At 63.3% G+C, this 113,958-nt stretch carries 99 protein-coding genes and 3 pseudogenes (2 of these 102 cut by a window edge); 43 read left to right on the plus strand and 59 right to left on the minus strand.

Features of this window, described 5'->3' with window-relative positions; genetic code table 11:
- The 7 genes from ACA027_RS10390 to ACA027_RS10420 all read right to left on the minus strand — a co-directional run.
- A protein-coding gene (locus ACA027_RS10390; protein ID WP_370682299.1) for a hypothetical protein crosses the window boundary here: on the minus strand, window positions 1-639 show its 5' portion. The gene continues 351 nt to the left of window position 1, outside the view; the window shows 639 of its 990 coding nt (coding positions 1-639); it begins with the start codon at window positions 637-639; its stop codon lies off the left edge, out of view.
- A gap of 11 nt (window positions 640-650) precedes the next feature.
- Window positions 651-3,362 (minus strand): aminopeptidase N, encoded by a 2,712-nt coding sequence (gene pepN, locus ACA027_RS10395; RefSeq protein ID WP_370682300.1) that lies wholly within the window; start codon window positions 3,360-3,362, stop codon window positions 651-653.
- 9 nt (window positions 3,363-3,371) lie between these two features.
- Window positions 3,372-4,476, minus strand: a protein-coding gene (gene prfB, locus ACA027_RS10400; protein ID WP_370682301.1) for a peptide chain release factor 2 whose coding sequence is annotated in 2 segments (ribosomal slippage) — window positions 3,372-4,394 and window positions 4,396-4,476 — 1,104 coding nt in all. Because the reading frame shifts where the segments join, the coding sequence is not laid out codon by codon here.
- A gap of 265 nt (window positions 4,477-4,741) precedes the next feature.
- A complete protein-coding gene (locus tag ACA027_RS10405; protein ID WP_370682302.1) occupies window positions 4,742-6,532 on the minus strand; it encodes a methyl-accepting chemotaxis protein in 1,791 nt (596 codons plus the stop codon).
- 447 nt (window positions 6,533-6,979) lie between these two features.
- Window positions 6,980-8,254 carry an acyl-CoA dehydrogenase family protein gene (locus tag ACA027_RS10410; RefSeq protein WP_370682303.1) on the minus strand — a complete coding sequence of 425 codons (1,275 nt, stop codon included), beginning with the start codon at window positions 8,252-8,254 and terminating at the stop codon, window positions 6,980-6,982.
- 110 nt (window positions 8,255-8,364) lie between these two features.
- Entirely contained in the window at window positions 8,365-9,456 is a 1,092-nt protein-coding gene (locus ACA027_RS10415; RefSeq protein WP_370682304.1) for a phosphotransferase, read from the minus strand.
- Window positions 9,457-9,462: 6 nt separating this feature from the next.
- Window positions 9,463-10,182: a Crp/Fnr family transcriptional regulator gene (locus ACA027_RS10420; protein WP_370682305.1), complete on the minus strand. Its 720-nt coding sequence runs from the start codon at window positions 10,180-10,182 to the stop codon at window positions 9,463-9,465.
- 360 nt (window positions 10,183-10,542) lie between these two features.
- Here ACA027_RS10420 and ACA027_RS10425 point away from each other — a divergent pair, with 360 nt between their 5' ends.
- The gene (locus tag ACA027_RS10425; RefSeq protein WP_370682306.1) at window positions 10,543-10,812 is read left to right on the plus strand and encodes a heavy-metal-associated domain-containing protein; all 270 of its coding nucleotides are present in this window, start codon (window positions 10,543-10,545) and stop codon (window positions 10,810-10,812) included.
- Window positions 10,813-10,960: 148 nt separating this feature from the next.
- Here the strand turns inward: ACA027_RS10425 and ACA027_RS10430 are convergent, their stop codons facing one another.
- The 4 genes from ACA027_RS10430 to ACA027_RS10445 form a co-directional block, all read right to left on the minus strand.
- Entirely contained in the window at window positions 10,961-11,494 is a 534-nt protein-coding gene (locus ACA027_RS10430) for an Ldh family oxidoreductase (RefSeq protein WP_370682307.1), read from the minus strand.
- Between the two features lie 324 nt (window positions 11,495-11,818).
- The gene (locus ACA027_RS10435; RefSeq protein ID WP_370682308.1) at window positions 11,819-12,187 is read right to left on the minus strand and encodes an Ldh family oxidoreductase; all 369 of its coding nucleotides are present in this window, start codon (window positions 12,185-12,187) and stop codon (window positions 11,819-11,821) included.
- Window positions 12,188-12,575: 388 nt separating this feature from the next.
- Entirely contained in the window at window positions 12,576-13,025 is a 450-nt protein-coding gene (locus tag ACA027_RS10440; RefSeq protein WP_370682309.1) for a DMT family transporter, read from the minus strand.
- 74 nt (window positions 13,026-13,099) lie between these two features.
- Window positions 13,100-13,843 (minus strand): helix-turn-helix domain-containing protein, encoded by a 744-nt coding sequence (locus ACA027_RS10445; protein WP_370682310.1) that lies wholly within the window; start codon window positions 13,841-13,843, stop codon window positions 13,100-13,102.
- Between the two features lie 101 nt (window positions 13,844-13,944).
- On the opposite strand from ACA027_RS10445, the gene ACA027_RS10450 reads away from it, so the two are divergent.
- Entirely contained in the window at window positions 13,945-14,394 is a 450-nt protein-coding gene (locus ACA027_RS10450) for an N-acetyltransferase family protein (protein ID WP_370682311.1), read from the plus strand.
- 63 nt (window positions 14,395-14,457) lie between these two features.
- Window positions 14,458-14,883, plus strand: coding sequence for a hypothetical protein (locus ACA027_RS10455; RefSeq protein WP_370682312.1), 426 nt, complete (start codon window positions 14,458-14,460; stop codon window positions 14,881-14,883).
- A gap of 100 nt (window positions 14,884-14,983) precedes the next feature.
- Here ACA027_RS10455 and ACA027_RS10460 read toward each other — a convergent pair whose 3' ends face one another.
- The 4 genes from ACA027_RS10460 to ACA027_RS10475 form a co-directional block, all read right to left on the minus strand.
- A complete protein-coding gene (locus ACA027_RS10460; protein ID WP_370682313.1) occupies window positions 14,984-15,919 on the minus strand; it encodes a thiamine phosphate synthase in 936 nt (311 codons plus the stop codon).
- Between the two features lie 11 nt (window positions 15,920-15,930).
- Window positions 15,931-16,755, minus strand: a complete 825-nt coding sequence (locus tag ACA027_RS10465) for a thiazole synthase (RefSeq protein WP_370682314.1) — start codon at window positions 16,753-16,755, stop codon at window positions 15,931-15,933.
- A 64-nt stretch (window positions 16,756-16,819) separates the two neighbouring features.
- Window positions 16,820-17,017 (minus strand): sulfur carrier protein ThiS, encoded by a 198-nt coding sequence (thiS, locus tag ACA027_RS10470; protein ID WP_370682315.1) that lies wholly within the window; start codon window positions 17,015-17,017, stop codon window positions 16,820-16,822.
- A gap of 44 nt (window positions 17,018-17,061) precedes the next feature.
- On the minus strand, window positions 17,062-18,156 hold the full coding sequence (locus ACA027_RS10475) for an FAD-dependent oxidoreductase (RefSeq protein WP_370682316.1): 1,095 nt from the start codon (window positions 18,154-18,156) through the stop codon (window positions 17,062-17,064).
- Between the two features lie 317 nt (window positions 18,157-18,473).
- Here ACA027_RS10475 and thiD point away from each other — a divergent pair, with 317 nt between their 5' ends.
- Window positions 18,474-19,325, plus strand: coding sequence for a bifunctional hydroxymethylpyrimidine kinase/phosphomethylpyrimidine kinase (thiD, locus tag ACA027_RS10480; protein WP_370682317.1), 852 nt, complete (start codon window positions 18,474-18,476; stop codon window positions 19,323-19,325).
- A gap of 267 nt (window positions 19,326-19,592) precedes the next feature.
- Here thiD and ACA027_RS10485 read toward each other — a convergent pair whose 3' ends face one another.
- The 7 genes from ACA027_RS10485 to ACA027_RS10515 form a co-directional block, all read right to left on the minus strand.
- The gene (locus ACA027_RS10485) at window positions 19,593-20,006 is read right to left on the minus strand and encodes an ExbD/TolR family protein (protein ID WP_370682318.1); all 414 of its coding nucleotides are present in this window, start codon (window positions 20,004-20,006) and stop codon (window positions 19,593-19,595) included.
- Window positions 20,007-20,009: 3 nt separating this feature from the next.
- A complete protein-coding gene (locus ACA027_RS10490) occupies window positions 20,010-20,729 on the minus strand; it encodes a MotA/TolQ/ExbB proton channel family protein (RefSeq protein WP_370682319.1) in 720 nt (239 codons plus the stop codon).
- Between the two features lie 21 nt (window positions 20,730-20,750).
- Window positions 20,751-21,464: an energy transducer TonB gene (locus ACA027_RS10495; protein ID WP_370682320.1), complete on the minus strand. Its 714-nt coding sequence runs from the start codon at window positions 21,462-21,464 to the stop codon at window positions 20,751-20,753.
- 164 nt (window positions 21,465-21,628) lie between these two features.
- Window positions 21,629-21,898: a bacterioferritin-associated ferredoxin gene (locus ACA027_RS10500; RefSeq protein ID WP_370682321.1), complete on the minus strand. Its 270-nt coding sequence runs from the start codon at window positions 21,896-21,898 to the stop codon at window positions 21,629-21,631.
- 114 nt (window positions 21,899-22,012) lie between these two features.
- Window positions 22,013-23,200 carry an alpha-hydroxy acid oxidase gene (locus ACA027_RS10505; RefSeq protein ID WP_370682322.1) on the minus strand — a complete coding sequence of 396 codons (1,188 nt, stop codon included), beginning with the start codon at window positions 23,198-23,200 and terminating at the stop codon, window positions 22,013-22,015.
- 9 nt (window positions 23,201-23,209) lie between these two features.
- Window positions 23,210-23,890, minus strand: coding sequence for a Fe2+-dependent dioxygenase (locus ACA027_RS10510; protein WP_370682323.1), 681 nt, complete (start codon window positions 23,888-23,890; stop codon window positions 23,210-23,212).
- Between the two features lie 292 nt (window positions 23,891-24,182).
- On the minus strand, window positions 24,183-26,375 hold the full coding sequence (locus ACA027_RS10515) for a TonB-dependent receptor (protein WP_370682558.1): 2,193 nt from the start codon (window positions 26,373-26,375) through the stop codon (window positions 24,183-24,185).
- Between the two features lie 474 nt (window positions 26,376-26,849).
- Between ACA027_RS10515 and ACA027_RS10520 the strand changes: the two genes are divergently transcribed.
- The 5 genes from ACA027_RS10520 (at window position 26,850) to ACA027_RS10540 (ending at window position 31,996) form a co-directional block, all read left to right on the plus strand.
- Window positions 26,850-27,488, plus strand: a complete 639-nt coding sequence (locus tag ACA027_RS10520) for a PepSY-associated TM helix domain-containing protein (protein WP_370682324.1) — start codon at window positions 26,850-26,852, stop codon at window positions 27,486-27,488.
- A gap of 222 nt (window positions 27,489-27,710) precedes the next feature.
- Window positions 27,711-28,229 carry a DUF2271 domain-containing protein gene (locus tag ACA027_RS10525; protein ID WP_370682325.1) on the plus strand — a complete coding sequence of 173 codons (519 nt, stop codon included), beginning with the start codon at window positions 27,711-27,713 and terminating at the stop codon, window positions 28,227-28,229.
- Between the two features lie 192 nt (window positions 28,230-28,421).
- On the plus strand, window positions 28,422-29,222 hold the full coding sequence (locus ACA027_RS10530) for a DUF4198 domain-containing protein (protein ID WP_370682326.1): 801 nt from the start codon (window positions 28,422-28,424) through the stop codon (window positions 29,220-29,222).
- A 288-nt stretch (window positions 29,223-29,510) separates the two neighbouring features.
- Window positions 29,511-30,602: an FAD:protein FMN transferase gene (locus ACA027_RS10535; RefSeq protein ID WP_370682327.1), complete on the plus strand. Its 1,092-nt coding sequence runs from the start codon at window positions 29,511-29,513 to the stop codon at window positions 30,600-30,602.
- Between the two features lie 2 nt (window positions 30,603-30,604).
- Entirely contained in the window at window positions 30,605-31,996 is a 1,392-nt protein-coding gene (locus tag ACA027_RS10540) for a sulfite reductase subunit alpha (RefSeq protein WP_370682328.1), read from the plus strand.
- 229 nt (window positions 31,997-32,225) lie between these two features.
- Here the strand turns inward: ACA027_RS10540 and ACA027_RS10545 are convergent, their stop codons facing one another.
- A complete protein-coding gene (locus ACA027_RS10545; RefSeq protein WP_370682329.1) occupies window positions 32,226-32,525 on the minus strand; it encodes an SWIB/MDM2 domain-containing protein in 300 nt (99 codons plus the stop codon).
- Between the two features lie 294 nt (window positions 32,526-32,819).
- Between ACA027_RS10545 and rraA the strand changes: the two genes are divergently transcribed.
- On the plus strand, window positions 32,820-33,350 hold the full coding sequence (gene rraA / locus ACA027_RS10550) for a ribonuclease E activity regulator RraA (RefSeq protein WP_370682330.1): 531 nt from the start codon (window positions 32,820-32,822) through the stop codon (window positions 33,348-33,350).
- 75 nt (window positions 33,351-33,425) lie between these two features.
- A pseudogene (locus ACA027_RS10555) lies at window positions 33,426-33,611 on the plus strand (VRR-NUC domain-containing protein); the annotation flags it as partial.
- Between the two features lie 124 nt (window positions 33,612-33,735).
- On the opposite strand, the gene ACA027_RS10560 reads toward ACA027_RS10555, so the two are convergent.
- The gene (locus tag ACA027_RS10560; RefSeq protein ID WP_370682331.1) at window positions 33,736-34,497 is read right to left on the minus strand and encodes an alpha/beta hydrolase; all 762 of its coding nucleotides are present in this window, start codon (window positions 34,495-34,497) and stop codon (window positions 33,736-33,738) included.
- Between the two features lie 223 nt (window positions 34,498-34,720).
- Between ACA027_RS10560 and ACA027_RS10565 the strand changes: the two genes are divergently transcribed.
- The gene (locus ACA027_RS10565; protein ID WP_370682332.1) at window positions 34,721-35,224 is read left to right on the plus strand and encodes a hypothetical protein; all 504 of its coding nucleotides are present in this window, start codon (window positions 34,721-34,723) and stop codon (window positions 35,222-35,224) included.
- Window positions 35,225-35,555: 331 nt separating this feature from the next.
- Here ACA027_RS10565 and ACA027_RS10570 read toward each other — a convergent pair whose 3' ends face one another.
- The 8 genes from ACA027_RS10570 to map form a co-directional block, all read right to left on the minus strand.
- A complete protein-coding gene (locus ACA027_RS10570; protein WP_370682333.1) occupies window positions 35,556-39,071 on the minus strand; it encodes an NACHT domain-containing NTPase in 3,516 nt (1,171 codons plus the stop codon).
- 363 nt (window positions 39,072-39,434) lie between these two features.
- Window positions 39,435-40,880 carry an IS1182 family transposase gene (locus ACA027_RS10575; protein WP_370679240.1) on the minus strand — a complete coding sequence of 482 codons (1,446 nt, stop codon included), beginning with the start codon at window positions 40,878-40,880 and terminating at the stop codon, window positions 39,435-39,437.
- Window positions 40,881-40,997: 117 nt separating this feature from the next.
- Window positions 40,998-41,510: a DUF1697 domain-containing protein gene (locus ACA027_RS10580; protein WP_370682334.1), complete on the minus strand. Its 513-nt coding sequence runs from the start codon at window positions 41,508-41,510 to the stop codon at window positions 40,998-41,000.
- A gap of 11 nt (window positions 41,511-41,521) precedes the next feature.
- A complete protein-coding gene (locus ACA027_RS10585) occupies window positions 41,522-42,163 on the minus strand; it encodes a CatB-related O-acetyltransferase (protein WP_370682335.1) in 642 nt (213 codons plus the stop codon).
- A gap of 112 nt (window positions 42,164-42,275) precedes the next feature.
- On the minus strand, window positions 42,276-45,458 hold the full coding sequence (locus tag ACA027_RS10590; RefSeq protein ID WP_370682336.1) for a tetrathionate reductase subunit A: 3,183 nt from the start codon (window positions 45,456-45,458) through the stop codon (window positions 42,276-42,278).
- 113 nt (window positions 45,459-45,571) lie between these two features.
- The gene (nrfD, locus tag ACA027_RS10595; RefSeq protein WP_370682337.1) at window positions 45,572-46,612 is read right to left on the minus strand and encodes an NrfD/PsrC family molybdoenzyme membrane anchor subunit; all 1,041 of its coding nucleotides are present in this window, start codon (window positions 46,610-46,612) and stop codon (window positions 45,572-45,574) included.
- Window positions 46,613-46,625: 13 nt separating this feature from the next.
- Complete coding sequence (gene dsrO, locus ACA027_RS10600; protein ID WP_370682338.1) at window positions 46,626-47,405, minus strand: sulfate reduction electron transfer complex DsrMKJOP subunit DsrO; 780 nt, start codon at window positions 47,403-47,405, stop codon at window positions 46,626-46,628.
- Window positions 47,406-48,277: 872 nt separating this feature from the next.
- The gene (gene map / locus ACA027_RS10605) at window positions 48,278-49,090 is read right to left on the minus strand and encodes a type I methionyl aminopeptidase (RefSeq protein WP_370682339.1); all 813 of its coding nucleotides are present in this window, start codon (window positions 49,088-49,090) and stop codon (window positions 48,278-48,280) included.
- A gap of 249 nt (window positions 49,091-49,339) precedes the next feature.
- Here map and purL point away from each other — a divergent pair, with 249 nt between their 5' ends.
- The 4 genes and pseudogenes from purL (at window position 49,340) to ACA027_RS10625 (ending at window position 56,042) form a co-directional block, all read left to right on the plus strand.
- Window positions 49,340-53,374: a phosphoribosylformylglycinamidine synthase gene (gene purL / locus ACA027_RS10610; RefSeq protein WP_370682340.1), complete on the plus strand. Its 4,035-nt coding sequence runs from the start codon at window positions 49,340-49,342 to the stop codon at window positions 53,372-53,374.
- A gap of 403 nt (window positions 53,375-53,777) precedes the next feature.
- Window positions 53,778-54,755, plus strand: a complete 978-nt coding sequence (locus ACA027_RS10615) for a DUF5655 domain-containing protein (protein ID WP_370682341.1) — start codon at window positions 53,778-53,780, stop codon at window positions 54,753-54,755.
- Between the two features lie 215 nt (window positions 54,756-54,970).
- A pseudogene (locus ACA027_RS10620) lies at window positions 54,971-55,120 on the plus strand (DUF808 domain-containing protein); the annotation flags it as partial.
- A 301-nt stretch (window positions 55,121-55,421) separates the two neighbouring features.
- Complete coding sequence (locus ACA027_RS10625) at window positions 55,422-56,042, plus strand: OmpW family protein (protein WP_370682342.1); 621 nt, start codon at window positions 55,422-55,424, stop codon at window positions 56,040-56,042.
- Window positions 56,043-56,445: 403 nt separating this feature from the next.
- On the opposite strand, the gene ACA027_RS10630 is transcribed toward ACA027_RS10625, so the two are convergent.
- A protein-coding gene (locus ACA027_RS10630) for an IS5 family transposase (protein ID WP_370678446.1) occupies window positions 56,446-57,254 on the minus strand; the annotation gives its coding sequence in 2 pieces (ribosomal slippage) (window positions 56,446-56,924 and window positions 56,924-57,254; 810 coding nt in all).
- A gap of 58 nt (window positions 57,255-57,312) precedes the next feature.
- Complete coding sequence (locus ACA027_RS10635) at window positions 57,313-58,005, minus strand: Bax inhibitor-1/YccA family protein (RefSeq protein WP_370682343.1); 693 nt, start codon at window positions 58,003-58,005, stop codon at window positions 57,313-57,315.
- Between the two features lie 217 nt (window positions 58,006-58,222).
- Between ACA027_RS10635 and ACA027_RS10640 the strand changes: the two genes are divergently transcribed.
- Window positions 58,223-58,630 carry a heme-binding protein gene (locus tag ACA027_RS10640; RefSeq protein WP_370682344.1) on the plus strand — a complete coding sequence of 136 codons (408 nt, stop codon included), beginning with the start codon at window positions 58,223-58,225 and terminating at the stop codon, window positions 58,628-58,630.
- Window positions 58,631-58,735: 105 nt separating this feature from the next.
- Here the strand turns inward: ACA027_RS10640 and ACA027_RS10645 are convergent, their stop codons facing one another.
- A complete protein-coding gene (locus ACA027_RS10645; protein WP_370682345.1) occupies window positions 58,736-59,650 on the minus strand; it encodes a transporter substrate-binding domain-containing protein in 915 nt (304 codons plus the stop codon).
- 393 nt (window positions 59,651-60,043) lie between these two features.
- Between ACA027_RS10645 and ACA027_RS10650 the strand changes: the two genes are divergently transcribed.
- Entirely contained in the window at window positions 60,044-61,621 is a 1,578-nt protein-coding gene (locus ACA027_RS10650; protein ID WP_370682346.1) for a methyl-accepting chemotaxis protein, read from the plus strand.
- On the opposite strand, the gene ACA027_RS10655 is transcribed toward ACA027_RS10650, so the two are convergent.
- The 3 genes from ACA027_RS10655 to ACA027_RS10665 form a co-directional block, all read right to left on the minus strand.
- The gene (locus tag ACA027_RS10655; protein WP_370682347.1) at window positions 61,622-62,608 is read right to left on the minus strand and encodes an alpha/beta hydrolase; all 987 of its coding nucleotides are present in this window, start codon (window positions 62,606-62,608) and stop codon (window positions 61,622-61,624) included.
- Window positions 62,609-62,787: 179 nt separating this feature from the next.
- Window positions 62,788-63,738, minus strand: a complete 951-nt coding sequence (locus ACA027_RS10660; protein ID WP_370682348.1) for a class I SAM-dependent methyltransferase — start codon at window positions 63,736-63,738, stop codon at window positions 62,788-62,790.
- A 126-nt stretch (window positions 63,739-63,864) separates the two neighbouring features.
- Entirely contained in the window at window positions 63,865-64,170 is a 306-nt protein-coding gene (locus tag ACA027_RS10665; protein WP_370682349.1) for a hypothetical protein, read from the minus strand.
- A 134-nt stretch (window positions 64,171-64,304) separates the two neighbouring features.
- Here ACA027_RS10665 and ACA027_RS10670 point away from each other — a divergent pair, with 134 nt between their 5' ends.
- Window positions 64,305-65,066, plus strand: coding sequence for a methylated-DNA--[protein]-cysteine S-methyltransferase (locus ACA027_RS10670; protein ID WP_370682350.1), 762 nt, complete (start codon window positions 64,305-64,307; stop codon window positions 65,064-65,066).
- 25 nt (window positions 65,067-65,091) lie between these two features.
- On the opposite strand, the gene ACA027_RS10675 is transcribed toward ACA027_RS10670, so the two are convergent.
- Entirely contained in the window at window positions 65,092-65,508 is a 417-nt protein-coding gene (locus ACA027_RS10675; protein ID WP_370682351.1) for an NUDIX hydrolase, read from the minus strand.
- Between the two features lie 291 nt (window positions 65,509-65,799).
- Here ACA027_RS10675 and ACA027_RS10680 point away from each other — a divergent pair, with 291 nt between their 5' ends.
- The 7 genes from ACA027_RS10680 (at window position 65,800) to ACA027_RS10710 (ending at window position 75,700) form a co-directional block, all read left to right on the plus strand.
- Window positions 65,800-66,591 (plus strand): SDR family oxidoreductase, encoded by a 792-nt coding sequence (locus ACA027_RS10680; protein ID WP_370682352.1) that lies wholly within the window; start codon window positions 65,800-65,802, stop codon window positions 66,589-66,591.
- Between the two features lie 110 nt (window positions 66,592-66,701).
- Window positions 66,702-67,139 carry a PaaI family thioesterase gene (locus ACA027_RS10685; RefSeq protein WP_370682353.1) on the plus strand — a complete coding sequence of 146 codons (438 nt, stop codon included), beginning with the start codon at window positions 66,702-66,704 and terminating at the stop codon, window positions 67,137-67,139.
- A gap of 206 nt (window positions 67,140-67,345) precedes the next feature.
- A complete protein-coding gene (locus tag ACA027_RS10690) occupies window positions 67,346-68,362 on the plus strand; it encodes an NADP-dependent oxidoreductase (protein ID WP_370682354.1) in 1,017 nt (338 codons plus the stop codon).
- A 248-nt stretch (window positions 68,363-68,610) separates the two neighbouring features.
- Window positions 68,611-69,519: an SDR family oxidoreductase gene (locus ACA027_RS10695; protein WP_370682355.1), complete on the plus strand. Its 909-nt coding sequence runs from the start codon at window positions 68,611-68,613 to the stop codon at window positions 69,517-69,519.
- 257 nt (window positions 69,520-69,776) lie between these two features.
- The gene (locus ACA027_RS10700; protein ID WP_370682559.1) at window positions 69,777-71,090 is read left to right on the plus strand and encodes an efflux RND transporter periplasmic adaptor subunit; all 1,314 of its coding nucleotides are present in this window, start codon (window positions 69,777-69,779) and stop codon (window positions 71,088-71,090) included.
- A gap of 15 nt (window positions 71,091-71,105) precedes the next feature.
- A complete protein-coding gene (locus ACA027_RS10705; protein ID WP_370682356.1) occupies window positions 71,106-74,261 on the plus strand; it encodes an efflux RND transporter permease subunit in 3,156 nt (1,051 codons plus the stop codon).
- Window positions 74,258-75,700: an efflux transporter outer membrane subunit gene (locus tag ACA027_RS10710; RefSeq protein WP_370682357.1), complete on the plus strand. Its 1,443-nt coding sequence runs from the start codon at window positions 74,258-74,260 to the stop codon at window positions 75,698-75,700. The genes ACA027_RS10705 and ACA027_RS10710 overlap by 4 nt, the downstream gene beginning before the upstream one ends.
- A 99-nt stretch (window positions 75,701-75,799) precedes the next feature.
- Here the strand turns inward: ACA027_RS10710 and ACA027_RS10715 are convergent, their stop codons facing one another.
- The 5 genes from ACA027_RS10715 to ACA027_RS10735 all read right to left on the minus strand — a co-directional run bounded on the left by ACA027_RS10715 (window position 75,800) and on the right by ACA027_RS10735 (window position 82,265).
- Entirely contained in the window at window positions 75,800-76,519 is a 720-nt protein-coding gene (locus tag ACA027_RS10715; protein WP_370682358.1) for a TetR/AcrR family transcriptional regulator, read from the minus strand.
- 200 nt (window positions 76,520-76,719) lie between these two features.
- Complete coding sequence (locus ACA027_RS10720) at window positions 76,720-77,802, minus strand: DUF72 domain-containing protein (RefSeq protein WP_370682359.1); 1,083 nt, start codon at window positions 77,800-77,802, stop codon at window positions 76,720-76,722.
- 178 nt (window positions 77,803-77,980) lie between these two features.
- Window positions 77,981-78,835: a hypothetical protein gene (locus ACA027_RS10725; RefSeq protein WP_370682360.1), complete on the minus strand. Its 855-nt coding sequence runs from the start codon at window positions 78,833-78,835 to the stop codon at window positions 77,981-77,983.
- Window positions 78,836-78,848: 13 nt separating this feature from the next.
- Window positions 78,849-80,450, minus strand: a complete 1,602-nt coding sequence (locus tag ACA027_RS10730) for a hypothetical protein (protein WP_370682361.1) — start codon at window positions 80,448-80,450, stop codon at window positions 78,849-78,851.
- A 39-nt stretch (window positions 80,451-80,489) separates the two neighbouring features.
- The gene (locus ACA027_RS10735) at window positions 80,490-82,265 is read right to left on the minus strand and encodes an OmpA family protein (RefSeq protein ID WP_370682362.1); all 1,776 of its coding nucleotides are present in this window, start codon (window positions 82,263-82,265) and stop codon (window positions 80,490-80,492) included.
- Window positions 82,266-82,580: 315 nt separating this feature from the next.
- Here ACA027_RS10735 and ACA027_RS10740 point away from each other — a divergent pair, with 315 nt between their 5' ends.
- Complete coding sequence (locus ACA027_RS10740; protein ID WP_370682363.1) at window positions 82,581-82,736, plus strand: hypothetical protein; 156 nt, start codon at window positions 82,581-82,583, stop codon at window positions 82,734-82,736.
- Window positions 82,737-82,813: 77 nt separating this feature from the next.
- On the opposite strand, the gene ACA027_RS10745 is transcribed toward ACA027_RS10740, so the two are convergent.
- The gene (locus ACA027_RS10745) at window positions 82,814-83,239 is read right to left on the minus strand and encodes a hypothetical protein (RefSeq protein ID WP_370682364.1); all 426 of its coding nucleotides are present in this window, start codon (window positions 83,237-83,239) and stop codon (window positions 82,814-82,816) included.
- Window positions 83,240-83,374: 135 nt separating this feature from the next.
- Here ACA027_RS10745 and ACA027_RS10750 point away from each other — a divergent pair, with 135 nt between their 5' ends.
- The gene (locus ACA027_RS10750; RefSeq protein WP_370682365.1) at window positions 83,375-85,747 is read left to right on the plus strand and encodes a Tex family protein; all 2,373 of its coding nucleotides are present in this window, start codon (window positions 83,375-83,377) and stop codon (window positions 85,745-85,747) included.
- 230 nt (window positions 85,748-85,977) lie between these two features.
- Here ACA027_RS10750 and ACA027_RS10755 read toward each other — a convergent pair whose 3' ends face one another.
- Window positions 85,978-86,445 (minus strand): N-acetyltransferase family protein, encoded by a 468-nt coding sequence (locus tag ACA027_RS10755; RefSeq protein WP_370682366.1) that lies wholly within the window; start codon window positions 86,443-86,445, stop codon window positions 85,978-85,980.
- Between the two features lie 137 nt (window positions 86,446-86,582).
- Entirely contained in the window at window positions 86,583-87,719 is a 1,137-nt protein-coding gene (locus ACA027_RS10760) for an iron-containing alcohol dehydrogenase (RefSeq protein ID WP_370682367.1), read from the minus strand.
- Window positions 87,720-87,784: 65 nt separating this feature from the next.
- Here ACA027_RS10760 and ACA027_RS10765 point away from each other — a divergent pair.
- The 3 genes and pseudogenes from ACA027_RS10765 (at window position 87,785) to ACA027_RS10775 (ending at window position 90,914) form a co-directional block, all read left to right on the plus strand.
- Window positions 87,785-88,673, plus strand: a pseudogene (locus ACA027_RS10765) (2-keto-4-pentenoate hydratase).
- Between the two features lie 194 nt (window positions 88,674-88,867).
- Window positions 88,868-89,791: an alpha/beta hydrolase gene (locus ACA027_RS10770; protein ID WP_370682560.1), complete on the plus strand. Its 924-nt coding sequence runs from the start codon at window positions 88,868-88,870 to the stop codon at window positions 89,789-89,791.
- 268 nt (window positions 89,792-90,059) lie between these two features.
- The gene (locus ACA027_RS10775) at window positions 90,060-90,914 is read left to right on the plus strand and encodes a GNAT family N-acetyltransferase (RefSeq protein WP_370682368.1); all 855 of its coding nucleotides are present in this window, start codon (window positions 90,060-90,062) and stop codon (window positions 90,912-90,914) included.
- 174 nt (window positions 90,915-91,088) lie between these two features.
- Here ACA027_RS10775 and ACA027_RS10780 read toward each other — a convergent pair whose 3' ends face one another.
- Complete coding sequence (locus ACA027_RS10780) at window positions 91,089-91,994, minus strand: folate-binding protein YgfZ (RefSeq protein ID WP_370682369.1); 906 nt, start codon at window positions 91,992-91,994, stop codon at window positions 91,089-91,091.
- A 48-nt stretch (window positions 91,995-92,042) separates the two neighbouring features.
- Here ACA027_RS10780 and mltG point away from each other — a divergent pair, with 48 nt between their 5' ends.
- The 8 genes from mltG to ACA027_RS10820 all read left to right on the plus strand — a co-directional run bounded on the left by mltG (window position 92,043) and on the right by ACA027_RS10820 (window position 98,742).
- Window positions 92,043-93,074 carry an endolytic transglycosylase MltG gene (mltG, locus tag ACA027_RS10785; protein ID WP_370682370.1) on the plus strand — a complete coding sequence of 344 codons (1,032 nt, stop codon included), beginning with the start codon at window positions 92,043-92,045 and terminating at the stop codon, window positions 93,072-93,074.
- A 17-nt stretch (window positions 93,075-93,091) separates the two neighbouring features.
- A complete protein-coding gene (gene tmk / locus ACA027_RS10790) occupies window positions 93,092-93,772 on the plus strand; it encodes a dTMP kinase (protein WP_370682561.1) in 681 nt (226 codons plus the stop codon).
- Window positions 93,769-94,797 carry a DNA polymerase III subunit delta' gene (locus ACA027_RS10795; RefSeq protein ID WP_370682371.1) on the plus strand — a complete coding sequence of 343 codons (1,029 nt, stop codon included), beginning with the start codon at window positions 93,769-93,771 and terminating at the stop codon, window positions 94,795-94,797. Before tmk ends, ACA027_RS10795 begins: the two co-directional genes overlap by 4 nt.
- 28 nt (window positions 94,798-94,825) lie before the next feature.
- Window positions 94,826-95,194: a PilZ domain-containing protein gene (locus ACA027_RS10800; protein WP_370682372.1), complete on the plus strand. Its 369-nt coding sequence runs from the start codon at window positions 94,826-94,828 to the stop codon at window positions 95,192-95,194.
- Between the two features lie 78 nt (window positions 95,195-95,272).
- Window positions 95,273-96,079 carry a TatD family hydrolase gene (locus ACA027_RS10805; RefSeq protein WP_370682373.1) on the plus strand — a complete coding sequence of 269 codons (807 nt, stop codon included), beginning with the start codon at window positions 95,273-95,275 and terminating at the stop codon, window positions 96,077-96,079.
- Complete coding sequence (locus ACA027_RS10810; RefSeq protein ID WP_370682374.1) at window positions 96,076-96,771, plus strand: ankyrin repeat domain-containing protein; 696 nt, start codon at window positions 96,076-96,078, stop codon at window positions 96,769-96,771. Before ACA027_RS10805 ends, ACA027_RS10810 begins: the two co-directional genes overlap by 4 nt.
- A 255-nt stretch (window positions 96,772-97,026) precedes the next feature.
- The gene (locus ACA027_RS10815; RefSeq protein ID WP_370682375.1) at window positions 97,027-98,073 is read left to right on the plus strand and encodes a methionine ABC transporter ATP-binding protein; all 1,047 of its coding nucleotides are present in this window, start codon (window positions 97,027-97,029) and stop codon (window positions 98,071-98,073) included.
- A gap of 3 nt (window positions 98,074-98,076) precedes the next feature.
- On the plus strand, window positions 98,077-98,742 hold the full coding sequence (locus ACA027_RS10820; protein WP_370682376.1) for a methionine ABC transporter permease: 666 nt from the start codon (window positions 98,077-98,079) through the stop codon (window positions 98,740-98,742).
- Window positions 98,743-98,899: 157 nt separating this feature from the next.
- Here ACA027_RS10820 and ACA027_RS10825 read toward each other — a convergent pair whose 3' ends face one another.
- From ACA027_RS10825 to ACA027_RS10855, 7 genes are all read right to left on the minus strand, one after another.
- Window positions 98,900-100,075, minus strand: a complete 1,176-nt coding sequence (locus ACA027_RS10825) for a GGDEF domain-containing protein (protein WP_370682377.1) — start codon at window positions 100,073-100,075, stop codon at window positions 98,900-98,902.
- Between the two features lie 522 nt (window positions 100,076-100,597).
- On the minus strand, window positions 100,598-101,491 hold the full coding sequence (mmsB, locus tag ACA027_RS10830) for a 3-hydroxyisobutyrate dehydrogenase (RefSeq protein WP_370682378.1): 894 nt from the start codon (window positions 101,489-101,491) through the stop codon (window positions 100,598-100,600).
- A 156-nt stretch (window positions 101,492-101,647) separates the two neighbouring features.
- Entirely contained in the window at window positions 101,648-102,061 is a 414-nt protein-coding gene (locus ACA027_RS10835; protein WP_370682379.1) for a DUF488 domain-containing protein, read from the minus strand.
- Between the two features lie 21 nt (window positions 102,062-102,082).
- The gene (locus ACA027_RS10840; protein ID WP_370682380.1) at window positions 102,083-102,595 is read right to left on the minus strand and encodes a TfoX/Sxy family protein; all 513 of its coding nucleotides are present in this window, start codon (window positions 102,593-102,595) and stop codon (window positions 102,083-102,085) included.
- A gap of 185 nt (window positions 102,596-102,780) precedes the next feature.
- Window positions 102,781-103,947: an acyl-CoA dehydrogenase family protein gene (locus ACA027_RS10845; protein ID WP_370682381.1), complete on the minus strand. Its 1,167-nt coding sequence runs from the start codon at window positions 103,945-103,947 to the stop codon at window positions 102,781-102,783.
- A gap of 86 nt (window positions 103,948-104,033) precedes the next feature.
- Window positions 104,034-104,417: a lysozyme inhibitor LprI family protein gene (locus ACA027_RS10850; RefSeq protein WP_370682562.1), complete on the minus strand. Its 384-nt coding sequence runs from the start codon at window positions 104,415-104,417 to the stop codon at window positions 104,034-104,036.
- 87 nt (window positions 104,418-104,504) lie between these two features.
- Window positions 104,505-106,028, minus strand: coding sequence for a CoA-acylating methylmalonate-semialdehyde dehydrogenase (locus ACA027_RS10855; protein WP_370682382.1), 1,524 nt, complete (start codon window positions 106,026-106,028; stop codon window positions 104,505-104,507).
- A 174-nt stretch (window positions 106,029-106,202) separates the two neighbouring features.
- On the opposite strand from ACA027_RS10855, the gene ACA027_RS10860 reads away from it, so the two are divergent.
- Entirely contained in the window at window positions 106,203-107,099 is an 897-nt protein-coding gene (locus ACA027_RS10860) for a LysR family transcriptional regulator (protein WP_370682383.1), read from the plus strand.
- Window positions 107,100-107,147: 48 nt separating this feature from the next.
- Here ACA027_RS10860 and ACA027_RS10865 read toward each other — a convergent pair whose 3' ends face one another.
- A complete protein-coding gene (locus ACA027_RS10865; RefSeq protein WP_370682384.1) occupies window positions 107,148-107,291 on the minus strand; it encodes a hypothetical protein in 144 nt (47 codons plus the stop codon).
- A 158-nt stretch (window positions 107,292-107,449) separates the two neighbouring features.
- Window positions 107,450-108,328: a LysR substrate-binding domain-containing protein gene (locus ACA027_RS10870; RefSeq protein WP_370682385.1), complete on the minus strand. Its 879-nt coding sequence runs from the start codon at window positions 108,326-108,328 to the stop codon at window positions 107,450-107,452.
- A gap of 123 nt (window positions 108,329-108,451) precedes the next feature.
- On the opposite strand from ACA027_RS10870, the gene ACA027_RS10875 reads away from it, so the two are divergent.
- Window positions 108,452-110,005 carry an MFS transporter gene (locus ACA027_RS10875; RefSeq protein WP_370682386.1) on the plus strand — a complete coding sequence of 518 codons (1,554 nt, stop codon included), beginning with the start codon at window positions 108,452-108,454 and terminating at the stop codon, window positions 110,003-110,005.
- A gap of 69 nt (window positions 110,006-110,074) precedes the next feature.
- On the opposite strand, the gene ACA027_RS10880 is transcribed toward ACA027_RS10875, so the two are convergent.
- Window positions 110,075-110,644, minus strand: coding sequence for a C40 family peptidase (locus ACA027_RS10880; protein WP_370682387.1), 570 nt, complete (start codon window positions 110,642-110,644; stop codon window positions 110,075-110,077).
- A gap of 205 nt (window positions 110,645-110,849) precedes the next feature.
- Here ACA027_RS10880 and ACA027_RS10885 point away from each other — a divergent pair, with 205 nt between their 5' ends.
- Together ACA027_RS10885 and ACA027_RS10890 are read left to right on the plus strand one after the other, a co-directional pair.
- Window positions 110,850-111,461, plus strand: a complete 612-nt coding sequence (locus ACA027_RS10885) for an isochorismatase family protein (RefSeq protein WP_370682388.1) — start codon at window positions 110,850-110,852, stop codon at window positions 111,459-111,461.
- A gap of 271 nt (window positions 111,462-111,732) precedes the next feature.
- Window positions 111,733-113,637 carry a propionate--CoA ligase gene (locus ACA027_RS10890; protein ID WP_370682389.1) on the plus strand — a complete coding sequence of 635 codons (1,905 nt, stop codon included), beginning with the start codon at window positions 111,733-111,735 and terminating at the stop codon, window positions 113,635-113,637.
- 191 nt (window positions 113,638-113,828) lie between these two features.
- On the opposite strand, the gene ACA027_RS10895 is transcribed toward ACA027_RS10890, so the two are convergent.
- Window positions 113,829-113,958, minus strand: partial view of an EAL domain-containing protein gene (locus ACA027_RS10895; protein WP_370682390.1) — the final stretch only. The gene runs 2,987 nt beyond the window's last position; only the last 130 of its 3,117 coding nucleotides appear in the window; the start codon falls outside the window, past its right edge; it ends in the stop codon at window positions 113,829-113,831.

Here is a 113,958-nt window from a genome sequence, read left to right on the forward strand (position 1 = left end):
CACAAGCAGGCGCGCATTGGCTTGCTGGGCCTCGCGGTATTTGCCTTGCTCGTGCAGCACATAGCCTTCGTCCTCGTAGATGCCCAGCAGCTGGAGCTGCGAAGGATAGTCCAGCGCCTGTGCGGGGGTGCTGCGCGGGTCCCAGCGCATCGCTGCCGGAAGGCGGGCAATGCGTGGCAGCGGGTATTCGGCCTGGAAGGCATGCACCAGCTGCAGCGCGGCATCGAACTGCTGGCTGTCCGCCAGCCAGCGAATGCTGGAGTAGCGCAGAAAGAACTGCGCATAGGCCAGCTGTGGCTCGCTCGAGGCCTTTGGCATCGCAGCCAGGGCGGCACGGGCCGCCTGTGCCGCTTGCTCCGGCATGCCGCGGCGGCCATAGACGCTGGCCTGGGTGTAGTAGAGCCTGAACACATCGCGCGCCGCAGTGCCAGGCCGCTGCAACAAGGGCTCAAGTGCTTGCAGCTTCGCACTCATGGCGCTGCCGCTGAAGTTGCCACCTTCGGTGAAGACGGTGCCATACAGCGGTGCAAAGCCTGCCTCGAAAGCCGGATGGGCGCGGGCCGCTTGCGCGCTCAGCACCAGGCCAGCAGCCACCGAGGCCAAAGCGCGCAGGCCCAGGGCCGCAGGGCCCCGGAGCATGCCCAGACGCATCAGTCGGCCAATGTGCGGGAGATCACCTCGCGCACATCGTTGGACAGATTGGGCTTGGCGGCCACGCGCTCTATGGCGGCGCGGGCAGCGCTGCGGTAGGGCTCGGCCAGCTTCTTCCAGCGGTCCATCACCCGGGCCAGGCGGGCTGCCACCTGCGGGTTGATGCTGTCCAGCTCGACCACACGGTCGGCCCAGAACACATAGCCCGCCGCATCGGCGCGGTGGAAGGCGCCGGGGTTGCTGCAGTAGCTGAAGATCAGGCTGCGCGCGCGGTTGGGGTTCTTGATCTGGAAGTCCGCATGCTTGAGCAACGCCTTCACGGCGGGCAGCACATTGCCTCCGCGGTCGCAGGCGCCGCCTTGCAGGGCAAACCATTTGTCCAGCACCAGCGCGTCCTGCTTGAACAGGGCGTGAAAGCGCTGCAGCGCCTGCTCGGCCAGCGGGCTGGCGCAGTAGAGCAGGGCGGACAGGGCTGCGGTGCGGTCCGTCATATTGCCGGCGTCCTTGCAGCGCTGGTAGGCCTTGCCGGGCCAGACTTCATCGCCGGTCTGTGCGGCATGCAGGCAGAGCATGGACAGGGCGCGGCCTGCCAGCGCACGGCGGCCGGCGCTGACATGGTCGGGCTGGTAGGCGCCGGTGTCGCGGTGGGCTTCCCACGCTGCTTCCCAGTCGGCCTGCAGGGCCGTGGCCAGCTGCAGCTGCATGGCTTCGCGCACGGCGTGCACGCGCTGTGGATCGACCTCGGCCAGTTGCTCGGCGATATAGCTCTCGGACGGCAGCGTGAGCACCAGGTCCTTGAAAGCCGCATCCAGCTGCGTGTTTTGCAGCACGCCGCGCAGGGCTTGCACAAAGCTTTCAGGCAAAACATGGGTGCTGAATTGGCCGCTGGCGCTTTCTGCATCTGCGTCGGCAGCTATTGTCTTGAGAGCATGGCGCAGACCCAGACGCTGGCTGGCTTCCCACTGGTTGAACGGGTCGCTGTCATGGGCCAGCAGGGTCAGCAGCTCGGCGTCGCTGAACTCACAGTCCAGCACCACGGGGGCGCTAAAGCTGCGCAGCAGCGAGGGCACGGGGGCCTCGGTCACGTGGGTGAAGATGAATTGCTGCTCGGCCTCGGTCACCACCAGCAAGCGGCTCTTGGCGGCTTGGGCGCCATCTTCGCCTTGCAGCTGCAGGGCGATTTCCTGGCCGTCTGCGGTGAGCAAACCCATTTGCATGGGAATCACAAATGGCAGCTTCTCGCTCTGGCCGGGCGTGGGGGCACAGCTTTGCGACAGGGTCAGGGTATAGGTCTGGGCGGCCGCATCGTACTGGCCTGTGGCCTTGAGCACAGGCGTGCCGGCCTGGCTGTACCAGCGGCGGAACTGGGCCAGATGCTGGGCCAGCGGCGAGCCGGGATTGGCGTCGGCCATGGCCTGCGAGAAGTCATCGCAGGTCACGGCCTGGCCGTCGTGGCGCTCAAAGTACAGCTTCATCCCCTTGGCAAAACCTTCGCGGCCCACCAAGTTGTGCTGCATGCGCACCACTTCTGCACCTTTTTCGTAGATGGTGACGGTGTAGAAGTTGTTGATCTCGATGTAGCTGTCCGGGCGCACGGGGTGGGCCATGGGGCCGCTGTCCTCGGGGAACTGCACGGTGCGCAGCACGCGTACATCGTCGATGCGCTTGACGGCGCGGGCCGATGCACTGCCCGCCATGTCCATGGAGAATTCCTGGTCACGGAAGACGGTGAGGCCTTCTTTGAGCGACAGCTGGAACCAGTCACGGCAGGTGATGCGGTTGCCGGTCCAGTTGTGGAAGTACTCGTGTCCGACGACGCTTTCGATATTGAAGAAGTCGGTGTCGGTGGCCGTGGCCTGGCTGGCCAGAACATACTTGGTGTTGAAGATGTTCAGACCCTTGTTTTCCATGGCGCCCATGTTGAAGTCGCTGGTGGCGACGATCATGAAGCGGTCCAGATCCAGGCTCAGGCCAAAGCGCGCCTCGTCCCAGGCCACCGAGTGCATCAGCGAGTTCATCGCATGCTCGGTCTTTTCCAGATCGCCGGGGCGCACATAGACCTGCAGCAAATGCTCGCGGCCGGCACGGCTCTTGATCTTTTGCTCGCGCGCCACCAAGCGGCCCGCTACCAGGGCAAACAAATAGCTGGGCTTTTTGTGGGGGTCCACCCACTTGGCAAAGTGGCGGCCGTCTTCCAGCGCGCCGGAGTCCACCAAATTGCCATTCGACAGCAGCACCGGGTAGAGCGCCTTGTTGGCGCGCAGCGTCACCGTGTACATGGCCATCACATCGGGACGGTCCAGGAAGTAGGTGATGCGGCGAAAGCCCTCGGCTTCGCACTGCGTGAAGAACGTGTCCTCGCTCACATACAAGCCCATGAGCTTGGTGTTCTTGGCGGGCGCGCAGGTGGTGAAGATTTCCAGCTCCACGGGCTCGTTGCCCTCGGGCAGGTTCTCCAGCACCAGCTGGTCGCCATCCATCTTGAACGAGGTGCCGCCGCCGTTGACCATTACGCGGGCCAGGTTCAGCTCGTCGCCGTCCAGACGCAGCGCCTGCGCCGGCACATCGGGGTTGCGGCGCACGCGCATGCGGTTGAGCACGCGGGTCTTGGCAGGGTCGAGGTCGAAAGTCAGTTCCACCGTATCGATCCACCAGGCCGGAGCCTGGTAGTCGGCGCGGTAAACCGCTGTTGCTTGTCCTTCACGCAGCATGTGCTTTCCTTAAACGCCTTGCTTGAGCGAGGCTTCGATGAACACGTCCAGATCGCCGTCCAGCACTTTTTGGGTGGCCGAGACTTCGACGTTGGTGCGAAGGTCTTTGATGCGGCTGTTGTCCAGCACGTAGGAGCGGATCTGATGGCCCCAGCCCACATCGGTCTTGGTGTCTTCCAGCTTTTGCTGCTCTTCCATGCGCTTGCGCATTTCGAAGTCATACAGGCGCGAGCGCAGGCGCTGCCAGGCCACGTCGCGGTTGCTGTGCTGGCTGCGGCCGTCCTGGCACTGGACCACGATGCCGGTGGGCATGTGGGTCAGGCGCACGGCGGAGTCGGTCTTGTTGATGTGCTGGCCACCCGCGCCGGAGGCACGATAAGTATCGGTGCGCACATCGGAGGGGTTGATGTTGATCTCGATGGAGTCATCGATCTCGGGGTAGACGAACAGCGACGAGAAGCTGGTGTGGCGGCCGCCCGAAGAGTCGAAAGGCGACTTGCGCACCAGGCGGTGCACACCGGTTTCGGTGCGCAGCAGGCCGTAGGCGTATTCGCCTTCCACCTTGATGGTGGCGCTCTTGATGCCGGCCACATCGCCCGGGGTTTCTTCTTCGACCGAGGCCTTGAAGCCCTTGCGTTCGGCGTACTTCAGGTACTGGCGCAGCAGCATGCTGGCCCAGTCGCAGGCCTCGGTGCCGCCGGCGCCGGCCTGGATGTCGATGAAGCAGTTCAGCGCATCGGCCTCATGGCTGAACATGCGGCGGAATTCCAGCTCTTCGATCAGGGGGCGCAGCTTGGCTGCTTCGGCCTCAATGGTTTCCAGGCCTGCTTCGTCGCCTTCTTCGCGGCTCATTTCATAGAGCTCGGCGTTGTCGGCCAGCTCGGAGGTGAGCTTTTCCAGCGTCAGGACGACGGAGTCCAGGGACTTTTTTTCCTTGCCCAGTTCCTGGGCCTTTTTCGGATCGTTCCAGACGTTGGGGTCTTCCAGCGAGGCGTTTACCGTGCGCAGGCGTTCGTATTTGGCATCGTAGTCAAAGATACCTCCGGAGGTCCTCTGTCCGAGCGGACAGGTCTTCGAGGGTGGCGCCGATTTGGTTGGTGCGTTCTGCTTCCATGGTCAATTCCTTGTGTTCTGTGATCGGAGCCCTGAAGGCAGGGGCCGAAGGGGCCGGCGCATGGTGGCGCCACAAAAGGGAGATTTTCGCATGGTGGGCAGCTGGCTGCCGCAACGCGTTGCCACAAGAATGTGCCATTCAGGGATTTGCAGTGCGCCAAAGCCTGTGGGGGAGGGTTGTGGCGGGGACTCTGACGCATACAGGCCCCGAAGGGCCTGTGCAGCAATCCGCGCTGAAGGGGGCGAGCGCGAGGTGGGGGGCTTGCTTAGAAAGACTCCCACTCGTCTTCCGACGGGGCTGCTGCGGGGGGCGGTACCGCTGTTGGCTTGCGTGTGCTGGCGCTGGCCAGGGCCGGGCGGGGTGCGGCGGCGGGTGCGGCGCCCGCATGGGAGACGGGGCGTGCCGCCGGCGCAGGCTTGCTCACAGGGCGGGGGGCTGCCGTCATGGGCGCGCGCTGGGGCTGGGGCGGTGCTGCAGGCATGCTCATGGCCGAGCTGCTGCCTGCTCCCGCTGCCAGTTTGAAGACCCGCACCGTCTGGCTCAGCTGGCGTGCCTGCTCTTGCAGCGAGCTGGCTGCGGCGGCGGACTCTTCCACCAGCGCGGCGTTTTGCTGGGTGACCTGGTCCATCTGCGTGACTGCCAGGTTGATCTGCTCGATGCCCGAGGTCTGCTCATCGCTGGCGGCAGAAATCTCTCCCATGATGTCCGTCACGCGGCGCACGCTGTCCACGATCTCGCCCATGGTCTGGCCGGCAGCCGTCACCTGGGCGTTGCCTTGCTCCACCTTCTGGACCGAGTCGTCGATCAGCTGCTTGATCTCCTTGGCAGCGTCGGCGCTGCGCTGCGCCAGGGTGCGCACCTCACCGGCCACCACGGCAAAGCCGCGGCCTTGCTCGCCGGCACGGGCGGCTTCCACGGCAGCGTTCAGTGCCAGGATGTTGGTCTGAAAGGCGATGCCATCGATCACGCCGATGATGTCCACAATCTTGCGCGAAGAGGTGTTGATGGCCGTCATGGTGTCCACCACCTGGTTGACGGCCTCGCCCCCGCGCACGGCCACTTGCGAGGCGCTGGCGGCCAGCTGGTTGGCCATGCGGGAGTTCGAAGCGTTTTGCTGGACGGTGGAGGTCAGCTCCTCCAGCGAGGCTGCGGTTTCTTCCAGCGAGCTGGCCTGCTGCTCGGTGCGGCTGGACAGATCCTGGTTGCCCGTGGCGATTTGCTGGCTGGCCGTGGCGATGGAGTCGCTGCCCTGGTGGATGCGGCCCACGATTTGCACCAGGCTGTCATTCATCTGCTTGAGCGCTTGCAGCAGCTGGCCGGTTTCGTCGGTGGAGGTGGATTCAATGCGGTGGCTCAGGTCGCCTGCGGCCACGGCCTGTGCCAGCTCCACTGCGCTGCCCAATGGGCGGGCGATGGCGCGCGCCACCAGCAAGGCCAGGCCCAGGCCGGCCAGCACGCCCAGGGCCATGATGACCCAGATCAGATTGCGCGAGCTGGCGTAAATATCGTCGCCCAATTCGTCGGCGGCCTTGGCGCCGGCTTCCACATGGGCCGTCAAGGTGTCGAGCTGGGTGAAGATGCTCTGGCTCAGCTTCAGTGCCTCGCCGCGCAGCAGGGCCGTGGCCTCCTCGTTGCGCTGCTGGCGTGACAGTGCCACCACCTGCTCATGCGCCTTGGCATAGAGCTGCAGCTCCTGGCTGACGCTGTTTTGCAGCGTCTGGTCTTCTGCGCTTTTCAGAAACTTCTTTTGTTGCTCCAGCCCCGCCTGCAGGGAGCTCCACTGCTCCTGCATGGTTTTTTCATAGTTGCCCATTTCTTCGTCGCTGCCGCTCAGCACATGCTGCAACTCAATGGCGCGATAGCGCTGCAGCTGGTATTTGACATCCAGTGTGGTGCGGGTCGCGGGCAGCCATTGGCGCGCCAGCTCCGAACCTGCCTGGTTGACGCGATCGAGCTGCACGATGGACAGCAGGCCGACCCCGAAGGTCAGTGCCAGCACCACGCAAAAGGAAAGCAGCAGCTTGTGGGTGAGTTTGAGATTTTGAAAAAACTGCATAAGAAAGGGCAGTTGGGTGGCTGGCATGCAACAAGAAGTGCAAGCCAGTCAAGTGAGGGAATGTTCATGCACCGTATGGCGCCTGGGCCCATTGCGCAACGGAAATGCCGCGCAACGAATCAATTCTAGGAGGACGGCGGATATGTAAAGGGGGAGTTACATTTTTCCGACCGAAGTCTTTTCCCCGTAGTGGCTGCTCCCTGCCTTCCTCGGGAGGTGAGATAGCGGGGTTGCCGGCCAATGCTGGATGTACCGAGAGATTGCTGCAAAGTGGGTCTCGTAGCCGTGGCTTTGCCGTTGTCGCAATGATGCAAAAAAACGACAGCAAAGCGGCTACCTTCCGTGGCCTAGCGTGCGCGCAAAAAAGCCCTGGAACGCCAGGCATTCCAGGGCTGATGGTCTTGCGCGCAGGCCCAGCATGCACAGGGCAGGCCGGGCCGTGCGGTATCAGCTGCCGCGGGTAATGGGCACGTCGGCGTTCTTGCCGTAGCTGCCGTATTTGCCCAGCTCCCACTTGGCGATGGCATTGCGGTGCACCTCGTCCGGGCCGTCGGCAAAGCGCAGGGTACGGGCATGGGCGTAGTCCATGGCCAGCGGGAAGTCCTGGCACAGACCGCCGCCGCCGTGCACCTGGATGGCCCAGTCGATCACGTCGCAGGCCAGCTTGGGCGCCACCACCTTGATCATGGCAATCTCGGTGCGCGCCACCTTGTTGCCCACGGTGTCCATCATCCAGGCCGCTTTGAGGGTCAGCAGGCGGGCCATGTCGATGCGGCAACGCGCCTCGGCAATGCGTTCCTGTGTCACGGTCTGCTGGGCAATGGTTTTGCCAAAGGCGGTGCGGCTGTTGGCGCGCTGGCACATCAGCTCCAGCGCACGCTCGGCCTTGCCGATCAGGCGCATGCAGTGGTGGATGCGGCCGGGGCCAAGGCGGCCCTGGGCAATCTCGAAGCCGCGGCCCTCGCCCAGCAAGATGTTGCTGACCGGCACGCGCACGTTCTCGAAATACATCTCCATATGGCCGTGGGGCGCATCGTCATAGCCCATCACCGACAGCGGACGCACCAGGCGCACGCCCGGGGTGTCGGCAGGCACCAGCACCATGCTTTGCTGGGAATGCTTGGGGGCGTCCGGGTCGGTCTTGCCCATGGTGATGTAGATGGCGCAGCGTGGATCGCCTGCACCCGAGATCCACCACTTGTGGCCGTTGATGACATATTCATCGCCCTGGCGCTCGATGCGGGTGCAGATGTTGGTGGCGTCGGAGGAGGCCACTTCCGGCTCGGTCATGGCAAAGGCCGAGCGGATGTCGCCATTGAGCAAGGGCTTGAGCCAGCGCTCGCGGTGCTCGTCCGTGCCGTAGCGGGCAATGGTTTCCATATTACCGGTGTCGGGAGCGCCGCAGTTGAACACCTCGGAAGCCCAGCCCACGCGGCCCATGATTTCGGCCAGTGGGGCGTATTCCTGGTTGCTCAGGCCCGCGCCTTGCACGCCGGCGATCTCGGCCGTGTCCTGGGGCAGGAACAGATTCCACAGGCCGGCTTCCTTGGCCTTGTCTTTCAGGCGCTCCAGCAGCTGCAGATGGCTCCAGCGCTTGCCGGCATCGGTATTGGCCTGCAGCTCGCGGAAGTACTCCGCCTCGCTGGGGTAGATGTGCTCTTCCATGAAGCGCTGCAGGCGCGCCTGCAGCTCCTTGGTTTTGGGCGAGTAGTCGAAGTCCATGGGATCTCCTTGAGGATGATGGGCGCACTGGGACGCGCGCTGCCCCCGGCAGCCGCAGGCCGTCTTGCACAGAGGGTGGGAATAGACCGCCCGTTGCAGGGCGGGGCGAATCAGGCCCGGTGTTTGCGGGCGTAGGACCAGGCCAGCTCCGCCATGGGGCGGGCGGTGTCGCCCGAGGCCTTGGCCTGGGCGCTGGATGCGGTGCCTGCCTCCACCCGCTTGGCAATGCCTTGCAAGATGGCGGCGATGCGGAACATGTTGTAGGCGAGGTAGAAGTTCCAGTCCGCCTGCAGCTGCTCGGGCGTGGCCAGGCCGGTGCGCTCGCAGTAGCGGCGCAGATAGTCGGATTCGGAGGGAATGCCCAGCGCCGCCAGGTCCAGGCCGCCAATGCCCCGGCTCAGCGAGGCCGGGATATGCCAGGCCATGCAGTGGTAGCTGAAGTCGGCCAGCGGGTGGCCCAGGGTGGACAGCTCCCAGTCCAGCACGGCCACGGCATGGGGCTCGCTGGCGTGGAACATCACGTTGTCCAGGCGGTAGTCGCCGTGGACGATAGAGACCTTGCGCTCATCCTTGGCGCTGTCGGGCATATTGGCCGGCAGCCAGGCCATCAGCTGGTCCATCTCGGGAATGGGCTGGGTGACGGAGGCCACATACTGCTTGCTCCAGCGGCTGATCTGGCGCTCGAAGTAGTTGCCACTCTTGCCGTAGTCCGCCAGGCCCCGGGCCGCAAAGTCCACGGTGTGCAGCGCGGCAATCACACGGTTCATCTCGTCATAGATGGCGCCGCGCTGGGCTGGCGTCATGCCGGGCAGGGACTGGTCCCACAGCACCCGGCCCTCTTTGAATTCCATGATGTAGAAGGCGCGGCCGATGATGGATTCGTCCTCGCACAGCGCTTCCATATGGGGCACCGGCACCGGGGTGCCGGCCAGGCCGCGCATGACCTTGAATTCGCGCTCAATGGCATGGGCCGAGGGCAGCAGCTTGGCCACCGGCCCGGGTTTGGAGCGCATCACATAGCTGCGCCCCGGTGTGACCAGTTTGTAGGTGGGGTTGGATTGCCCGCCCTTGAACATCTCTGCCTGCAGCGGGCCGGCAAAGCCGGGCACATGCTGCTGCATCCAGGCGGTCAATGCCGCCATATCGAATGCGTGGGTGTCGGATACAGGTTTGGTGCCTACAAAGTGGTCAAAGTTGGTCATAAGTCCCTAAAAGTCAGTTTCCGCGATGCGCAGCAGCGCATTGCGGTCGCGTACCACCAGCCCACCGGGCTCGATGCGGATGCTGCCCTCGCGCTCCATGCCCTTGAGCTCCTGGTTCACCCGCTGGCGTGATGCCCCCAGCAGCTGCGCCAGCTCTTCCTGTGCCAGCTGCAGACCGATGCGGATTTCCGGGCTGTTCGACAGGCTGGGAATGCCGTAGCTGCGCGCCAGGTGCAGCAGTTGCTTGGCCAGGCGCGCGCGCAGCGGCAAGGTGTTCAAGTCCTCGACCAGGCCGTAGAGCTGGCGTATGCGCCTGGCTTGCAGCCACAGCATGGCTTCGTAGAACTCCACATGCGAAGCCAAAATGCGCTTGAAGTCCGCCTTGGTCACGCACACCAGCGTGGTTGTGCCATGGGCGTAGGCGTCGTGCGTGCGTCGATCTCCGTCGAAGATGGCCACATCCCCAAACCAGATGCCCGGCTCCACATAGGTCAGCGTGATCTGCTTGCCCGTGATGGAGGTCGAGCTCACCCGCACCGCCCCTTTGGCACAGGCAATCCAGTCCTCGGGCGGCTCGCCGCGGGCGCAGATGAGTGCACCATCCTTGAAACGTTTGACGTATGCGCATCGAAGTATGTCGTGCCGAAGTGACGGGGAAAGAGATGAAAACCAGCGTCCTGAGTTGATCGCTTCACGTTCTTCGATAGTAAGAATCGGGTCGTCCATGGCCTGTCGTTTCTGTGACTGAAAACCGTCCCATTGTCGCGTCAGGGACGAGCTCTGATGTGGATCAGAGAGAGGTCTTCGGATGAAGTTGTCCGGTAAATGACAGCGTGGCATTGCGCTAGGGCTCAAAAACCGGGGTTAACCCTTGGCTTGCGTGCTGCTTGGCGTGCAGCCTGCCCGGAAAAGACGCAGGCCCAGGGGCAACCGACAGGCTTTGCGCGGGCCTGCCTGGCATTGAAAGCGGCCAGGCAAGGCAGGGCGCATGGCCGCAGATGCCGGCAGCGTTTTTTTGCCCCCGTGCTTGACCTTTACACGTTGTCAGGGCCGAGACTTTGCACACCACTTTCTAAGGAGTATGCGATGACAGCTTTTATGACAACTTTTCACGTGGCCGATATGAAATGCGGCGCTTGCGCCGGACGCATCCAGCGCGCCATCGTCGGCATGGATGAGCAAGCCCGTATCGAGATCAACATTCAGGACCGGACGTTGCAGATCGCGGGCCAGGCCACCGAGGCCGAATACGCCGAGGCCATTCAGGAGGCGGGCTACACGCCTGCGTTGGTGGAGCCGGCGGCAAGCCAATGCGCGTCCACCGGGGCGGCGCATGGCAGTGCCTGCTGCGGGTAGCCATCGGCCAGGACATCAAGAGGGCTTTGTCTGAAGCCCTCTTTTTTTGATAGCTGCTACCGCAAGATGGGAAAGCGTTAGCGGCTTTCTCTATCGCCTGTGCTTGTGGCTGACGGTGTGCCGTAGTGCGTGCGCAGCACGCCGCTGTTTAGTACCGCTGCAAGCGCGCTAGCAGTGCCTGGGGGATCTCAATGCCATCGGGTGCATTGCCTCTGCCGGGCACATAAATCCCCTTGCGCTGTAGCCGCTGGACTTGGGCTGCCAGCCGACGCGGGAGGTCTGGCGCGAGAGCGCGGGGGGCGATGGCAATGATAAAAAGCCCGACCCCCGGTGAGGCGTTGCCGTCCTGGAACGAGGGCGCATCCAAAGACCAGTTCGCCCCTGTTGCCCCAGCCGCCAAGACCTCCACCATCAGCGCCATATTGGCGCCGCGTCCGCCGCCGAAGGCCAGCAGCATTCCGGTGAGCGCTGCGCGGGCATCGGTCGTGGGCTCGCCCGATGCATCCAGTGCCCATGCCTCAGGAATGCTGGCCCCGCGCGAGGCTGCATCCCGAACATTGACGAATGCGGTGGCACTCGAGGCCTGGTCGATGACCAGGGGCGGGGCATTTTCCACAGGGGCTGCGAAGGAGAACGGGTTGGTTCCATAGACGGGCTGGCGGCTGCTGGCGGTGGTCACCATGGCGGGCCCATTGGTGCAGGCCAGGCTCAGCAAGCCGGCATGGGCCAGCCGCCGGGTAAGAGCGTGTTTGCGATCTCCTCGCGGCGCGCCAGCGCCTTTGCGGGATGGGATACAAGGCGCGATACCACAGCAATAGCCGTGCTATTGCGAGGATTCGCAACACAGTAGGCCGCCCGCAAAGGCACTGGCCCGAAGGGTTGGAGCGAAATCGGGCGATTTCTTCGCGCTGGCGCTTGCTTGCACCCCGGTGCAAGCTGCGCCCCATCACTTCGAACTCATCCCGATTGCGCTCCAACGCGCCTGCGTAGAGATCGCAAACACGCTCTAGTCACCCAGCTCGCCCACGGTGTAGCTGTTGTGTTGCGAGAAAAGCCCGACGCCGTACTGCTGCGCGGCATTCACCAGCTTTTCGAACGTGATGTCAAAGCCCAGCTGGCCAATGCCTGCTTTGGCATCCACCTGGATCGTGGTGGGTACGGGATACTGGCAGTCCGGCTGTGCAGACCCGGCAATCCGGCCCGTGGCAAAGCCGTCCAGGTAATCCAGCAAATGTGCAAAGCCAACAGATGCATGGCCCGCAAGTTCTGCGGCGACCGTGGCTTTGGCCAGGGATGTGGCCGTTCTTTCATCCGCACCAGCGGCCATGGCCGCATGCCGGGCCCATTCCTGGGCTTGTTCGACGCCGATTCGCATGGTTTTTTTGTCTCCTGTGATCTGGCCCAGCTGTTACACGCTCAGACCATTCGCATCTGCGGGGTGTAGCGCCGGACCGTGGGGGCACGGCCTGCCATGCGCAGGCGGTAAAAGGCTTGCACCACAAGACCGGGCCCAAAGAGACAAGATTACTTCGGACCGCAGGCCGCCTCTTGCACAGGCCCAGGCAAAAAACAGGGCTTTGTCAGAAGCCCTGTTTTTGATAGCAAAGGTAGCGCTACCAGTATGCTTGAACGCCAGTTTTTGCGAGAGGATTTCACACAGCCGCCGAAGCCCCTGCGCTGGCTGCCGGGCCCAGGTAGCAGGGCTTCGGATGTATCCGGCCCGCTGAATCCGCCGCGTGCCTGAAGCGCAACACCATCCTACTTCAGGCTCGTACCAACAAGACCCCCAGGATGAGCAGCACAGCCCCCAGGGCGCGAACCATGGTGATGGGCTGCTGCTCAAGACCCAGCAGCCCCAGGTGGTCGAAAAGCAGCGAGCCCAGCATCTGGCCCACCACCATCAGGCCAATGGCATAAGCCGCCCCGAGTCTGGGCACCATCAAAATGGCGATGGCAATGAAGATGGCGCCGAACAGGCCTCCGGTCCAGGAGACCCAGGCACCAGGTGCTGCACCCAGCCCCGCCAGCGAGAGCGTGGGCCCGGACAGGAGCAAGGCCATTACCAGCATGACCATGCAGCCCACGAAGTAGCTGACAAAGCCGGCCCACCAGGGAGAGCCGATCTGCACCCGCAGGCTGGCGTTGAGGACTTGCTGTAGGGCGACGCTGATGCCCGCGCCGATGGCGAGCAGGGAGGAAAAAAGAGGTGACATGGCGGGCATCCGATTTGGTTGAACTCGCAAAACCGCCCCATGGCGGCAGTGCAAGGGCAAGATAGCGGTCGGGCCTACAGGTGTCTTGTATGCATGTGATCTGGGGTTGGCCGATAGCGGCCCGGGCTGACCCCAAAGCTGCGCTTGAACGCGCGGCTCAGATGGCTTTGGTCGGTGAAGCCTGCATCCAGCGCCGCCTCGGCAATGGCCTGTCCGGCACGCAAGCATTCGCGTGCCAGGTTCAGGCGCTGCAGCAGCCTGTGGGTCTGCGGTGATACGCCATGCTGCAGCTTGAACTGTCTGGCGTAATGTTCCCGGCTGAAGCCATAGGTCAAGGCTGCTTCGCGCACGCTGGCGGCCAGTCCTATGTGCAGCCGCTCCCTATGGGGCTCTGCGGCGCATGGCCCTGCACGCCCAGCTCGGAGCTGCTCCAGCAAGGCCTGCATATCCTCCTGGCAGCGCAGCTTTCCTGCCCGCCAGGCCATGCCCAGATGCTGGCGCAAGTCCTGCTGGCCATGGCGGGCCGGGGGCAGATAGGCATTGATGCACAGCAGGTCCTGCGCTTCGGCCAGCGAGTGGTGGACTATGCCTGCGGGGATGAACAGCGTCTGGCCCGCTTCGGCGCTGAAGAGGTTTTCTCCCACCACAATCCGCCTGCGGCCCTGCAGCACGACCACCAACTGGTCTTCGGCGTGGAAATGTGCCGGCAGCGCAACCTGCCGGCCCTGGACCTGGCAGGTCTCCACCGCATCCGGTGTGGGCGATGGCCAATAGCGCCATGTGCCTTGCCATGCTTTTAGAGGCTCTGCTGTGGTCATGGGCAGCCATGATAGAGCGAGGGCGCGCTACGGGGAGATCTTTAACATGCACGCAGTGAAGGCAGAATGCAGCACTGTGAGCCTGCCAGGAGCGCCGTGAGATGGAACCCGAATTGATAAAGCTACGCCCTGCACAGCCCGCTGACCACCCCGCGCTGTTTGCACTGCATTGCGCGGTGTTTCGCCCGCATATCGAGGTTTTATGGGGGTGGGATGAGGATTGGCAGCGTGCCAACTTCGCCGCCGAATGTGCGGCTGCCACCACATGCGTCATCGAGGTGGAGGGCCGCCTGGTCGGCTACCTCCAAACCCTGGAAGAGGAGGGGCGCCTCTATGTGCAGAACATCGCGATGGCAGAGCAGGCCCAAGGCCAGGGCATAGGCGCCCGGCTTTTGCAGCGGCTGCAGTTCAAGGCCGCAGGGCGCGGGCTGCCGTTGCAGCTGGGCGTTTTTCGGAGCAATACCCGGGCGCAGCGCTTCTATGAGCGCCTGGGCTTCCTGCAGACCGGCACAACCGAGACGCATATCGAAATGTCCTGGTCCGCCACCTGAAACTTCGCAGGCACCGGCCTGAGATCGCAAACACGCGATAACTTAGAGATTCCTACCCAGCCCATGCGTGTCGACCCACATTCCACGGCCATGTCCATGATCGGCTTGAAGCAGGCTGCGCACACCATGCTGAGCAAGCAGGAGCTGCACGCCCTGGCAGACGGGTTGCTGGTGCAAGACAGTACCGCCATCGATGACTGCATTGCCTTTGTGCTGGCCGAAACCCGGGGGCTGTGGCATGGCAGGGCCAGGGCGATGATGTGTCGCCGCCTGAAGCATTGCGCCCTGGGCCGCACCCAGAGCACCCAACTGCTGACCTGCATCTTGCAGCGCCTGCACACGGGGGCGTTTTCCGAGCAGTTCAAGGACCAGCTGCGCCTGGCCATGCACCTGAATGCCAAGCAAACCCTGGCGGCTGGCGAAGAGGCCATGGCCAGTGGCCGCTCCCATGTGCGGCGTTATGCCTTGTGGCTGGCTTCCCTGCCTTGATGGATCACCTGCCTCCCAAACAAAAAATGGACATCGCAAGAAGTCCATTTTTGATTGCGGCTTCTGTATATCCAGAAAGCTCTATCGGCTGTTTTGGTGCTTATTTTGGCAGCCTGGCCATCAAGTCGTGTGCGGCAGCTTCGGGGTCGGGCGCATTCACCAGCGCACGCACCACGGCAATCGAGCCCACGCCGGTGGCGGAGACATCGGCAAACTGCTCGGCCGCAATGCCGCCAATGGCCACCAACGGGTAGGCCTGCATCAGCCGCACATAGGCCTGCAAGCGGGCCATGCCCTGGGGGGCAGTGGCCATTTTTTTGAGCGTGGTGGGGAAGACGGCGCCCAGGGCGATATAGCTGGGCTGTACGGCATGGGCGCGCACCATTTCGGCGTAGCCATGGGTGCTGACACCCAGGCGCAGGCCGCTGGCGTGGATGGCGGTCAGCTGCTCGCCGGCCAGGGCATCCAGGTCTTCCTGGCCCACGTGGATGCCGTAGGCACCGGCATCGATGGCTTGCTGCCAATGGTCGTTGATGAACAGCAGGGCGTTCGTGCCCTCGACCGCTGCCACGGCGGCGCGTATCTCGGTGCGTATGGCCGCCTGGTCGTCACTCTTGAAGCGCAGCTGCACCGTGGGCACGCCGGCGCGGGCCATGCGGCCCACCCATTCGGCCGTGGGCAGCACGGCATACAGGCCCAGCTGGCGCGGGCAAGAGGGGAAAGCCTGGGCCGGATTGGCGCTGTTCAAGCCAAAGTCTTGCGGATCGTCCGGCCAGTGGGTCACGTCAAAGTGGTTGGTCCGCTCGGCCTGGCATTGCCAGGCCTGGGCCAGGCATTCCGCGTCCACGGCGATGAAACCCAGGCGGCTGCAGGCTTCCAACGCAGCCAGGTAGCCTGGTTCATGGCGCAGCGACGGCGGTGTGGGTTGCGGCACCAGCTCCACGGAGTTGGCATCGTGGTGCAACTGGGCACCAAAGACGGCGGCATGGTGGTGGCAGATGGCATCGGCCAAGGCCTGGATTTCATCGGCTTGCATGGCTCCCTCCTTCAAGCGTGGTGCCAGAAAGGCGTGCCCAGCACGGGGGTGCTGGGCTGGGCCGCGGATTGCTCGGCCATGGCACCGGCCAGATAGCCGTCGCGGCCGGCCTGCACGGCGTCGGCAAAGGCGCCGGCCATGCGCACCGGGTCTTCGGACAGGGCCACGGCGGTGTTCAACAGCACGGCGTCAAAACCCCATTCCATCACGGTGCAGGCATGGCTGGGGCGGCCCAGGCCGGCATCCACAATCAGCGGCACGGAAAGGCGCTCGCGCAGCATCTGCATGGCATAGGGGTTGGCGGGGCCGCGGCCGGTGCCAATGGGCGCGGCCCAGGGCATGACGGCCTGGCAGCCCACGTCCACCAGGCGCTGGCACAGCACCAGGTCTTCGGTGCAATAGGGCAGGACCTGGAAGCCGTCCTTGATCAGCATGGAGGCGGCCTCGACCAGATTCAGCGTGTCGGGCTGCAGCGTGTAGTCGTCGCCAATCAGCTCCAGCTTGATCCAGGGCGTCTGAAAGACTTCGCGTGCCATTTGCGCGGTGGTCACGGCTTCCTGGATGGTCATGCAGCCGGCGGTGTTGGGCAGCACGGGCACGTTGAGCTTGCGCAGCAGCTCCCAGAAGCTGGCGCCGGTCTCGGCCACCTCGGCGGCATTGCTGCCCTGGCGGCGCAGCGAGGCCGTGACCATGGCGGGCCTGGCACGGGTCACCGCGGCCTCCAGTACGGCGGGCGAGGGGTAGCGCGAAGTGCCCAGCAGCAGGCGGCTGTGAAAGGTCTGGCCGTACAGCGTGAGGCTGTCGGCGGAGGTGGTGGCGTTGGTGTTGCTGGACATGGTGTTCTCTTGATTCAATAGCGGCCTGTATAGGCGTAGCAAACGCTAGCGGTCTATTTGGCTCTTAGCCCCCAGTGACCGGGGCAATGATTTCAATGCGGTCGCCCTCGGCCAGGGCGTGGGCGCTATAGCGGCTGTTGGGCACAAAGTTGGTGTTCACCGCCACGGCAAAGGGCGGCTTGGCCTGCCAGTGGGCCACGGCATCGGCCACGGTGGCATGGGCTGGCAGTTCCACGGATTGCTGGTTGATGGTGATGTGCATGGCGGTCACTCGAAAAACAGTGGCAAGGCGGTGCGTGCAGGCCTTCAGGCCTGGTGCACCGGAACCTCGAATTGTCGCGCCAACTCGCAGCTGCCGCTGCGCAGCAACTGCAATGTCATGTCCAGCATGGCGGGTGAAATCATGAAGCCATGGCGGTACAGGCCGTTGACCTGCAGCACGCGCTCACCCAGCCAGCGCAGCGCGGGCAGGTTGTCGGGCAGGGTGGGGCGGCATTGGGTGGCGATTTCCAGAATGCGCGCCTCGGCAAAGCCGGAGTGCACGGTGTAGAGGGCGCTGAGCAGCTCCATGGTGGAGCGCAGGCTGGCCGGGCCCATGTCGTCGGATTCGATTTCGGTGGCGCCGATCACAAAGACATGGTCCTGCTTGGGCGCGATGTACAGCGGGTAGCGCGGATGGACCAGGCGGGTGGGGCGCTGCAGCGTGACCTCGGGCGCATGCACACGCACCACTTCGCCGCGCACCCCGCGCAGCGCGCTCCACTGCGTGCGGGCGCCCAGGCCGCGGCAGTCCAGCACCAGGTCGGGCTGGCCGGTTTGGCCGGGGGCAAAGTCCGTGGTTTCGCGGGCGGTGTGCCAATGGAAGGTCACGCCCAGGCCTTGCAGCGTGGATTCGAGTGCGGCCAGCAGCTGGCGGTTGTCCAGCTGGCCTTCGCCGGGCAGGTACACGCCTTGCTGAAAGCGGCCTTGCAGCGCGGGCTCCACCAGGGCCATGTGGGCGGCATCCACGTTTTCCAGCGCGGGCAGGCTGGGGTTGATGCGGCGGTTTTTCTCGAACAGGCCGCACAGGCGGGCCGCGTCCGGCGCGTCCTGGCGGTGCCAGACCACCAGGGTGCCGTTTTGCTGGAAGTAGACCGGGGCATCCAGCTGGGCAATCAACTCGGGCCAGCGCGACAGCGCGTACTGGCCCATGCGCACCACGCCGGGTTCGGTGATGGCGGACTCGGCCAGCGGGGCCAGCATGGCGGCTGCCACGCGGGCGGCGGCGCCATCGGCCTCGGGGCCCTTGGCTTCAAAGACTTGCACGCGGTGCCCTTCGCGCGCCAGCTCCAGAGCGAGCAGGCGGCCCATGAGGCCGGCGCCCAAAATGGCGATATGGGAAGGTGCGGTGAGAGCGTGCATGGTGTGTTCGTCGTCCATGGAAAAAGGCAAAACATTCCAGGACCAAACGGGGTGGCAAAGCCTGCAGCAAGCGGGCCACCGACTGTGAAACTCCCCACGCCAGCATGATCTGGATCGGGTGTCGGGGCCACGGTGCACAGTGTGTGTGCACAGGCCCCAGGGTCTGTTCTCAGTCGCCACCAGATTCGCCCCGGGTAGAAGAGGGCGGACATGGAGGGACACCCCTGTTTCGTCCGTGAGCGGCCATTACAGCACAACCCACTTGCTGGAACAGGCTTGTCTGCGCAAGCCTTGGCTTGGGTCATAATTTTTGACCTATGACTCCACAGAAACCTTCTGCGCCGCACAACGCCCCGCGTTATGTGCGTGTGCTGTCCATTGCGGGCTCCGACAGCGGTGGCGGCGCCGGCATCCAGGCCGACCTCAAGACCTTCAGCGCCCTGGGCTGCTACGGCATGACGGCGATTGCCGCCATCACGGTGCAGAACACACTGGGCGTGACGGGCATTCACAGCATCCCCGTGGACATTCTGCGTGGCCAGATTGATGCCGTGGTGGAGGACATTGGCGTGGACGCCGTCAAGATCGGCATGCTGGCCATGCCCGAAGTGGTGCGCACCGTGGCCGATGCGCTGCGTCGCCATGGGCTGACGCAGGTGGTGTTGGACCCGGTGATGGTGGCCACCAGCGGGGACCGCCTGATTGCCGCCGAGACCAAGGACGTGCTGGTGCGCGAGCTGTTCCCGCTGGCCACGGTGGTGACGCCGAATCTGGACGAGGCCAGCTTGCTGATTGGCCGGCCCATTGATGGCATTGATGGGTTGGAAGGCGCTGCCCGCGACCTGCTGGCGCTGGGCGCGCCGGCCGTGGTGCTCAAGGGCGGGCATCTGCCCGGTGACTGGGTGGTGGACCTGCTGGCCCGCAAGGACGGCCTGCGCCGCACGCTGGAGTCGCCACGCATTGCCACGCACAACGGCCATGGCACGGGTTGCACGCTGTCCTCGGCCATTGCGGCGTATCTGGCCCAGGGCTTGCCGCTCGAGGATGCGGTGGCCGATGCGCGCAGCTATATTCTGGAAGCGATACGCACCGGAGCGGCCGTGCGTACCGGGCACGGTCACGGCCCCCTCAACCACGGGCATGCACCTTTGCCTCAGATTATTCGATAGCTTGAGGCTGCACTTGGCTGCACTTGGCTGCACTTTTTGCGGAGGCGGCCATACAGCGCTTCATGCTTTGTTGCGTGCCCTTGCCGTACATGCGTACTGTCTGCGGGCACACGCCGCGCCTGAAGCGCTGTCTGGTCGTTGGGGCTGGGCATCAAGGCCCGCTGTGCTGTGGAGGCCCGCTCTGGCAGACCTTTAATATCCTCTGCATAAAAAAACACCCCGCAGGCTTGGGCCTGGCGGGGTGTTTTTTTGTGAGGTGGCTGCAGCTTATTTGCTGGCCGGGTCGGTCACAAAACCGATCTTGCGCACACCAGCGGTTTGGGCTGCGGCCATGGCCTTGGCCACGCGCTCGTAGCGCACTTCCTTGTCGCCGTGGATGTGCAGATCGGGCTGCGGGTCCTTGGAGGCTTCGGCCTGCAGGCGGGTGGTCAGCTCCTCGTCGGAGATGGCCTCCTTGTTCCAGTGGTACTGGCCATCGGCCGTGATCGACAGGCTGATGTTCTGCGGCTTGACCTGTTCCGGCTCGTTGTTGGCGCGCGGCAGGTCGACGTTGACCGCGTGCTTCATGACCGGGATGGTGATGATGAAGACGATGAGCAGCACCAACATGACGTCCACCAGGGGCGTCATATTGATTTCATTCATGACGTCATCGCTGTCGTCTTGAGTGCCGAAGGACATGGCTTAGGCGCCTTTCTTCAGGGGCGAGACGTTGGCGCCGCCCTGGTGGCTTTCGACGCGGGCGCCGGTCACGAAGTAGGCGTGCAGGTCATGGGCAAAGCTGTTGAGGCCGTTGAGCACATTCTTGTTGCCGCGCACCAGGGCGTTGTAGCCCAGCACGGCGGGAATGGCCACGGCCAGGCCGAAGGCGGTCATGATCAGGGCTTCACCGATGGGGCCGGCCACCTTGTCGATGGAGGCCTGGCCCGAGGTGCCAATGGCCACCAGGGCGTGGTAGATGCCCCAGACGGTGCCGAACAGGCCCACAAAGGGAGCGGTGGAACCCACGGAAGCCAGCACGGCCAGGCCGGATTGCAGGCGGGCGGTGAACTCGTCCACGCAGTAGCGCAGCGAGCGGGTCATCCAGTCGCTGATGTCGAGCGCGTCATGCAGATGGGCACTGGTCTTGCGGTGGTGGGCCTGTGCTTCACGGCCTTCCAGGGCCATGTAGCGGAAGGGGTTGGACGGGTCGGTGTCCAGCTTGCTCAGGCCGGAGCCGAAGTCTGCGCTGTGCCAGAAGTCCTTGGCCTGGCGGGCCTGCTTTTTGAACTTCACGAGGCCCAGGGTCTTGACGATGATGACCACCCAGGAGGCGATCGACATCAGCAGCAGCAGGATGGCCACGCTGCGTGTGACAAAGTCGCCTTGCGCCCAGACGTGGGCAATGCCGAATTGGGATTCCATGAAAACTCCTGAGATGAATGCTTATTCGAGTACGAAATTGATGGGCACGATATTCCACATGCCTTCGGGGACGCCGTTGCGCTTGCCGGGTACGAATTTCCAGCGTTTGACGGCGTCGATCGCTGCCTTGTCCAGGCGGTCATAGCCGCTGGATTTGTTGACTTCGATCTGCTGGGGCTGGCCTTGCTCGTCGATGTAGACGCGCAGCACCACCTTGCCCTGCTCGTTCATGCGGCGGCTGATCGAGGGGTAGGAAGGGCGCGGGTTGTTCAGATAGGCCGCGTTGCTGGAAGGCAGCTGAATGGCCGGTGGTGCAGGCGGGGCCGGGGGCGCGGGTGGTGCGGGCGGTGCAGCAGGCGCTTCCTTGACCGGTGCCGGCGTGCTGTCCAGCGTGCCTGTGGGCGCGTCGGGGGCGGGCGTGGGGTCAGCAATCGCCTTGGGCAACGCAGGCTTTTTTTGCACCGGCTTGGGCGCAGGTGTTGGCTTGGGTGTGGGTTTGGGCGGCTGGGGCGTGGGCGGTGCTGGTGGCGGCGGGGCCGGTGGCTGGGGCTCGGGAGCGGGCGGAGCGATGAACTCCGCGATCACCACCGGCGGCTCGAGCTGGACTGCAGGCGCCTGGCTGAAACTGTGCTGCAAGGCCCAGATACCCGCCGCGTGTGCTGCTGCCACTGCGCCGACGATGGCCGCAGTACGGCCCAAGCTTGCCGTTGGAGCAAATCGTTCAGATGAAGACATAGGGGATTAAAAAGCCGGCCCTGGGCCGGCGAAAGCGTCAGGCCATCCAATGCGTGCGATGTGGCCTGTCAAGGCAAGATGGCTTCATTGTGGCGCTTGCAGTGCCGCGAAGCCAGTGGGGTGTCAGCGTCGAAAAATCCACAAAGAACACCCCAGAACCAGAATCAGACTGCCCGTGATGCTTGCGAGGTAGGCCATGCTTTGCTCTCCAAAATGGATGTGGCAAGCTGAACGGATTGGGCCGACTCGTTGTGAATCGCGGCATGTGTGCCACTGGCACAGCATTTGTCCACCACGTCACGGGCGCAGCTTTCGCAGCGTCCGCATTGGGTGGCCACGCCGAGTTCAAACTGGATCTCGTCGAACGACATGCCCGCATGCGCGTGGCGTGCGATTTCGCGGTCAGAAACCCGGCGGCATACACAGACGATCATGGCATCAAGCAGTTGTGGCTGGCTGTTAAAGGATGGATCAGATTATAAATAGGAATCCATCGCATTTGCAATGTCTATCTCTGCCATAGCCTACAGCTTGTGGGGCTGGTCTCCTTAGATCGTGAACACGCTCTTGGTGGGGCAGTGGGCGCTGCCGGGTTGCAGCAGGCAGTGCGGGCCAATATCGGCCAGGGTGGGGCAGCCCATTTGTGCCATGCACAGCTCCAGCTCGGCGCGCAGCAGGTGCAGCATATGGGCCACGCCCAGCATGCCGGCCGTGGCCAGGGCGTGCAGCTGGGGGCGCCCCACCAGCACGGCCTGGGCGCCTAGGGCCAGGGCCTTGAACACATCGGTGCCCCAACGCAGGCCGCTGTCCAGCAGCAGCGGCACTTGGCTGCCTACGGCATCGGCGATCGCGGGCAGCACTTCCAAAGGGCTGGCTGCACCATCGAGCACGCGGCCCCCATGGTTGGAGATGATGAGTGCATCCGCACCACCGGCCACGGCCTGGCGCGCGGTGGTGGGCGACAGCACGCCTTTGACCAGCAGCGGCAGCCGGGTCTGGGCGCGCAGCCAGGCCAGGTCATCCCAGCTGGGCGCCTGCAGCGCCAGCGGCGTACCAAACAGAATGGGGCCCTGGGCCAGGTGGCTGGTGTGTTGGGGCGCGGGCATGCCGCGCAGGTTGGCGGCCTCCACCCCATAAGGTAGCGGGAAGCCCGAGCGCTTGATGCTGGCATCCACCGTCCAGACGATGGCGGTGTAGCCCGCCGCTTCGGCCCGGCGCAGCAGGGCCAGCGTGTGCGAGCGTTGGGGCTGGAAATACAGCTGGAACCAGCGCGGCCCGCCACCATGGCCCATGTCCTGGGTGGCTTGCTGGCCGGCAGCGGCGATGTCTTCCAAGGTGTGGCTGGACAGGGTGCTCACCACCATGCCGGTTTGCAAGGCCATGGCGGCGCGCATGCTGGCCAGCTCGCCCTCGGGGTGGACCAGTCGGTGGTAGGCCACGGGCGCCAGCAGGATGGGGCTTTCCAGAGCATGGCCCAGCAGGGTGCTGCGGGTGTGGGCGTGGCGTAGGTCGGCCAGGTGCTGGGGCAGCAGGCGCAGCGCATCGAAGGCGGCGCGGTTGTGTTGCAGCGCCAGGTTCTGGTCGCTGCCGCCTTCGATATGGCGCCAGGCCTGGGCTTCCACATGGTGTATGGCCTGTTGCGCGTAATCAGCCAGGGATTGGGTATCGGCGGCAATCTGCGTACGCGCCGGTTGCACCGGTTGGCTCAGGGCGTTCAGGGATGGAGAGGTGGGCATGGGGGGGCTTCAGGATTCAGACCACATGCGCAGCAGATTGTGATAGGAGCCGGAGAGGGCCGAGATGCGGTGGTAGTCGGGATGGTCGAGGGTGAGGTGCTGCACCGACTGGTCCAGCTCAAACAGCAGGCGGCGCTGTTCGGCCGATTTCACCAGGCTTTGGGTCCAGAAAAAGCTGGCATAGCGCACGCCCTGGGTGACGGGGTTGACGCGGTGCAGGCTGGTGCCGGGGTAAACAATGGCGTCACCTGCCGCCAGCTTGATGCTCTGGGTGCCGTAGGTGTCTTCCACCATCAGCTCGCCGCCCTCGTATTCGCCGGGCTCGCTGAAGAACACCGTGGTGGACACATCGGTGCGCAGCTTGATGGCGGTGCCGGGAATGGTGAAGAAGGCGTTGTCGATATGGTTGCCGTATGTGCCGCCGCCCTCGTAGCGGTTAAAGCGCGGTGGCAGCACTTTCAGCGGCAGTGCGGCCGACATGAACAAGGGGTTTTTGCCCAGCCTGTCCAGCAGCAGATCGCCGATGGTCTTGCCCACGGGGCTGTCCAGCGGCAGCTGCAGATTGCTTTTGACCTGGGCGGCCACATGGCCCGCCGTGGTGCGCCCGTCTTGCCAGGCCGCGGCCTCCAATGCCTGGCGGCATTGCTGAACTTCTTCTTTGGACAATAGGGCGGGGATGCGAAGCAGCATGGTGTAAATAAGGTTGATACGCAGTTATTGGGGAAGTGTGCAGCAAAAAGCCCCGGCAGCGGCGGGCGCTGGCGGGGCTTGGGATATGGCACTGCGCCAGATCAAACCATGGCGGCTCAGGATTGGGGCACGAGACGGAGTGTGGTGTGAAGCCCGGCCGCATCAAAATGGCGCGGCTTACGCCAAGGCGCCGTGCAAGGGCTGCCTTGTATCCCTGGTAGGCGCTGGCGCCGTCCCACTCCAGCGCTTTGCGCCAGAGAGGGGGAAGACGCACAACGGCTCAGGGGGAGCTTCAGTAGGTGAACTTCAGCGAGGCAACGGCCGAGCGACCTGCGGCCATGGTGGCGTAGTGGGGTGAGCGCACGCCGCTGTAGTAGACCTTGTCACCCAGGTTGTACAGATTCAGCTGGAAAGCCAGGTTGCGGTTGAACTGATAGGCCATCATGGCGTCGTAGCGGGCGTAGCCGGCCGCGCCCTTGGTGACCAGGCCGCCGTCCACCTTGGAGACTGCATAGGCAGCGTTCACACTGCTTTGTGCATAGATGCCCAGGCCCAGAGTCAGCTTGTTCATGGGCTTGTAGCTGGTCCACAGGCTAAAGCTGTGCTTGGGGGTGTTGGGGAAGGCCTGGCCATTGGCGGCATTGCCGGCGCCTGCGTTCTTCTGCTCGCTATCCATATAGGTATAGCCGCCAAACACACTCAGGTTGCTCAGGATCTGGCCGGTAAAGCCCAGCTCCAAGCCATTTACCACTTTGCTGCCAGCCATGTAGTCCACGCCACCATCGGTGATGCGGGCATTGGTGACGTCGTTGCGGAAGATGGCTGCGGTCAGGCCCAGTTTCTTCTCCAGCAGGTCCCATTTGGTGCCCAGCTCGATGGAGCGGGTTTTTTCGGGCTTCATGTCGGCGGCGGTCTGGGTCGTCATGACCATGTCTTCGTTGCCGTTGCCCAGGGCGTTGCCCACGGGACGGGTCGAAGTGCCGATGTTGGCATAGATGCTGCCGTTGGAGGCGGGCTTGTACACCAGGCCCAACTGGTAGTTGAACAGGGTGTCCGTGCGTGAGATGTCGTAGGCTGGGTAAGTGTTAGTTCCACGGCCGCCAGCAGGGCCGGAAGCCGAGGTCTTGTAGTGGTCGACGCGCAGGCCGGCGTTGAGCAGCCATTGCTCGTTGAACTTCAGGGTATCAAAACCATACAAGGCAATCGTGTCCACCTTGTTGATGGTGGCCTGGTCGGGGAGGGCCCAGGCAAAGTTCCATGGTGCCGAACCATTGGGGTTGTTCAGCGACGTGCACCATGGGTCCACCACGGACGTGCAGGTGCCGCCGTTTTGGATGGCGCTGGAGCGCACGGTTGACTTCTCTTTGGACAGTTCCAGGCCAAATGCATAGCTGTGGCCAATGGAGCCGGTTTGCTGCTTGCCAGTGAACTCGGTCACGTTTTGCAGGGTGTTCACGTCCGATACACGCGCATTGCCGCGGCGCCAGACATAGCCATTGAGTGCATTGCCCTTGCTGTCATCGGGCTGGGTCCAGATGTAGTCCTGCTCGGTCTTGCTGTAGCGCAAGGTGTTGCGGATCTTGTTGGTATCGGTGAACTTGTGCTCGACGGAGGCGGTGAGCAGGTCGCTCTTTTCCTTTTCGTAGTCACGATTGGTCAGGCCATACCAGTTCTTGCGATCGTTGCCGTAAGTGGGGCGCACCGTGCTGCCACCGGGCAGGCCAGCCATGGCGTTGTTGCTATACAGGTAGGGCACACCACCATCGGGGATATTGTCCGTTTGCAGATGCTGCCAGGACAGCGAGGCCTCGGTGGGTGTGCCCATGCCAAAGGTCACGGTGGGGGCAATGCCCCAGCGCTTGTTCTGGGGGCCGCTGCGGCCAGGCACATCGGCGTCGTGTGCCATGGCGTTCAGGCGGAAGCCCACGCCTTCGCTCAGCACGCGGTTCAGATCCAGCGTGGCGCGCTTGTAGCTGTCAGTGCCCAGGCCCACATCACCGGAGACAAAGTTCTCGTTCTTGGCTTTTTTGGTGGTGATGTTGATGGAGCCGCCTGCGCCGCCACGGCCCGCATAGGCCGAGTCCGCACCCTTGATGACTTCCACCGACTCCACATTGAACACCTCGCGTGTGCCGGCCGCGATGTCGCGTATGCCGTCGACAAAGGTGCTGGTTTGGGCGTCCATGCCGCGAATAAAGGGCTGGTCGCCGGAGGGGTTGCCGCCTTCGCCGTTGCCAAAGGTGATACCGGGGGTGGAGCGCAACGCGTCCTGCAGGCTGGTGGCTCCAGTCTGCTTGAGGAGTTCTTCCGAAATCACCTGCACCGTCTTGGGGGTGTCAAGCAGCGGCGCCGTGAACTTGCCCTGGGGCGAGACTTCGGGCTTGAAGCCGCTGCCTGCATTTTCCGGGGCGGCCTGCACCCGCACGGCGGGCAGGGTGGCTTCGGTCTGGGCCAGGGCGGCGGTGCCGATGAGGCTGAGCCCCATGGCGAAAACAAAGGGCTTCAGCTCGCTGTGCAGGCTGTGGCCATCTTCTACTGGTGTTGTGTTGCGTTGCATGGTTTTGGAGTAGATGGGTCAAATTTTGACCGGCGAATTTTAAATGTTAGTGAGAATGGTTCTTGAACTTGTTTGTGTAATGAATGCAATTCGCATAATGCTGTGGCGGCTGGGCAACAGTGCCTGGGGGAGAGTGATGGCACGCCTCGGTCTGCCCGGAGTCCCTCTGTGTCTGCTGAGTAAAGTAAATAAAAGTGAGATTCATTTGAATGCCGAACACTACAATGCGCCTTGGCCATTTCGCGCGGGTGGGCGCCTGCAGCTTGCAGTGCAGCGACCGGCGAGACTGCGGAAATGGCGGTCCAAATTAGTCTCGAGAAGGGCGGCAGGTGCGACGGGGTGGCGGGTTTAGTGCCGCGGTCGGTGCACCGGCGCCAGGGCTTCTCCTCCTCAAGGTTCGGTATGAAAGCGGCTCCACCCAGCGCCCCGCAGCGGGCGTACTGGCTCAAGACATTGCATGAATGGCACTGGATCAGCTCCGCCATCTGCCTCATCGGCCTGCTGCTGTTTGCGGTGACCGGCATCACGCTCAACCACGCAGGGCAGATCGAAAGCAAGCCCGTGGTGGTGAGCCGCGAAGGCCTGCTGCCACAGCCTTTGCTGGATGTTTTGCAGTGTGTTCAGGCGCAGCAGGGGCAGGGCGCTCCACTGCCCGTGCCGGTGCGCGAATGGCTGCAGTCCCAGATGCAGGTGCGTGTGGGCGCGGCGGCTGCAGAGTGGAGTGCCGAAGAGTCCTATGTGCCCATGCCCCGCCCAGGGGGCGATGCCTGGGTTCGGGTGGACTTGCAAAGCGGTGACGTGGAGTACGAATCCACGGACCGGGGCTGGATCTCCTACCTCAATGATTTGCACAAGGGCCGCAATACCGGTGCGGTCTGGAGCCTGTTTCTGGACCTGTTTGCCGTGGGCTGCCTGTTGTTTGCCGTGACCGGGCTATTGATTTTGAAGATGCATGCCCAGCGCCGTCCGTTTACCTGGCCCATGGTGGGGCTGGGGTTGGTGGTCCCCGCGCTGCTGGCTTTGCTGCTGGTGGGACATTGATATGGGGCACCCCCCTGAGTCGCCTGCGGCGCCTTCCCCCCGCTCTCGCTCCCTGCGCTCGCGGGCAGGGGGACGCTGCCAGCGCGGCGGGGCGGCCCTTGCGCGGCAGCCCTGGTTTGGGTCGTGCCAGTTTTGTACGCCGTGCTATTGGTTTTGCACCCTCGCCCCTTTGGGGAGAGGCTGACGCCTGCCTCTTTTCTGTTTGATTGAAGGAAATTTTTGATGGCCCAAAAGCTTTTTTCTTACACCGCCGCCCTGAGCGCGGTGCTTGGCCTGCCCGCCATGGCGGGTGGCATGCAGGTGACCGTGACGGTGCCGCAGCTGCAGGTGGCCGAATACCACAAGCCCTATGTGGCGGTGTGGCTGGAGAAGGCCGATGGCGGTGTGGCCGCCAATCTGTCGGTCTGGTATGACCTGAAGATGAAGGATGCCGAGGGCACCAAGTGGCTCAAGGACATGCGCCAGTGGTGGCGTCGCACCGGCCGCGAGCTGAGCCTGCCCATTGATGGCGTAACCCAGCCGACCAAGCCTGTGGGCGCCCATGCGCTGGGCTTTTCCGAAGGCAAGAACCCGCTGCCCCAGCTGGCCCCCGGCAGCTACAAGCTGATGGTGGAAGCCGCACGCGAGGTGGGTGGCCGCGAGGTGGTGAGCATTCCCTTTGAGTGGCCCGTCAAGCAGGCCGCCAGCCTGTCTGCGCAAGGCAAGTCCGAGCTGGGGCTCATCAAGCTGGATTTGAAATAAAGCACCCCCTGAGCCGCTGCGCGCCTTCCCCCTCTCTCGCTGCGCGGGAGGGGAACGGCACCAGCGCGGCGGGGCGGCCCTTGCGCGGTGCCCTGGTATGGACCGCCAGTGTCAGAGACCGGCGCACTGTGCAGTAGATCACTGAAATAACTACACGATTTCTTCCCATCAATCATTCGCAAGAAAGCACACATGATGTTCAACAAACGCACTGTTTTGGCCACGGCTTTGGCGCTGGCCGCTGTCTGCTCGCACGCCCATGATCTGTGGTTCAAGCCTTCGAGCACCGTGCTCTCCAAGGCCGACTGGGTGACGGTGGATGCCGCTGTCTCCAACGACGTGTTCTTCTTCAACCACCGCCCGCTGGGCCTGGAGTCCGTCAAGGTCTCGGCCCCCGATGGCGCCGATGTGGCCATGAAGAATGTGCTCAAGGGTGAGTTGCGCAGCGTCTTCGACTTCAAGGCCGAACAGCCTGGCACCTACCGTGTGGCCATGGTGGCTGCGGGCGTGATGGGGGGCTACAAGGACGCCAAGGGTCAGATGAAGCGCCTGCGCGGCTCGCTGGAGGACATCCTCAAGCAGGTGCCCGCCGATGCCACCGAGGTGCGCATCATCGAAACCCAGCGCCGCATGGAAACCTTTGTTTCCGTGGGCAAGCCCAGCGTGCTGGCCGTGATGGGCAAGGGCCTGGAGCTCAAGCCCATCACCCATCCCAACGATCTGGTGAGCAGCGAGGAAGCCCGCTTTGTCTTCCTGCTGGATGGCAAGCCTGCGGCCAACCTGGAAGTGGAGTTGGTGGCCGATGGCATTCGCTACCGCGATGGTGTGGACGCCATGCAGCTCAAGACCGACGCCGAAGGTGTGCTCAAGGTCAAGTTCCCACGTGCCGGCCTGTTTTGGCTGAGCGCCCAGGCCAAGGACCAGAAGACCAGCATTGCCAAGGCGACGGAACGCAGCCTGAGCTATGTGGCGACGCTGGAAATTCTTCCCTAACACCCCCTGAGCCGCTTCGCGTCTTCCCCCTCTCTGGCGCTACGCGCTGGAGGGGGACGGCACCAGCGCTGCGGGGCGGCCCTTGCGCGGTGCCCTGGCATGGGGTCTCGCCTGCTTCACGCGCAGCGCGGCTGGCGTAGGTCCTTGCTCGTTGCCCCTGACGTTAGGCTGCGCCGGTTTTATGCGCAGCGCCCTGGCTTCACTCCCTCGCCCCTTCGGGGAGAGGGTGGGGGTGAGGGGAGCGCCGTCAAGGCGCTGCTGACATAGCTCCCGACATCTGAATCTGGCATGACTGGCTCCTCTACTCCCCGTGTTTCCTATGCCGCCAGTTTGTGGAAGTTGCCACAGGCTGCGCCGCCGCATGGTGTGGCGGGTGATTTTTCCCAGCCGGGCTGGGGGCGCGTGCAGCTGCAGCATCCGCAGGATGCGCGCAGCCAGCGGTTGGCGGGGGGCACCATGGGCACCACCTGGTCGTTGCGTTTGAGTAATCCCGATTTTCTGCCGCTGGAGCCGGTGCAGGCCGAGCTGCAGCAGGTGCTGGATACCGTCATTGCGCAGATGAGCAACTGGGAGGCGGATTCCCTTATCTCCCGCTACAACGCGGCGCCTGCGGGCAGTGTGCATGCGCTGCCTGCGCAGTTTGTGCAGGTGTTGGATGCCGCCATGTTGTGGGCCCAGCGCTCGGGCGGTGCCATGGACCCCAGCATGGGCGGCCTGGTTGCGCTGTGGGGTTTTGGCCCGCGCGCCCAGCCCTTGCAGCCCCACAGCGGTGCCGTGCCCAGCCAGGCGCAGATCGATGCGCTGCATGCCCAAAGCGGCCACCAGCGCCTGCCTTGGGCCGCAGGAGGGACACAGCTGCTGCAGCCTGGGGGCGTGGAGCTGGATTTTTGCGGCATTGCCAAAGGCTTTGCCGTGGATGCGGTGGTGGAATTGCTGCAGGCCCATGGCTGGCGTGGCGGCCTGTTTGAGATCGGTGGCGAGCTGCGCTGCTGGGGCCAACGGCCCGATGGATCACCCTGGCGCGTGCAACTGGCCAGCGGGCCCGAGGCTGTGCAGTCCCCTTCGGTGGTGAGTGTGCAAGAGGGGGCTTTTGCCACCTCCGGCGATTGTTGGCACCAGTTTGCCCATGGTGGACGGCAGTATTCGCACACCCTGGACCCGCGCACCGGCTGGCCGGTGGCGCATGGCCTGGCCAGCGTTACCGTCTACCACGCGGCCTGTATGCATGCCGATGCCTTGGCCACGGTGCTGACGGTGCTGGGCCCGGATGAGGGCATGGCGTTTGCCAGGCAGCATGGCATTGCAGCCGTCTTCACCAGGCATGGACCGCAGGCGCAGCCCTGCGCCACACCTGCGTGGCGCTCGCAATTTGGAAGTTGAATATGGAATGGCTTGTTTCCCCCGCGCGCATGGCTGGCGCGGCCTCTTTGCTGCTGGCCTATGGCGGGCTGTGCGCCGCAGTGGCCTGGCAGGTACGTGGCCGGCGGCGGCAGGATGCAGTGGACGCGCACATGGGCAGCCAGGGCCCTGACGTGTTGGTGGCCTATGCCAGCCAGACCGGCCAGGCCCAGGCCGTGGCCCGCGCCACGGCGCAGATGTTGGGCCAGGCCGGCTTTCAGGTGCTGTTGCAGCCGGTGGAGCGCATCACGGCCGCTTTGCTGCAGACCAGCCCGCGCAGCGTGTGGGTGCTGTCCACCACCGGTGAGGGCGACGCCCCCGATCACGCGCTCTCTTTTATGCAGCAGGTGCTGCCCCATGCATGCGCCTTGCAAGGGCATTCCATGCAAGTGCTGGCGCTGGGGGACAAGGAGTACGCCCAGTTTTGCAGCTTTGGCCAGCAGGTGCATGACTGGCTGCAGGCCCAGGGGGGGCGCAGTGCGTTGACCTGTGTTGACAATATGCATGCCCCCACGCTGCAGGCCTGGCAGGCACAGATGGAGCAGCAGCTGCAGCAATGGGCTGAGGCAGAGGGCGTGGCCGCCGTGGCGCCCCAGGGTGATTGGCTGGTGCCAGCGCCCCGCCAGCGCATGCGGCTGCAGCGGCGCCAACTGCTCAATCCCGGCAGCGGCGCGGGTGGCCTGTATTTATTGGACTGGGAGGCCGAACAGGGCGCGTTGCCCAATTGGGAGGCGGGCGACCTGGTGTCGCTGGCCGTGCCCGCCGACCCCGAGCGCCCGCGTGACTATTCCATCGCCTCCATACCCGCCGACGGCAGCTTGCAGCTTCTGGTACGCCACAGCCAGCGGGCCGATGGCAGCCCGGGTCTGGCATCCAGCTGGCTGTGCACCGGCATGGCCGAGGGCGATGTGCTGGAGATGGCCGTGCGGGCCCACCCCGGCTTCCGGCTCGAATCCAATGCCGAGCGGCCGCTGATTTTGATCGGCAACGGCTCTGGCTTGGCGGGCCTGCGTGCCCATATCAAAGCGCGAGTGCAGCGCGGCTTGCACACGCAATGGTTGGTCTATGGTGAACGCAGTCCGGTGCATGACGCCATGTGCAGCGATGAGCTACAGGCCTGGCTGCGGCAAGGCCTGCTCGAGCGGCTGGACCTGGCCTGGTCCCGCGAGGTGCCGCAGCGCATGTATGTGCAAGACATGCTGCTGCAGCAAGCCGCGCAGCTGCGTGATTGGGTGGAGCGTGGAGCGGCCATTTATGTGTGCGGCAGCATGCAGGGCATGGGCCAGGGCGTGCACCAGGCGCTGGAGCAGGTGCTGGGAGCCGAAACACTGCAAGTCCTGCAGCACAGCGGGCGGTATCGGCGGGATATTTATTAGCCCCCCTGAGTCGCCTGCGGCGCCTTCCCCCCGCTCTTCGCTCGCTGCGCTCGCGGGCAGGGGGACGCTGCCAGGGCTGCGGGGCGGCCCTTGCGCGGCAGCCTTGGTCTAGGCTGCGCCAGTTTGATGGGCTGTGCCTGCTGTTTGAGGTGTCGTCATGCCAGCCTCAAGATTTTCAAAACAAAAAAGCCGGCAATTGCCGGCTTTTGTATTCCTGCGGAAGCGGGAATTACTTGACGTGCTTACCGATCAGGCCGGCCATTTCGAACATCGAAACTTGGGGCTTGCCGAACACTTCCTTGAGCTTGGCGTCAGCGTTGATCATGCGCTTGTTGGCGGCGTCTTGCAGGTTGTTGGCCTTGATGTAGACCCACAGCTTGCTGATGATTTCCGTGCGGGGCAGGGGAGCAGCGCCGACCACAGCAGCCAGAGCGGCGCTGGGGGTCAGGGGTTTCATGAAGGCGGCGTTAGGGGTGCGCTTTTTTGCGGGGGCTGCGGGTGCAGCAGTTGCCTTCTTTGCAGTTGCCATGTTGCGTGTCCTTGAAGAGGAAGTGGTTCTTTTCACCTGTATGCGGTCTTGCATTGCAGGCATCAGCAAATCCTACTGGGAAAATTTGCCCATTCCAAGCTGACAGAGCGGTTTTTTTGACTTGAATTGTTTTCCAACGTCACTTTTGACCGGTTTGCCACAATTTGCGGCCGTTTTTCGGCCGGCTCCCAGAGGAAAACAGGCCTGTTGGTCGTTCGTCAGCTGGCCCGGGCATCATGTGGGCAGAGCGGGCGCCAGGCGCTCTTGCCGCTTTTCACTCTCCAGGAGACTTTCATGACTGCATCCACCCCCCCTGCGGGCGCTTTCGCTACTTGTGATTTGTGCGATGTGTACAAAAACGACAGCAGCGGCCAGTTTCACGTGCTGCCCCCCGTCTTTCAGGACTACGGCGGGCGCCCCGCCTTCGCCGGGCCGGCCGCCACGGTGCAGTGTTTTGAAGACAACAGCCTGGTGAAGGCGGCCGTGGACTCCCCGGGCCACGGCCGGGTGCTGGTGGTGGATGGCGGGGGCTCGGTGCGCAAGGCCCTGGTAGGGGGAAACCTGGCGGCCGCTGCTGCACGCAATGGCTGGGCCGGTGTGCTGGTGCATGGCGCGGTGCGCGACGTGGCCGAACTGCGTGCCACGGCTGTGGGCATCCGCGCGCTGGCGTTGATTCCCATGCCCACGGAAAAGCGCAACCAGGGCCAGGCCGATGTGGATGTGGTGGTGGCCGGCGTGACGGTGCGCCCCGGCGACTGGGTGTATGCAGACGCCGATGGCATTGTGGTGTCGGCCCAGCCCATTCACCCGGGCGCCGCCGCATAAAGACAGCACCCGTAAATGTTCCGAAGGCGCTGGTGCTGCCTCGGTAGGCTGTGACCTGATTCGGAACATTTCACCTTGGCGCAGGACTGCATTCCCGCTACCCATTTGCAGCAGTTGTTCGTGCGCCTGCTGTGCGATGTGATCGCCAACCGCAACGGCTTTGCGGACCTGGTGCGCTTTGGGCCCGCAAGGCCGGAAGAGGCCGGGCGTTACGAGCTGGTGGAAGTCAAAGCCCCTGGCGACAAGCTGCAGGACAGCGAGTCAGTTCACAAAGCAGCTGTGTCCTGCGGCACAGCTGCCCGCCCTGGGCTCTGCACGACTAGCCATCGACACCTGTCGCTTCGTCACACCGCTGGCTCCTGATCAGGCGATTGGGTTGTGTATTTCAGCACGCCAGCGTCCGTTTGAAGAAGCGTTGGATGGACTGGTGAATCAGCTCGGCATCGTTGTCCAGCGTGGCCACATGGTAGGACTCGTGCAGCAGCACCTGCTCGCGCAGACTGCTGTGTATGCCGCCCAGAATATGTGTGGCATTGCGTGCGGGCACGATGTGGTCGTCGGGGGACACCAACACCTGCGTGGGCACCGTGATGCGCGGCAGCAGGTCGCGCGTCACGGACATCAGGGCGTAGATTTGCTTGACCGCGGGCACCGGTACTTCGGCATAGGCGAGTTCTGTCACGCCCGGTTTTTTGATATCACTGCCCACGCCGGGTACGGTGGCTGGAGCGTTGTGATCAAAGGCCAGCGCGGCCAGATTGGGACTGCTGAAGGCCACGCAGGCATTGATGGGCGCAATCGCCTTGAAGCGCTCTGGATAGCGGCCCGCCATATACAGCGTCAGCGTGCCGCCCATGGACAGCCCGCCCATGAACACATGTTTGCAGCGCGCCTCCAACTGCTGCAGGCCGGCCTCCACCGAATCAATCCAGTCCTGGGCCGTGGTCAGTGCCATGGCCGCCGGGGTTTCGCCATGGCCCTTGAGCTTGACGCCCAGCACGGTCCAGCCTTCCGCCTTGTTCAGGTACTCGCCCAGCGGCCGCATGCACGAGGCTGTGCCGGTAAAACCGTGGGAGAGTAGAACGCCCACCTCATTGCCTTCAAGAAGAAAGGGCTTGCCGCCTTCGGTGATGGAGTGGTCGGTCATGGGGTGTCTCCGGGAGGTGGGGTGTTGCAATGGTACTCGCCCTATTTGGCGTGCTGAAGAGGTGGTGGCAGGCATGAACTGCAAGGCAGAGAGGTAGCTTTGTTTTTCGAACAGGTTGCTACACGTAGCCCAAGACGCCCGACCTTGGGATAGACCCATTCTCGCTAGCTGTATGGAAAAACAGTAAACTTTGGACTTGATGGCTCTCCAAAAAAATCCAGACATGTCCGTAGAACTCGAGCAAGAAGGCTCCTCAATCTTCGAAGACCGCCTTTGGCATCACAAGGGCTGGGAAGCCCGTGTCATCAAGAATGAAGACGACGATGGATGGGCAGTGTCAATGACCCAAGACGGCCAAGCTGAACCAGCTCTGGTCGGCCCATGGACCATGGGGCGCGACAAGAAGAATCCTAAGCCGCTTGACGTGTCGGCCTTCAACACGTTGGTAAAAACTGCCTGCGAAGTAATACGTCGGCATGAACAGCACCTGGCAGCGCTGTTGCACAAAACTATCCAGATCGAAGTTCGCGGATTGCGCGTGACGGTGGCTCTCGATATTGAGCCCGATGAGGAGAACCCCTCTGCGACTCTCTCTGCCACCGCAGCGGACGGCAGCCAATTGGCCAAGGTACGAGTTCGGCCAGACCACCGCCTTACCCGTGCGTCTGCGCAGCGCTGGGCAGATGCAAGCTACCCGCGTGTTAGCGAAGACGAAACCTTCGAATAAGGTTCTTCCTTTAGTTTCACGCGCGGTTCGGAAAAAACGAGACCCATCAGCAGATGCTCAGTCCTGAAAGCCGACGTTGGTGGCAAGGCCTTGGCAACTTCTGTGATGGAGAATCCACGCAGGTATGGCCATCGGCATAGGTCGCATCCAAGGTCCGCGAAGAGGGAAGGAAGTCTGTGCTTCCGCAGCGGGGCAATTTGCAACGGTCGCAGACGGCCAAATCCGGATGGTCGATGTGGCTGCCTGATAGCGGACGCTCAGCACTGCCCTCGACCCGTTTCCGACCTTCGTTCCCTGGAACTCGACGTCAATTAGAAGTCACTCGTCGCAGCTAGTTAGTACTTAGCGTGTCGCCATCTCGCCTCACAGCCACGCTCAGCTTTGCAGACAGTGACTCGATGGCATCCTCCATGGAGCTTCTCAAGAACCACTCGTTAACCTCCCCATGAAGCTTGAGTAGCAACTGCAGCGCCTCATGACTGCCGTGGGCTGCTATTGCAGTCACCCCCACCAGAGAAAGGTTCGGCCTTTTCGCGTGTACGAACTTTTCCCCGAGGCATAGCGGTAGAGGAGGTGATGCGCGCCGAACTTCCCGGACAGCGTCGCTCATCTGGTGTCCGAAATCATCCTCCAGATCGAACACTGCAGCGTCAGGATCAAGTAACAGAACCTCGGCTCTCAGCCTTGCAAGCGCACGGATCGACCCGAGTTGAGAGGCGCAAGTCAGAAGCTGAAGTTTCTGCACAATGCTGAGGTCATCGCGATCCGACCATTTTTCCACCAATTGCATCCAGCGACCTGTGCCTGCGTGCGGAGCAGCATGGCGTAGCGCTCCGGACATAAACGAGTCCATCTCAAAGACATACAACATTCCAGTTGTCGCAGCACGCCCCAGCCGGACAGCATCCGAAACTTCGACTACTCGCTCCTCGGCCAAGTCAGCGGCCCGCTCTGCAAGTATTCGGTCAGGATGATGCCCAAACAAGGAAACCACCTGCGCCGCCAGCTCTATTCGCCCATCTACCATCTTCTCGAGGAGTTGCGAGAAGTCCAATCTATCACCGAGCCGAGCAGAAAAAAGCTGAAAAATGTCCATAATATCTGGATGAATGTCGACCTCAGTAATGCACTTCGCGACGAAGGCGTTGAGCTCAGCAGTAGTGAAAAATGGCTGGCCGATATATTCCGCAATCTTTTTGCGTCTTTCAAGTGGAAGTTGTTCATCCCGCAGTACACGAATGAATTCATCACTGCGATGAGGGTCAACAGCGAGGAGGCTCATTGCCTCCCAAATTTCATCTTCATTCTCTTGATAAAAAGCACTCTGAATTAATCGAATCGACTCCGCGCTTAATGGTGGACCCGCAATGCATAGGATTAGTAGCCTGGTCTTTCGAGGGAGGCGCTCATCCGATGCCGTAGCCAGAACTAATTCGCGCGAAACGCTGCCCGGAAGGAAATGCGCTAACAAGCTGCATAGACCTTCCTGTTGTGTGCTCAGGTCGGTTTTATGGATACGATCAAGTATGGCCTTGAAAGCAACATTCCCAGCGGCACTAATTGCCGGCTTGAAGCTGTGATAGAAAGTAAATCTATCCAGCTTCCCATCCATAAATCCTTTCAAGATGCTCATAGTCAGCTCCTGATCTTTTTCACGAGACACTATTTCCCCACCGCCATCGTGCATTAGCCATTTGTGATGTACGGCTGCTCTCAAGGCGGGCCGTATTGGGTTGGAAAAGCTCTCCGCTATCAGACCACCCACCCGACTGCGCGCTCCATACGGCGCATCAACCCAAAACTGAACAAGCCTGTCTGCAACCTCGTTTCGTAATGAGGCATTGACGCGCGCGCCATTGGCAATGCATCGCCCGACAAGTCGAAGGCCGGTGCAGAAGGCGTCATCAGTCCTTTCCAACATGACACGAATGACGGGTATGGGATTTGGATGTTGCTCAAGAGCAAACTGAATGACTTGAGCCCAGGGGCGCAGGATCGCATCATCGATTCGACTCGACAGAGACTCAGGTACTTGCCGGAGCAAGTAGCACGCTGCCAGATACTCTTGAACGATTGGAAATGGGAACTGCAGTCTGATAGAGCTCTGCTGCCTCAAAATCCCGTTCGCACGCAAACGCTCGAAGAGCTGCTCTGCCTCATCACTAGTCTGTCCGGCGCGAGAGATGAGCTCACGAACCTCACGTTCACTTGCACCGATTTCCTGTCGCTCCAGTCGCTCGAAAGCAAGAGTTTCCGCGATCTCACGAAGTAGCCCGACACGATCACTCCCACCGGCAATCACTTTATGAATATGGGGGGAGAAAAGGGTCTTCAGATACCCTTCAATTAGATCAGACCGAGTGGCAGGGAGATCAACGCTCACATCCTTGACTGTCGCTAGCAATATGCTTAGGAACAGAGGAATTCTCGCCAGATGTTTGATGTCAGGATGGACGTTTAAACGTTCCATGAATGAATAAACATCGACGGCAGATAAGTGCTTTTTCATGGCCTCCACAAACCGCACCATGTCTTCGTCGCCGAGCGGGAGTAACTCTACTAGTCTCGCGTTCGATGGCTCCGATAGGACAGATGGATCGCGCACAGTGAGCATCCACGGGGCAGTTGAATAACGAGCGGAGAAGGTTTCTATTCGCCTCAGTAGCGCTGGCCGGGCACTCAGTGGAATTTCGTCCAGGCCATCAAAAAGCATGACGACTAAGCCCTGCTCTGCAAGCCTAGGCCAGTCAGCCCTAACCTCAAAATCCCGATTGATATGCGTCGCCAGAAATTCCATGATGCCGATATCACTGGCTGCCAACGAGGCCAGCGGAACAAGGACTGGCACGTAAGGTCCTCTGGCGAGACGCCCTGCGACAGCGCTTAAGAGTGCGGATTTACCATGCCCTGGCCCAGCGACAACAACACATCGATTGAGATGCTCTGAAGGAAATGCCTGCATGTCGACCGCAGCGGCCTTCTCGAAAGCGCGTTCGAGCTGGTCTTCATCATCAAAATCCGAGAGCTGGGTACGCTCATAGAACTGGGCTCGCGGCCATACAAATAAATCTTCTGTTGATCCAGATACTGATGTGCCGGGAATTTGAATTCGCGCCGTAGCCAAAACGGTGGCACGGTACGCAGGCAAACCCCATTCGGCAGGTTCGAGTACGTTGATTTCGTGCTCGGACAGGAGCCGCCGACGCAGCGGTGCTGCGCGAAACAGCATTCGTACACGAGCACCGCCGCCAGCGATATCGCGCAACGTAGTCAACAATGTCGCAGGGAGTACGAATTTTCCGCCCAGCCTCCGGCGTGAAAACTCGGCGAATATTTGATCCTCAGAAAGTATCTGAACCGTAGTGCGTCGCAGAATTTCCAGCAGTTCCGCAGGAGAGCCGATGAGCGACTCAATTCCAGAGAAGAGTTTCTTGTGCGCTTCAGCTAAGCTCTCTCGGAATGCAGCCTCATCCAGAGATGATGCTGCTCGCTGGCAGATGTCACGAAGGTTCCTAGCCTGGGGTGTCAATCCTTCCAGAACGATTGTCAGCTGATCGTCCGGACCAAAGTCCACCCGATTAAACTGCATACGGAGACTCTTCCAAAGTGCTTTCCACGGTTCACTGCCAGGCGTGATGTCGGTCTTGACGTTCAAGTACTGACAGTGACCATCTGCGTAACGGACAACGATGTCATCAACATCGGCAGGTGCTTCGACACGAACCTCAATGACTCGCTCTCTGGGAGGAACCGCGCCTAGTTCCAACAGATCGGCAAGATTAAGCGCCGCGACGCTGTTCTGATAGAAGATTCCCGCCTGAGTGGTTGCGCCGCCAGCCTCCGCCATGCCATTTTCTCCCCTTGGTCTACCACTCAGAGTACGTGCTCTGGCGTGCCAAGACGCAAATGTTACACACCGCGCGACAAATTGACGTTGTCTGAGTCGCGCCTTTCCTAGAGCTGCCGCTAGCGACCGGCAGCATTGGGACGGCTGCCGAATTTCGTGGTTGACCGCTTCTGCAGCGGCTGAGCGGCGGCAACGGGTCGAGGCTGTGTGGAAACTCAAAAACTTCACCGGCATCTCAGCCAATGGGTCAACAAGCTCTTGCATTTCGTGGTGTTGAAGATTTTTTCCCTCAAGAACGACCTGTCCCCTCCCAATCGGGCATCCAACGCCGTTTCTGACTCCAATTTCACCCTTTAAAAGGGCTCACCTGCCTACCAGACGCATTGCAGCCATGGTTCTTGCGAACCCAAGAATTCCAAGCACTCGCTTAAGGTTGTAGGCCAGCACATTCAAGCTCATCTCGGTGCTCACATTCGGCAGCCGCCTGGTTAGGAAGTGCGTGTACCCCATCCAATGCTTGAGCGTGCCGAACACATGCTCCACCGTCCGCCTTCTCACCATCATGGCGTCAGGCATTTGGTCCAAACGCTGCTGCGCTCGCTCCACGACGTCTTCGTGCTCCCATCGACTGATGCGGCGGTAATCGCTGGGCGTGCACTGGGATTTGATTGGGCATTGTTTGCAAGCGCTGCTCCAGTAGCGTCGCATTTGCAGACCTGCCTCCTCGCGGGTGAAGCGGTAGATGGCCCGCTGTCCTGCGGGGCACTGGTATTCGTCATCTTTCTGGATGTAGATGAAGTCTGAGCGATCGAAGCGGCCTTTGGCACGCGCACCAGATGTATTGGGCTTGGGAAGAATGGCTGCTACACCAGTGTCTTCGCATGCTTTGATCTGCTCACCACTGTAATAGCCACGGTCCGCAATGGCTTGCAGCTTGCGTTTGCCCATGGCCTTGCGTGCAGCCAGTGCCATGGCAGCAAGAGCACTTCTGTCATGGCCTTGATTGATCACTTCATGGGCGACGATCAGATGATGTTTGGCATCTACCGCTACCTGAACGTTATAGGCCACCATGCCAGAGCCTCGGCCACTGGTGGCCATGGATCTGGCATCTGGGTCTGTTGTTGATAGCTGCTTGTCCGGCTGCTCTTTGAGTTGTTCCTTCACCTCATCGAGTGCCTGCATTTGTTTGCGCAGCAAGGCTATCTTGTCTTGGAGTCGGGTGGTCCGCGCCTCAAGCTCCGCAGGCTGCGTGCGATCTGCTGTATCCAGATCTGCCAGGTAGCGCTGAATGCTTTCTTCGATCTGCTGTTGGCGCTTGTCAATCTTGCCCAAGGTGAAGTTCTTGTCACGAGTGTTGACGGCTTTGAACTTGCTGCCATCAATCGCTACCAGAGCCTTGGTAAACAGCTTCAGATCACGACACAGCACTACGAACCGGCGGCATACATTGCGGATGCCTGCGCCGTTATCTCGACGGAAATCAGCGATTGTTTTGAAGTCAGGTGACAAACGGCCAGTGAGCCACATGAGCTCCACATTGCGCTGCGCTTCACGCTCCAGGCAGCGGCTGGATTGGATGCGGTTGAGATACCCGTAGATGTAGACCTTGAGCAGTACCGCAGGGTGATAAGCCGGGCGACCTGTGGCTGCAGGTGTTGCCCCATCAAAGCCCATCGAACACAAGTCCAGTTCTTCAACGAACGCATCGACAATGCGCACGGGATTGTCTACACCCACAAAGTCATCGAGACACTCGGGCAGCAAGGTCACTTGCTCGCGGGCCTGGCCTTCAATGAATCGCTTCATGGGTCACCTCGCTAAAACCGGGTGCTGTGATTTTAAATTTTGAAGCGTGAGCGGCCAAGCGTTTTCACACAGCCTCGGTCGGAAGCCGCCATGTGCACACCGCCAAAAGCCCGCAGCTCACATCGCTCCCGCCATCTCCACCAACTTGGCCACCGTATTCATATTCCTGGCCGTGCCCTGTTCGGCCGCCGGAATCTTGAGCTTGGAGCGGCCCATGTCTGCACCATAGGCCACATAGATTTCGCGTGCGCCCAGTTGGACCTGCTCGTCAACCTGGCCACGGATTTGCTTCAGGGTGTCTGCGGGCGGCGGTGCATCCAGAAAAATGGCCACCGTGCGCTTGCCTGGGGCTTGGGGGAAAGGGTTGGCCGCGAGCACCTCGGCCATTTCCTGGGTGGTGCGCACGAGCACGCCTACCGGCTTGCCTGCATAGGCGGCCAATCGACGGGCCAGCGCGGCCTGGATTTGGGGCGCGGTTTGTTCGGTGCGAAACACCACATTGCCGCTGGCGATATAGGTTTGCACCTGCGCAAAGCCTTCGGCCTCGCACATGGCTTTCAACTCCGTCATGGGCAGCTTGCCGCTGCCGCCGACATTGACGGCACGCAGCAGCGCGATATAGGTGGGCATGGGGCTTCCCTTCAAGGGGTGTCGGCTGCAGCGCGTTCCAGCGCGTCGATATCGCAGGCACACAGCAGGGGCTGCAGGCGCTGGAATTTTTCGGCTGGCCAGTCGTAGATCTTGAGCGCCAGCAGCCGCGCAATCACGTCCTCGGCAAAGCGGTGCTTGATGTGCTGGGCCGGGTTGCCGCCCACCACGCTATAGGGCGCCACATCGCGGGTGACCACGGCGTTGGCTGCCACCACGGCACCTTCGCCAATGCTCACGCCCGGCATGATCATGGCGCGCATGCCAATCCAGGCGCCGTCGCCTAGGGTGGTGGGGCCTTTGCCCTGGTAGGCCTTGCTGATGTTGTCGGCAAAGGGGTAGAGGCTGAACCAGTCGGCCCGGTGGGTGTGGTTGCCCCCCATCAAAATCACCGCCTCAGCGCCTATGCACACATAGTCGCCAATGTAGAGCGGGTCAATCTCCCACTGCGGTTGCCAGTGCTGCAGGCTGTAGGCATCGCCATACAGATAGCGCACCACCGACTGCTCGAAGCCGCCATCCCAGGCATCGCTGTAATAGCTGTGCTGGCCTTTGATGTGGATGTGGGGGTTGCGCACGGTCTGGTGCAGCATTTCCACGCGGGACCAGTGCTTGGGTGGTGGTGGGGTAGACATCAGTGCTTCTCTTTCTTTTGTAGTGCATGCACCCAAAAAAACAAACCCCGCCGAGGGCGGGGTTGTGGGGCGCGCTGGCGGTAATGCTAGCGCAGCAAGCCTGCTCGGGTGTTTAGACCTTGCGCACCTTCACCGGCAGGCCCTGGCGCACCACGGCGCCGGACACCCAGTCGATCCAGGTGTTGTCCTTGGCAGGGCGGGTGGGGTCGGTAAAGCCCAGGCGGTTGAGGTTGACGCCGTTGCCATGCTGGGGGTTGGCATGGGTGGGCTTGCCGTCCACGGTGTGGGCCACGGCGCCCAGTTGCTTGTGGCCATAGCCGTACTCGATGGCAATGGCACCGGGGGCCACGCCCTCGCGCACCAGGGCCACGCCCTGCAGCTTGGCGCCGGGGGTGGAAACCTCGATGTGGTCGCCATTGGCAATGCCCAGCTTGGCCGCATCCACCTTGTGCAGGCTGATGGGGTTGTGCGGGTGCACCTGGCGCAGGCGCGAGGCGGCAATCGACATGCTGCTCATCAGATTGGACTTGTAGCTGCTCATGGTCAGCGGCCATTCCTGCTCGGGGTAGAGCTTGCGCATATCGCTGCCGTCGGCAAAGCGGGTGGGGTACCAGGTGGGGCAGCCGCTGTAGCGCTCGCCGGTCATGGAGTGGCGCATCTTGGACAGGCCTTCGTGCCAGATTTGCACCGGGAACTTGTAGGCCGCCTTGATGTGCTCGTCCTTCCAGGCGTCTTCCACGCGGTCAAAGCGGCCGCCACGGCTCATCACCATGGCCACGCGGCGCACTTCCTCGGGCTTGACGCGGGCTTCGAGCGCCGGCATCCATTTGGCTAAGCCGGTGATGGCGATGTCGTCATCGCTGGCTTCGGGCACGGGCTTGCCGGCCTGGTAGGCGATGTTGCACATGCCGCGCAGGTAGAAGTCTTCAGAGCTTTCCAGATCCAGTGGCTCGCCTTCCTTGGTGCTCATGGCGTTCTTGCCAAAGCCGGGCAGCTGCAGCTGCTTGGCCACGGCAAACACAAAGCTCTCAAAGCTCACGGGCTTGCCTTCGGCCGTCTTGGCCGTGGCGGCTTCCACCACAGGCCAGCGCACGGTGCTGCTCTTGGCCACCACGTCGGCCCAGGGGGCGCCAATGCCCCAGCTTTCGTAGGTGACGGTGTCGGGCACGATGTAGTCGGCCAGGGCCGAGGTCTCGTTGATAAAGGGGTCCACCGAGACAAACAGCGGCAGCTTCTTGGGGTCTTTGATGGCATCCACCAGCGCGTTCTCGAAGCCGCAGATGGCGTACACCGGGTTGCTCATGTGGTTGATCCAGGCCTTGACCGGATAGGGGTAGCCCAGCATGCCGGCGGCCAGCATTTCGCTGGACAGGCCGCCAGGGGCCGGATACCAGGGGGCCTTGGCGGGGTAGGGGTTCTCGCCGGCCTCTTTTTTGCGCTTGAACTCGCTGGTCTTTTCGTAGGGGAAGCGGGTGCGCGACAGGGCCACGCCCGTGGGCTTCACCGCGCCTTCGAACTGGGCGAAGTTGTAGCGCGGGCCGGGGCCAAAGGGGCCGAAGGGGCCGGCGTCCAGCACCCAGCCGCCCTTGACGTTGAGGTTGCCGATCAGATTGTTCAGCATGGCAATGGCATAGGCCGTGTAAAAGCCCGAGCCGCTCATGGTGCCGCCGTGGGAGTTGGCCACGGCCTGCTTGCCATGGCTGGTGAACTCCTTGGCCAGGGCTTCGATCTCGGCTACGGGCACGCCGCACAGGGCGGAGTATTCCTCCAGCGTCTGCTTATGGGCTTCGGCACGCAGCTTCACAAACGAGGAGCACAGGGCCATGGGGGCTGGGTCTTCGGCGGCGTCAGCTGCCTTGATGGGGGTGAAGGCGCGCTCCACCACCAGCTCGGCGGCCTGGTCCACGGTGTGGGGGGCCAGGCTGCCATCGGCCAGCTGCACCACGTACACATCTTCGGCAGGCGTTTTCTCGTCCACCGGCTCGGGCATGGGCAGGCCGATGTCGGCGCCGCGCAAAAACTGGCCGTAGCGTGGGTGCTTGGGCTCGTTGATGAGCAAATGGGTGGCGTTGCTCCAGCTGGCTTCGCCGGCGGCGGCCATGGCTACAGGGCCGGGCTGGGTCAGGAACTGCTTGTCATAGCGCTCGTTGTCGATGATCCAGCGGATCAGGCCCATGGCCAGGGCCAGGTCGGTGGCGGGCTTGATGGGCAGCCAGCGGTTGTTGTCACCGGCGGCCAGGCTGGACGAGGTGGGCAGCACGGGCGAGACCACCACGTACTTATAGGTCTGCTCGGGGCGGGTGCGGGCCTCGGACAGCTCGCGGCCCATGCGCTGGAAGGGGTTGCCGGCCTGGGCGGGCGCCGTGCCGATGAACAGGCCGAAGCGGGAGTTCTTCCAGTCCGGCTTGCCGTGGGGCATGCCGGGGATGTTGCCCAGGGCCGCCGCCGTGCCCACGCGGTAGGTTTGGCCGCAGTAGGCGCCGTGGTTGGCCACGTTGACCGTGCCAAAGGACTGCTTTGCAAAGCGGTTGATCAGGGGCGTGCGGCCTTCGTTGGAGGCATCGGTCACCAGCAGCTGGTTGGCCTTGGGGCCGTATTCGGGGTTGTCGGCGTCGATCAGCGTGTTCACGTCGCGGATGGCGGCCAGGCCTTCCACATGGCCTTCGCCAAACAGGTCGCCGCCTTCGCAGATTTCACGCACCAGCTCTTCCAGGGTGATGCTCTTCCACTGGCCGGAGCCGCGCGGGCCCACGCGCTTGAGCGGGCCCAGCACGCGGTGCGGAGCCTTTTGGTGCTCGAACATGGCCGAGCCGCGTGCGCAGCTGGTGGCGCGGCCTTCCAGGCCGTTGTCGCCGCCCAGCATGGCATAGACCTCGCGCACCGGCGTGTCCATGGGCGCATGGCGGGTGGTGGCCAGCGGGTGGTAGGGGTTGCCGGCCACGCGCAGGATCTGGTTGTGCTCGGTGTCCACGCGTACGCGGATGCCGCATTGCGTCCAGCAGCCCAGGCAGGAAGAGGGGCTGACCACCTGGCCGGGCTGGGTGCTCAGCTGGCCGGTGACGGGGTCAATGCGGAATTCCGGCGTCAGCGAGTTGCCGCGCGTGGCGCTCTTGGTGGCGGTGCCGGAGGTGCCGGCAATCAGGCCCTTGGCGCCCCGGGTCAGGGTTTCGCCATAGCCGGCAGCAAAAGCGGCCAGGCCACCGGCCACGGCACCACCGCGCAGCAGCAGGCGGCGGCGGGCCACATCGGCGTCATTCGATTGCGCGGGTGTGGAGGGGATTTTTTTGTCAGTCATGTGCAGCCCTTTCTGGGCGGGCACTGGCGGCTATTTTGTGATTTTGATAGCTGCCAGTGCGCTTGGGTATTGCGTGAAATGCCTATTTGGCTAGATATGTGTGGAGCCGGGGCTCAGGCCGCGGTGGCGGCGGTGCGGGCCGGGAACAGCTCCAGTGCCCAGTTCGCCATGGCCACCAGGGCCACGCACAGGCCGGCCACACCCAGCATGCCCAGCAGGCCGTCGCCGCCCAGAGGCATGTGGTAGAGGTAGAGGCCAGCGCCGAATTTGGGCACGCCTTGCACGCCCATGAACAAGGCCCAGCGGAAGGCCCAGGCCGCAGCCGCCAGCCCCAGGCCCAGCACCAGGGTGAAGCCCTTGGCGCCCAGACGGTGCTTGCCACGCAGCAGCGCGCCCACCACCACGGCACCGAACAGGGCCGAGCCCAGCATGGTCATGCGCCAGACCGGGAAGTCATTCCACAGGCGCAGGGCGGCGTCGAAAGAGGGGTTGCCGCCGGCCAAGCCAGAGGCCGCCCAGATCAATGCCACGGCGACCAGTGCGGCCGCCAGCAGCAGGCCTACGCTGCGCAATGCCTGCAGCGCCGCCGCATCCAGGCGGTGCTTGGCGGGCAGAAAGCGCTCCAGCACAAAAGTGGTGCCCACGGTGGCCAGCCAGCCGGTCAGCGCCAGGTTGACGGGCACCCACAGCGTGTTCCACAGCGGACGCGAGCGGATGACCATCAGCTCTGCACCGGTGTAGACGGTGATGGTCAGTGCCGACAGCACCAGCAGCGGGGCGATGGCGCGCATCCAGCCGGGCTTGCCCAGCCACCAACTGGCGATCAGCGCCAGGCTGAGCATGAGGAACACCGGCAGCAGCAGGGCGCCCACCGACATCCACGACCAGGAGGTGAAGTGGGCATAGAAATGCCAGAAGCGTGCGGGCTGGTGCAGGTCGGCCAGCAGCGACACCGGCGCGGCGATCACGCTCACGGTCAGCGTCAGCAGCACGGCGGGCAACAGGCGCTGGCGCAGGCTGCCGGGGGCGCCAAAGGCGCAGGCACTGGCCAGCAGCGCGGCGCCGGTGGCCACGCCGACGAGGAAGAAGTACTGCACGGCCCAAGGCAGCCAGGCGACTTCGTAGGCAGGGGTCAGGAGTTCAATGATTTGCATGAGGGGCTCCTTCTTAGTGTTCTGCGATCAAGCGCACGCTGGCCTGGCCATCGACGCCATGGACAAACTCATCGGGCAGGCCGATGTAGAACACGCGCGGTTCGGTCTTCATCTCGGGCTTGAGCACCTTGATCTCGTCCTGGTGCGCGGCCATGCGCTGGTTGATTTCGCTGTGCTGGTCGTTGAGGTCGCCAATCACGCGGGCGCCACCCACGCAGCTTTCCACGCAGGCCGGCAGCAGGCCGACTTCGAGGCGGTGCTCGCAGAAGGTGCACTTGTCTGCGGTCTGGGTCTCGTGGTTGATAAAGCGCGCGTCATAAGGGCAGGCCTGGACGCAGTAGCCGCAGCCCACGCAGCGCTCGTTGTCCACCAGCACAATGCCGTCGGTGCGCTGGAACGTGGCCTGCACCGGGCACACGGGCACGCAGGGCGGCTCGTCGCAGTGGTTGCACAGCCGCGGCAGGCTGACCATGGCCGGGGCATTGCCCGGCTGGTCCACCTCGTACTGCAGCACCGTGGTACGGAACTGGCCAATGGGCGGCATGTTCTCGACCGAGCAGCTCACCGTGCAGGCCTGGCAGCCAATGCACTTGCGCATATCGACCAGCATGCCGAAGCGCTTGCCCTCCATGCCTGGGCGGCGTGTGGGCTGAAAGCCTGGGGCACCCGGCATACCGGCCTGGGCGGAACCTGCCAGGCCGAAAGTGGTGGCCAGTGCCACCAGCTCTTGCAGAAACGTCCGCTTGGTCTGCCCTGGGTTCTGCGTCAGGGGGAATGGGGTTTTATCTGCCATGGTTTGAAAATCCATCATCGTGTGAATGGGATTTTCAGTTTCATGTCAGTTAATGGGTTTGATATGAGTCAAGAGATGCAAGTTATTGATTTGTATTGAAATAATAAAAAACCTTTTATTTTTAAAATAAAGTATTAAGAAAGTATTAAATACATGTTTTCGGGGTGCTTAAATCCCAGTTAAATCATTTGGTATCGCTATTCCATAAATGAATAGCGAATATAGCGGACAAATGGAATGCGCGCAAAAAAGCCGCTGGACCTGGACGGTGCAGCGGCGGGGCGGGGTCTGGGGGAGTAGGGCAGGGTGCAGAAGCTGGGGCTGGCACCTCAGCTCTGCATGGTGGGTGCATGCGCGGTGTGCCAACGGGGAGGGTTGGGATGGCACGCAACCCCAATCAGGTCCTGAAGCAGCAAAGCCGACGCAGCCCATATCAGGGCTGCCGCGCAAGGGGTCGCCCCGCCGCGCTGGTGTCGTCTCCTGCCCGCGAGCGCAGCGCTGCGAGAGGATGAGCGTGATGCTCCCAGGGGGCGCTTGCATATCCCCCAGCCTCAATCAGGCCCTGGTGCATAAAACCGGCGCAGCCCAGTCCAGAGACACCGCGCAAGGGCCGCCCCGCAGCGCTGGTGTTGTCCCCCTGCCCGCGAGCGCAGCGAGCGAAGAGCGGGAGAAGGTGGCATGACGTGCCCACGGGAGGGCTTGTACATCGCCCAGCCCCCATCAAGCCCCAGCGCATAAAACCGGCGCGCCCCAGCCCAGAGACACCGCGCAAGGGCCGCCCCGCAGCGCCGGTGTTGTCCCCCTGCCCGCGAGCGCAGCGAGCGAAGAGCGGGGGGAAGGCGCCGTAGGCGACTCAGGGGGGGTGTCCTATTTCAAGTGCGGATGGCAGTGATGAAGCCGGGCGGCGTGGGCGAGCCATCGGACCAGGTCAGCACGTCATAGCCCGTCTTGGTGACGGCCAGCATCAGCTCCCATTGCGCGGTCAGGCTGCGGTCCTTGGTGACCACGGTCCAGCCATCAGGCATGGCCTTGATGTCGCGCTTGCCCAGGTTGAGCATGGGCTCGATGGTGAAGACCATGCCTTCTTCCAGCACCACGCCGGTGCCGGGGCGGCCGTAGTGCAGCACCTGGGGTTCGTCGTGGAAGACCTGGCCAATGCCGTGGCCGCAGTACTCACGCACCACCGACAGATTGTGGCCTTCGGCAAAGCTCTGGATGGCGTGGCCGATATCGCCCAGCGTGGCGCCGGGCTTGACCTGCTGAATGCCTTTCCACATGGCATCAAACGTGAGCTGGCACAGGCGCTTGGCCGCGATCGAGCCCTCGCCGATGATGAACATGCGGCTGTTGTCGCCAAACCAGCCGTCTTCGGTGATCACCGTCACGTCCACGTTGACGATGTCGCCTTTTTTCAGCGGTTTGTCATTGGGGATGCCGTGGCAGACCACATGGTTGACCGAGGTGCAGACATAGGCCGGGTAGGGCGTCATGCCTGGAGGCTGGTAGCCCAGGCAGGCCGTCTTGGTGCCTTGCTGTGCCATGCGCTCTGCGCACAGATCGTCGATTTGCTGGGTGGTGATGCCGGGCTGGATATGGGGGGTGATGTAGTCCAGCACGTCCGAAGCAAAGCGGCCTGCGATGCGCATGCGCTCAATGTCTTCGGGGGTCTTCAAGGTGATGCTCATGCAGGGAATTATCCCATCGCAGGCTTGGGCATGCTGCGGGCGGCGTCTTTGCAGGTGCTGGCATGCTTGGCTCTCCCTGCTTTAGGCATTGGCGGGGCACCGAAGTGGGCGTAAATAGGCGTTAAGCCTCGGGTTAGCCCCAGGCGCGGTAAAATCGGAGGCTCACCGATTCAGCGCCCTGGCCCAGCCCTCATCTGCAGGGCCTGACCATGGCGCTTTTCACCAGCCTTCACATAAACAGGCCGCCACGTGACCTTGCATTTGACACAGTTTGAGGGTGGAAACGCCCTGAGCTCGTTCCGCGCCCAACAGCTTCTGACCGACCTGGTCGCCATCCACCCCAAGATCACCGGCATTGCCGCACGGTTTGTCCACCTGGTGGCCACAGAGGGACTTCCTGTGCCCGCATTGCAAGAGCGCCTGTCGGCGCTCTTGACTTATGGCGACCCTTACGAAGGTGCGAACGAGGGCCTGGCCTTTGTCGTCACCCCGCGCATGGGCACCATCTCGCCCTGGGCCTCCAAGGCCACGGACATTGCCCGCAACTGCGGTCTTTCCGTGTTCCGCGTGGAGCGCATCACCGAGTACCGCGTGGGCCTCAAATCCGGCCTGCTGGGCGGCACGCCCGAGCTGACGGCCGAGCAGACCGCGCAAATCGCCGCGCTGCTGCACGACCGCATGACCGAGTCGGTGTTTGCCACGCGCGCCGAAGCCGAGACCCTGTTCTCCACCCTGCAAGCCCAGCCCATGGAGTTTGTGGACGTGCTGGGTGGCGGCAGCGCCGCGCTGGAAAAAGCCAACAAGCAATGGGGCCTGGCCCTGGCCGAAGACGAGATCGAGTACCTCGAAAACGCCTTCAAGGGCCTCAAGCGCAACCCCACCGATGTGGAGCTGATGATGTTCGCCCAGGCGAACTCCGAGCATTGCCGCCACAAGATCTTCAACGCCAACTTCACCATCGATGGTGTGGCGCAAGACAAATCGCTGTTCGGCATGATCCGCAACACCGAGGCCGTCTCGCCCCAGCACACGGTGGTGGCGTATTCGGACAATGCCTCCATCATGGAAGGCCATGAGGTCGAGCGGTTCACCGCCAGATTTGATGGCAAACAGGCCTCTGACGCAGATACAGCCAGTGCACCCAGCTACCAAAAGCTGAGCGCTACCAGCCATGTGCTGATGAAGGTGGAAACGCACAACCACCCCACGGCCATCTCGCCCTTCCCCGGTGCATCCACCGGCGCCGGCGGTGAAATCCGTGATGAAGGCGCCACCGGCCGAGGCTCCAAGCCCAAGGCAGGCCTGACGGGCTTCACCGTCTCCAAGCTCTGGGGCAGCGAAGTGGGCAAGCCTGAGCACATTGCCAGCCCGCTGCAAATCATGATTGAAGGCCCTCTGGGTGGTGCAGCCTTCAACAACGAATTCGGCCGTCCCAATCTGACCGGCTACTTCCGTGAGTACGAGCAGCAAGTCGGTGACATCACCCGCGGCTACCACAAGCCCATCATGATTGCCGGCGGCCTGGGCGTGATCGATGCCGGCCAGACCCAGAAGATTCTGTTCCCTGCAGGCACGCTGCTGATCCAGCTGGGTGGCCCCGGCATGCGCATCGGCATGGGCGGTGGTGCAGCCAGCTCCATGGCCAGCGGCACGAATGCGGCCGAGCTGGACTTTGACTCGGTGCAACGCGGCAACCCCGAGATCGAGCGCCGTGCGCAAGAGGTCATCAACCACTGCTGGCAGCAGGGTGATAAGAACCCGATTCTGGCCATCCACGACGTGGGTGCCGGCGGCCTGTCCAACGCCTTCCCCGAGTTGACCAATGACGCCGGCCGTGGCGCCCGTTTTGACCTGCGCGCTGTGAATCTGGAGGAATCCGGCCTGGCGCCCAAGGAAATCTGGTCCAACGAATCGCAAGAGCGCTATGTGCTGGCGATTGCGCCCGAATCGCTGCCCGAGTTCACCGCTTTCTGCGAGCGCGAGCGCTGCCCGTTTGCCGTGATCGGCACGGCCACCGAAGAGCGCCAGCTGGTGCTGGACGACACGGCCGTGGAATCTGGCGAGCAGAAGCTGCCCGTGAACATGCCCATGGACGTGCTGCTGGGCAAGCCGCCCAAGATGGTCAAGAACGTGAGCACGGTGGAGCGTGCGCTGCCCGCCATCGACCTGACCGGCGTGCCGCTGGAAAAGGCCGTGATTGAGGTCTTGGCTCATCCGACTGTTGCCTCCAAGCGCTTCCTCATCACCATCGGCGACCGCGCCGTGGGTGGCCTGACCCACCGCGACCAGATGGTGGGCCCCTGGCAGGTTCCCGTGGCCGACGTGGCCGTGACCCTGGCTGACTACCAGGGCTTCAAGGGCGAAGCCATGGCCATGGGCGAGCGCACACCGCTGGCCGCCATCAACGCACCCGCCTCGGGCCGCATGGCCGTGGCCGAGGCCATCACCAATATGCTGGCCGCGCCCATCGCGCTGTCCAAGGTGAAGATGTCTGCCAACTGGATGGCCGCCTGCGGCGAAGCAGGCGAAGACGCCGCGCTGTACGCCACCGTGAAGGCCGTGGGCATGGAGCTGTGCCCGGCTTTGAACATTTCCATCCCCGTGGGCAAGGACTCTTTGTCCATGCGCACGCAATGGACTGCGAACGGCCAGACCAAGAAGGTGACTTCGCCGGTCAGCCTGATCATCACGGGCTTTGCATCCATTGACGATGTGCGCACCACGCTGACCCCACAGCTGGACGCCACGGAAGAAGACACCACCCTGGTGCTGGTCGATCTGTCGCGCGGCAAGATGCGCATGGGCGGCTCCATCCTGGGTCAGGTGCTGAACCAGGCCGGCAATGAAACGCCGGATTTGGACGATGCCAAGGACTTGATCGCCCTGGTGGACGCCGTGAACGCCTTGCGTGCCAAGGAGCAGATCCTGGCCTACCACGACCGTGGCGATGGCGGCCTGCTGGCCACCGTGGCCGAGATGGCCTTTGCCGGCCATGTGGGCGTGGCCCTGAATGTGGACATGCTGATCACCGAGGGTGATGGCATCAGCGACAGCCGCATGGACAGCGGCGAAGGCAAGAACTGGGGCGGCCAGGTTTCCGGCCGCCGCGAAGACCTGACGCTGCGCGCCCTGTTCAACGAAGAGCTAGGTGCCGTGCTGCAGATCAAGACGGCCGACCGCGCCGCCGTGCTGCAAACCCTGCGCGAACATGGCCTGGCCACCTGCAGCCATATTGTGGGCAAGACCCGTCCCGCATCCTCGCCCGTGGATATGGGCAAGGGTGAGCTGCAGGTCTGGCGCGATGCCAAAAAGGTGTTCGGTGCCACGCTTTCCGACCTGCACCAGGTCTGGGATGCCGTGAGCTGGAAGATCGCCCAGCAGCGCGACAACCCCGTCTGCGCCGACAGCGAACATGCCAGCGTGGGCGTGCCCAGCGATCCCGGCATGCATGTGCAGCTGACGTTCGATCCGCAAGAGAACGTGGCTGCGCCTTTCCTGAACCTGCAGGCCAAGCCTCGCGTGGCCGTGCTGCGGGAGCAGGGCGTGAACTCACATGTGGAAATGGCTTACGCCTTCACCGAAGCCGGTTTTGAGGCCGTGGACGTGCACATGACCGACCTGCAGACCGGCCGTGCACAGCTCAAGGACTTTGCCGGTGTGGTGGCCTGCGGCGGCTTCAGCTATGGCGACACCCTGGGTGCCGGCATTGGCTGGGCGCGCTCCATCACCTTCAACGATAGGCTGTCCGAGCAGTTCCAGCAGTTCTTTGGCCGTACCGATACCTTTGGCCTGGGCGTGTGCAACGGCTGCCAGATGTTTGCCGAGCTGGCCGACATCATCCCCGGTGCCCAGGACTGGCCGCGCTTTACGCAAAACCAGAGCAACCGCTTTGAAGCGCGTCTGAGCATGGTGGAAGTGCTGGACTCGCCCAGCCTGTTCCTGCAAGGCATGGCCGGCTCGCGCCTGCCCATCGCCGTGGCGCACGGCGAGGGTTATGCCAACTTCAAGTTCCGTGGCAATGCAGACCAGGTGATTGGTGCCATGCGCTATGTGGACAACCTGGGTCAGGCCACCGAGCAGTACCCCTTCAACCCCAACGGCTCGGCCGGTGGCTTGACCGCAGTGACCACGGCCGACGGCCGCTTCACCGCCATGATGCCCCACCCCGAGCGCGTGTTCCGCAACGTGCAAATGAGCTGGGTGGATTACGCCAAGGTGGGTGGCAAGTCCGAACTCAGCCCCTGGATGCGCGTGTGGCGCAATGCGCGCAAGTGGTTGGGTTGATCTTGGCTGCTTGAATAAAAAGCCCCACAGTGGAAGCGCTGCGGGGCTTTTTCATGGGCCTGCTTGGCGTTTTCTCAGCCTGGAGGTGCAGCGCGTTGATACCATTCGCAGATCCACTTCCAACTACAGAGAGGTAGGTCGCGCGGGGTGCAGCAATTTCGGCTTCTTGGCAGAGTATTCCCAGCCCTTGGCCGACCTGGGTGCAACGGCGGCAACAATCTTTCCTCTGGACCCTACCAGCTGCGTCTTCAAGTTGCTGCGGCGCCCAAGACCGCTCGCGGTCGGGGCAAGGCGGTAGTGGTGAGCGTAGATATAGAGTGAAATCGGCGGCCAGCGCTTTTCTGTCATGCGCCAGTTGCTCACTTTTTGATATTTTGAAGAACAAAAATAGAGGGCTCGCGGTATGAGCGATATCCAATTATTTCGCTTGAAAGACGGCATAGCGACCGAGCTGCAGGGCGAGGTCTCCGGTCTGGAACGGCCGCTGCAGCGCTTGATTGAAACCAATCTGGAGGCGCTGCTGGGCATACGCTTTCTGGCCACCGAGTACGGCACGGGCAAGACCCATGGCGGGCGCATGGACACGTTGGGCATAGACGAAAACCACTGTCCGGTCATTATTGAATACAAGCGCTCCGTGGGCGAGAACGTGATCAACCAGGGCTTGTATTACCTGGATTGGTTGCTGGACCACAAGGCCGAGTTTGAGTTGCTGGTACTCAGAAAATTGGGCTCCACTGCGGCCGATGCCATTGACTGGAGCGCGCCGCGCCTAGTGTGTATTGCGGCGGATTTCACCAAGTACGACGGCCATGCGGTGCAGCAGATTCAGCGCAATATCGAGCTGATGCGCTACCGCCGCTTTGGCGAGGATTTGCTGCTGCTGGAGTTGACCCATGCTTACAGCCCCGAGCCGCCAGCGGCGGGGCGCCGCACAGAGCGCATGGCGGCCGAGTTTGTTGCATTGTCTGGCGGCGCAGGCACTAGCGTAGTAGCGCAGCCAGTGCGCGCCACGGGGCCAGACAAAAGCTATGCTGAAGTGGTGCAAACCATGGCGCCGCCTTTGCTGGATGTGCTGGAGTCGCTGGAGCAATATGTGCTGTCTCTGGGCGACGATGTGCAGCGCAAAGAACTCAGGCTGTATACGGCGTTCAAACGCATTCGCAACTTTGCCTCGGTGGTGGCACAAAAGTCTCGAGTTCTGCTGTATCTGCATCTGGATCCGCAGCAGCACTTCCCCGTGATTCAGGCTGTTTTACCGCAGGCGCGAGATATGTCGGCGATAGGGCATTGGGGCACGGGCGATATTGAAGTGCCGTTGACATCGCTAGTCGATCTGGAAGCAGCCAAGACTTTTATCGAACAGGCTTATCTGCGCTGAAGCAGGGCATTTCAAAGTTCTGGCAACCGCCTTTCAATGGGCCGACCCCAGCAGGCCCTGAGCTTTGGCGAACATGGCCTGATAGCCCGCTGCCGCAGCATTCGGCGATGGTATATGGTGGGCGCCAGACGATTTCCTCCCTCTGTGCAGGTTTTGACGCAGGCACCGCACAGGGACAGCATGATGGCGGCATTGTTTGAGCGCCGGGAGGTGCGATGGCGGGTGTCGGCCTTTTGATGCTGTTGGATGATATTGCGAGCTTGTTGGACGATGTGGCCTTGATGACCAAGACCGCGGCGGGCAAGAGTTCGGCCATCCTGGACGATGTAGCCACGCAGGCCAAGGCAGCCATGCAGAGCACGGCAGCCACCCCCTTGGGTGGGGCAGTGGCCTCCATCATTGGCTTGCTGGTGGATGTGTGGGCGTAGGAGCCGTGGTGGGCGGCATGGTGGTGATTACTGTGTCGCTGTGGCAGCGCTGGCGCGGCCTGCAAGCGAAGCGCTGAAGTACTGGCGCATGGTTTGTTGCTCTGGTGCAACATATGAGGTGCGACGGGGAGAGGGTAGGAAAAAGCTTGAGCTAGGGCAAATCCCAGGGCCTGCGGCTTTGTTTCAATCAAGTCCAAGGGGAAACCACCCCGATTCAGTGACCCAAAGGAAACACCCAATGAAGAAGACTCTGCTGGCAATTGCCGCTCTGACTGCCCTGACTTCCGGTGCTGCAATGGCGCAGCAGCAAGATGGCAAATGGATGGTGCGCATGCGCGCTGTGCACATCGACAGCTCCAACGGTGGCTCGACCTCTCCTGATCTGGGCCTGTCGGTCAACAACAAGACCATCCCCGAGCTGGACATCTCCTATTTCTTCACGCCCAACTTTGCGGCTGAGCTGATTCTGACTTACCCCCAGAAGCACGATGTGCGCTCTGCAACGCTGGGTGAGCGCATCGGTACCGTGAAGCAACTGCCTCCCACGCTGCTGGCCCAATACCACTTCACCAACTTTGGTGCCTTCAAGCCCTACGTCGGTGCCGGTGTGAACTACACCCGTTTCTCCAGCGCCAAGTGGGATGACAACGTGGCTGCGCTGAATCCTTCCGTGAAGAAGAACAGCTGGGGCGGTGCTCTGCAAGTGGGCTTTGACTATGCCCTGGATAAGAACTGGTCCATCAACTTCGACGTGAAGAAGGTCTACATGAAGACCGATGTGAGCCTGGGTGGCGACAAGATCGGTGATCTGAAGATCGATCCCGTGCTGGTCGGCGTGGGCGTGGGCTACCGCTTCTAAGCAGCTCGCGGTTCCCGCAAAAACCGCTGCCTTGGCAGCGGTTTTTTTATGCCTGGGGTGGTTGTGAATATTGCCCGGTGCGGCGGCGGAGACGTTTGCCAGGCTCTCGCGGTGCGGATGGGCTGCATCTTTGCTGCGGAGCGGGCTTTGCGCAGCGCCCAGGCGCCGACTGAGCCTGTTTTGCGCGGGGCTGAAGCTGCCTGAGAGGGCCCGCCAGAGACGGGCCTTGTGTGCTGCTTCGGGGCGCCTGGCGCCATGCGATGCCGGCGGCGAGCAGCGCCAGTGGCATCTGAAAGGCATGGGGATGGGCCTCTGCCCAGGCACAAAAAAAGCACGCCGAAGCGTGCTTTGGAGGCGGGGCCAACAAGGCTTTTCCAAGCCTTGTGTGGCGTGCTTAGAGTGGCTAACACCACCGATCCACGAAGCGCGCGCAGATGATCGCTGCCGCCAATTTCAGCAGCGCTTCGTGGATATCCAGCCGTCGTTCAAAGCGGATTCGCAGCTTGCCAAAGCCTGCAAACCAGCTGTGCGTCCTCTCCACCACCCACCGGTGTTTGCCCAGCCGCTCGCTGCTCTCAATGCCTCGTCTGGCAATTCGGCCCATGATGCCCCGCTGCCTCAGATGGGCTCGGCATCGCTTGAAGTCGTAGCCTTTGTCGGCGTGCAGCTTGGCTGGCCTTTTACGGGGACGCCCTGGCAGGCCAGCAATCGCAGGAATCGCGTCCACACACTTCTCGAACATCTTGGAGTCATGCCTGTTCGCCCCGCTTACCAAGATCACCAGCGGGATGCCTCTGGCATCTACGACGATGTGCCGCTTGGAGCCGAGCTTGCCTCTGTCCGTGGGGTTTGGGCCCGTTTCCTGGCCCCCCGGGGGCTTGGTACCGAGGAGCCATCAATGCTGGCCCGGCTCCAATCGATTTGGTCATGTTCACGCAAGCGAGTCAGCATGGCTTGGTGCAGCTGCTCCCAGACACCAGCGGCGTTCCAGTCGCGCAGGCGCCGCCAGCAAGTCATGCCGCTGCCGTAGCCCAGGGATTGGGGAAGGTCTTCCCATGGAATGCCTGTTTGCAGCACGAACAAGATGCCGTTGAGGGCAGCTTCATCGCTGATTGCGCGTTTGCGCGCACCGCCTTTGGCAGAAGGCACGAAGGCTGGGATCAGGGGTTGTAGCTGTCGCCACAGTTCTTTGCTTACGGGTCGTCGTGCCATGAGGGCAGCGAGCATAACCGCTCTGCGAGGCCCTCTGGAGAAGTGGTGTTAGCCACTCTTAGTCGCGCTCGCCGCCCATGATGCCCAGCAGGGCCAGCAGGCTTTGGAACACGTTGAACACGTCCAGGTACAGCGACAGTGTGGCGCTGATGTAGTTGGTTTCGCCGCCGTCCAGGATCTGCTTGATGTCATACAGCATGTAGGCAGAGAAGATGCCGATGGCCAGCATGGATATCGCCATCATGCCGGCGGTGGAGCCGATGAAGACGTTGATGACCGAGCCCACCAGCAGCACCATGGCGCCGACGAACAGCCATTTGCCCATGCCCGAGATGTCGCGCTTGATCACGGTGGCCATCGAGGCCATCACGAAGAACACGCCAGCCGTGCCGGCAAAGGCGGTCATGATCAGCTCGGAGCCGTTCTTGAAGCCCAGCACCATGGCGATCAGACGCGAGAGCATCAGGCCCATGAAGAAGGTGAAGGCCAGCAGCACGGGCACGCCGGCAGCGGAGTTCTTGGTCTTTTCGATGGCGAACATGAAGCCGAAGGCGCCGGCCATGAACACGATCAGGCCCAGGCCGCCAGACAGCGAGCGGGTGATTCCGGTGGACACGCCGATCCAGGCGCCCAGCACGGTGGGCAGCATGCTCAGCGCCAGCAGCCAGTAGGTGTTGCGCAACACCTTGTGGCGCTGCTGCTGCGAGAGGGCAGCGCCAGCAGTGTCCCAAGTGGTGACGTGATCATTCATGGATAGGTTTCTCCTGTGGATGACCGCCGGGTGGCGGTCCTGAATAAATGGGGATGGTAAAAGGAAAGCACAAGAGCCCAAAGATGCTTCGGGCATTTCAGGACCCACCAGGGCTGTTTTAGGTTGCAATGTTTTGCGCCCAGGGTCGCTTTCGGTCCAAGTTTGCGCATTATGCTGGGCAGTTCTTATTCAGCGCAAATCACTGCCTATCCCCATTATGAAGACCAAGCCCGAACTCGAACTCTCCGACGTCAAAAAGATCGCCGCCGCCGCCGAGGCCGAGGCACTCAAGCACCACTGGCCGGTGACGATTGCCATCGTCGACGACGGTGGTCATTTGCTGTGGCTGCAGCGCCTGGATGGTGCTGCGCCCATGTCCTCCCATGTGGCCCCCGCCAAGGCGCGCACTGCCGCTGTGGGCCGCAAGGACACCAAGGCGTTTGAAGACATGATCAACAACGGCCGCACGGCTTTCCTGAGCGCGCCCTTTGTGGACGGTCTGCTCGAAGGCGGCGTGGCCATTGTCAAAGACGGCCAATGCCTGGGTGCCGTGGGCGTGTCGGGCGTGAAGGCCAGCGAAGATGCCCAGGTGGCCAGCGCCGGCATTGCGGCCCTGGGTCTGTAATCTTTGCTGTTACCTGCGTTTTCAGCCGCTCGCACAAGCGGGGCGTGCTGAGAGTGCAATTGAAAAAGGAGCGCCAAGGCGCTCCTTTGGCGTGCTGGGGCCTGTTCAGGCCGGGTCTTTTTCCTGGTAGGCCTCCAGGGGCTTGTCATTGGGCTGCTCAAACAGCGTTTTCAGGGTGGGGCTGAGGGGCAGGTTCAGCGGCATGTTCTTGGGTGGGATGGGTTGCATAAACCATTTGTCATAGAGCTTGGCCATCTCGCCGCTTTGCATCAGCTGGGTGATGGCGCCATCCACGGCCTTTTTGAACGGTGCATCACCGTGGCGGAACAGTAGGGCAATGGGTTCGGCCCCCAGCACCTCGCCCACGATCTTGTAGCCGGCGGGGTTTTTGGAATTGGCGATCACGCCGGCCAGCAGGTTGGCGTCCAGCACAAAGGCCTGGGCGCGGCCGGACTCCAGCATCAAAAAGCTCTCGAAATGGTCTTTGCCCAGCTGCACGTCGAACTTGCTGCCATGGTCGCGGCTGTATTTGCGCAGCAGCTGCACGGCCGTGGTGCCGGCCGAGGCGGCCAGCACCTGGTTGTCCAGGTCCTTGAAGGATTTGACGGTGGAGTCGGCCCGCACGGCTGCGCGCACCTCGCTGACATAGGTGGTCACGGCAAAGGCCACCTGTTTTTGCCGCGCCAGGTTGTTGGTGGTGGGGCCGCAGCCAATGTCCACCGTGCCGTTTTGCACCAGGGGCAAGGTGTTTTGCGCCGTCAGCGCCATGTATTCGCGCTGGGCCTGGGGCGCGATCTTGTCGAGCACCAGCTCGCACAGCTCGACGTGATAGCCCACAAACTTTTGCATGGAGCCCAGTGCGTAGGCCATGGGTGCCGAGCTTTCGCGCACGCCCAATACCACTTTGCCGCTGCTTTTGATTTTGTCGAAGGTGGGAGAGGCCGCGCCCGGTTGGGCAGCGGCCGGGAGAGCCAGGGCCATCAGGCCGGCCGTGGCGAAGGCGGAAAACATCTGACGCATCGTGAACATTCCTTCAAGCAAAAGAAAGCAGGAGCACCAGCATTCCATGGGGGGGGATCTGTGCGCATTGGGCTTAACGCGCAGTGGCGTGCAGGCATTGCACAGGCGCCAAGGGTTTTCACGAAGACCTGGGTTTGCCACCGGTAAAGGCCACAGAGGCGCGCTTCGTATGCTGGCAATGCGCTTTTTGCTCCTTTCTTTGATGTGCTGGGGAGCAGTGGCGTGGCGGATGCGGTGGACGCCATAGCAATGACGCAAGCAATGGACAGGGCCTGAAAGCCGGCAAGAAAGGCTTGGCTGCACGGCCTCAAAAAACAGGAGAGAAACCATGCCTATGTATGCAACGAGCCCTTGCGGAGTCAGGATGAAATCGTGCCAGCAGGAGGGTGCGATATGAAGCTCAGTCTCAAACTTCCGTTGGCTTTTGCCTTGGCCATGCTGGTGTTGTTCGGCACGGCGCTGTGGGGCATGGGGCAGCTGGCGCAGGCCCTGCGCATCTACCAGACCTCGGTGGCGGAGCATGTGGAGCAGGAGCGCACGGTCAGCCAGCTGCTCTCCAGCTTTCGGCTGCAGACCCAGGAGTGGAAAAACGTATTGCTGCGCGGGCAGGATGCGCAGCGCAGGGAGCAGTACTGGAATGCCTTTGTCAAGCAAGACGCCCATGTTCAGCAAATGGCCGAGGCCCTGGTGGCGCGCTTGCCCGCAGGCGAAAGCCATGAGCTGGTACAGCGCTTCTCGCAAGCCCACCACCGCATGAGCCAGGCCTACCACCGTGGCTACCAGGCCTTTATGGATGCAGGCATGAGTGCGGCGGCGGGTGACCGCGCCGTGACAGGTATTGACCGAGAGCCCACCCAATTGCTGGACGAGGTGGCGGTGCAGATCCAGCAGCGCAGCGCAGCCATGGCCGAAGAGGCCAGCACCGTGGCCACGCGTGCCGAGTGGATCAGTCTGGCGGTGATGGTGGTGGTGTGCCTGCTGGGTATCGCGGTGGGCCTGCTGTTCAGCCGTGCCGTGGTGCGCCCGCTGGATGCGGCCGTGCAGGTGGCGCGTGCTGTGGCGGCCGGCAATCTGACGGCGGCCCGGCCCAACACCCGGCGCGACGAGGTGGCCCAGCTGCTCAACGCCCTGCACACCATGCAGCATGCGCTGTCCCAGGTGGTGCAAGGGGTGCGCCAGAACGCCCACAGTGTGGCCACCGCCAGCGCGCAGATTGCCCATGGCAACAATGACCTCTCGGCCCGTACCGAGCAACAGGCCAGTGCCCTGGAGGAAACCGCAGCCTCCATGGAGGAGCTGTCTTCCACCGTGCAGCAAAACGCGGCCCATGCTCGCCAGGCCAGCCAGCTGGCGCAGAACGCCTCCACGGTGGCGGCGCAGGGGGGCACCGTGGTGGGGCAGGTGGTGGCCACCATGCACGACATCCAAAGCGCCAGCCAACGCATTGCCGACATCATTGGCGTGATTGACTCCATCGCTTTTCAGACCAATATCCTGGCCTTGAATGCGGCGGTGGAGGCAGCGCGCGCGGGCGAGCAGGGCCGTGGCTTTGCCGTGGTGGCCGGCGAAGTTCGGGCGCTGGCCCAGCGCTCGGCCACGGCCGCGCGTGAGATCAAGGAGCTGATCACGGCCAATGTGAGCAGTGTGGCCCAGGGCTCGGCCCAGGTCGATCAGGCCGGCGCCACCATGGACCAGGTGGTGGCGGCTATTGCCAGCGTTAGCCAGATCGTGGGCGATATCAGCGCGGCCAGCAGCGAGCAGGCCAGCGGTGTGGCCCAGGTGGGTGATGCCGTCATGCAGATGGACCAGGTCACACAGCAGAACGCGGCCCTGGTGGAAGAAAGCGCGGCCGCCGCCGACAGCCTGCGCACCCAGGCCCAGCAACTGGTGCAGGCCGTGTCCGTGTTTCAGTTGGCGGGCGATGTGCAGGATGTGGAGCCTGTAGCGCGCCTGGCATGGGCGCGCGCCTGATCAGGCCGCCGTGCGCAGCAGCTCGGCCCAGGCAGTGCAGGCGTTTTCCACCTGCTGGCGCGCTGCCGGGCTGGCAGCCACCAGGCGCGCAAAACCATGGACCATGGCCGGGGCGCGCTGCAGCTGCACCGGCGCGCCCAGGGCCTGGGCGTGTAGGGCAAAGGCCTCGGCCTCGTCGCGCAAAATGTCGTGGCTGGCCGTTACCACCAGCGTAGGCGGCAGCTGGGCAATCTCGGCGTCGCAGCGGCCGGGCTGCATCCACGCGGCGGCCTTGCCCTGTACCTTGCCCAGGGACTGCCAGTACAGCTGCATGGCTGCAGGTGTCAGCCCATAGCCCGAGCCAAAGCTGCGCATGCTCTCGGTATCCTGGTCCGGCAGCAGCGGCGGGTACAGCAGCAACAGGCCGGCAATGCGCGCTGCACCGGCATCGCCGGGCAAGGCCTGCAGCTGGCGCACGGCGGCTGCCAGCGCCAGATGGGCACCGGCGCTGTCGCCGCCAAGCAGCACCTTGTCGTGCTCCAGTGGCAGCAGGCCTTGCATGGTGCGCAGCCATTGCAGCACCTGCAGCACATCGTCCAGTGCTGCGGGGAAGGGACTTTCGGGGGTGCGGCGGTAGTGCACGCTGAGCACGGTGTGGCCGCTGTGCTGCGCCAGGCGCTCGCACAAATCGTCATGGGTGTTCAGATCGCCCACCATCCAGCCACCGCCATGCAGCCAGACCAGGGTGTATGGTGCTTCGGTGCTGCTCTTTTGGTAGCTGCGAACGCTGATTTCACGCCCTGGAGCGGTCACGAAATAGTTGTTCTGGCGAATGCTGGATAAGGGCGTGCGAACCAGCTGTGCCTGTCGCTCGCTGAGCAGGCGGCGGCGCTGGACATAGGACAGCTGGGGTGCGGGGGTGTTGGCGTCCAGCTGGGCAAAGCGCTGCAGCGTGCGTGCCAGGGCCGGGTCAATGGAAGCGGTGGAGGGCGAGGTGGGAGAGACCATGGCCCATCATAGATTTGATGGCCTGCCAGCCTGGGTGAGCGGCATGTAAGAAACTGTTGTTGTGATTGTTGTTGAGGCAGCGGCATTCACAAAGCCCCGCCGCGCAAGCAGCATGACGGCTCTGCTATCAGGCGCTGGTTGTGCAGGGCTGCCAGCATGTGCAAGCGCCGAAGCGTTGTTCAGGCGCTGGTGTCCAGCCCCGGTGCGCGGTAGACCAGCACCTTGAGGCTGCGTTCCTCGTCCACATCGGCAAACACGGGCGGGTTGGGGATGCGCTCCATGAACTGCAGCGTGGGCGCGATCTCGGTCATCTGCGCACGCAAGAAATCGGTGCCCAGCTCGGGGGCGTTCAGGCAAAGCAGTACCTGGCCCTCGGGCGCCAGCAGATCGGGCAGGCGGCGCATCAGGCGGGCGTAGTCCTTGGTGGCCACAAAGCTGCCTTTTTGGTAGCTGGGTGGGTCGACCACGATGAGGTCATACGGGCCGCTGCGGTTGATCTTGCCCCAGCTGCTGAAAATGTCATGGGCCGCAAAGCTGGCGCCAGCCTTGACGCCATTGAGCTGGTGGTTGTGCTGGCCCGTGGCCAAGGCGCCCTTGCTCATGTCCATGTTCAGCACCTGGCCGGCTCCGGCCAGCTTGGCCACCACGGAAAAAGCGCAGGTGTAGGCAAACAGGTTCAGCACCTTCATGCGCTCGGGCCGTGCATGGGCCAGCACCTGGCAGCGCACCCAGTCACGGCCGGCAGCCATGTCCAGAAACAGGCCGTGGTTCTGGCCGCGCGCCACATGCACCAGATACTGGGCGCCGTTTTCCACCACTACATGGGGTTCGGGCACGCTGCCCGCCATGAGGCGGGTTTCCGCCTGGTTGCCGGGTGCGCGGTTCTGGAAGACCCAGTTCAGCGCCTGCCCGGCGGGTGCAACCTGCTGCCAGCGTTGGGCCAGGGCCTGGCCAATGGCAGCCAGCAGTGCCTCATCCACCGGGGCAAAGCTGGTCAGCACCAGCACCGGAGGGAAGGCGTCCAGCACGATTTGCTCGCAGCCCGGATAGCGCCCGCCCCGGCCGTGGAAGATGCGCTGGGCATCATGGGGAAAGGGCATCTGGGCAATGGCGTCGAGCAGGGGCTGCATACAGGGAAAAGCGCTGGGCAAGGAGTCGGAGCGAAGAGGCCAGAGTGTAGGCAGTTGCTGCTGCCTATTGCTGGCGCCTGGCGTTTTCCCCGGCGGGGCGCTGGAGCATTGGCGCCCAGGGGCGGCTCAAGCCCCGCGCACCTCGAAGAAGCAGCCTTCGCCTTCGCCCAGGCCTTGCATGCCGGCCTCGGTGGCGGCGCGCACGGCTTTCATCCAGCGGGCAAAGCCGGTCTTGATCTCCTCGGTGATTTCTTCCGGCGGGTCTTCTTCCAGCTGCTGTACCCAGTGCAGGGTTTCGGACACCTGCTCGGGTCCGCCCAGCTGACGGGCCAGGATTTTGGCGTAGCGTTCTTCGGCCTTGGCGCGTGCGGCGTCCGGCAGACCATCAAAGTCGCACAGAGTGACGGTGAAACAGGCTTCTGCGGTGTCCATGCTGCAAGTAAAAAAGTTGATGACTGTGTAAATATACAGTCAAACACTGTGGGTGTGTACAGTGTTTGTGGTTTTTCTGCAGGCGGCCTTGCCCGCGCACAATGGACGCCTTCTTCCTCCCCTTCGGGCCTGCCATGTCGTCTTCTGCCTTCGCTTCCGATCTTGCCGACCCTGCGCTGGGCCATGGCCATGCCCTGTTTGCCACGCGCATTGGCATCTGCGCCCTGGCCTGGAATGCCCAGTCCGTGCTGGCCGTGCAGCTGCCCGAGGTGGACGCTGCGGCCACCCAGGCGCGCATGCTGGGCGAGCTGGCGCTGCGCCTGGAGGAAGGCTATGCCCCGCCCTTGTCGCTGTGGACACAGACCACGGCGCCGCAGCGGCTGCCGGTTTGTGCGCGGCAGGCCGTGGCGGGCGTGCAGCGGTTGCTGGCAGGCCGGCCTGGGCAGAGGGAAGACGCCATGGAGGACGCGTGGGCCACGCCGTCGGATTCTTCCGTACTGGGGGATATGCGAGCGCATGACGCCCCGGCAGAGGCCGGCACAGCCGGGCTGGCGCAGGGCACAAGCGCCTTGCCTCAGCTGCTGGAAGTTGCGCTGGACTGGCATGGCGTGCCCGATTTCGCCCGCCGCGTCTATGCGCTGACACGGGCGATTGCCCCGGGCCAGACGCGCACCTATGGCGATCTGGCCCAGGAGCTGGGTGGCCTGGGGCTGGCCCGGGCCGTAGGCCAGGCGCTGGGTGCCAACCCCTTTGCCCCCGTCGTGCCCTGCCACCGCGTGCTGGCGGCCGGGCGCGAGCCGGGCGGTTTCTCAGGCGGGCAGGGCGCTTTGACCAAGCTGCGCATGCTGGAGCTGGAAGGGGCGGCCTGGGGTGGCACGCGCTCGCTGTTTGAATAGTGAATAGGGCTGCGCTGGAGGCTGTCTACAGCGATGGCTCGCCTGCCAAATAGTCTCGCAGTCGTTGCTGCAATCGAGGGACCGCGTGTTCGTGCGACAGGAATTCGGCGAGCGCCATGAAGCGCCATTGCTGGCCCTCGTCACCGAATTGGATGGCCGCACTTTCGCGGTCGGTGAGCGTGCCCACCATGAAGTAGGAGCCGGAGTGATTGCGGGAGGGGTATTGACGGGTCCAGTGCACGCAGCTCGGCAATAACACAATGCCGAATTCCTCCTGGACTTCTCGCAGCACACATTCCATGGCGGTTTCATTGCCTTCCCTGCCGCCACCGGGGAGATCCCATTTGCCAGGGAATGGAATCGTCGCTTTGTCGTCGCGCTGGTAAACCAGTAGTTGGGTGCCTAGAAACAGCGCGATCTTGGCGCCATGGAAATTATCCATCACCAGCCTCCATATAGGGAGAGGCGGAGTGTGCGTGAGAACGGCGCTCACAGGGGTTGCCATATGCAACCTCGGTGCACGCTTTCAGTTGCCGTGAACATGCAATGACAGGTGCTGTGGGGGATGGGGCAGAGCAGGCAAGGTGCTGCGCAAGGCAGGCTGCGCCCAGGTGACAGGGCGAGCGCAGGCCCACTTGCACAATGGACGGCACAGATACAGCGAGCAGGCAAGGCCATCCACTGTGCTGGCCGAAGGCCGCTGATCCCCAAGACACACCAAGGAGACCGCCCCATGGCACACACCGTGCAGCAATTGTTCGATTTGAGCGGCCAGACCGCGCTGGTCACCGGAGGCTCGCGCGGCCTGGGGCTGCAGATGGCCCAGGCCTTGGGTGAGGCCGGTGCCAAGGTGATGCTGACATCGCGCAAGGCAGCCGACCTGGAAGAGGCGGTGGCCACGCTGCAGGCCCAGGGCATTGATGCGCAGTGGATTGCAGCCGACTGCGCCAAGGAGGACGACATCGCACGCCTGGCCACGCAGACGCTGGAGCGCATGGGCCATGTGGACATTCTGGTCAACAACGCTGGCGCCAGCTGGGGGGCTCCGGCCGAGGACCACCCGATTGCGGCCTGGGACAAGGTCATGAATCTGAACGTGCGCGGCTATTTTCTGCTGAGCCAGCAGATCGCCAAGCGCAGCATGATCGCGCGCCACAGCGGCCGCATCATCAACCTGGCCTCCATCGCTGCACTGGGGGGCAATCCCGTGGCCATGCAGACCATTGCCTACAACACCTCCAAGGGCGCGGTGCTGAACTTCACCCGTGCGCTGGCCGGGGAGTGGGGGCGCTATGGCATCACGGTCAACGCCATCTGCCCGGGCTTTTTCCGCACCAAGATGGCCGAGGTGTTGATCGACTCCATGGGCGAAGACAAGATGGCCAGCCATGCCCCGCTGGGCCGCCTGGGCGATGACGAAGACCTCAAGGGCATCACCTTGCTCTACGCCAGCGCCGCAGGCAAGCACATCACCGGCCAGTGGATGGCGGTGGATGGCGGCGTAAGTGCCCTGGTGGGTGGCTGAAGTCGCCGTAGGCGGCGCAGGGGGGCTTATCTTTTTGGTGACAGCCATTTGCACGGAGTGAGCCCGCAGCGCGGCTATGCTCGGGCCCGCAACTTTTCTGGAGACTGATCTTGCTGAGTTTTGGCGCCCACCCCATTCCCTTTGTCGACCACCTGGGCTTTACGCTGCACAAGATGGAAAACGGCGAGTCCGAGCTGCGTTACGAGGCCGAGCCCGCGCACCTGAACACCTTTGGCGTGACCCACGGCGGCGCCAGCATGACGCTGCTGGACGTGACCATGGCCGTGGCCGCACGCAGCCTGGAAAGCGATGACTTTGGCTGCGTGACCATCGAGATGAAGACCAGCTTTATGCAGCCCGCGCGTGGCCTGCTGGTGGCCAAGGGCCTGGTGCTGCACCGTACCAAGACCATGGCCTATTGCGAGGGCAAGGTCTATGACGGCGAGGGCCGGCTGTGCAGCCACGCCACCGGCACCTTCAAATACATGCCACGCACCGTGCGCCCGGGTAGCAAGGATGCCAAGGACACGGTGATCGCCACAGACTGAGGCGTTGAGATGAAGCACCCCCTGAGCCGCTGCGCGTCTTCCCCCTCTCTTGCGCTACGCGCCGGAGAGGGACAGCACCAGGCCCTTGCGCGGTGCAAAGCAGACGCACGGAGTGCTGCTGTCATGGCAGCATAGATTCCAAGGTAAACCAGGCTGTAGGGCGCATGGAATAAGCGCAGGCAGCTATCACAACTGAAGGAGACGACATGCCACGCAATCTGCAAGTTCTGTTGGACAACCGCCCCCAGGGCGAGGCCGTTGCCAGCAACTTCCGCCTGGTGGAGGCCGACACGCCAGCATTGGCCGATGGCCAGGTGCTGGTGCGCCACCACTACCTCAGCCTGGACCCGTATATGCGCGGCCGCATGAACGATGCCAAGAGCTATGCCGCGCCCCAGCCCCTGGGTGAGGTGATGCAGGGCGGCACCGTGGGCGTGGTGGAACAAAGCCGCCACCCGCGCTTTCAGCCTGGTGACCAGGTGGTGGGCATGGGGGGCTGGCAACATTACAGCGTGGTGGACGGCAATGCGCCCGGCATGCTGCGCAAGGTGGACACCACCCATGTGCCGCTGTCGTACTACCTGGGCGCCGTGGGCATGCCGGGTGTGACGGCCTGGTACGGGCTGGACCGCATCATCGCGCCCAAGCAAGGCGAAACCGTGGTGGTCAGCGCTGCCACTGGCGCCGTGGGCAGTGCCTTTGCCGCACTGGCCAAGGCACGCGGCTGCCGGGTGGTGGGCATTGCCGGTGGGCCGGAAAAATGCGCCTATGCCCAGGAAGAACTTGGCTTTGATGCCTGCATAGACTACCGCGTGCATGCCGATGTGAAGTCCATGGCCACCGCCTTGAAAGCGGCCTGCCCGGACGGCATCGACGGCTATTTTGAAAACGTGGGTGGTTTCATTTTGGATGCCGTGCTGCTGCGCATGAACGCCTTTGGCCGCATCGCCCTGTGCGGCATGATTGCCGGCTACGACGGCCAGCCCCTGCCCATGGCGAATCCGGCGCTGATTCTGGTGAATCGCCTCAAGCTGCAGGGCTTTATCGTCAGCGAGCATATGGAGCTGTGGCCTGCCGCGCTGGCCGAGCTGTCTGGTCTGGTGCAGCAAGGGCAGCTGCATCCGCGCGAGTCCGTGGCCCTGGGTTTGGCCGCGGCGCCCGAGGCGTTTCTCGGCCTGCTCAAGGGCAAAAACTTTGGCAAACAACTCGTAAAGCTGATTTGAGATTCAGCCTTTGGGTTAGGTGCCCCGTTTGGGGGCGGCCATACAGCGCTTGATGCTTTGTTGCTCGCCCTTGCCGTGCCAAAGCACTGTCTGCGGGCGAGACGCCGCGCCTCAAGCGCTGTCTGGCCGTTGTGGAGGAGGGCCTGGTTCTGGCTGGGTTTCTCGGGCCCGCTTCGGCTGGCATCACGGTTTGTCATTCCGGGGGCGTTTTGGGCGCAAAAAAGTCACGCGAAAAGGAGACATGCAAGATGCTGCAAGATTTGAAAGAAAAAACCGCAGTGCTGACCGGTGCCGGATCGGGCTTTGGCCTGGAATGTGCCCGCATCGGCGCGCGTGCCGGCATGCAGCTGGTGTTGGTGGATGTGCAGGCCGATGCGCTGGAGCGTGCCGAGGTCGAGGCGCGTGCGCTGGGCGCTGCCGATGTGCTGGCCCGGCGCGTGGATGTGTCCAGCGGCGAAGCCATGGCCGCGCTGGCGCAAGAGGTGCAGCAACGCTTTGGTGCGCCGCACCTGGTGTTTAACAACGCCGGCGTGGGCGGCGGTGGCCTGGTGTGGGAGCAGAGCCAGGCCGACTGGGAATGGATTTTGGGCGTCAACCTCTGGGGTGTGATCCATGGCGTGCGCCTGTTCACCCCCATGATGCTGGAGGCCGTGCGGCAAGACCCGAACTGGCGCGGCCACATCGTCAACACCGCCAGCATGGCCGGGCTGCTGGCCCCGCCCAATATGGGGGTCTACAACGTCAGCAAGCATGCCGTGGTGGCGCTGACCGAAACCCTCTACCAGGACTTGCGCCTGGTGACGGACCAACTGCATTGCAGCCTGTTGTGCCCGTATTTTGTGGCCACCGGCATAGCCGACAGCGAGCGCAACCGCCCCACCGACATGACTGCAGCCACTTTGACGACCAGCCAGAAGGTGGCCCGCTCCATGACGCAAAAGGCCGTGGGCTCGGGCAAGGTGACGGCGGCCGACATGGCCAAAAAAGTGTTTGCCGCCATGGCGGACAACCAGTTCTACATCTTCAGTCACCCCCATGCCTTGGGGAATGTGCAAACCCGCATGGAAGACATTTTGCAGCGGCGCAACCCCACGGATGCCTTTGCCGGCCGGCCCGAAGTGGGGGAGCAGCTGCGTAGCGCACTGCGCAACGCCTAGGCGGTCGGGGGCGGTGGGGGCCGGGGGGCTTGTCCATGCCTGGTCTTGGCATTGTTTTTGCGTCTTTGAACTAAAGCAGGCTAGGGGCAATCTCACACGGTGACGGTGCATGCAGAATGCGCCTGCTGCGTAGGAATATGCCCTACATTGCTAGGCTTTACGAAGCGTAAACATGAGCAGGCCAGAATGGCCTCTTACTGACAACATCCTTCCCCCCCCTTCCTTCCCATTCCATGAAGACAGTCAAACAAGAACGCCTGGATATCGACCAGGCGCAGGCCCTGTGTGGCCCTCGATCTGCTGGTTCAGCGTCCGCACGCGGTCATTGGGGGGAACGGTGGCGTGGCAGCGCGCTGGCGGTTGCCACCTTGCTGCTGCTGGCGGCTTGCTCCAAGGGCTCGGATGCGCCGGCGTCTGCCGCCAAGCCCGTGCCCGAGGTGGGCGTGGTCACGCTGAAGCCGCAAAGCCAGCAGATCGATGCCAGCCTGCCAGGGCGTACCCGGGCCTTTATGACGGCTGAGGTGCGGCCCCAGGTTTCGGGCATTGTCCAAAAGCGGCTGTTCACCGAGGGCGCGCAGGTCAAGCAGGGCCAGCCGCTCTACCAGATCGATGCGGCCTCGCTGCAGGCCACCGAAGCCAGTGCCGTGGCGGCCCTGGCCAAGGCCGAAGCCAGCCTGCGCACGCTGACCGCCACGGCGCGCCGCAATGCCGAGCTGGTGAAGATCGATGCTATCAGCCAGCAGGTTTATGAGGAGGGCCAGGCCTCGGTCATCCAGGCCCGGTCCGATGTGGGCGTGGCCAAGGCCAGTCTGGATACGGCGCGCATCAATCTCAAGTACAGCCGCATTGAGGCGCCCATCGGCGGCCGCATTGCGCTGTCCACCGTGACCCCGGGCGCCCTGGTGACGGCCAATCAGACCACGGCACTGACCACCATCGTGCAGATGGACCCCATGTATGTGGACTTCACCCAGTCCAGCACCGAGCTGGTGCAGCTCAAGCGCGACATCGACGCCGGCCGCTTTGCCAAGGTGGAGGGCGACAAGATTGCCGTGCGCATCCGCCTGGATGACGGCAGCGACTACCCTCACCAGGGCCGTCTGGCCTATGCCGGCGTGATCGTCAACGACAGCACGGGCACTTTGACGCTGCGCGCCCTGGTGCCCAACCCCGATGGGTTGCTGATGCCCGGCATGTATGTGCAGGCCCTGCTGCCCACGGCCCTGGCGGCCGATGCGCTGCTGCTGCCCCAGCAGTCTGTGACGCGCGACCTGACCGGCCGCCCCAGCGTGCTGGTGGCCCAGGCCGACGGTGTGCTGGAAAAGCGCGATGTGGAGCTCAACCGTGCCCTGGGCGCCACCTGGCTGGTGCAGGCCGGGCTGCAGCCGGGTGAGCGCGTGATGGTTGATGGTTTCCAGCGCGCCAAGCCGGGTGACAAGGTCAAGCCCGTGGAAGTGGACATGAAGGCCAAGGCCGAGCGCCAGAGCAAGCCCGGCCTGCCGCCGGTGCAGGCTGCGGCCGATGCACCTGCCGCAGCGTCCTCCGCCACCAACGCCAAGCCGGCCCAGTAAACACAGGGCACGCACATGGCACAGTTTTTTATCAACCGGCCCATTTTTGCCTGGGTCATCTCCATCGTCATCATGCTGGCCGGGGCCTTGTCGATCTCGACCTTGCCGCTGGAGCAATACCCCGACATCGCACCGCCCCAGGTGACGATTTCCTCGCAGTACACCGGGGCCTCGGCCGATACGGTGGAAAACTCGGTCACGCAGATCATCGAGCAGCAAATCAAGGGCATTGACAACATGCTCTACATGAGCTCGACCAGTGATGCCTCGGGCCGCTCGCGCACCTCGCTCACCTTTGCGCCCGGCACCAATATCGACGTGGCCCAGGTGCAGGTGCAAAACAAGCTGCAGTCCGCCATGAACCGGCTGCCGGAGTCGGTCAAGAGCCGCGGCGTGTTCGTGAACAAGGGCGGCCAGGACTATCTGGTCACCTACAGCTTCTATTCCACCGACCCGGCCATGACCAGTGTGGATATTGGCGACTACCTGAACAGCAATCTGGTGGACGTCATAGGCCGCATCGAAGGGGTGGGCGACATCAGCGTCTTCGGCACCCCCTATGCCATGCGCATCTGGATGGACCCGGCCAAGATGGAGAAATACGCGCTGATGCCCTCGGACCTGACGGCGGCGCTGAATGCGCAGAACGCCCAGGTCTCGGCCGGCCAGCTCGGCGCCTTGCCGGCGGTGCGCAACCAGCAGCTCAACGCCACCATCACCGCGCGCACCAAGCTCAAGACGCCCGAGGAGTTCGAGGCCATTGTGCTCAAGTCCGCCACCGATGGCTCGGTGGTCACCATGAAGGACGTGGCGCGCGTGGAGCTGGGGGCGGACAACCTGTCCATCCAGGCCAAGCTCAACGGCATGCGCGGCGCGGGCATGGGCATTATCTTGGCCGACGGCGCCAACGCCATGGCCGTGTCGGATGCCGTGGCGGCCAAGCTGGCCGAGCTCAAGCCTTATTTCCCCAACCAGATCGAGTATTTCGTCAGCTCCGACTCCACGCCTTTTGTGCGTGCCTCCATCAAGGAAGTGGTGGGCGCTTTGGCCGAAGCCATGCTGCTGGTGGTGGTGGTGATGTTCCTCTTTTTGCAGAACTTCCGCGCCACGCTGATCCCCGCGATTGCTGTGCCGGTGGTGCTGCTGGGCACGTTTGGCGTGCTGTCGGTGGCGGGTTTTTCCATCAATACCCTGACCATGTTCGGCATGGTGCTGGCCATTGGCCTGCTGGTGGATGACGCCATCGTGGTGGTGGAAAACGTCGAGCGTGTGATGCACGAGACGGGCATGTCGCCCAAGGAGGCCACCCGTGCCTCCATGCGCGAAATCACGCCCGCGCTGGTCGGCATTGGCGTGACGCTGTCCGCCGTGTTCGTGCCCATGGCCTTTTTTGGCGGCTCCACCGGTGTGATCTACCGCCAGTTCTCCATCACCATCGTGGCGGCCATGGCGCTGTCGGTGTTTGTGGCGCTGACCCTCACCCCCGCGCTGTGCGCCAGCATTTTGAAGGCACCGCCTCCCGGCGGCCATGACAAGCCTGTTCGCAGCGGCATTCTGGGCGTGAGCGACCGGTTCTTTCGCTGGTTCAACCACCATTTCGATGCCACGGCCGACCGCTACCAGAGCACGGTGGCCAAGATACTGCGCCGTAGCAAACGCATGATGCTGATCTTTCTGGCCATTTGCGTGGCGGTGTGGCTCATCATCAGCCGCCTGCCCACCTCGTTTTTGCCGGACGAAGACCAGGGCTTTATCTCGGTGAACGTCAACCTGCCTGCGGGTGCGGCCGATGCCCGACTGCAGGAGGTGCTGGACGAAGTGCGTGAATACCTGCTGGCCCAGCCGGAGGTGATCAGCTTCAACCAGGTCTCTGGTTTGAGCGGTGACCAGAGCTCGGCGCGCGGCTTTGTGCGCCTCAAGCCCTGGGCCGACCGGCCACTGGCCGCGCAGTCGGCAGCGGCCATTGCGCACAAGGCCACCAAGGATTTGGCCCATATCCGCGACGCCAAGGTGTTTGTGATGCTGCCGCCCGCGGTGCGGGGCCTGGGCTCGAGCTCGGGCTTCAACTTCATGCTCAAGGACATCAATGGCATGGGCCATGATGCGCTGCTGGCCGCTCGCGACCATGTGCAGGAGCAAATGCGTGCCCGCCCCGAGCTGACGGCCGTGCGCTCCACCAACCTGGAAGACGCCACCGAGCTACGCCTGGCCATCGACGACCGCAAGGCCGCGGCCCTGAGCCTGTCCTATATCGACATCAACAGCGTGCTTTCCAGCGCCATGGGCGGCACCTATGTGAACGACTTTCTGAACAATGCCCGTGTCAAGCGGGTCTACATTCAGGCCGATGCGGCCCACCGCATGCTGCCCCAGGACATTGCCAAGTGGACGGTGCGCAACAGCAAGGGCGAGATGGTGCCTTTCTCGGCCTTCTCCACCACCTATTGGGCCTATGGCTCGCCCCAGCTGCTGCGCTACAACGGCGCGCCGGCCTATGAGTTCATCGGCAGCCCGGCTGCGGGCGTGAGCTCGGGCGTGGCCATGAAGACGCTGGAGGACATCCTCAAGGAGCTGCCCTCGGGCATAGGCTATGAATGGACCGGCGCCTCGCTGCAGGAGCGCCAGTCTGGTGCCCAGGCACCCATGCTGTATGCGATCTCGATTCTGTTCGTCTTCCTGTGTCTGGCCGCGCTGTATGAGAGCTGGACGGTGCCGCTGTCGGTGATGCTGGCCGTGCCCCTGGGCGTGGTGGGCGCGCTGCTGGCCACCTACACCCGGGGCCTGACGAATGACGTGTACTTTCAGGTGGGCCTGTTGACCACGGTGGGGCTTGCCTCCAAGAACGCGATCTTGATTGTGGAGTTTGCCGTACAGCTGCAGGAGCAGGGCAAGAATGTGTTCGACGCCACGGTGGCTGCGGTACGTCTGCGCCTGCGCCCCATCCTGATGACTTCGCTGGCCTTTGGCTTTGGCGTGATTCCGCTGGCCATAGGCACCGGCGCCGGTGCCGGCGGGCGCAATGCCATCGGCACGGCCGTGCTGGGTGGCACCGTGGCGTCCACCGTGCTGGGCATCTTCCTGGTGCCGGTGTTCTTCCTGCTGATTCGCAGCTGGTTCAAGAGCCGCTCGCGCCACGAAACTCCCGCAGTGAACCAGGAGAGCGCAGCATGAAGCGCCTGATGACCCAGACTTCGACCACCGCCGCCGCAGCAGCACTGACCGCCTTGCTGGCCGGCTGCAATCTGGCGCCCACCTACCAGACACCGGCGCTGCCGGTGGCCGATGTGGTGTCGGCCTCGGCCGTGCCGGTGGTGGCCAGCGCCGATGCGCTGCAGCAGGCCCAGGCCTTGCAATGGCTGCAGTCTGCCCCGCTGCGCGAGGTGGTGGCGCTGGCGCTGAGCCACAACCGCGACCTGCGCGTGGCCCTGGAGAACATTGAAAAAGCCCGTGCCCAGTACGGCATCACCCGGGCCGACCTGCTGCCCAGCGTCAACGCCCAGGCCCAGGGCAACCGGGCGCGCACGGCGGCCGATCTGAGCAGCAGCGGTGCTTCCAGCATCACCAGCCAGTACACGGCCCAGCTGGGCTTTGCCAGCTACGAGCTGGATCTGTGGGGTCGCATTCGCAATCTGAGTGAGGCCGGTCTGCAGCAGTTTCTGCAAAGCCAGGACAACCAGCGCAATGTGCAACTGGGACTGGTGGCCGATGTGGCCAATGCCTGGCTGACGCTGGCCGCCGACCAGGCCCGCCTGCAGCTGGCGCGCGATACCCTGGCCAGCCGCGAGCAATCGTTTGCGCTGGCCAAGCGCCAGTATGAGATTGGCGCCACCTCGGGCCTGGCCCTGGTGCAGAACCAGACCACGGTGGACCAGGCACGCGGCGATGTGGCCAGCTACACGGCCCAGGTGGAGCGCGACCGCAACGCGCTGCAGCTGCTGGTGGGAGGCACGGTGCCGCAGGCATTGCTGCCCACGGCCCAGACGCTGACCGACCCACAGACCGCGGCAGCCCTGCTGCCCGTGCCGGCGCCACTGCCCTCCAGCGTGCTGCTGCGCCGCCCCGATGTGCAGGCCGCCGAGCGCAATCTGCAGGCCATGAACGCCAACATCGGCGCCGCGCGCGCGGCCATGTTCCCCACCATCAGCCTCACGGCCAGCGTGGGCACGGGCAGCAACGAGCTGGATGGCCTGTTCGGCGGCGGCAACCGCACCTGGAACTTTATCCCCCTGGTCAAGCTGCCCATTTTTGACGGCGGGCGCAACCGCGCCGGCGTGCAGGTGGCCGAAAGCAACCAGCGCATTGCCCTGAGCCAGTACGAGAAAACCGTGCAGACCGCCTTCAAGGAAACCGCCGATGTGCTGGCCGACCGCGCCCAATGGAGCGAGCGCCTGGCGGCGCAGACCAGCCTGGTGGATCACACGCAAAAAGCGCTGGACCTGTCGGACGCGCGCTTCAAGTCCGGCGTGGACAACTACCTGACGGTGCTGGACGCGCAGCGCAGCCTCTATGCCGCCCAGCAAACCCTGATTGGCCTGCGCCTGTCCGAGCAGCAAAACCGCGTCACGCTGTGGAAGGTGTTGGGCGGGGAGCAGGTGGCACCGGCCTCCTGAGCGATATTAAAAAGAGGAGCTGTCGTAGCTGGTGCGCAACGGGTTTTAGGCTGAAAAATAGCTGAAACCCAATGGGTGCAAGCAGCCGCAGCTCCTTTTTTAATGGGCGGCAGCGGGGGGCTGAGCGCGCTGCGGCGCGCAGTCAAACAGCAGCTGCACCTGCATGCGAAACAGGGCGCCGGTGTTCAACGGCGCCTCGGGCTGGAGTACGGTGTTGTGCGCCATGGCCAGCCACAGCGGGCCCAGCAGCAGCTCGGGCACGGTCTGCAGGCCGGGGTCTTTGAGCTCGCCGCGCGACTGGGCCAACTCGGCCAGCGTGCGGAAATGCGCCAGCATGGGCTCCAGCACATGCTGGTGGTACATGCGGGGCAGTTGCGGAAACTCCAGGCCCTCGGTGATCACCAACCTGGCCGTGGCCGCGCGGCCGCTGCAGTCAAACTCGTCCATGGCCGGGGCCACGGTGCGCAGCAAAAAAGCGCCCACGGTTTCCTGTGCCTGCATGGGGCTGGACTGCAAGGCCAGTGCGGCCGAGGCAATGTGCCGCTGCATCACCGCCTCAAACAGGCTTTCCTTGGTTTCGAAATAGCGAAACAGCGTCACCTTGGACAGACCGGCGCGGCGTGCCACCGAAGCCGTGGTGCCGCGCGCATAGCCTTGCTCCAGAAACTCGGCAAAGGCCGCATCCACAATGCCGTGGCGTGTGGCTTCGGTTTTTTGCGGACTGGGGCCGCGCGGGGAGCGCCGGCGTGCAGCAACAGGCTGCGGCGTATTCTCAGCGGGCTCGCCGCTGGAGATGGTGCGAACACCTTTCTTGGGCATACAAGGACTTTGACGACAGGGGGGAGTGGACGAATGATGGCATATCCACTGCATGCCTGTCTGTCTCATGGTCACGTCCGACCTCAGCGCTTGCCTACCTGGCCGCACACCCGGCGCTAGCCCTTGCGCAGTGGCCTTGTGGTGCACTGATTTTGGGAGCTGCCTGCACCGCGCTGCGGTGTGCGCTGGGCCGCAAAAACTTAGGGTGCTGACATGGTTTTTGCGGGGCTGCCTAGCGGCTCCTGGGTCTGGGCCTGCACGGCCTGGGCCAGCAGGGCAATCGAGCGTGGTGCGCAGCCCTCGGCATCGTTGCTGATGGTCACAAATGCGGGTTGGCCCGCGCCGGTGATGCCGGCAATGGTGCGTGCCAGCAGGGCGCGGGTGGACGGGTCTTCGGAGCGGATCTCGTTGAAGGGGTCGTGCTTTTTCTGCGCATCGGGATAACCGTAGGCGCCAAAACAGCGGTTCAGGCTCCAGCGGCACACCAGCGGGCCGGGCCACAGCGCGCGCAGCAACGGCAGCTGCTCCGCCAGCGGCGGCATCTTGCCGTGCAGGCCCAGGCAGTAGGTGGCGCCATGGGTCTTGAGTACCTGGGCCAGGGCCGGGGTCAGCAGCTCGGGGTCGCGCACCTCCACCGCCACGATGACCTGCGGGTGGGCGGCAATGGCCTGGCGCACCGCCGCCAGCATCTGGCCCAGGGCCTGCAGCAGGGCCCCGTTTTGGCGCAGCCAGTCCCAGGGCAGGGGACTGAGCTGGAACAGCAGCACGCCCAGCTTGCCAGAAAGGCCTTGCAGCGCGGGGAGGGCGAACTGTTGTACGGCCAGCTCTGGTGCCAGGAATGCGGGATTGGGTGACTGTCCCTTGCCGTCTTCGCTGCGCACCTGGGCATCGGTCACCACATTCGGGCATTTGATGAGAAAGCGAAAGTCCTCCGGCACCTGCACCGCCATCTGCGCATATTGCTCCACCGTCAAAGGCCGCCAGAAGCTGCGGTCCACGCTGACGGTGCGCAGCAGCGGGTGCTGGCTGTAGGCGGTGAGACCTTTCTTGGACAGGGTGCTGGCGTCGTACTGCCCGTCCCACACCAGGCCGTCCCAGCCAGGGTAAGACCAGGTGGACACCCCCATGCGCAGGCCAGCCGGCAGCTGGGCCGCCAGCGCGGCAAAAGCCTGGCCGGCGGGTGCGGGCTGTACGCCACGCGCGCTGGTACGGTGTGTGGAGGGAGGAGGTAGGGGCGCGGCGGGCTTGGAGCCGGCCGGGGCGCCAAATAAATCGTCTTGCATGGTCAGGCCCGGTCACTGTACCGGGCTTTCAAAGACACAAGCCGGAGTGGGCGCTATGGGCCGATTCATGGGCACGGATGTGCTGTGGGCTTGTAAAACCACAAAGGCGCCGATGGGGCGGCGCCTTTGTTGAGGAGGAGAGCGTGTGCACATGCCGCACGCGCTCGCATGAGCTCGCTTACTGCACGGGGACCAGCAGGGCGGGTGCGCCAAACTGTTCCAGCTTGCCCTGGCTGCGCTCAAAGTACTGCGTCCAGAACTGGCGCAGGGTATTGATGGTTTGTGGATCGCGGTATACGCCGCTGTCCTTGGCGCCTGCGGCCGAGCTGGTCTGTACCAGACCTGCACCCAGCACGAACACGCGTGCGCCGGCCAGATCGGCCAACATCTGCGCGGCTTCCGCCTTTTTCAGCTCGGCAGCGACATCCAGCCGGCGCACATTCTTGGAGGCATAGAAGCTGCTGACGCCCGAGTGCTCCAGCATGTCCGACACCAGAAACACGATCTTGTGGCTGGCCTTGGAGCTGCGCACCCGCGTCGATATTTCCTTGATGCTGCCCATCACATCCGACTTGGCAAAGTCGGTGCTGACGCCCGCCAGTGCCTTTTGCAGCGCGCCAGCTGCTGCGCGGCGGCCAAAGTCGGCCTGGCCCTTCATGCAGGCATCAAAGTTTTGCAGCACCCGTGCACCAATGCTGTCGCGTTGCGATGCAGGCAGCGGCTGCTCCAGCGTGCCGGCGCTGAGCACCTGCAGATACTGGCCCTGGCCGAACGAGGAGAAGGTGGCCACCGTGTAGGCATTGCCGGGGGTGACCAGCCGACCCACGTTGTCGCGCACCGAGGCCTGCAGCGTGGCGTCCAGCGGCGTGGTTTGGTCCACCAGCACAAATAGCTCGGTGCTGGTGGCCGGTGCGGCCACATTCATCTTGCTGGCGGCGTAGCAGCTGGGTACATCGTTGTCGGTGCCGGCCAGGGCCGTACCGCACAGTGCCAGGGCGGCGATCGACAACAGCTGTTGGCAAAACAGTTTCATGGCGTGGCTTGCCTCAGAACAGTTCGTCGATATTGGCCGTTGCATCCCGCTGGGCCTTGCGTTCCTTGAGCCAGGCTTGCAGCTGCGGATTGGCTTTAAGGGCGACGGGTAGGGACAAAAAGTAGGCCTTTTCGGCATCGGCATTGTCCAGGCGCATCAGCTCGGCCTGTACGGCGGTTACCTCGGCGGCGGGTGGCTGCAAGGGCGTTGCTGCTGCAGGTATGGGGGCTGCAGTAGCGATGGACTCCACAACAGGCGCGGGGACGGATGCGGGGGCTGGCTGTGCCGCAGGTACTGCTACGGCTGTCGTGTTGGTAGCCTGTGCCAGGGTGGCATTGGCCCATGTGGCGTCACGTTGTGCAGCAGCATTTTTCGCATCGCGCTTTTGAATCCAGACCTCGTCTGCGCCACTGGCCACACTCGCGCTGCTGGCGTCGGACTTGATCAGGTAGTCATCAAAGGTCTTATGCAGGCTCAGGCGGGTGTGGGCCTTTTCTTCCAGCTTTTGCTGCAGCTCTTTCAGGCGACCGTTGGCCAGGTCGCGCAGCGGCTGCACAAAGCGGAAGTACTCGGTATAGGTGGCAAAACCGCGTGTGACCTTGAAGGCCGCATCGGACTCGCGGCCCACAAAGCTGTACTTGTAGCCGGCACCCATGCCCACGATCTGGGTGATCACAAAGATAAAGCCCAGCATGACGAAGGCGGCAATGCCTTCAATGTCCTTGGCTGCGGTGGCATCGTCTTGTGCGGCCTTCTCTGCCTGGCCCTGGGAATCAGTGACTTCCGTGGGCAAGCTGGCGGCAAAAGGATTGCTCGACGTGCTTTGGCTTTGCATGGCCGTCTCGCGGATCGTCTCGCCTTCCATGTTCTTGACACGCATCACCGTGGAGGTGATGGCAATGAAGGCAATGGTGACGATGGCGGTGATCACCCAAGCGTAATTGCCGGTGTCGTGCGAGTTCTCGGCCACGCGGTTGAGCGTTTGTTTGAAGGCGGGTTGCTGTTGGTCGACGGCTTGGTCGTCCTCCAGCGACACCAGGTCGGCCGAATATTCCTTGGCGCCCAGGTCCTTGAAGCGTTTGAAGCACGAACGCAGCAGCGAAGTGCGGCGGTACTGGCGGCCGGCCGAGTGCGTGATCCACACCAGCAGCACGCACAGCACGAACACAATGGCCACCATCAGTACGGCATGCATGTTGGCGCTGCCTTCGCGGGCCATCCAGGTACCCAGTAGGTAGGAAAAGCCCATGCCCTCGGCGATCACCAACACCACCAGCAGTGCCCACACCGCCAGTGGTGTAGGGGTGCGGCCCAGATCTGCGGCCTTGCGTAGGTACTCGATGGACTGGGAAAACTCCTGAGGGCCCACCAAGCGGGCAAAGGGCTTGTAGATGCCGCACAGCGTTTCTTCGGCGCGCAGCCAGCCATCGCTGGCATGTGTGCGGTCCTTTGACAGGCGGGCAATCGAGCCGATCGCTGGGAAGGTGGCCCAGAAATCACGCACCCACAGACGAAAGCGTGAACTGGCGATGAATGACATGAACAGCAAAACCGATGCTGCTAGCAGCGTAATGGCGGTGATGTGTTCTGCAAGGGTGGTGGCAATAGCGTCCAAGATGCAGGTTCCCTCAGAGGTTCGAGACGGTGGTCGGTTTTATTTGGCAAGTCGCGGGGCGAACTTCACCTGGTACATCTGCCCAGAGTAGGCGTATACCAGGTTGGATTGGGGGGCTTCTCGCGGGCTGGTGTTGGGGATCACGACGTCCAGGCACTGAACGGGTCCACCCACGAAAACGCGGTACAGCAAGGCTTTGTCGCCTTGGTAGGTATTGACCTCGGGTGTCTTGCGAAAGCTTGCCTTGGCCGAGGTATCGCCCTGGTAGTTGTCGTAAACCAAAAACTCAGGCGGGTTGGCAGGGGCTCCGCCATCGCGCAGCACGGCCACGCGGTTGAGTGCGATCAGATGCCCGCCTGCCATGCCGACCCAACTGGTGTTGTACAGACCAGGCATGTACTCGGCGGTATTGCGCACCGGTACAGCGCTGTTGGCCAATGACTTCACGCCGTGGGCAACGCGGGGGCGGTCGCTTTGACAACTGCCAAGGCCGTTGGGCAGATTGGCGTGAGCTGACGACACCAGTGAGAACGTGGACTTGGCTTTGAGCTCGCCAATGTCGACCGACTGAGCCAGACCAATGATGGGGGTGCCACCAAAGTCGAATTCACGCACACCGGGCGCTGCCTTGGACGCAGGCAGGCCGCGGGCAGCGGTCGTCGATGTTGCGGCAGGTGTGCTAGCCGTGGCATCGGAGTTGGAGCTGGATGCGGCGGGGGCGGTGTCGGCCGCACTGGGTGCTTTGTGTGCAGCGCTGGTGTTGTTGGTTGCCGTTGCCGTTGCTGTGCCACGGCCCTTGTCACCACGGGCATTGGTAGTGGGCGTTTTTGCGGTGCTTGCGGGCTTGCTCTTGGCTCCTGTCTGCGCACTGCTGCTGACCTTGGTGGAGGGCACGGTCTCGGTCACTGCGGCCGGGGCGGCAGAGGCCTCGCGGTAGAAGCTGAGGTTGGGGCGACGGCTGGCCAGGTACTGGGTAAATGCCGCATCGCTACTCAGGTCCACAATCTCCACGCGCCGGTTCTTGGCACGGCCTTCGGCCGTGTTGTTGTCGGCAATGGGCAGAGTCTCACCGGCACCCTGGTAGAAAATCTGGGTCTTGGTAAAGCCGTTGGCGGCAAAGATCTTGGCGATCTCGCTGGCCCGTGCTTCGGCCAGATCGGCATTCAGGCGCGAGTTGCCGGTGTCATCGGTGTGGCCGATCAGCAGAATGCGCATGCCGCTCAGGCGGGCTAGGACAGCGGCCTTGTCCTGCGGCTTGCCGTCATCGGCCACCCGTCTATAGGCTTGGGCCACCTCAGCAAAGGCCTTGCGGGCTTGGGCGGTCGGGGCGGATGAGCCACTGGGAAATTGCTCGCCTGTGTCGATGATGGAGACACTCATGCCCACCGACTTGGCGGTTGCGCTGGAACTGGACGCATCAGCAACCTGGATGTCGCTCACTAGCAGTTCCAGTTGGTTTTTTTGCGCAATCTGGTGCAGCTCGCAGCGGCGACGATCAATGTCATTGCCGATAAGACCCCCGAGGGTGGCACCCAGCCCGGCGCCAATGGCAATGCCAGCCTTCTTGTCTGACACTTGGCTGCCGATCACTGCACCAAGCACGCCACCAGCCAAGATACCTACATTGCGGGCAGATGATGCACAAGGGTCGCTGCTGTTGAAGGTATTGCGGACCAACTGGCCGCCTTGTTCCAGTGTCTGGCAGCCTGAGGTGCCCAGAATCAGGCAGGTCAATGCAGCGGTCTTCTTCAGATTCCAGCCCGCCGCAGCAGGTGAACAGGCTCTCTCCATGAGCCGGTGCAGATGGCGCGTCATCTTTTCCTCTCGTTATATTGGTTTTGGTGCTTGGTTGCGCGCGATAGGCTGTGTGCCCAAGATGGAATAGGCACAGGCGTGCAGTTGGCCCGCCCCTGGATATCGCGCAATTCGTGCTTCAGGCAAGGCCATGGCAACGTGCATCAAGAATTTGGCGCATTGTAACTATGTGTCACTAAAATTCTGCGTCATTGCTGCCATCTGCGCGTGGTGCAACGGTAGCGTTGCCACGAGAAGGCGCGTTCTGGGAGCGTTAAACATAAAGAAGATAGGGCGCTTTGAGCAGCCTGGGTATCGCGCCGCAGGAAATCGCATATGAAACACACGCTGGCCATTGATGCCACTTTTCATGTGGCTTTCAGTCTGGTGCTGAGCAATGACATCAATCACAGTCACAGCTTCTTGATCGAGGTCTTGCGTAGTTCCCACAAGCTCGGTGGGCGACAACAGGCACTCATGACAGGACAATGACGCAGTCCTTCGCCGCAAAAGCGCGGACTGTGACAAGGACTAGGTACACGCTCTGACGAATGTTTTGTGAAGCCGCTTTACAAGTCCGCAAACAGACTGCCCTCATCCAGCAGGGCATGGGCGATCTCGGGGTGCTGTTCCATGCAGCGGCGTACGGCGGCCGGCAAGGCCTTGCGGGTTTTGCGGCACAGGCCGGGCAGGGGGAGCAAATGAATATCCAGGCCACGCAGGCCTTGCGTGCCCTGCTTGCCGGGGGCCATCACCAGTTGCAGGCCCAGTTGCTCTTGCATGCGCTGCTGCAGCTGGCGCAGCTCGGGTAAGGATTGGGCCTGCTCCAGGCGCTGCACCAGCTTGGCTTCTTCCTCGCGGGTGAGCAGCAAAATGCGGTGGTCGCCCGGCGACTGCACCAGGGTTGCATGGCCGCAGTCGCAGGCCCCGGGCGGGCAGGGCACCCGTTGGGGAAACAGTTGCAGCGACTCAAATGGCGGCCGGAAGGCGGGCATGGGAGCATTGTAGAGAGCCGTGCGCCGGATTTGCATTCCTTCACACCCTGGGGCCGGCGCAAGCGCGGAGGGCTGTGGCGCTTGTGGCACACTCGTTTGCTTTCTCGACCCAAGCGCCATGGGGCGCCCGATTGCATGCAAAAAATCATTGGCCAGATTGCCCAGGAACTGAACGTCAAGCCGCAGCAAGTGAGTGCGGCCGTGGAATTGCTCGACGGCGGTGCCACGGTGCCCTTTGTGGCCCGCTACCGCAAGGAAGCCACCGGCGGCCTGGATGACACCCAGCTGCGGACGTTGGACGAGCGCCTGAGCTATCTGCGCGAGCTGGAAGACCGGCGCGTGACGGTGTTGAAAGCCATTGACGAGCAAGGCAAGCTGACCGATGCCCTGCGCCTGGCGATTGCCAATGCACCGACCAAGCAGGAACTGGAAGACATCTACCTGCCCTTCAAGCAAAAGCGCCGCACCAAGGGCCAGATTGCCAAGGAATTCGGCATAGAGCCGCTGGCCGACAAGTTGTTTGCCGACCCCACGCTGGACCCGCACAAAGAGGCCGAGGCCTTTTGCCAGCCCGCTACCACCTTGGACGACGGCAAGCCCGGCCCCGATTTCTCCACCACCTTTGCCGTGCTGGACGGCGTGCGCGACATCCTCTCCGAGCGCTGGGCCGAAGACCCGGTCCTGGTGCAAAAGCTGCGCGAATGGCTGTGGGACGAGGGCTTGCTCAAGTCCAAAAAGGTGGAGAGCAAGAACGAGAACGACCCCGAGGTCGCCAAGTTCCGCGACTATTTTGAATACGACGAGCCCATTGGCCGCGTGCCCTCGCACCGGGCGCTTGCCGTGTTCCGTGGCCGGGCGCTGGAAATTCTGGAAGCCAAGCTGGTGCAACCCATCGAGCCCGAACCCGGTCAGCCCAGTCTGGCCGAGGGCAAGATTGCCCTGCACCTGGGCTGGAGCCATGCCAAGCGTGCCTGCGACGATTTGCTGCGCAAATGCGTAGCCTGGACCTGGCGCGTCAAGCTGAGCCTGTCCACCGAGCGTGATCTGTTCTCGCGTCTGCGTGAAGACGCCGACAAGGTGGCCATCAAGGTGTTTGGCGACAATCTGCGCGATCTGCTGCTGGCTGCGCCTGCGGGTCAGCGCACGGTGATTGGCCTGGACCCCGGCATTCGCACCGGCGTGAAAGTGGCCGTGGTGGACCACACCGGCAAGCTGCTGGACACCACCACCATCTACCCCCATGAGCCACGCCGCGATTGGGACGGCTCCTTGGCCACGCTGGCCAAGTTGGTGGAAAAGCATGGTGTGAATTTGATTGCCATTGGCAATGGCACGGCCAGCCGCGAGACCGACAAGCTGGCGGGCGACCTGATCAAGATTGCCGCCAAGGCCGAGAAGAAGATCGACAAGGTGGTGGTCAGCGAGGCCGGCGCCTCGGTGTATTCGGCCAGCGAATTCGCGGCCCAGGAAATGCCCGACATCGACGTCAGCCTGCGCGGTGCGGCCTCGATTGCCCGCCGTCTGCAAGACCCGCTGGCCGAGCTGGTGAAGATCGACCCCAAGAGCATTGGCGTGGGCCAGTACCAGCACGATGTGAACCAAAGCGAGCTGGCCCGCCAGCTGGACGCCGTGGTCGAGGACTGCGTGAACTCCGTGGGTGTGGACCTGAACACCGCCTCGGCCCCGCTGCTGTCGCGCGTCTCGGGCCTTTCCAGCTCGGTGGCCAAGTCGGTGGTGCGCTGGCGCGATGCCAATGGCAGCTTCCAAAGCCGCAAGCAGCTGATGGAGGTGGCCGGCCTGGGCGCCAAAACTTTTGAGCAGGCCGCAGGCTTTCTGCGTATACGCGGTGGTGAGAACCCCCTGGATATGACGGGTGTGCACCCCGAAACCTATCCGGTGGTGGAGCAAATCATCGTCAAAACCGGCAAGCCCATCGAGCAAATCATGGGCCGGGGCGAGGTGCTCAAATCACTCAAGCCCGAGCAATTTGCCGACGAGAAATTCGGCGCCATGACCATCAAGGACATTCTGGGCGAGCTGGAAAAGCCCGGCCGTGACCCGCGCCCGGACTTTGTGGTGGCCCGCTTCAACGACGGTGTGGAAGACATCAAGGACCTGAAGGAAGGCATGACGCTGGAGGGCACGGTGAGCAACGTGGCCCAGTTCGGTGCCTTTGTGGACCTGGGTGTGCACCAGGACGGTCTGGTGCACGTCAGCCAGATGAGCCACAAATTCATCGAAGACGCGCGCGAAGTGGTGAAGACCGGGCAAATCGTCAAGGTCAAGGTGCTGGAGGTCGATGTGGACCGCAAGCGCATCAGCCTGACCATGAAGCTCGATGCCGCCCCCGCCCGCCGCGATGGCCCGCGCGACAACCGCTTTGAAAGCGCAGGCCGTGGTGGTAGCCAGGGGCGTGGTGGTTATGCGCAGCCTCAGCGCGGCAATCAGCCCGAGCAGCCCAACGCCATGGCGTCTGCCTTTGCCAAGCTCCAAAGCCTGAAGAAGTAAAAAGGGCTTGCCCCTTTTGGTGGGCGCCCCGTTCGTGGGCGCTCATACAGCGCTTGATGCTTTGTTGCTCGCCCTTGCCGTGCGCAAGCACTGTCTGCGGGCGAGGCGCCGCGCCTCAAGCGCTGTCTGACCGTTGTGAAGTGGGGGTTAGCGCTTGGCTGGTCTTTTCAGGCCCGCTCCAGCGGGCATTGCTTCATGCAACTTCGCTCTGATCCATGCTTTGCCCGTGCTCAAAGCTCGTGGCTGTACACCACAAAACCCCGGTGCTCGGCCACCTGGTCATACAGCGCGCGGCCGGGGGTGTTGCTGGCCTGGGTCTGCCAGTAAACGCGGCAGGCGCCATCCTGGGCGGCTTGCGCATAGACGGCCTGGATCAGCCTCTTGCCCACGCCCTGCTTGCGCTGGGTGGGGGCGGTGAACAGGTCTTGCAAATAACAAACCTTGTCCAGCCGCGTGGTGCTGCGGTGGTAGAGGTAATGCACCAGACCCACCAATTGCCCATCGCATTCGGCCACCAGGGCGTGCACCGGCTCGGCCGGGTCAAAAAAACACGCCCAGGTGGTCTGGGTGATGGCGTCGGGTAGGGCGGTTGCGCCCTCGCGGCCATAAAAGGCGTTATAGCCCTTCCAGAGTGCAAGCCAGGCGGCCTGGTCATTCAATGCAATGGGGCGGATCTGTACGGTGGGTGCGTTCGTCATCGAGGCAGGGCCGGAGTGAGGTCTTGGGCCGGAGGGTGGTTCAAAAACAAGAGCTGTAGCAGCAAGCCTGCTGCGCCATGGCGTGGCAATTCATCATAAGTCGCCATCGCCTGACGCTGTGGGCACGGTGTGCGGTTTTACATGGAGGCTTCCAGCATGGCCTCGTAATCCTCGGCCGATGCCTGGCGCGGGTTGGTGCCATGGCAATGGTCTTTGAGTGCGCCGGCAATCACTTGCTCGTACCAGTCGGCCTCCACGCCCAGGGCGGCCAGGCCACTGGGCAGGCCCAGGCGGGCGTTCATCTCGCGGATGGCGGCGGGAATGTCGCTGGCTGAGGCCAGGCCCATGGCATGGGCCATTTTTTCCAGCCGTTGCTCGCGTTGCACGTTGTCGGCGCCGGCATTGAACTGCACCACGGCGGGCAAAAACATGGCGTTGAGCGTGCCGTGGTGCAGGCGTGGGTTGATGCCGCCCAGGCTGTGGCTGAGGCTGTGCACGCAGCCCAGGCCTTTTTGAAAAGCCATGGCGCCCTGCATGCTGGCGCTCATCAGCTGGCGGCGCGCTTCGGCGTCCTGGCCGTTACGGGTCGCACGCTCGATGTGTGCCCAGCCGCGTGCCAGGCCGTCCAGGGCAATGCCATCGGCCGGCGGGTTGAAGGCGGCTGCCATAAAGGTCTCCATGCAGTGGGCGATGGCGTCCATACCGGTGGCCGCCGTCAGCAGCGGCGGCAGGCCGTAGGTAAGTTCAGGATCGCAGATCGCGGCCTTGGGCACCAGATACCAGCTGTGAAAACCCAGCTTGCGGTGGTCGTCGACGATGAGAATCGCGCCGCGTGCCACCTCGCTGCCCGTGCCGCTGGTGGTGGGCACGGCAATGATGGGGGCCACGCGCTCGCTGATGCGGGGCGAGCCGCCTTCTATGGTGGCGTAATGGGCCAGCGGCCCCGCATGGGTGGCGGCAATGGCCACGCCCTTGGCGCAATCGATGGCGCTGCCGCCACCCACAGCAATCAGGCCGTCGCAGCCCTGGGCCTGGTAGAGGGCCGCCGCTGCACGCACGGCGGCCTCGGTGGGGTTGGAGGGGGTCTGGTCAAACACTGCATGGGGCAGACCGGCCAGCGCATCCACGGCTTTTTGCACAATGCCCGCGGCCTTGACGCCGGGGTCGGTGACGATCAGGGGCTTGCCCATGCCCACGCGCTCGCATTCCTGGCGCAGCAGCTTCAGGGCGCCAAAGTCGAACTGGATCTGGGTGACGTAATTGATGAAAGCCATGAGAGAAAGCGCTCCAAAGCAAACCTAGGATGAACAGCATTCCAATTTAGGACGAGGAGACCACCATGCCAAGCACCGCAACCCAGGGGCATTGCCGCAAAACCCTGTTGGCCGTCGTCTGTGCGACAGCCGCCATGTGGGGCGGAGCCAGCCAGGCCGCCTGCCTGGACGATGCCGCCATTGCCCAATGGGTGCAGCGCTATGACGCACGCCAACCCGCCGGCCGATATGAGCGATGCCGACAGCGCTTGCACCCGCGCCAAGTTCACGCGGGCGCTGGAGGCAGCAGGCCGCAAAGTGGTGGGCTACAAGGCCGGGCTGACCAACCCCGCGGTGCAGCAGCGCTTTCGCACCGACAAGCCGGTGTGGGGCAAGTTGTATGGGGGCATGCTGCTCAGCGACGGCAGCGCCGTGCCCGCCGCCTTTGGTGCGCGGCCGCTGTTTGAGGCCGATATGCTGGTGCGGGTGAAAGATGCCGGCGTCAACCAGGCGCACACGCCCTGGGATGTGTTGCAGCATATCGACGCCATCGCCCCTTTTATGGAGCTGCCCGACCTGATGGTGCAGGCGCCGCCCCAGCTCAATGGCGCGGGTGTGGGTGCCATCAATGTGGGGGCACGCTTGGGCGTCGTAGGCAAGACCTTGTCCATGCCCGCCACCCGGGGTGAGCGGGCGCTGCTCCTGAACCAGTTGCAGACCATGGATGTGGTGGTCAGCGACAGCAGCGGCGCCGAGCTGGCGCGTGGCAAGGGTGCCGATATTCTGGGCCACCCGCTGCAGGCCGTGGTGTGGCTGGCCCAGGCCTTGGCGGCGGAGCAGTTGGCGCTACAGCCCGGCGACTGGGTCAGCCTGGGATCGTTTTCGCCGCTGATGCCGCCCCAACCCGGGCAACAGGTGAAAGTGCGCTACGACGGCGTGCCGGGACTGCAGCCGGTGGCCGTGCGCTTTGAGTAAGGGTCCGGCCCAGGGGGGGGGCTGCTGTCACCCGTCTGCGCATTGGGCCGTCCGTTTTGCTGCATGATGGAATGCTTTGTGTCTGATGACCCGTGTGGGGCGCAGCGGCAAGCGCCAGCTGCACCCTGCCGCACTGTTTTGCCGTGACCGACGCTGCCTCCGAATTCCTGCCCCAATACCCGCTGACCCCTGCCATGCGTGATGTGCTGCGCCGCATGGCCAGGGCCAATCGCCCGCATCTGCACAGCCTCACGCCCCAGCAGGCCCGCGCGGCCTATGAGGCAGGCTCCGGCGTGCTGGAGATCCCCAAGATCGCGCTGCCGCGCGTGGAAGACCTGCATATTCCCGCACGCGACGGTGCCATGCTGGCCGCGCGGCTGTATGCCCCGCATCTGCCCGGCGATGGTCAGCCCCTGCCGGTGCTGCTGTATCTGCACGGTGGCGGCTTCACGGTGGGCAGTGTCAACACCCATGACCCGCTGTGCCGCAGCCTGGCCCACCAGGCCGGCTGCGCCGTGCTGTCGCTGGACTATCGGCTGGCGCCGGAGCACCGCTTCCCCACCGCCAGCAACGACGCCTGGGATGCGCTGCAATGGCTGGCCCGCGAGGCCAGCGCCCTGGGCCTGGATGCCACGCGCATCGCCGTGGGCGGCGACAGCGCCGGCGGTACGCTGGCCGCCAGCTGTGCCATTCTGGCCCGCGATGCCGGCCTGCCATTGGCACTGCAGCTGCTGATTTACCCCGGCACCACGGCCCACCAGGACACGGATTCGCACGAGCGCTATGCCCAGGGCCTGGTGCTGGAAAAAGAAGGCATTGCCTGGTTCTTCAACCAGTATGTGCGTGGCCCCGCCGACCGCGAAGACTGGCGCTTTGCCCCGCTGCTGGCCCCCGATGTGGACGATGTGGCACCGGCCTTTATCTGCCTGGCCGAGCTGGACCCGCTGGTGGACGAGGGCGTGGCGTACGCCGACAAACTGCGCATGGCCGGTGTGGCCGTGGAGCTGGACATTTACCGGGGCGTGACCCATGAATTCATCAAAATGGGCCGCGCCATTCCCGAGGCCAAGCGGGCCCAGGCCGATGCGGCGCAGGCGCTGCGTGTGGCGTTTGTATGAACACCCCCTGTGGCGCTGCGCGCCTTCCCCCCGCTCTTCGCTCGCTGCGCTCGCGGGCAGGGGGACGACACCGGCGCGGCGGGGCGGCTCTTGCGCGGCAGCCCTGGCTTTGGGGTACTGGTCAGCGCCGTGCCTGTTTTGTGCTCCCGGTATGACTCCCTCGCCCCTCTGGGGAGAGGGAGAGGGTGGGGGTGAGGGGCCTCCCCCTGAACATAGGGCATGAGGAATAGCCCAAGTCTTTTCACCTGATTCAAACAAGAGAGTCGCGATGCAACCCGAAGATTTCCGCTGCAAGCAGCGATTGACTGTGCGCTGGGCCGAGGTGGACGCCCAGAAGATCGTCTTCAACGCCCACTACATGCTGTATGCCGATGTGGCCGTGACCGAGTACTGGCGGCAGATGGCCATGCCTTACGAGGCCAGCTGGGCCAAGCTGGGCGGCGAGCTGTATGTGAAAAAAGCCGATGTCACCTACCACGCCGCCGCCGTCATGGGCGATGTGCTGGACGTGGGCATGCGCTGCTCCAAGCAGGGCAATAGCTCGCTGCAGTTCGAGTGCGGCATCTTCCGTGGCCGCCAGCTGCTCAACACCGTGCAACTGGTCTATGTGTTTGCCGATGCCGACCGCAAGCCCCAGCCCGTGCCGCAGCCGCTGCGCGATGCACTGACCGCTTTTGAAGCGGGCGAAGACATGGTGACGCTGCAGTCCGGCAGCTGGAACGACCTGGGCCGTGCGGCCGAGCGGCTGCGCATGCAGGTGTTTGTGCATGAGCAGGGCGTGCCCGCCGAGATCGAGGTGGATGAGTTCGACCCCATCTGCCGCCATGTCGTGGCCTTCAACCGCCTGGGCCAGGCCGTGGCCACCGGCCGCTTGCTGACCGATGCCCCCGGTGTGGCCCGCGTGGGCCGCATGGCCGTGGACCGCGCCGTGCGCGGCAGCCGCGTGGGGCGTTGGGTGCTGGACAGCCTGGTGGAAACCGCCCGCGAACGCGGCGACAGCGCCGTGGTGCTGCATGCCCAATGCCAAGCCCAAAGCTTTTACGCCCGCGCCGGCTTTGTGGCCGAGGGCGGCATTTACCAGGATGCCGGCATAGACCACGTCACCATGCGCAAGGTGTTCTGAGCGTAGGTGAACGCAGCAGTGCTCGCTGCGTGCTCCGCAAAAGATAGCTGCTTGCGCAGGTGTGGACGGCGTTAGAGGCCGGAATCATCCGTATGAATTACATGCCTTTGCGCCTGCAGTGAGGGGGCGAGACCGGGTGTTTGCCTCCGCCTCGCAGTGGCCCAGGGAGAGCCCTTAAATATCTTCCAGCAGCGCGTAGGGCAGGGGCTGCAGTGCCAGCGCCACGCCGCCCACATTCAGCGCTTCTTCGGTGGACGCGATCTGCAGCGAGACGATGGCTGCATGCCCACCGGCAGGCGCAGCGGCGGACTGCACCACCATGCCCACGGGTTGCTCGGCATCGCTGGCGGCAAATACTTCGGCGCCCACGGCTAGGGGCTGCTCTGCATGGGTGACAAAGGCGCGGCGCTTGAGTGTGCCGCGAAACTGGCTGCGGGCCACCACTTCCTGGCCGGGGTAGCAGCCTTTCTTGAAGTTCACACCACCCACGGATTCGTAGTTCAGCATCTGCGGCACAAACTGCTCCTGCACCGGCAGGCTCAGCGTGGCGATGCCGCTGACCACTTCGCTCCACTGCCAGCCGGACGCATCCAGCGCAGGGCCGGCGGGCAGGGCGGTGTCGGTGGGGGCAACCCACAGTGCGCGGGGCTGGCCTGCAGCGGGGTAGAGGTGAACGACCTGGGCGCCGTCCACGTTTTGCAGCGTCCAGGGTGCCTGTGCGCTGCCCGCAATCTGGGCCACGCTGTCACCGGCCAGGCCGCAGAGCTGGTAGTCGGCCGTGGCATCCGACAGCTTGCACTTGGCGCGCAGCACAAACATGGACAGGCGCTTGAGGGTGGCGGGCAGCAGGTCCTGGCTGCACAGCAGCAGGATTTCTTCCGGCCCGGTCTTGAAGCCGATAAAGCTGGCCAGCATGCGGCCCTTGGCCGAGCAGTACGCGGCCAGGCGGGCATGCTGGGAATCCAGCAGCGCGAAGTCCTGTGTCAGTTGGCCGTGCAAAAAGCTGGCGGCGTCGGCGCCTTGCGCACGAATAATGCCCAGATGGGTGAGGCGGGCGATGCCTTGCAGAGAAGCGGTCATGGGTGAATTATGATCCCCGGTCTACCTATTTTCTGACGGTGAGGGCTTGTGCGTCGATTGCTCCAATGGCTGCTGTGTCTGATTTTCCTGGCGGTCATCGCCGGCGGTGTGGCGGCCTGGTGGCTGGGACAGCCGCTGCGCATGAACGCTCCCACGGTGGAGCTGGAGATCGAGCCCGGCACCACGCCGCGCGCCGTGGCCGTCGATGTGGTCAAAAGCGGCATCCAGACCGATGCCCGTTTGCTCTATCTCTGGTTTCGCCTCTCCGGTCAGGACCGGAAGATCAAGGCAGGTAATTACGAAATCCCTGCCGGCACCACGCCCTATGGCTTGCTGCAGAAGCTGGCCCGGGGCGAGGAAAGCCTGCGCGCCATCACCTTTGTGGAGGGCTGGAACTTCCGCCAGATGCGCGCCGCCATGGCCAAGGATGAGTTCCTCAAGCAGGATACGGCCGCGCTGAGCGAGTCCGAACTCATGAATGCCTTGGGCAAGCCCGGTGTGGCGGCCGAGGGCCGCTTCTTCCCCGATACCTACACCTATGCCAAGGGCAGCAGCGATCTGGCCGTGCTCAAACGCGCGGCCCATGCCATGGACCGCCGCCTGGAACAGGCCTGGGCCATGCGCGCGCCCGATCTGCCGCTCAAATCTGCTGATGAGGTCTTGATCCTGGCCAGCATCGTGGAAAAGGAAACCGGCAAGGCCGCAGACCGCACCCAGGTGGCTGGCGTGTTTGCCAACCGCCTGCGCGTGGGCATGCTGCTGCAGACCGACCCCACGGTGATCTATGGCATGGGCGAGAAATACGAGGGCGTGCTGCGCCGTGTGGATTTGCGCACCGACACGCCCTGGAACACCTACACCCGCGCCGGCCTGCCGCCCACGCCGATTGCCATGCCGGGCAAGGCAGCACTGATGGCCGCTGTGCAACCCGCGCCCACCAAGGCACTGTATTTTGTGGCGCGGGGTGACGGAAGCAGCCACTTCAGCGCCACGCTGGAAGAGCACAATCGCGCCGTCAACCGCTTTATCCGCGGCAACACCGGGCAAAGCGTGGCCCCGTCGGCGGCGGAGGCTCCATGAGCAAGGAATCCCAAGGCATGCCTGCTGGCATTTTTCTGACCTTTGAAGGCATTGACGGTGCAGGCAAGTCCAGCCACATCGCCGCGACGGCCCAGGCCCTGCGGGATGCGGGCCGCACCGTGACGCTGACGCGCGAGCCCGGCGGCACGCCACTGGCCGAGAAACTGCGCGCCTTGCTGCTGCACGACGCCATGGACCCGCTGACCGAGGCCCTGGTGGCCTTTGCCGCCCGCCGCGACCACCTGGTGCAGGTGATTGAGCCGGCCCTGGCCCGGGGCGAGGTGGTCATCAGCGACCGCTTTACCGATGCCACCTTTGCCTACCAGGGCGCAGGCCGCGGCTTTGACTGGGAGCAGCTCACAATTTTGGAGCGGCTGGTGCAGGCCGTGCCTGCATTAGCGGGCGATTTGGCTTTGAATGCTGCCGCGCCGCTGCGCCAGCCTGATTTGACCATCTGGTTCGACCTGCCGGCCGAGGTGGCCGCCGCACGCCTGGCCGATGCCCGTGTGCCCGACAAATTCGAGGCCCAGCCCGGCGCCTTTTTCGCCGCCGTGGCAGCTGGCTATGCCCGCCGTGCAGCCGAGGCGCCGCAGCGCTTTGCCCGCATTGACGCCAATCTCAGCCGCGAAGCCGTGTGGCAGCAGGTGGCGGATGTGCTGCAGGCCAAGGGCTGGTTGCAGGCGGGAGCATCCGTATGAGCAGCAACGAAACCTCCACCGCCCAGGACGGCATGCAGCTGGCGCCCTGGCTGGCCGTGCAGCGCAGCGATCTGTTGTCCCAGCGCGGCCATGCCTGGCTGCTGCAAGGGCCTTCGGGCCTGGGGCAGTTCCAGCTGAGCATGTCTTTGGTGCGTGCCTGGCTGTGCGATCAACCTGGCGAGCAGGGCGCTTGCGGCCATTGCGGCAGCTGCCATGCCATCGATGTGCACACCCATGCCGATCTGTGTGTGCTCATGCCCGAGACCGCCATGATTGTCCTGGGCTGGCCGCTGCCGGAAAAGGCCCAGGCCGAGATCGACGACAAAAAGCGCAAGCCCAGCAAAGACATCCGCGTGGACGCCATGCGCGACGCCGTGGAGTTTTGCCAGCGCACCAGTGCGCGCGGCAAGGGCAAGGCCGTGCTGGTCTACCCGGCCGAGCAGATGAATGCCATCACCGCCAACGCCCTGCTCAAAACCCTGGAGGAGCCGCCCGGTGATGCCCGTTTTGTGCTGGCCACCGAGGCCGTGCACCAGCTGCTGCCCACGATTCGCAGCCGTTGCCTGGGCCATACCATGCGCTGGCCCGATGAGGCCCAGACCCTGCAGTGGCTGCAGCAGCAAGGCCTGGCGCCCGATGTGGCAAAGGCCTGGTTGCGGGCGGCAGGCGGGCGCCCGGAAGACGCGCTGGCCCTGTCGCGCAGCGGCCGTGACGTGGCCGCCTGGGCCCGTTTGCCCAAGGCCATGGCCGCCGGCGATGTGACGGCCCTGGCCGATCTGTCTCCGCCCGAGGCCGTGGACAGCCTGCAAAAGCTCTGCCATGACCTGATGCGCGTGGCCAACGCCGCCGAGCCGCGCTACTTTCAGACGCAGGACCTGCCCAAGCCACCCTCGGCCATGGTGCTGGCACGCTGGGCCAAGGCGCTGGCGCAGGAGGCGCGCACCGCCGACCATCCATTCAACGCCGGCCTGATGCTGGAAGCGCTGGTGGCGCAGGCGCGCAGCGTCCTACACTCGCGGCACTGACAGCTCTTGCGCCCCGTGCGCGCCACTTATGAGCCCGGCTGCCGCTGCTTCTGCCACCCCCAAACCCAGCGTGCTGCAGCTGGCCCTCCCGGACCAGAACGCCTTGTATGCGGCCTATATGCCCATGCTGGCGCAGGGCGGTGTTTTTGTACCCACACAGCGCAGCTTCTGCCTGGGCGAAAACGCCTATGTGCTGCTGCAGCTGCCGGATGAACCCCGGCCCTATACGGTGGCCGGCAAGGTGGTTTGGGTCACCCCGGCACAGGCCGCAGGCAACCGGCCCCAGGGTATTGGCGTGCAGTTTGCCAAAAGCGCCGAGTCGGCCGCGCTCAAGCGCAAGATTGAGGAATTGCTGGGAGCGCTGCTGGCCAGCGATCGCCCCACACACAGCATTTAGAGGCTGTCTGCAGGCCCTTGGTATCTCGGTAAAAATAGCGGCTTGCCTGCAAGGGCGCTGTTTTCCTTTTGAGACCCCATGTTTACCGATTCGCACTGCCACCTGAGTTTTCCCGAACTGCAAGCCAAGCTGCCCGAGATTCTGTCCGCCATGCAGCAAGCCCAGGTGACGCGGGCGCTGTGCATCTCCTGCACCATGGAAGAGTTCCCCACCGTGCATGGCCTGGCCACGGCCCATGACAATCTGTGGTGCACCGTGGGCGTGCACCCCGACACTGAGCACATGACCGAGCCCAGCGTGCAAGACCTGCTGGAACGCGCAGCCCTGCCGCGCGTGGTGGGCATCGGCGAGACCGGCCTGGACTACTACGGCATGGAAGACCGCAAGGGCGGCCGCACGATTGCCGATCTGGAATGGCAGCGCGAGCGCTTTCGCACCCATATCCGTGCCGCGCGGGCCTGCCAAAAGCCCCTGGTGATCCACACCCGCGCCTCCTCGGTCGACACCCTGGCCATACTGCGGGAAGAGGGCGAGAACGGCGCGGCCGGCCAGGCCGGTGGCGTGTTCCACTGCTTTACCGAAAGCATGGAAGTGGCCAAGGCCGCGCTGGACATTGGCTACTACATCTCGTTTTCAGGCATTCTCACGTTCAAGAGCGCGCAGGACCTGCGCGATGTTGCCGCCTATATTCCGCTGGACCGCATGCTGATCGAAACCGATAGCCCCTATCTGGCGCCCGTGCCCCACCGGGGCAAGACCAACAACCCCTCCTATGTGCCCCATGTGGCCCAGCAGGTGGCCCAGCTGCGCGGCATCAGCGCCGAGGAAGTGGGCCAGATCACCAGCGCCAACTTCGACCGGCTGTTTGCCGGTGTGACGGCATGATGGAGCGCCGCCGCAGCCTGCAGGCCATGGCCGCCTTGGCAGCAGGCATGGGCTGCTGCCCTTGGCTGCATGCCGATGCAGCAGCGGATGCCAATGCCGAGTTCTTTGCCGCCGTCATGCGCGACAACTACCGCGGTGTGCTGACCCAGCTGCTGCGCGGCTTCAACCCCAACACCCCCGACGCGCGCGGCCGCACCGGCCTGACGCTGGCCATACGCCAGGAGTCCTGGCGTGTGGTGGACGAACTGCTGCAGGTGCCGGGCATAGACCTGAATCTGCCCAACCGCCAGGGCGAGACTCCGCTGATGCTGGCGGCCATCAAGGGCAATCTGGAGCTGGTGAAAAAACTGGTGAAGCTGGATGCCGACGTGAACCGCGAAGGCTGGGCGCCGCTGCATTACGCGGCCTCGGCCGGGCTGGAGCACAGCGTGGAAATTGCAGCCTATCTGCTGGAAGAAAGCGCTTATATCGACGCCGCCTCGCCCAATGGCAGCACGCCGCTGATGCTGGCGGCCCAGTACTCCAGCGAGGCCATGGTCAAGCTGCTGATCGAAGAGGGTGCTGACGTCAGCCTGCGCAACCAGCAGGGCATGACGGCCGTGGACTTTGCCCGCAAGTCCGAGCGCGAGTACATGGTGCAGCTGCTTTCCACCACCGTGCGGGCGCGCAGGCCTGGTAGAGGCCAGTGGTAAGAAGCATGGCTTTCCTGTACTGCATGGCCTGCGCTGCCTGAGCAGGACATCAAGGTTTTGGGTTCACCTTCGGTAACAGACAGGCAATTCGGGCATCATCAGAGGTTTGCGCCAGACATGCCGATATAACGGTTTTGTCTTATTACTTGCTTTTTTGATAGTTTGCGTTCTTATATGAGCGCGCTACATTCCGCTATCACTTTTTGAACCACGGGTCGCAGCCATGTTGCGCTGGCGGCCTGTTTGACTGACTCCATGATTGACATTCGGGATCTGTCCCTGACCTACCAAGGCCCCAAGGGGCCGGTCGAAGCACTTCGCCACATCAATCTGCATATCGCGCAGGGCGAGATCTTCGGCATCATCGGGCGCAGCGGCGCGGGCAAAAGCTCGCTGGTGCGCTGCATCAATTTGCTCAACCGCCCCACGTCGGGGCAGATGATCGTGGCAGGCCGCGATCTGCTGACCTTGAGCGATGCCCAGCTGCGCGAAGCACGCCGCGAAATCGGCATGGTGTTCCAGCATTTCAATCTGCTGTCTTCGCGCACCGTGTATGACAACGCCGCACTGCCGCTGGAGCTGGCGGGCCTGTCCAAGGCCGAGATCCAGAGCCGCATCGATCCGCTGCTGAAGCTGGTGGGCCTGGACCATTTGGCCGACCGCTATCCCTCGCAGATTTCGGGCGGGCAAAAGCAGCGCGTGGGCATTGCACGGGCGCTGGCCTCCAACCCCAAGGTGTTGCTGTCGGACGAGGCCACCAGCGCCCTGGACCCGGAAACCACGCGCTCCATTCTGGATTTGCTGCGCAAGGTGAACCGCGAGCTGGGCGTGACGGTGGTGTTGATCACCCACCAGATGCAGGTCATCAAGCAGATTGCCGACCGCGTGGCGGTGATCGATGCCGGCGAGATTGCCGAGATGGGCTCCGTCATCGACGTGTTCACTCAGCCGCAACAGTCCATCACCAAGAGCCTGATCGACGAAATCGTGCCCCAGGAGCTACCCGCCAGCGTGATGCTGCGCGTGCAGGAGCTGTCCACGCGCCTGGCGGCCGGTCACAGCGGCCAGTTGCTGCGCCTGTCCTATGCGGGTGAAAGTGCCTACCAGCCTATTTTGTCGCACCTGATTCGCACCCTGGGCCTGGACCTGTCGATTCTGCACGGCCAGATCGACGAGATTCAGGAGCAGACTTTTGGCTCGCTGGCGCTGTATGCCAGCGGGGATGCCGCCCAGATTGAGGCTGCCGTGGCCCACCTGCGCGCAAGCGGTGTGGTGGTGCAAGTGGTGGCGGTGAAGGAGTAAGCGATGTTCGAGAATTTTTCGGAAATGATGATCGAGTTGTTCATCGACTCGCTGTGGGAGACGCTGATCATGGTCGGCATCTCGGGGATTCTGGGCGGCCTGATCGGCATTCCGCTGGGCGTGTTCCTGCGGCTGACCGACAAGGGCGGTGTGCTGGAGAACGCCCCGCTGAACAACATCGTGGGCTGGATTGTGAATGCCGTGCGCTCCACGCCCTTCATCATCTTGCTGGTGGCCATCATCCCGTTCACGCGGATCATCACGGGCTCGTCCATCGGCACCTGGGCGGCCGTGGTGCCTTTGACCATTGCCTCGGCGCCGTTCATTGCCCGCTTGGTGGAAACCGCGCTGCGCGAGGTGGATGGCGGCCTGGTGGAAGCGGCCCAGTCCATGGGGGCTTCGACCAGCCAGATTGTGTGGAAGGTGCTGCTGCCCGAGGCGCTGCCCGGCATTGTGGCCGGCCTGACCATCAGCTTTGTGTCCCTGACCGGCTACTCGGCCATGGCCGGCGCCATTGGCGGTGGCGGCCTGGGTGACCTGGGCATTCGCTACGGCTACCAACGCTTTCTGCCGGACATCATGCTGGCGGTGGTCATCATCCTGATCTTCTTTGTGCAAGCCATTCAGAGTCTGGGTGACTGGGTGGTGCGTCGCATCAGCCACAAATAAGCGCACCCGGGCTGGCGGCAAGGCCCGCCGTCAGCCTGTATCTGCCGCCTGCATTTGGAGCTTGTCCAGGGCGGCGGCAGGGGCCGGTCAGCGACGCTTTCCCGGCAAGGGCAAAGCCTCCTCGCGGTGCGCCTGCGTAGAGATCGCGAACACGCTCTTATGCCTCTTTGAAGTTCGGAGGCTGGTCGACGTAGTGGCAAGCCCGGTTGCGGCCCGCTTCCTTGGCCTGGCCCAGCGCTAGGTCGACCTTGTAGAGCAAGCTCTCCACAGTCTTGCTGGCAGGCACTTGCGTACAGGTGCACAAGCCTATGCTGACGGTGACCGGCCATGATTTGAATGCCGAGCGGGCCTGGACCGAGTTGCGTATGACTGCGCACAAATGCTCGGCCAGTTGCCGGGCGTCCTGCTCCTGGGTGTCCGGGCACACCACGATGAACTCTTCGCCGCCATAGCGCCCCAGCAAGTCCTGGGGGCGAATGCTCTCTTGCAGCACATTGCCCACGTCGATCAAGACCTGGTCGCCGGCTTGCTGGCCAAAGACATTGTTGATTTGCTTGAAGTGGTCGAGATCGATCATCAGCAGGCTGATGGCGTTGTTGTAGCAGTGGCTTTGCCTTAATGCCCGCTCCATCATCTGCAAAATGGTGCCGCGATTGGCCAAGCCGGTGAGCCCGTCTTCATAGGCCATGCGCTGCATGCACAGCTCTGCGCGGTCTCGGCACATCACCCAAAAGCCTATGGATGTCAGATGCAGTGCGACGAACAAAATGGCGTAAGAGCATATGAGGGTGTTGACCGCATGGGCCTGGGCACTCACTGCAATAGATATCGAAATAAATAGCACGCGCAGCAGCATGGCACAGGCCAGCAGTCCGACGCCCAGCAGCATCATCCAGGACCCTGGGGAGATTGGCCGATTTTGGCGCTGCACCATGGCATATAACATCCAGCAATAACTAAATAAGAAAAGTGCACTAATGATTTGCGTGCGCAATGTCAGGCTTTCTATGAAAACCTCAAACAAAAATGCAGTCAGCACGGGCAAGCCCAAAAGCATCAAGGTGGGTGCTTTGGCTTTGTGAAAGCGGTAGAGCGCCCAAATCGAGCAACTGATTCCCCCTGCATACAGCACGTAGGCGCCACTGAACCATTCCGGATAGCCTGTGGCACTCAGCCACACCATGCAGGCAAAAGCCAGCCCATACAAAAGCAGTGAGAAAACCATCTGCTGGCAGCCGTCTTCCCAGTGGCGACCTCCCAGAAACCAGGCGACGGCCACCAGGGTTCCTGATGACAGACAAATCATTAATCCAACTGCGGCAACATCTGGCACCTCGTTTACTCCCTTGAATTGCGCTCATGAAAAAGATGCGCAAAGCGGTGCGATTTTAACGATGCGCTGGGCTCAAAAAACCCAGGAGTCCTTACATTGTGCGAGCAAGAATTGCACCATTGCGGTGCAAGTGGAAACATAAAGCCTACATAAAATTGATTTTTTCCAAATGCCTGGGGTATTTCGTGTGGGGGCTGATCAGAATGAAAGGCGGCCGATAAAGAGGTGGGAATGGGGCCTGGGGAGTTTTTAGGGGTTCAAATCAGAAATATAATAAATTTGAAACATTAAATACCAATCTGATACATAGTTATCAGTTACTGGTACAAATCATTTCGAAAAGATGGGTCTGGTGACGCAGCTGAGGATATTTCACAGGCGTTTCTTCAGGCAATGGGGATATGTCTGGAGCCTGTCTGGCCCGGGGAAGCTGCGGCTGGCCTGCGGCTTGTAAGCCATGCCGCAGCGAGGCGGAGCACAGCAGCGGCAGGCAGCCCCGGACTGCTTGCCGCTGTTATGCCATCACGGTTTTTGCAGCATCTTGATCACGCTGGAGAAGTCTTCGGCGCCATGGCCGGCCATGCTGTGCGCGGCATAGATGGCGCGGGCCATGCCACCCAGGGGGGTGCTGGCCTTGGTGGCAATGGCGTTGTCCTGGGCCAGGCCCAGGTCCTTGAGCATCAGGTCGGTGCCAAAGCCGCCGGCGTAACCCTTGCTGGCGGGCGCATTCTCATGCACGCCGGGGCAGGGGTTGTATTTCTCCAGCGCCCAGTTGCCGCCCGAGCTGCGGCGCATGATTTCGCTCAGCACCTTGGGGTCCAGGCCGTTGGCCACGCCCAGGGCGATGGCCTCGCTGGTGCCCACCATCAGAATGCCCAGCAGCATGTTGTTGCAGATCTTGGCGGTCTGGCCCGCACCCACGCTGCCGGCGTGGAAGATGTTGGCGCCCATTTTCTCGAGCAAGGGCTTGGCGCGTGCCAGCTGGGCGTCGCTGCCGCCCACCATAAAGGTCAGGGTGCCAGCAATGGCACCACCCGTGCCGCCGGAGACGGGGGCATCGATGAAGTCAATGCCCGCTGCCTGGGCAGCCTGGGCCACTTTCTGGCTGCTGGCGGCGGCAATGGTCGAGCTGTCGATCACCAGCGCGCCCTTGGCAATGTGCTGCAGCAGGCCGCTTTGGCCGTCCTTGCCCAGGAACAGCGCCTCCACATGCTGGCTGGCGGGCAGCATGGTGACGATGGCTTCGGAGCCTTGCACGGCTGCCTGTGCGCTGGCAGCGGCCTGGCCGCCGGCGGCCACCACCTTGGCGATGGCCTCCTGACTCAGGTCAAAGGCTTTGACGCTGTGGCCGGCCTTGGCCAGGTTGATGGCCATGGGGGCGCCCATATTGCCGAGGCCGATAAATGCGATTTGCATGGTTTGTCTCCTTGTGGTGTTGGTATGGGAAAAAAGGGTTGAGAGTGCTGCACTGCCGCCTTGGGGATTGAGGCTTTGCGCAGCTTCGCTTTTGCTAGCTATCTATGGGCTAGGGCATTGCGTTTGAATCTGAAAATAGGGTGGATTCATGGGCCATCAAGCCACTGCAATCACCGCCCCCTTGTCCGCGAGCAGCGTGCGCAAAATGCTGCGGTGGCAGCGGGCCTCATCGTCGCAATAGCAGCCGATGGCAAAGTTGGTCTGGTGGGAAAGCGCTGCCAGCAGCTGCAGCGTGCGCTCGGCACCGGCTGAGGCCATCTCCTTGCGGAATGCCTTGTCAAACTGCTGCCAGGCCTTGGTGCTGGCATGCAGCTCGGTGGTTTTTTGTGCCGCCTGGCCCAGGGCCATGGTCTCGGCGCTGGGCGAGAGCTCGGGATACCAGCAGTCGTAGTAGTCGCGGCTGGCAAATTCCGCCTTGGGCACGCCGCGCGGTGGGCGGCGCACGGTGCCTATGCGCAGGCCTTCATCCGGAGTGCGGGGGGAGCCGAGTTGGACGATGCGTATGGACATGGTGGGGCTGGGCCTTGGGGTTTAGAGATCGTCGTCGTCAAACACCGAATGCTTGCGCGCTGTGCCCTCGTTTTTTGCAGCGGTTTTTGTGCTCTTGCGCAGACTGGACAAGCTTGGGCTGCTCTTTTTTGCGGAGCGTGCAGCGTCGTCTTTGCCTTCCACCCCTGCCGGCTTGCGCGATTTTTTGGGTGTGGCCTTGGCCAGCGGGTTGAAAGCCAGCGCTGCGCCCACCCAGTGCTGCCACTGGGCCTGGGTGGCATAGGCCGAGGGGCCGATGTAGAAATAACCATCCATCAAGCCCTTGCTGGACAGGGTTCGCACGCCTGGCGTTTCTGCCACGGCGGCATGCGTGCTTGGCGGCAGGCGCACCAGCAGCTCATCGTCCTCCACACCCAGGCACAGCTTGCCGTTCACCATGAACACATGGCAGCCAAACATGCGCTTTTCCTCGACTTCGGCACCGTGTTCGGCCAGCGCTTCACGCACGGCATCAATCAGGCGCAGGGCTTCATCGGACAGGGGTTTGGCGGGCATGGTCGTGAAACAGGTGCAGGAGTAGAGGAGGCAGCGTCATCAGCTACTGCAGGCCGGGCGCTTACGCTGGCCAGAGCTGCCGCGCAAGGGCCGCCCCGCAGCGTTGGCAGCGCCCCTCTGCCCGCATCGCTTTGCGATGCGAGAGCGGAGGGAAGGCACGCAGTGCCTCAGGGAGGTGTCCGATTTCATCGGATGGACTCGCAAGCATCACCATCCAGCATGCGTCGGGCAATGATGACGCGCATGATCTCGTTCGTGCCTTCCAGAATCTGGTGCACGCGGGCGTCACGCATCAATCGCTCCAGCGGGTACTCGCGGATATAGCCGTAGCCGCCGTGCAGCTGCAGGGCTTCGTTGCAGACCATAAAGCCGGCGTCTGTCGCAAAGCGTTTGGCCATGGCGCAGTAGGTGGAGGCATCGCGTGCGCCGGCGTCGAGTTTGCTGGCGGCCAGGCGCACCATGTGGCGTGCGGCGACCAGCTCGGTGGCCATATCGGCCAGCTTGAACTGCAGGGCCTGGAAGCTGGCAATGGGCTTGCCGAACTGCTTGCGCTCCTGCATGTACTGCTGGGCCTGGGTGAGGGCGCCCTGGGCTGCACCCACCGAGCAAGTGGCGATGTTGATGCGCCCGCCGTCCAGGCCCTTCATGGCGATCTTGAAGCCCTCGCCCTCGCGGCCCAGCAGGTGGTCAGCGGGAATGCGCACATTGTCAAAGCTGATGACGCGGGTGGGCTGGCTGTTCCAGCCCATTTTTTCTTCTTTTTTGCCGTAGCTGATGCCGGGCGTATCGGCGGGTACGGCAAAGGCCGAGATACCGGATGCGCCCGAAGCCGCATCGCCGGTGCGGGCCATCAGCACCAGCATATCGGTGGCGCCGGCGCCGCTGATAAAGGCCTTGGCGCCGTTGATGACGTATTCGTTGCCCACCAGCTCGGCCCGGGTCTTGAGCGAGGCGGCGTCCGAGCCGGCGCCGGGTTCGGTCAGGCAGTAGCTGGCCAGCTTTTGGCCGCTGGTGAGTGCCTCGCCCCATTGCCGGCGCACGGCGTCCTGGGCCCAGGTGCCCAGCATCCAGGTGGCCATGTTGTGGATGGTGATGAAGGCCGTGGTGCTGGGGTCGACAGCCGCCATTTCTTCGAACACCAGGGTGGCATCCAGGCGCGGCAGGGCCAGGCCGCCGGCGCTCTCGGGGGCGTACAGGCCGCAAAACCCCAGCTCACCGGCCTTGGCGATGGCCTCGCGGGGAAAGATGGATTCGCGGTCCCATTCGGCGGCATGGGGAGCCAGTTCCGCCTGGGCAAAGGCGCGGGCGGTGTCGGCAAAGGCGCGCTGATCTTCGCTGAGTTCAAAGTCCATGGCGGTGTCTCCTGTTCGGTCCTTGTTGTTATGGGGAAAGTGCGAGCAGCGGATGAAAAGTCCGCTGGCCGCGGAGGTGCTTGGCCCTAGTGCAGCCAGCGCTCCAGTGCCTGCATGCGCTCTTGCGTGGCGGCAGTCAGGCACGCGTGGTAGAGCCGGGGGCTGTCGGACTGGGCCTCGCTGGCGCGGGTTGCTGCCTTGCAGCGCGCCGTGCGGCTTTTGATCCAGCCATTTTGGTCATGGCGCAGTCCCGTGCGTTTGCCCTGGGGCAATTGCTGCATCACTTCGAGGTAGCGGATGTTGAGTGCGGTATCGGCCTGTTGGAAGGTTTGCACTGCGCAAGCGTTGCGACTGTCCTGTGCGGCGGATTGCGGATCGCAGGCCGCGCCTGCCTGGGCAAGCGCAGCTGCAGAGGTCAACAGTAGGCACGCGGCCAGCAGGCGAGGAAGCGAAGTGAAGAGCTGAGGCATATGGGCATCATCCCAGATTCTCAAGCTGCTCTTCTCAGTCAAACTGACTTCTCACGCAAGCTGGCTGTGCGGTGGCTGCTATCTTTCTTACTTCAGGCTGATGGTCGTATTGACGCCGTGGCTGGTGGTGCTGTCATCAAACCAGCGTGCCGTCACGGTCTTGGTCTGGGTGTAGAACATCACCACCTGCTTGCCGTAGGGGCCCAGATCGCCCAGCTTGGAGGCGCGGCTGCCGGTGAAGGAGAACATGGGCACGGGCACGGGGATGGGCACGTTGATGCCGACCTGGCCCACATCGATGTCTTCCTGGAACTTGCGGGCTGCGGCGCCGCTTTGGGTGAAGATGGCCGTGCCGTTGCCATTGGGGTTGGCGTTGATGAATTCGATCGCCTGGTCGATGTCGTCGGCCGCCACGATGCACAGCACGGGGCCGAAGATTTCCTGGTCGTACACGCTCATGCCGGGCTTGACGCCGCTGAAGATGGTGGGGCCGACAAAGTTGCCCTTTTCATAGCCCTTCACCTGGGGCTTGCGGCCGTCCAGTTCCAGCTTGGCGCCGTCGGCAATGCCGCGCTCGATCAGGCTTTCCACACGGGTCAGGGCGGAGCAGGACACCACAGGGCCCACATCGGTGCCGGCTTCGGTGCCACCGCTAACCTTCAGCGTCTTGGCCTTGGCCACCAGTTCGGGAATCCATTTCTGGGATTCACCCACCAGCACCACCACCGACAGCGCCATGCAGCGCTGACCGGCTGCGCCGAAGGCGGCGCCGGCCAGGGCGTTGAGCGACTGCTCCTTGTTGGCGTCAGGCATGACGATGGCGTGGTTCTTGGCGCCCATCATGCATTGCACGCGCTTGCCGTTGAGGCTGGCGCGGTTGTAGACATGGGTGCCCACCTTGGTGGAGCCCACAAAGCTGATGGCCTTGATATCGGGGTGGTCGCAAATGGCGTTCACCGCGTCTTCACCGCCGTGGATCACGTTCAGCACGCCGGGGGGCACGCCGGCTTCCAGCGCCAGCTCGCACAGGCGCATGGTGACCATGGGGTCTTGCTCGGAAGGCTTCAAGACAAAGGTGTTGCCGGTGGCAATCGCCATGGGGAACATCCACAGCGGAATCATGGCCGGGAAGTTGAAGGGGGTGATGCCGGCGCACACGCCCAGGGGCTGGTTCAGCGTATAGGTGTCCACGCCATTGGCCACGTTGTTGGCCAGCTCGCCCAGCTGCAGCGTGCCGATGTTGGCGGCGTGCTCCACCACTTCCAGGCCGCGGAACACGTCGCCCTCGGCGTCGGGCAGGGTCTTGCCTTGCTCGGCCGTCAGCAGGGCGGCCAGCTCCTTCATGTTTTCGCGGATCAGCTGCTGCAGCTTCAAAAAGATGCGGGCACGGGCACCGATGGGGGTCTTCTTCCAGGTCTTGAAGGCCTCCTTGGAGTTGGCCACGGCGGCATTGATTTCCTCGGGTGTGGCAAAGGGCACGCGGGCCAGCACTTCTTGCGTGGCGGGATTGACCACGTCGCGCCACTGGGTGGTCTTGGACTCCACCATCTTGCCGTTGATCAGCAGCTTGACGGTGGGTGCCAGCATGGCGGATTTGTCAGGGGCGTTCATGTTTGTCTCCTTGTTTGTCGCTATAGGGCGGATGCAGTCCATGTTAGATGTGCAAAATGCTGCATACAAGACTTATTAACGCACTTAGGGTTTGCGTTTTTGCACAGGCTGCCGAGGAGGCGCAGCATGGGCGAACAACATGGCCCAGCAATCGGCACAAGACAGGGGAGTTCTATGGATTGGGAGCAACTGCGCCACTTTGGCGCCCTGGCGCGGGCCGGCACGCTGGCAGGGGCGGCCCGCAGCCTGGGGGTGGAGCACACCACGGTGGCGCGGCGCGTGCAGGCTCTGGAGAAAGCACTGGGCAAAAGCCTTTTTGCGCGTGGGGCCGACGGGCACAAGCTGACCGAAGCCGGCCGGCAATTGCTGCCGGCGATTGACGCCATGACTCAGGCCGCGCGCCAGCTGGAACATGCGGCCGAGCTGGCGGTGGACGATGCCGAAGCTCCCAGCGGCCTGGTGCGCGTGGGCACCACCGAGGGCCTGGGCACGCAGTTGCTGGCGCCGGCCCTGGCCGGGTTGACGCTGCAGTGGCCGCAGCTGTCGGTGGACTTGCTGGCGCTGCCGCGGCTGCTGCATCTGTCGCGGCGCGAGGCGGACATCGTGATTTCGCTGGAACGCCCCAAGCGCGGCACGGTGGTGGTCACCAAGCTGGCGGACTATCGCCTTTATTTGTACGGCGAACGCGAATACCTGGCGCGTCGCCCCTTGGTGGCCCAGCGCGAAGACCTGCGCCACCACCGCTTCATCCACTATGTGGATGATTTGCTGTTCTCCAAGGAACTGCAGCTGCTGGATCAGCTGTACAGGCCGGAGCGCTTTGCCTTTCGCTCCACCAGCATCACTGCCCAGTACGAGGCTGTGCGCGCCGGCGCGGGGTTGGCCGTGCTGCCGGCTTTTCTGGCTGACCGTGATCCCACGCTCAGCCGCGTATTGCCGCAGCAGGCCTGCTTTACGCGCACCTTCTGGATGAGCATGCCCGAGGAGCTCAAGGGCTTGCCCCGCATCCAGACCGTGTGGCGCTTTTTGAAAGAGGCGGTGCAGCAGCGGCAGTCCGCCCTGGGTCCATAAAGGTCGGCAGGGCCTGCCGCTGCGGCCAGCCCCGGGCAGGGGCTGGGGTTAGAGCACGTCCACGCTGTATTCGCCCTGTGGCGGCTCTTGCAGCAGCAGGCGCAGCACTTCTTCGGGCGCACGGGGTTCCGGCGTAGGCAGGCAGTCCGACGGGACGGGAATGAACTCCAGGATGGCACTGAGGTAGGTCATGGCAATCTCCAGCTTGCGCCAGCGCGTACAAAGCACTGGACGCTGTAGCCATGGTGGTCAGGCTGTGTGAAGAACGCATGACAATGCGCAGCCCGGTGTAGTGGCTCTGTGTCGTTGGCGATACAGATCCGCGAGGGCCTGCCAGGCTGGCGCGGCGTTCAGGCTTGCAAGCCTGTGTGCCTGGTCGATCGATGCTCTCTGTAGGCGGCGGCCAGCGTGCGCAGTGCATCGCGGGAGCGTTGGTCCGTCAAAGTCGAGTGCAGCATGATGCGGGAGGACGGGAGCGGAGGCAGGCCCAGGGATGGGCCGACCTCGATGGTGTCGGCCGGGGCCAGCCGGCAGGAGAAGGCCGCCACGGCCAGCCCCGCAGAGACGGCCGCCATGACGGCCGCATGCCCACCGCCCACAAATACCTCATGCCAGTCGATGTCGGCCCCCGTCAGTGCCCGGGTGGCAATGTCGCGCACCCCGCAGCAGGGGGCCAGGGCCGCCAGGCGCAGCGGCTTGCCGGGCTGCTGGTGGAACTGGGGGGCGGCGAACCAGCCGAAATGCTCCGCCCCCAAGTCTTCGCCATCGCGGCGATCGTCTTCCTGGCGGACGATGACGGCATCCAGGGCTCCGGCATCGAAGGCGTCGAGCAGGCTGCGGGAGTTTTCCAGGCGGACCTCAATGGTCAGTGCGGGGTCGCGTTCATTCAGGCGAGCCAGCAGACTGGGGACTTCCGGCCCCGCCACATGTTCGGCAATGCCCAGGCGAAAGCGCCGGCACTCACAGGACAGCGCGGCCAGCGCGCGGTCATGTGCGGCGATGAATTCACGCGCCGGGTTGAGGAAAGTGCTCCCATGGGCTGACAGGCGAACCAGCCGTGGCGTGCGCTCCATGAGTTTGTAGCCCAGCCGTGCCTCCAGGCGTTTGAGCTTCACGCTGATGGCGCCCTGCGTGGTGCCCAGGGCCTCGGCCGCCTTGGTGAAGCTTTGAAAGTCGGCAATGGTGACGAATGCCTGTACGGATTCCAGATCCAGCGCGGGGCGGCCCATCAATCATCCTGAATTGTTGTCTTTGATATGTTCAATCATAGCGTTTACGAATGGCTTGGGCTTTCCTACCATGCGAGCAGCGTCCAGCAAGGGCGCGTGTTTTGAGTTTTTTGGAAGCTACCGATGACGTTGTCAACTTCGCGCCAGGGCAGGTTTGCTCTGGCCGCCATTTGTTTATCCGCCTTGATGCTGGGGCTGGAAATCTCCAGTGTGCCGCCCATTCTCTCCACCATCGAACAGGTCATGGGCGCGAGCTTTCGCCAGCTCCAGTGGGTGATGGCGGCCTACACCATTGCCATGACGACCATTTTGATGGCGGTTGGAACGCTGGCCGACCGCTATGGGCGCAAGCGCGTCTTCACCATCGGCATCGTGGCCTTTGGCATCACCTCGCTGGTCTGCGGTTTGACGGAAAGCGCGGGCGTGCTGATCGTGGCCCGCTTCTTTCAGGGCCTGAGTGCGGCCATGATGCTGATTTGCCAGATCGCCATCCTGTCCACCCAGTTCAGGGACGGGCAGGCGCGCAGCAAGGCCTTCGCGTGGTGGGGCATTGTGTTTGGCGCCGGCCTGGGCTTTGGCCCCATCGTGGGGGGGGCCATCTTGGCCCTGGCGAGTTGGGAATGGGTTTTTCTCATCCATGCTGTGTTGGCCGTGGTGACGCTGTGGCTGAGCCAGATGGGGGTGCAGGAGTCGCGCGACCCGCTGGCGGCGCGCCTGGATCTGGCGGGCATTGCCACGCTGTCGCTGGCGGTGTTCTGCCTGGTGTTGTTTGTCACGCAAGGCCCGGTGCTGGGGTTTTCCAGCCCTGCGGCACTGGGCATCATCGGTCTGTCGGTGGCGGGCTTTGCCGGTTTTGTGCTGGCGGAGCGCAGCAGTCGTCGGCCCATGATCGAGTTCTCGGTCTTTCGCATACGCAACTTCTCGGGTGCTCTGCTGGGCTCCATGGGGCAGAACTTCAGCTTCTGGCCTTTCATCATCTATCTGCCCATTTATTTCCATGTGGGCCTGGGCTATGACAGCGTGCAAACCGGTATGGCGTTGCTGGCCTATACCCTGCCGACCTTGTTTGTCCCCCCGCTGGCCGAGCGGCTGGCCCTGCGCTGGCGGCCCGGTGTCGTGATTCCGCTGGGCATGTCGACGATAGGGCTTGGCTTTGTGCTGATGCGGGTTGGCAGCGCATCTGCGCAGCCGGGCTGGCTGATGCTGCCGGGCTGCGTGCTGGCCGGCATCGGTCTGGGGCTGGTCAATACCACGGCCACGAATACGATCACGGCCTCCGTGGCGGTCGAACGGGCGGGCATGGCGTCCGGTGCAGACACCAGCGCCAGAATGGTGTCGCTGGCGCTCAACATCGCCATCATGGGCCTGGTGCTGGTGGAGGGCATCATGGCGTATCTGCGCGATGTGCTGGGCGTGCGCGATGCAGCCGGGCTGCGGCTGTTTGCGGAGAAGATTGCAGCGGGCGACCTGAAGGTGGCCGACGCCCACCCCGGGCTGCTGCTGGCGCAGGCCGACGCGCCCCAGGCCCTGGCCCAAGCCGCCTTGGTGGCGGGATTTGGCTGGGTCATGGTGTATGGCGCGGTCAGCGTCTTCTTGCTGGCAGCCACCAGTTGCTGGGTTTTCTCGTCCGGCAAGGCTGCCCAGTGTGCAAGCGATGCCGCATGCGAATCGGCATGAGGCCAGGCCCCGCGTAAGACGCAAAAAAGGAGCATCAAGTGCTCCTTTTTCATGGGGTTCAGGGGCCGCTCAGCTTTGCGGGCCGCCCAGGCTGTCCATCAGATTGGGATTGCTGATGTCCACACGGCGGGCACCGTTGAAACGGGTGGCCCAGTACGAGCTCTCCATGCTTTCCACACGCACGCTGGCGCCGGTGCGGGGGGCGTGGATGAACTTGCCTTCGCCCACATAAATGCCCACATGACTGAATGCACGGCGCATGGTGTTGAAGAACACCAGATCACCCGGCTTCAAGTCTTGCTTTTTGATGGCCTCGGTGGCGGCAGCCTGCTCGGCAGAGAGGCGGGGCAGGGTGAGGCCAGCGGTTTTTTGGTAGATGGCACGGACAAAGCCGCTGCAATCAAAACCGGTCTCTTCGGAGGTGCCGCCACGGCGGTAAGGCACGCCGATCAGGCCCATGGCGGTGGTCAGCAGCTGACCCGTCTTGTCGGCCACCTGGTGGCCGGCGTTCTGGATCTGGCCGATAAAGCCACGTTGCGCCATGAAGCGGCCCAGGTCATCACCACTTTCTGCGGCGGGGGCGGCATGTGCGCCGACACCGGCACAAGCGAGGATAAAAACAGGTAACCACTTGGACATGGGGGCTGAGGGTAACATGGATGCCTGCCTGTAACAGATGAAAATCTCATGGTTTTCTCTCCATACATAGCTTTTTGATATGAAGCAAAGTGCAAGCGGGGCCTGCGCCTGCGACAATCATGGCTTTGCTGCTGGATAGAAGCACAGCAACTCCCATGCTTTGCGGCGCCTCTGCGCAGCAGGCGAATCGAACAAAGGAAATTCCATGCTGCTTGAAGTTGATGACTGCCAACTGGTCCTGGTGGACTACCAGGAAAAGCTGATGCCGGTGATCCACGAGCACGCCCTGGTCACCGCCAATGCCGTGCGCCTGGCCCAACTGGCCCGGCTGATGGAGGTGCCCGTTTTTGGCACCGAACAAAACCCCAGCCGCCTGGGCGGCAACGTGCCTGCCGTGCGTGATCTGTGCGATCGCACCCTGTCCAAGATGAGCTTCAGCGCCGTGCCCGACGGCCTGCTGGACTGGCTGCGTCCGCCCGCCAAGCCCCAGCAGGGCCGCAATGCCCGCAGCCTGCCCAAGCATCTGCAAAAGCCGGTGCAGACCCAGCCCGAGATGGAGCGCAGCACCATTGTGATTGCCGGCTGCGAGGCCCATGTCTGCCTGATGCAGACGGCGCTGGAGCTGCTGGAAGCCGAGCTGGATGTGTGGGTGGTGACCGACGCCTGCAGCTCACGCACCGAACGCAACCGCGATGCCGCCTTCGACCGCCTGGCTGGCGCTGGCGCCGAGCTGGTGACCACGGAAATGGTGGCCTTTGAATGGCTGCGCAGCTGCGAGCACCCGGCCTTCAAGGACATGCTGGCGCTGGTGAAATAAGCCGTAGCCTGCCGCGCACCAACCGCCCCGAGGGGCGGTTTTTTTATGCCTGAAAAATGGATGGCAAGGCCAGCAGAATGGCTTGCTTGAGGAAATGTTCTGTATCAAATCGCTTGCAAATGCTTTTCCTATATGCATGGCGTGCTTCTGTTTGCATAGCTGAGAGTGGCGCCGCTACTGTCAGCCCATTGCAAGAGCTTGTTTCCATAATTAAGAATTCAGAACAGGGCCGCTTGGCGAGGGCGGTTTCTTCAAGCAGGAGACAAAAAACATGAGTTCGTTCGCCGATTTCCACACACGTTCCATTTCCGAGCAGGAGCGTGAGTCCTTCTGGGCCGAACAGGCCAAGCTGGTGGACTGGAAAGTTGCACCCACCCAGGCATGTGACTACAGCACCCCCCCATTTGCGCGCTGGTTCCCCGATGGTGTGACCAATCTGTGCCACAACGCCCTGGACCGGCATTTGCCGGCGCTGAAAGACCAGCCGGCGCTGATTGCCATCTCTACCGAGACCGACACCGAGCGCACCTACACCTATGGCGAGCTGCATGCCGAAGTGCAGCGCATGGCCGCCGTGCTGCAGTCATTCGGTGTGCAAAAGGGCGACCGGGTGCAAATCTATATGCCCATGGTGGCCGAGGCCGTTTTTGCCATGCTGGCCAGCGTGCGCCTGGGTGCCATCCACTCCGTGGTGTTTGGCGGCTTTGCCTCGGTGTCGCTGGCCTCGCGCATCGATGACGCCCAGCCCAAGGTGATTGTCAGCACCGATGCCGGCTCGCGCGGTGGCCGTGTCGTGGCCTACAAGCCGCTGCTGGACGAAGCCTTGCAGCTGAGCAGCCACAAACCCGAGGCGGTGCTGATGGTCAACCGCGGTCTGGCGCCCATGCAGATGCAGGCCGGCCGCGACCATGACTGGGCCGCGCTGCGCGCCCAGCATCTGGATGCGCAAGTGGCTTGCACCTGGGTGCAGTCCACCGATCCCAGCTACATCCTCTACACCAGCGGCACCACGGGCAAGCCCAAGGGCGTACAGCGCGACACTGGTGGCTACACCGTGGCGCTGACCTCCAGCATGCAGCACATCTTCCACGCCAAGCAGGGCCAGACTTTTTTCTGCACCAGCGACATCGGCTGGGTGGTGGGCCACAGCTACATCATCTATGCGCCCTTGCTGGCCGGTATGGCCACGGTGTTGTACGAAGGCCTGCCTGTGCGCCCGGACGCCGGCATCTGGTGGAGCCTGGTGGAGAAATACCGCATCACCCATATGTTCTCGGCGCCCACGGCCATACGGGTGCTGAAAAAGCAGGACCCGTCCTTTCTCACCAAGTACGACCTGTCCAGCCTGCAGGCGCTGTGGCTGGCGGGCGAGCCGCTGGACGAGCCCACGGCCCAGTGGATCAGCAGCGCGATTGGCGTGCCCATCGTGGACAACTACTGGCAGACCGAAACCGGCTGGCCCATCATGACGCTGTGCAACGGCGTGGAAAAGCAGGCCAGCCGCTTTGGCAGCCCGGGCCGTGCCGTGTATGGCTACAACGTCAAGCTGATCAACGAGACCACCGGCGAGGAGCTGACGGCGCCGAACGAGAAGGGCGTGCTGGCCATCGAAGGCCCGCTGCCGCCAGGCTGTCTGCAGACCGTGTGGGGTGATGACGAGCGCTTCATCAACACCTACTGGAAGAGCATTCCCGGCCGTACCATCTACAGCACCTTCGACTGGGGCGTGCGCGATGCCGATGGCTATTACTTCATCCTGGGCCGCACCGACGACGTGATCAACGTGGCTGGCCACCGCCTGGGTACGCGTGAGATCGAGGAAAGCATCTCCGCCCACCCCGGCATTGCCGAAGTGGCCGTGGTGGGGGTGGCCGACAAGCTCAAGGGCCAGGCCGCCATGGCCTTTGCCGTGCCGCGCGATCCGGCCAGCATGGCCACGCCCGAGGCGCGTGCCAAGCTGGAGGCCGAGGTGATGAAGCAGGTCGACGGCCAGTTGGGCGCCGTGGCCCGGCCTTCGCGTGTGCTGCTGGTGGGCATGCTGCCCAAGACCCGCAGCGGCAAGCTGCTGCGCCGTGCCCTGCAGGCTGTGGCCGAGCACCGCGACCCGGGCGATCTGACCACCATGGAAGACCCGGCTGCGCTGCAGCAGGTCAAGGAGCTGGTGGAGCTGGGCTGATCGGCCCGTGCTTTGGGAGGCATGGCCGCTTTGGCGAGCCCTGCTTCCTCAGATCGTGAACACGTTCTCAGTGTGCCCAGCCCCAGGTTGACACCTGGGGCTTTTTTTGCGCTGCAATGCTCTGTATTTATGAGCTTTGCTTGCTTGCTGTGTAAGCGTTTCAGGCTGGTTTGACTGAAAGCCTCCGCAAGCTATGCCGTGCTGCTGCTGGCCTCGGCTTCCTGGGCCTGCCATTGGGCATGCCAGGCCGGCAATTCTTCGGCGGGCATGGGGCGGGCAAAGAAATAGCCCTGGGCCACCTGGCAGCCCACTTTGCGCAGC

Origin of the sequence: Comamonas sp. GB3 AK4-5 (assembly GCF_041320665.1) — a bacterium.
Lineage (GTDB): Bacteria > Pseudomonadota > Gammaproteobacteria > Burkholderiales > Burkholderiaceae_C > Comamonas.

Coding starts and splice junctions, on each gene's coding strand:
- pepN (WP_370682300.1), bottom strand. CDS start 3,362: ATGCTGCGTGAAGGACAAGCAACAGCGGTTTACCGCGCCGACTACCAG.
- ACA027_RS10405 (WP_370682302.1), bottom strand. CDS start 6,532: ATGCAGTTTTTTCAAAATCTCAAACTCACCCACAAGCTGCTGCTTTCC.
- ACA027_RS10410 (WP_370682303.1), bottom strand. CDS start 8,254: ATGGACTTCGACTACTCGCCCAAAACCAAGGAGCTGCAGGCGCGCCTG.
- ACA027_RS10415 (WP_370682304.1), bottom strand. CDS start 9,456: ATGACCAACTTTGACCACTTTGTAGGCACCAAACCTGTATCCGACACC.
- ACA027_RS10420 (WP_370682305.1), bottom strand. CDS start 10,182: ATGGACGACCCGATTCTTACTATCGAAGAACGTGAAGCGATCAACTCA.
- ACA027_RS10425 (WP_370682306.1), top strand. CDS start 10,543: ATGACAGCTTTTATGACAACTTTTCACGTGGCCGATATGAAATGCGGC.
- ACA027_RS10430 (WP_370682307.1), bottom strand. CDS start 11,494: ATGGTGACCACCGCCAGCAGCCGCCAGCCCGTCTATGGAACCAACCCG.
- ACA027_RS10435 (WP_370682308.1), bottom strand. CDS start 12,187: ATGCGAATCGGCGTCGAACAAGCCCAGGAATGGGCCCGGCATGCGGCC.
- ACA027_RS10440 (WP_370682309.1), bottom strand. CDS start 13,025: ATGTCACCTCTTTTTTCCTCCCTGCTCGCCATCGGCGCGGGCATCAGC.
- ACA027_RS10445 (WP_370682310.1), bottom strand. CDS start 13,843: ATGACCACAGCAGAGCCTCTAAAAGCATGGCAAGGCACATGGCGCTAT.
- ACA027_RS10450 (WP_370682311.1), top strand. CDS start 13,945: ATGGAACCCGAATTGATAAAGCTACGCCCTGCACAGCCCGCTGACCAC.
- ACA027_RS10455 (WP_370682312.1), top strand. CDS start 14,458: ATGCGTGTCGACCCACATTCCACGGCCATGTCCATGATCGGCTTGAAG.
- ACA027_RS10460 (WP_370682313.1), bottom strand. CDS start 15,919: ATGCAAGCCGATGAAATCCAGGCCTTGGCCGATGCCATCTGCCACCAC.
- ACA027_RS10465 (WP_370682314.1), bottom strand. CDS start 16,755: ATGTCCAGCAACACCAACGCCACCACCTCCGCCGACAGCCTCACGCTG.
- thiS (WP_370682315.1), bottom strand. CDS start 17,017: ATGCACATCACCATCAACCAGCAATCCGTGGAACTGCCAGCCCATGCC.
- ACA027_RS10475 (WP_370682316.1), bottom strand. CDS start 18,156: ATGCACGCTCTCACCGCACCTTCCCATATCGCCATTTTGGGCGCCGGC.
- thiD (WP_370682317.1), top strand. CDS start 18,474: ATGACTCCACAGAAACCTTCTGCGCCGCACAACGCCCCGCGTTATGTG.
- ACA027_RS10485 (WP_370682318.1), bottom strand. CDS start 20,006: ATGTCCTTCGGCACTCAAGACGACAGCGATGACGTCATGAATGAAATC.
- ACA027_RS10490 (WP_370682319.1), bottom strand. CDS start 20,729: ATGGAATCCCAATTCGGCATTGCCCACGTCTGGGCGCAAGGCGACTTT.
- ACA027_RS10495 (WP_370682320.1), bottom strand. CDS start 21,464: ATGTCTTCATCTGAACGATTTGCTCCAACGGCAAGCTTGGGCCGTACT.
- ACA027_RS10500 (WP_370682321.1), bottom strand. CDS start 21,898: ATGATCGTCTGTGTATGCCGCCGGGTTTCTGACCGCGAAATCGCACGC.
- ACA027_RS10505 (WP_370682322.1), bottom strand. CDS start 23,200: ATGCCCACCTCTCCATCCCTGAACGCCCTGAGCCAACCGGTGCAACCG.
- ACA027_RS10510 (WP_370682323.1), bottom strand. CDS start 23,890: ATGCTGCTTCGCATCCCCGCCCTATTGTCCAAAGAAGAAGTTCAGCAA.
- ACA027_RS10515 (WP_370682558.1), bottom strand. CDS start 26,375: ATGGGGCTCAGCCTCATCGGCACCGCCGCCCTGGCCCAGACCGAAGCC.
- ACA027_RS10520 (WP_370682324.1), top strand. CDS start 26,850: ATGAAAGCGGCTCCACCCAGCGCCCCGCAGCGGGCGTACTGGCTCAAG.
- ACA027_RS10525 (WP_370682325.1), top strand. CDS start 27,711: ATGGCCCAAAAGCTTTTTTCTTACACCGCCGCCCTGAGCGCGGTGCTT.
- ACA027_RS10530 (WP_370682326.1), top strand. CDS start 28,422: ATGATGTTCAACAAACGCACTGTTTTGGCCACGGCTTTGGCGCTGGCC.
- ACA027_RS10535 (WP_370682327.1), top strand. CDS start 29,511: ATGACTGGCTCCTCTACTCCCCGTGTTTCCTATGCCGCCAGTTTGTGG.
- ACA027_RS10540 (WP_370682328.1), top strand. CDS start 30,605: ATGGAATGGCTTGTTTCCCCCGCGCGCATGGCTGGCGCGGCCTCTTTG.
- ACA027_RS10545 (WP_370682329.1), bottom strand. CDS start 32,525: ATGGCAACTGCAAAGAAGGCAACTGCTGCACCCGCAGCCCCCGCAAAA.
- rraA (WP_370682330.1), top strand. CDS start 32,820: ATGACTGCATCCACCCCCCCTGCGGGCGCTTTCGCTACTTGTGATTTG.
- ACA027_RS10560 (WP_370682331.1), bottom strand. CDS start 34,497: ATGACCGACCACTCCATCACCGAAGGCGGCAAGCCCTTTCTTCTTGAA.
- ACA027_RS10565 (WP_370682332.1), top strand. CDS start 34,721: ATGTCCGTAGAACTCGAGCAAGAAGGCTCCTCAATCTTCGAAGACCGC.
- ACA027_RS10570 (WP_370682333.1), bottom strand. CDS start 39,071: ATGGCGGAGGCTGGCGGCGCAACCACTCAGGCGGGAATCTTCTATCAG.
- ACA027_RS10575 (WP_370679240.1), bottom strand. CDS start 40,880: ATGAAGCGATTCATTGAAGGCCAGGCCCGCGAGCAAGTGACCTTGCTG.
- ACA027_RS10580 (WP_370682334.1), bottom strand. CDS start 41,510: ATGCCCACCTATATCGCGCTGCTGCGTGCCGTCAATGTCGGCGGCAGC.
- ACA027_RS10585 (WP_370682335.1), bottom strand. CDS start 42,163: ATGTCTACCCCACCACCACCCAAGCACTGGTCCCGCGTGGAAATGCTG.
- ACA027_RS10590 (WP_370682336.1), bottom strand. CDS start 45,458: ATGACTGACAAAAAAATCCCCTCCACACCCGCGCAATCGAATGACGCC.
- nrfD (WP_370682337.1), bottom strand. CDS start 46,612: ATGCAAATCATTGAACTCCTGACCCCTGCCTACGAAGTCGCCTGGCTG.
- dsrO (WP_370682338.1), bottom strand. CDS start 47,405: ATGGCAGATAAAACCCCATTCCCCCTGACGCAGAACCCAGGGCAGACC.
- map (WP_370682339.1), bottom strand. CDS start 49,090: ATGAGCATCACCTTGAAGACCCCCGAAGACATTGAGCGCATGCGCATC.
- ACA027_RS10615 (WP_370682341.1), top strand. CDS start 53,778: ATGAGCGATATCCAATTATTTCGCTTGAAAGACGGCATAGCGACCGAG.
- ACA027_RS10625 (WP_370682342.1), top strand. CDS start 55,422: ATGAAGAAGACTCTGCTGGCAATTGCCGCTCTGACTGCCCTGACTTCC.
- ACA027_RS10635 (WP_370682343.1), bottom strand. CDS start 58,005: ATGAATGATCACGTCACCACTTGGGACACTGCTGGCGCTGCCCTCTCG.
- ACA027_RS10640 (WP_370682344.1), top strand. CDS start 58,223: ATGAAGACCAAGCCCGAACTCGAACTCTCCGACGTCAAAAAGATCGCC.
- ACA027_RS10645 (WP_370682345.1), bottom strand. CDS start 59,650: ATGCGTCAGATGTTTTCCGCCTTCGCCACGGCCGGCCTGATGGCCCTG.
- ACA027_RS10650 (WP_370682346.1), top strand. CDS start 60,044: ATGAAGCTCAGTCTCAAACTTCCGTTGGCTTTTGCCTTGGCCATGCTG.
- ACA027_RS10655 (WP_370682347.1), bottom strand. CDS start 62,608: ATGGTCTCTCCCACCTCGCCCTCCACCGCTTCCATTGACCCGGCCCTG.
- ACA027_RS10660 (WP_370682348.1), bottom strand. CDS start 63,738: ATGCAGCCCCTGCTCGACGCCATTGCCCAGATGCCCTTTCCCCATGAT.
- ACA027_RS10665 (WP_370682349.1), bottom strand. CDS start 64,170: ATGGACACCGCAGAAGCCTGTTTCACCGTCACTCTGTGCGACTTTGAT.
- ACA027_RS10670 (WP_370682350.1), top strand. CDS start 64,305: ATGTCGTCTTCTGCCTTCGCTTCCGATCTTGCCGACCCTGCGCTGGGC.
- ACA027_RS10675 (WP_370682351.1), bottom strand. CDS start 65,508: ATGGATAATTTCCATGGCGCCAAGATCGCGCTGTTTCTAGGCACCCAA.
- ACA027_RS10680 (WP_370682352.1), top strand. CDS start 65,800: ATGGCACACACCGTGCAGCAATTGTTCGATTTGAGCGGCCAGACCGCG.
- ACA027_RS10690 (WP_370682354.1), top strand. CDS start 67,346: ATGCCACGCAATCTGCAAGTTCTGTTGGACAACCGCCCCCAGGGCGAG.
- ACA027_RS10695 (WP_370682355.1), top strand. CDS start 68,611: ATGCTGCAAGATTTGAAAGAAAAAACCGCAGTGCTGACCGGTGCCGGA.
- ACA027_RS10705 (WP_370682356.1), top strand. CDS start 71,106: ATGGCACAGTTTTTTATCAACCGGCCCATTTTTGCCTGGGTCATCTCC.
- ACA027_RS10710 (WP_370682357.1), top strand. CDS start 74,258: ATGAAGCGCCTGATGACCCAGACTTCGACCACCGCCGCCGCAGCAGCA.
- ACA027_RS10715 (WP_370682358.1), bottom strand. CDS start 76,519: ATGCCCAAGAAAGGTGTTCGCACCATCTCCAGCGGCGAGCCCGCTGAG.
- ACA027_RS10720 (WP_370682359.1), bottom strand. CDS start 77,802: ATGCAAGACGATTTATTTGGCGCCCCGGCCGGCTCCAAGCCCGCCGCG.
- ACA027_RS10725 (WP_370682360.1), bottom strand. CDS start 78,835: ATGAAACTGTTTTGCCAACAGCTGTTGTCGATCGCCGCCCTGGCACTG.
- ACA027_RS10735 (WP_370682362.1), bottom strand. CDS start 82,265: ATGACGCGCCATCTGCACCGGCTCATGGAGAGAGCCTGTTCACCTGCT.
- ACA027_RS10740 (WP_370682363.1), top strand. CDS start 82,581: ATGAAACACACGCTGGCCATTGATGCCACTTTTCATGTGGCTTTCAGT.
- ACA027_RS10745 (WP_370682364.1), bottom strand. CDS start 83,239: ATGCCCGCCTTCCGGCCGCCATTTGAGTCGCTGCAACTGTTTCCCCAA.
- ACA027_RS10750 (WP_370682365.1), top strand. CDS start 83,375: ATGCAAAAAATCATTGGCCAGATTGCCCAGGAACTGAACGTCAAGCCG.
- ACA027_RS10755 (WP_370682366.1), bottom strand. CDS start 86,445: ATGACGAACGCACCCACCGTACAGATCCGCCCCATTGCATTGAATGAC.
- ACA027_RS10760 (WP_370682367.1), bottom strand. CDS start 87,719: ATGGCTTTCATCAATTACGTCACCCAGATCCAGTTCGACTTTGGCGCC.
- ACA027_RS10770 (WP_370682560.1), top strand. CDS start 88,868: ATGCGTGATGTGCTGCGCCGCATGGCCAGGGCCAATCGCCCGCATCTG.
- ACA027_RS10775 (WP_370682368.1), top strand. CDS start 90,060: ATGCAACCCGAAGATTTCCGCTGCAAGCAGCGATTGACTGTGCGCTGG.
- ACA027_RS10780 (WP_370682369.1), bottom strand. CDS start 91,994: ATGACCGCTTCTCTGCAAGGCATCGCCCGCCTCACCCATCTGGGCATT.
- tmk (WP_370682561.1), top strand. CDS start 93,092: ATGCCTGCTGGCATTTTTCTGACCTTTGAAGGCATTGACGGTGCAGGC.
- ACA027_RS10795 (WP_370682371.1), top strand. CDS start 93,769: ATGAGCAGCAACGAAACCTCCACCGCCCAGGACGGCATGCAGCTGGCG.
- ACA027_RS10800 (WP_370682372.1), top strand. CDS start 94,826: ATGAGCCCGGCTGCCGCTGCTTCTGCCACCCCCAAACCCAGCGTGCTG.
- ACA027_RS10805 (WP_370682373.1), top strand. CDS start 95,273: ATGTTTACCGATTCGCACTGCCACCTGAGTTTTCCCGAACTGCAAGCC.
- ACA027_RS10810 (WP_370682374.1), top strand. CDS start 96,076: ATGATGGAGCGCCGCCGCAGCCTGCAGGCCATGGCCGCCTTGGCAGCA.
- ACA027_RS10815 (WP_370682375.1), top strand. CDS start 97,027: ATGATTGACATTCGGGATCTGTCCCTGACCTACCAAGGCCCCAAGGGG.
- ACA027_RS10820 (WP_370682376.1), top strand. CDS start 98,077: ATGTTCGAGAATTTTTCGGAAATGATGATCGAGTTGTTCATCGACTCG.
- mmsB (WP_370682378.1), bottom strand. CDS start 101,491: ATGCAAATCGCATTTATCGGCCTCGGCAATATGGGCGCCCCCATGGCC.
- ACA027_RS10835 (WP_370682379.1), bottom strand. CDS start 102,061: ATGTCCATACGCATCGTCCAACTCGGCTCCCCCCGCACTCCGGATGAA.
- ACA027_RS10840 (WP_370682380.1), bottom strand. CDS start 102,595: ATGCCCGCCAAACCCCTGTCCGATGAAGCCCTGCGCCTGATTGATGCC.
- ACA027_RS10845 (WP_370682381.1), bottom strand. CDS start 103,947: ATGGACTTTGAACTCAGCGAAGATCAGCGCGCCTTTGCCGACACCGCC.
- ACA027_RS10850 (WP_370682562.1), bottom strand. CDS start 104,417: ATGCCTCAGCTCTTCACTTCGCTTCCTCGCCTGCTGGCCGCGTGCCTA.
- ACA027_RS10855 (WP_370682382.1), bottom strand. CDS start 106,028: ATGAACGCCCCTGACAAATCCGCCATGCTGGCACCCACCGTCAAGCTG.
- ACA027_RS10860 (WP_370682383.1), top strand. CDS start 106,203: ATGGATTGGGAGCAACTGCGCCACTTTGGCGCCCTGGCGCGGGCCGGC.
- ACA027_RS10865 (WP_370682384.1), bottom strand. CDS start 107,291: ATGACCTACCTCAGTGCCATCCTGGAGTTCATTCCCGTCCCGTCGGAC.
- ACA027_RS10870 (WP_370682385.1), bottom strand. CDS start 108,328: ATGGGCCGCCCCGCGCTGGATCTGGAATCCGTACAGGCATTCGTCACC.
- ACA027_RS10875 (WP_370682386.1), top strand. CDS start 108,452: ATGACGTTGTCAACTTCGCGCCAGGGCAGGTTTGCTCTGGCCGCCATT.
- ACA027_RS10880 (WP_370682387.1), bottom strand. CDS start 110,644: ATGTCCAAGTGGTTACCTGTTTTTATCCTCGCTTGTGCCGGTGTCGGC.
- ACA027_RS10885 (WP_370682388.1), top strand. CDS start 110,850: ATGCTGCTTGAAGTTGATGACTGCCAACTGGTCCTGGTGGACTACCAG.
- ACA027_RS10890 (WP_370682389.1), top strand. CDS start 111,733: ATGAGTTCGTTCGCCGATTTCCACACACGTTCCATTTCCGAGCAGGAG.